The sequence below is a fragment of the Herbaspirillum sp. SJZ106 genome, from assembly GCF_006715495.1.
GTDB lineage: Bacteria > Pseudomonadota > Gammaproteobacteria > Burkholderiales > Burkholderiaceae_D > Herbaspirillum.
The window spans coordinates 57,672-168,061 of record NZ_VFNI01000007.1; the positions used below are offsets into that span (position 1 = coordinate 57,672).

The following is a 110,390-nucleotide window of genomic DNA, read 5'->3' on the forward strand; positions in this document are numbered from 1 at the left end:
AGGTCTGAAAATTTCTCGATGACGAGAAACAGCCTCTCGCCAATAAGCTCTGCATATTCATCCTTAAGTAATTTCTCTCGCATTGCCTCTGACTCTAAGGTCCTTTGGAGGCGTGGCTCATTCAAGAAGCGACTGAGCTTGCTAATCAGCCCTTTATCACGAATGTTTGATGCCTCTTTCATCAGTGCTGCGGCCAAGTTAACAACTGGGATCGCTTTCACGATCTCGCTTTCAAGACCGAGGTCCAGCAGCGCTTCTCCTGATTCAGAAAGGACCCTTACTAGTTCACTATGAGCATTTTTAGCCATCGCTGCGTCCACTAAGTTATTTCGACCATGCTATGTTTTAGAAGATTGATTCTCGAATATGAGTCCACTAAAGGCGGGGAACTACCGGTGATAGAACATTATGGCTCCGAGGATGACAGCGACCCACCAAATCTGCTTTGACGTTGCAACTAGCTTCTCCTCGACGGCCACTATTCGCTTAGCAAGCCTCTCTATCATTTCAGCATCGACAACACGTGGCGCGACTTCAGTTTTGACGTCTTTCAACTCCTCGGTAACAGGGGAAACTGAAAACCATTTGTAATGTGCATGCAGTTGGGTGCATCGTTTGACATAGAGATGTTGAAGTTCATGAGACACATATCCCTCTAATTCCCGACGTGAATCAGGGTTCAGCAGAATCTGGTTATTGAATAGCGCTGCCAGAACAAATATGGCCTTGTCTTTACTCCAGGCTTCTTGGATTTCAGCGGCATTCATTTTTTCTCTGCCGTAGTAGGCGCATCTGAACGCCAATTCTGGTGCATCCAACGAGCCCATGGCCGTGATTGCCTTTCCTTCTGAAATACTGCCGTAAAGGGCTGCCATGACACATTGGAGTTCCTCTTCTAGCGTGCAGGTCGAGTAATAACCTTCGACTCTCTTCCCCGAATCAGAGGTACTTGGTATATCACCCAATTTCCAACGATTGATTAGCTCTGAAAATTCTTCTCTAGATCCCAACATCCTGGTATTGGCGGGATCAAGATTCATCAGTAGATCATGCAGAACGTTAATTGAATTGGATGTAACCATGGCGGTCTGCAGAAGGCGAATAATTGCCTTATTGATGTCCCAGTTAATAAAGTCGGGGCCAGCAATCGTACTGTCATCTATAGTTAGGCCAGGATTGCCCGAAGCAAAGCGCAAAAGATGTAACCACCTTTTCTCATCGACAGTATCGAAAGGCCCTGCTCGTTCGAACAATTTTGGGAGCAGATAACGTCGAGCGGGATTGCGTAACATCGCCAACAGTTCGTCGCTACTGCCACTGCATGCCAGTCGGCGAACTTCCAGAAACTCCCAGTCGTCGGAATCGGACGACTCGCCTAGCCCCCAAGCCCCCAATGGGGCAGTAAGATTTGCCAGACAGGCGAGTCTTACTGCGTAGTCGTATTCATTGTCGCCCGTACCGGCCAATGACTGGCTGTAGAGTAGCTTGATTACACTTTGGCTTCCTGCATTCTTTGCCAGCCCCAAGTTAATCAAACGGTCGTTACGTTGTAATAGCGCATTTTCAAGCGCATCGTCGCTATTCCAGCGCGAAACACCTGTGGCGAGATATTGACCATATTCATCTAGCTCCCTGTAAACCACCTCTGGAGTTGAAAGTTTGAGCCTTTCCCTCGTAATGTGACTGCTAGTGGTAATGTCCCATGCCATATTTCCCCCGATTTTTTGTTTAATTTGTGAAAGTGTAGGCGGAAGTGACGGTTGCTGCCAATCTTCAGACGAGGCCAGTAGCACATGCACAAATCGTGGTGGCGCTCCCTCAACGAAGGCGACTTGGATCACTATTTGAAGTGGTACCGAAAGCTATGTTTTGACAGGCCATGCTCTTTCGAGACCGTTCAACTGGTACTACACTTACTTCGTGCGCTTGAGGACAAGCGGGCTGAGCTTTCGAGTAACAGCCTCCCCCCACAAAACAAATGAACTATGAAAACGGCCCGCTTCGCGGGCCGTTTTCATTCTCGGATACAAAGAGGAATCTATGTTCCTCACGCGATGCCGTGCTAACGTCAGCATGACAATGACATGTGACTTCAGTCCCTGCAAAAGCTCACCTTTCTAATCCTGTCGACACCATTGCGATAGCGGCCAGCCACAGGCATTCCATTGAGCGCAAGCTGGGCCCACTCACGGGACGGCTTGTTGTCGCCGGTCATAGTTTCTGACAATGATCCTCTTGCTGTAGTCGATCTATGGAATTGGCTTCTGGCAAGTACCAGTCACGCTGTTTATGTATTCCAAGGCCACACGGTTCTTCGGGATTTCGGGAAATGTGTGAAAAAGAAGGTGGACAAGCTTCTCCTTGCTAGCCGCTACAGCTTTGAACCGATCGGCAAAGTGGTCGGCCAATTCTAGCAGCGCATGCTTATTCGCAAAGCTTCTTGCGATCTCAACTACGGGCGAGTCTGGTAGGACATGACGCAAGAATGTCCAATGAAGACAGACCGCGAGGCACCGCTCGCCCTCAGGCACATGGGGAAGCTCCGAACAGACACGCTGCATCACAGTCTCCCAATGTTTGCGGCGATCTGAATGAAATTGAAGTTCTTCAGGAACGATAATTATGTGCTCAATGGCATTATCAAGAGCGCCCAGCGCATCCGAAAAACCTTTGTCCCATTCTTCGCTATCGGCTAAAGCAAGCTTTGGAACTCCCTCAACATGAAACCGCCGCACGTGCAACACTTCATGTCGAACCGCCCCATCGGGAAAGTATCCATTGGTCGGAGCAAAGAGTTGAATGCTTTTGGCGTCTATGACGACTGCGAGCTTTCCCTGACCAGTAGTTCCACCTTCATTCTGCTTCGAATCGAGAATTACATTGATTTCAACGCCCGCACCTTCTTCCACGTCAAGGACGAACTGTTGGACTGGCTCATTAAGACGGGCAAGATATTCGGGTTGCATATTCACGAGGAGCGATATTTGGCAGGAAGACACTACATGAAGACTACCCGAAACCGGTTATGTGGGGATGTCCGTTCCTGGCCGATAACGGACGCTCATTCAGCAATTGTCCACCACGGAAAGCGACGCAATCCATGTCGCCTGGCTTGCAGGATTGCCTCTTGCCATCCGCTTCCATCTTTCCATCGCCTTCCGAGGGCGACCGTTCGCTCATGCGCCCCTCGGGCCCAGTCTTCGTCCGGCTGCCGCGAGTCGGATTGCGGTCCAAACGGGAATTCGAAATATCTCAATCGCTACATATATTGGTAACATTTAGGAATAATTCGATATAGAATGGCGCCATGCACGGAAATACCTACACCGTTGAAGAAGTCGCCCGGCAACTCAAGTTGCACGTCAAGACAGTGCTGCGCCATATCAAGGAGGGCCGCCTGCGGGCCTCCAAGATCGGCAAGTCCTATCGGATTTCCGGTCCGGACCTGAATGACTTTGCCGGTTTGGCGGCGCCAGTAGCGAGCCAAGGCGAAATTGTGGCACGTACCACGAGCATCGTAGAGGTACCCGGGATATCGGCCGAATTTGCCAGCCGCATCGCAACCAACCTGCAGGCTTTGCTGATCAGCCGGAGAGGACACGGCCAGCCCATGCATCTTGATACCGCCTATAACCCGTTGGAAAGCCATCTGAAAATCATCCTGGTTGCATCGCCCAGAGAGGCCGCATCGGTGCTGGAGGCAATCGACTCCTTTCTTGGCTCGGCGCAATGATGCCGATATTCAGGACGCTCGATGCCGAGCGCCTTGCCCTGGCACGCTATCGCGATCTGCTGGACGAGTGGCCGGTTCCTCATACCCGTCGCATGGTGCCAAGCGGCATCGGAGAAACCTTCGTGCTTTCCTGCGGCCCGTCCGACGGGCCGCCGCTGGTGCTGCTGCATGGCGCCCAGGCCAACGCGGCAAGCTGGCTGGCGGACGCGGCGACATGGGCGCGGCACTTCCGCGTCCATATCCTTGACATGCCGGGCCAGCCCGGATTGAGCGCGCCATCCCGCCTGGTTTCCATCAGTCGCGCGGCCCTATGCTGGCTCGACGACGTGATGGATGGGCTTGGACTGGTCAACGCCTCGTTCGCCGGCATTTCGCTGGGTGGCTGGATGGCGTTGAACTACGCAGTATCGCGTCCAGGGCGGGTGGCGCAACTGGTGCTCATCTCGCCCGCCGGGATCGGACGGCAACGGGCATTCCTGCTCAAAGCCTGGCCCTGTTTGATGCTCGGGCAGTGGGGATTGCGCAGGATCCGTCGCATGGTGATCGGCCCTGTTGCCGGCGCGCTGTCGCCGTTCCATGCCAAGCTTGCCTCGCTGATGGAATACATCGGCCTGCATGCGCGTATTCAACCTATCGTGCTACCCAGGTTCAGCGATGCTGCTCTGGGTTCGCTGGCCATGCCGGTCATGGCAGTGCTGGGAGGAAAAGACGTGCTGCTTGATTCGGCCCACACGCGGGCGCGGCTTGAACGGTGCGTGCCGCACGCTTGCATACACTGGAGGCCAGAGGCCTTTCACTTCATCACCCGTGAAGCTGAAACCATCCAGGCATTTCTTCTCGCGCCTGACGCGCGCGGCACGCCATGAGAAGCGTGATCATTCCGATGGGCACGGTCCGGATACTGCATTGCCCGGCCCAGGAAGGGCGCATTGCCAGCGAAGGTGATACGGACTCCCTGCTCAGTGCAGCATGGGAGCACTGTGCGCAGCTGGTGGCCATCGATGCCAGCTGCCTGGACGAATCCTTTTTCCAACTGTCGTCTGGATTGGCGGGCCGGCTTGTCCAGCGCTTCGTGAACTACCGCATGCCGCTCGCCATTCTCGGCCAGCTCGGCCGCCATCTTGATGCCAGTCGGGCGCTTAGTGACTATGTCCGAGAATCCAATCACGGAAACGCCGTCTGGTTTCTCGACCGCTTTGCGGACCTGGAAAGCCGGTTGGGCTCCGACGTGCTTGCACCGCGCCGGCCGTTGCGGTGACAGGCGTCCTCCTGGGGCAAGAAGCCATGCCGGGCGCCCGTCACCGATAGAATCAATTCCGTTAATTAATCATGCTGGAGAGGTAGAAATGCGCAAGACATGGATGTTCGTGGCCCTGATCGCAGGTGGAGTTATCTCGACCGCGGCGTCGGCACGGACGATATGCACCATCGTGGCCGACGCATCGGAGAACGGCTCCATCGTCCAGAGTGGAGATTGCACCCGCCGCTTCACGCCGGCCTCCACCTTCAAGATCGCCATCAGCCTGATGGGCTTCGATGCCGGCGTCTTGCAGGACGAACATACGCCGGCCTGGCCCTATCAGCCAGGATATCCTGACTGGGGCGGCGACGCCTGGCGCCAGCCCACCGATGCCAGCCGATGGATGCAGTATTCGGTGGTCTGGTTTTCGCAGCGTGTAGCGCAGCAGCTGGGGGCGGCGCGGTTTCAACGCTATACGCGCGATTTCCGCTATGGCAACCAGGACGTGTCGGGAGAACCGGGCAAGCGCAATGGCACAAAGGGAGCATGGATCAATTCATCGCTGCGCATCTCGCCTTTGGAACAGATCGCTTTCCTGCGCAGGCTGGTGAACCGGCAACTGCCGGTCAGCGCACACGCGTATGAGATGACCGGCAGGATCACGCGCATCGCGGCTGCGCCGGACGGCTGGGAGATCCACGGCAAGACAGGCACCGGTTCACCGGGCTCCGATGGGCGCTACGATCCTGCGCATGCCTATGGATGGTTCGTGGGCTGGGCGATCAAGGGCGACCGGAAGCGCGTGTTCGCCCGCCTTATCCAGGACGATCATCCGACCCAGCCCAACGCCGGCCTGCGGGCTCGCGACGGCCTGCTGGACGACCTTCCGGCATTGGCCGATCATCTCGCAGGTCGGCCGCGATGAGCGTCGGCCAGCGCAATGCGCGGATCGATGCGCTGCGTGGCGTATCCATATTGCTGGTGCTGTTCCATCATTTCAACATCGCCTACCCGCTCAAAGATACGGTGCCGGCGACGATCTTTGGCGCCCCCGTGGTGCAGGCGATCGCCCGCAACGGCAACTACGGCGTCACCATTTTCTTCGTGATTTCCGGCTACCTGATGACGGCCAACACCTTGCGCCGATGGGGGCGGCTCGACGCCATCGATGCGAGGCGCTTCTACGCGCTGCGCATGGCGCGCATACTGCCATGCGTGTTCCTGTTGCTGGCAATGGTGGCGCTCCTGGCCGCGCTGGGAGGGACGCTCTTCCAGAACCGCGGATTTGGCGAGCCGCCGCTGCCGATGTGGATGACGGGTCTGGCCAGCCTCACCTTCTGGATGAATGTACTGATTGCGCAGCATGGCTGGGTGAACTATCCGCTGGGTGTGCTTTGGTCACTTTCCGTTGAAGAGGTGTTCTATCTGGCGTTTCCGATGGTTTGCCTGACGTTGCGCAGGCCGCGCTTCATCGGCGCGTTCTGGCTGCTGTTCGTCGTGACGGGCCCCTTATACCGCCTGGCGCACCAGGGAGATGAAGGCGGCTTTCTGTATGCGTACCTGGCTTGCTTTGACGGGATTGCCATCGGTTGCTGTACGGCGATCATGGTTGCACGAGGTACGCATCCATGGATGTCGACGCGCTGGCTGCAGTGCATGACGATCCTGGCGATGACATTGCTCTACCTGTGCTGGCCGATTTCCCGTAGCAATGTACTGGGCGTGACTGCAATGGCGCTGGGAACCGCTCTGCTGCTGGCCGGCGCTTCTGGAAAAACTATAGCGCCAGGTTCCGCGGGATACCGATTCCTGGCGTTCTGCGGCGGTCTTAGCTACGAAATCTACCTGTTCCACCTGATCATCCTGGGCCTGATGCGCACCGCAATCCCTCCCATCACCGCGTCATCGGCTGTAAAGCTGGGACTGTTGGCCGGATACCTTATCTGCTCGTTAGGGGTGGCCTGCGCTGTGGCTCGCTTTTTTTCGCGTCCCTTTAATCGCCTTGCGCATGAATGACCGTATCTGGCCGATAGCAGTCCTAAACGCGATGTGATAAGATTTATGTCAATCGCCTGACAGCCCTCATCCCCGAAAACGGTTCTAGTCGGCTGTCGAGTTTCAGGCAAAACGTAAGCGAAAGCCCGCCTCTGGCGGGCTTTCTCCATTTCCGGCCTCCGTTTTTCCATCTTGCATTGCTGAAAAAAATTTCTAGCCTGCAAAGGTTACTCGACTCAATCCCTTCGAGCCAGACGACCTGGCTCCAGACGCTTGGCCCTCGGCGCCAACACCGAGTATTACTGCACATTTCATTTATATCTGTAGGGCCGCTACGTGGCCGGTTGCGGATATCTTAGAGCGACAGACCATTGGCGTTGAGTAGTTTTTTGGTCATTCAACTGTCCAGGGCGACTGAACTAGAAACGTCCACGTCGCCGAACTAGATGTCCACCATCACTGAAATACGCAGATGCGCCCATTTCCAACCACCATCAGTGACCTGGAAACTGCTCTGATACAGTGGAAGGCCCCACTTAGATTGGTTTGAATTACTGCTTGCCAGGTTTCGTCGGAGATGAGTGGAATCGATCCATCCTTAACGATACCTGCGCAATACACCAGATCTGGCGGAGCGCCAAAATCGTGTTCAATAGTCTTGATGAGATGGGTAACTTCGCGGCTATCACAGACATCGACGCCATACCAGCGAATGTTGTCGTCATTGGGAGGAATGCGCTCGGAGTTGGTCGATTTCGCAGAATGTACGAGCGCAAGAGGTCGGCCTTGAGCGGCTAAATGAAGAGCAATCTCTTCCCCGATATTGCCGCTAGCTCCAATAACTAAGCATGGTCGCTTCGTCATGAATTGCTCGTCCTCAAGTAATGGGAAAGCGAAGCGTACAGCTACTTTTATTCTTTCTTCCGAAGGGAGTAATAAATCCCAGTGGAATTTGATGTTGTGCGGTCGTCTCTTAGAATTATTACTAGCTCAAAATAGGAGTTTCTTGCTTCGTTATGCAATGCTTACAACTCCACATGTCGTGGAGATTGTTCAGTCCAGGATGGGAGCGGGGAGCCTCAAAATTACAGCCGCATTCCTCGGAAAGCTACGATGAACCGTTTTTATTGGGCATTATTTTCCAGCGTGACCATCAATAGGCGCTTAGGCCAGATATGCCGCCAGCATGTCGGCGGAGCTGCCGAGTCCATTGAAGATGCTGTCCGCGACATATTCCGGAAAGCCTGCCGGCAGTTCCTTGCGCACGGCTGAAATAACGTCAGGTGTTTTATCTGCGAGCTCTTTGAGTATCGCATTGGGACCGTCGCCATCTTCGGCAACGATGCCGTAATGCATGCCGACCGCATGCCAATGCCTGGGCTGGATTTCCCGCATTTTCCGATGGGGATTCTTCGGCCGTACCGCTATTGCCATGGCGGCCTTATGCTCCAACAGCTTGCCCGGGCCGTCCCCGATGGCATCGACTTCGCGCAGTACCAGTTCACCGCCCAGTATGTTGAGGAGTTCCAGCAGGCTGGTCGGCGCTTGCCTTGGCGGCGTTCCTTCCATTTGAAAAACAAATTTTGATTTGTTTTTCAAATTAACACATTGTGATTTGTATCGAAGGCGGATTCATCTATTCAGGCATGCGTCTGCCTGGCGCCTTTTTCACTTCCACCTGATGCGCCGCGAGCGGTTTACCGTCGTGTCCGGTCGGCTGCATGCGCGGCACGGGCTTGCCGCTTTTCTTTTCCACCAGTTGCGAATGCCTTTCGTCCGGCGCGAACAGGTGCTGTTCGCCCCATTGGCGCAGGCCGATCACCACCGGCAGCAGCGCCTCGCCTTTTTTCGTCAGCACGTATTCCTGGTAGGCGCTGCCATCCGAGGCCGGCACGCTGTCGAGGATGCCGGCCTCGGTCAGCTTCTTCAGGCGGTCGGTGAGGATGTTGCGCGCCACGCCCAGGTTGTCGCGGAATTCGCCGAAGCGGCGCAGGCCGTCGAAAGCGTCGCGCACGATCAGGAGCGCCCAGCGGTCGCCGACGATGTCGAGCGAACGACCTACGGGGCAGTGTTGGGCATAAGCCGCATGGGGCTGGAGGGCGGGCTTCTTGTCGGCGGGCATGGGAATGGCGGTGTCGGTCGCAGCTGCGTTGTCGAAGCGGCAGCTGAAAACCCTGCCGCCAGTCTGGTTGCATTTTAAAACCATAATCGCTTACACTCCAAATGGTTTTGAAATGCAACCACATTGAAAGGCTTCCCATGCCATCCGCCGCACCGGATTCGACAGCGACATCGACATCGATATTAACCGCGACTCCTTGCCTGCCATCCCGGCCATGCCGGCAGCCGGCCCTCAGCCGGACATTGACGCTGCTGTTCGCCATCGCCGCCGGCATCAGCGTGGCCAACGTCTACTATGCCCAGCCCTTGCTGGATGCCTTGGCTGCCGATTTCGGCATCGCTACCGCCGCGGTGGGCATGGTGATCAGCGCCACCCAGGCCGGTTCCACACTGGCCTTGCTGCTGCTGGTGCCGCTGGGCGACTTGCTGTCGCGGCGCCGGTTGATGCTATGGCAGGCGGCGGCGCTGGCCGTGTTTCTGCTTGCGGTGACCGCCAGCGGGTCGGTGTGGATGCTGCTGGCCGGCATGCTGGCGGTGGGCATGCTGGGCACGGCGATGACGCAGGGACTGATTTCCTATGCGGCCGCGCTGGCGCCGCCGCAGGAGCGCGGCGCGGTGCTGGGGACGGTGCAGGCCGGCGTGGTCATCGGTTTGCTGCTGGCTCGTGTGGTCGCGGGGTTGTTGGCTGATGTAGGGGGCTGGAGGCTGGTCTACCTGTGTTCGGCGGCAATGATCGCGGCCACCGCCATTGGCCTGGCGCGCATGTTGCCGCCGGCGCCCGCAGCGGCGCCATCGATGCGCTATGGGCAATTGTTGCGTTCGATGGCCGGCTTGCTGCTGCGCGAGCGGGTGTTGAAGGTGCGCGGCGTGCTGGCGCTGCTGATGTTCGCCGCCTTCAATATTTTCTGGAGCGCGCTGGTGCTGCCGCTGTCGGCGCCGCCGCATGCGATGTCGCATGGCGCCATCGGCGCCTTCGGCCTGGTCGGGGTGATTGGCGTGCTGGGAGCGGCCCGCGCCGGCCGCTGGGCCGACCGCGGCCTGGCCCGGTACGCCACCGGCGGCGCCTTGCTCCTGTTGTTGCTGTCGTGGCTGCCGCTGTCTTTTGCCGATACCAGCCTGTGGGCGCTGGTGGCCGGCATCCTGCTGCTGGACCTGGGCGGGCAGATGATCCATGTCACCAACCAAAGCCTGATCCTGCGCGCGCAACCGCAAGCGCACAGCCGCATGATCGGCTGCTACATGATGTTCTACGCGGTGGGCAGCGGCGGCGGCGCGCTGGCGGCCACGCACATGTATGCGTATGCCGGCTGGGGTGGGGTTTGCGTTCTCGGCGCGGCGGTCAGCCTGGCGGCCTTGTTGTGGTGGGTATTGACGCTGCGCCTGATGCCGCGCGACTGAATGCCGGCATCAGGCTGGCCTGCCGTCTCAGTGCAGCTCTTCCGCCTCGAACCCGGCCCCGCGCAGCGCCTGCAGCACTTGCGCCAGATGCGGGCGGCCGCGCGTTTGCAGCACCAGTTCGATGTCGACGTTTTGCGCCGCCAGCAGGGTGAAGGCGCGCTGGTGGTGGACTTCGTCGATATTAGCGCCGGCTTCGGCGACGATGCCGGTGATTTTCGCCAGCGTGCCGGGGACGTCGCGCGAGCTGACCTTCACGCGCGCCAGGCGGCCGGCGCGCACCATGCCGCGTTCGATGATAGCGGTGAGCAACAGCGGGTCGATGTTGCCGCCTGATAGCACCAGTCCCACGCGCTTGCCGCGGAAGCGGTCGGGGTGGCGCAGCAGCGCCGCCAGGCCGGCCGCGCCGGCGCCTTCGACTAGGGTCTTCTCGATTTCCAGCAGCATCAGTACGGCTTGTTCGATATCGCCTTCGTCCACCAGCAGCAGCTCATTGGCTTCGCGGGCGATGATGGCGCGCGTGAGCGTGCCGGGCGTGCCGACCGCGATGCCTTCGGCGATGGTGCTGGCGCCCATCGGGTGTTCGGTGCCCTTGACGGCGTTGACCATGCTCGGGAAGCGCCGCGTCTGCACGCCGACGATGTCGATCTCCGGCTTGATGGCGCGCGCCGCCACCGCCATCCCGGCCAGCAGGCCGCCGCCGCCGATGGCTACCACCAGCGTGTCGAGGTCGGGCACCGCGCTGAGCATCTCCAGCGCTACCGTGCCCTGGCCGGCGATGATGGCCTCGTCGTCGTAGGGATGGACGAAGGTCAGGTTTTCCTGTTCCGCCAGCGCATAGGCATGGGCGCGCGCCGCTTCCAGCGTATCACCGTGCAGCACGACATTGGCGCCGAAGCCGCGCGTGCGCTCGATCTTCACGCCGGGGGTGAAGCGCGGCATGACGATGGTGGCCGGCAAGCCCAGGCGTTGCGCATGGTAGGCCACGCCCTGGGCGTGGTTGCCTGCCGACATGGCGATCACCCCGCGCGTGCCGTCGCCGCTTTGGGCGACGTCGACCAGCTTGTTGCAGGCGCCGCGCTCCTTGAAGGAGGCGGTGAACTGCAGGTTCTCGAACTTGAGGAACACCTGGGCGCCGACGATCTGCGACAGCGTGCGCGATTCGACACAGGGGGTTTCCAGGATCTGGCCTTGCAGCCGGCGGGCGGCGGCTTCGATATCGTTGAGTGTAGTCATGGTGGGATTATTGCACCGCTTTGTAGCATTTGCCCTTGGTGCCCGTGTGAGATGGCGAAAAATAGACAAGCGGGACGGAACGATGTGCATTTTTCAAAAAACCGACGCGGGAAATTTGCAGGCTATCGCCAGCGATGCCCGGATAGCCATTGGCGGGCATTCATTGGCATCGATTTCCTCGTTGGCGCATGGATATAGGCCTCTGTTCCGGAATTGAAAAATTCTTTTGCCGGCGCCATTGAAGTCAGGCGATGCGCCGACTAGAGTGAAGACTCCGTCGCATCGCGGCCTGGTTCATGCCAGTTCGGGAAGCGGCTCCCCAGGATTGCCGGTCTGACCAGATCGGCAGGCCTTCCCGGCAGTTCCTCAACACAAGCTTCTGCGTTCCACCCAAGGAGACCTCAATGAGCATCGCAACCCGGTATCCGGATGCTAGGCCGTCCCCGCCGCCGCTGTTCCCGTCCGAGAGCGGGGCGCGCGCCGCCTCGCGCTTCGAACAGCGCAGCGCCCCGTTGCTGCTGTCGCTGGTCGAGCTCGATCCGCGCGACGTCGTGGAGGGCGTGATGACCGAACAAGGCTTCCAGGCCGCGGACGTCGTTCCGGTCGGCCCCATGCGCGAAGCATGCCCGCATTGCCCGGGCGTGGCCCTGCAGTTGGTGTTGCGGCATCGCCATGTCAAGCGCTCCCATCTGTTCTGCCGCGTTTGCACTCGTTGCTATGACGCCATGAACGAAAGCGGGCATTCGGTGCTGACCATCTGAGCACAGCGGTAGCAAGCTTTCATCGCGGCATCACGCGCAGGGCGCCGCCCGGATAGGAGCCGCGCCCTGCGGCGTTTACCGCGGCGCGCCGGCAACGCGTGCCGGCTTTCCCCCGCAATAATCGCCAGGAGCCGCCATGCCCCGTGCCCCCAGGTTGCCCGCCAAGCAGGATTTCCCGGTACACCAGATACGCCGCTACCTTGAGCCCGGTCCGATCGTATTGGTGTCGTCGGCGCACAGGAAACAGCGCAACATCATGACCATGGGGTGGCATACCGTCATGGAGTTTGCGCCCTCGTTGCTGGGTTGCGTCATCGCCGGCGGCAACCATAGCTTCGAGCTCATCCGCAACAGCCGGGAATGCGTGATCAACCTGCCCACGGTCGCATTGATCGAGCAGATAGTCGGCATCGGCAATTGTTCGGGCGCACAGGTCGACAAGTTCGAGCGCTTCGGCCTGACGCCGCTGCCCGCGGCCGAGGTCGGCGCGCCGCTGATCGGCGAATGCCACGCCAATTTCGAATGCCGCCTGCACGACGGCAAGCTCATCGGGAAATACAACTATTTCATTTTCGAAGTGGTGAAGGCGCATGTGGCGCGCACGCCGAAAAACCCGAAGACGGTGCATTACAAAGGCAATGGGGAATTCATGGTGGCCGGAGAGGTGATCAGCCGGCGCTCAGGTTTTCGCAGCGAATATCTCTGAGCGTTTCGGGGTAGGATCAATAGGCTAGAATCGGTTTCCGACTCAGGAGGCCGCATATGGACTACGCATACAAGCACATCGATTCGCCGGTCGGCCGGCTCACGCTGGTGGCCAGGGGCGACAAACTGACGGCCATCCTGTGGGAGAACGACCGCGCCGGCCGTGTGCGCCTGGGCGAGATGGCGCAGGACGACGCGTGCCCGGTGCTGCTCGAGACGGCGCGCCAGCTGGCCGATTATTTCGCCGGCCGGCGCACCAGCTTCGATGTTCCATTGGCATTCGACGGCACCGATTTCCAGAAGCGGGTATGGGCCGCGCTGCTCGCCATTCCCTACGGCCAGACCCGCACCTATCTGGAGATTGCGCGCGAGCTCGGCAACGAGAAGGCGGTGCGCGCGGTGGGCGCGGCCAACGGACGCAATCCGATTTCCATCATCGCGCCCTGCCATCGCGTGATCGGCTCGGGCGGCGAGCTGACCGGTTTCGCCGGCGGCTTGCATGCCAAGAAACTGCTGCTGGCGATCGAAGGCATCTCCACCGAAGGGCACGATGCGGGCGCGGCGATCGACCCGGGAAGAAAAGCGCAGCACCGGCGCGCGGCGGATCCCAACCAGCTTTCGTTGCTGTGACGGCTGTCGGAATCTGGCGGCGTTTATAACGCTGCCAGGGAGTGTCGCGGTTATGTTGCGTTTATGTCCTGCTTACCGCTGCATCCCCCAGCGCTTCACCGTCACCCGCTCCAGCGTATTGAACACCAGGTTTTCCACCAGCAGGCCGATCAGGATCACCATCGCCAGTCCGGCGAAGACCTTGTCGGTATAGAGCTCGTTGCGGTTCTGGAAGATGTACCAGCCCAGGCCGCCCTTGCCGCTGGTGGCGCCGAACACCAGCTCGGCGGCGATCAGTGTGCGCCAGGCGAAGGCCCAGCCGATACGCAGGCCGGCCAGGATCGATGGCAGCGCGGCCGGCACCAGCACCTGCAGCACGAACGGCAGGCCATGCAAGCCGTAGTTGCGGCCGGCCATGCGCAAGGTGTCGGACACGCCCAGGAAACCGGCATAGGTGTTGACCGCCAGCGCCCACAGCACCGAATGCACCAGCACGAAGATCAGGCTGCCCTGGCCCAGGCCGAACCACAGCAAGGCGATGGGCAGCAGGGCGATGGCCGGCAAGGGGTTGAACATCGAGGTCAGCGTGCTCAAGAGGTCGCGCCCGAACTGGGTGGACACCGCCAGCGTGGTCAGCACGAAGGCGGCGGCGATGCCCAGCACATAGGCCTTGAGCAGCACCTGCAGCGACAGCCAGGTCTTGTTGAATAGCTCGCCGCTGGCGATGCCCTCGGCAAAGGCTTGCGCGGTCTGGCCGAAGGTGGGCAGCAGCAGGTCGTTGTTCTGCCAGCGGCCGATGGCTTCCCACACGATGGCCAGCAGCAAAAGGATCGCGCCCTTGCGGATCCAGGTTTGCTGCCAGATGCGCTGGGGTAGCGAGAGGCGGCGTTCCAGCACCACGCCGGACAAGGGCGTCAGCGGCAGTTCATATTCTTCCCGCACGGGGGGCGTCAGGTTCATGGGCTTACCTCGGTGGGCGCGGCGCGTCAGTAGGAGAAGCGCACGTCGCCGAAATTGATCGGTTTCTCCGGTGCGGCAGGGGTCGCGCCTTCGTCGAACAGCAGCCGGTGGATACGCTGCGCGGTCTGCTGGAAACCGGCGCCGCCCAGGCTGGCGAGGTCGTACTGGTGGCTGTTGATCTCGGCGCGCACGCGGCCCGGATGGGGCGAGAGCAGCAGGATGCGGTTGCCCACCACCAGCGCCTCTTCGATCGAGTGGGTGACGAACAGCAGCGTGAAGCGCACCTCCTCCCACAGCGCCAGCAGCTCTTCCTGCATCTTGCGGCGGGTCAGCGCATCGAGCGCGGCGAAGGGCTCGTCCATCAGCAGCATCTTGGGTTGCATGGCCAGCGCGCGGGCGATCGCCACGCGCGCCTTCATGCCGCCCGAGAGCGTGTGCGGATAGGCGTCGGCAAAGCGCGCCAGGCCGACTTTCTCGAGGTAGTGGCGGGCGCGCTCGGCGGCCGCGCGCTTGCCCAGCGTCTTCGAGGCCAGCAGCGGGAACATCACGTTCTGCAGCACCGTCTTCCACGGCGGCAGCTGGTCGAATTCCTGGAACACCACGATGCGGTCCGGGCCCGGATGGCGCACGGCCTGGCCATCCAGCCGGATCTCGCCGGAGGCCGGGGGCAGGAAGCCCGCCACCGATTTCAGCAGGCTCGACTTGCCGCAGCCGGACGGGCCGAGCAGCACGAAGCGGTCGGCCGGATAGACGCCGAAGCTGACATCATGCGTGGCCTGCACCACGGCCGAGGCGGTGCGGTACTGCAGGCTGACCCGGTCGACCTGCAGCAGCGGCGTGGACGCCTGGACGGCGGCCGATACGCTGGCCGCTTCAACTGCCGGGTTGTGCATACGCTTCCTCGAAGAAGTAGTCTTTCCACGACGCCGCGCGGTTCTTCAGCACGCCGATCTCATGCAGTTTTTCGGCATACACGAAGCTGCGTTCGGGCGAGACGGTGAAATTGATTTCCGGGTCTTCCACGATCTTGCGCACGAACTCCGGCGCCAGCTTGGACTTCTGCACGCGGATGAAGGTATCGGCCGCCTTGGCCTTGTTGTTGCGGATGAATTCGGCCGCTTCCACCAGCGCGTTGTAGAAGGCGCGGTAGGTCTTCGGGTTCTCGTCGTGGAACTTCTGCGTGGTGTACAGGAAGTTGAAGGAGGCCGGGCCGCCCAGGATGTCGTAGGAGCTGATCACCTTGTGCACGTTCTTGTTCTCCAGCGCCTGGTACTGGAACGGCGGGCTGGAGAAATGGGCATTGATTTCCGAACCGCCGGCCAGCAGCGCGGCGGTGGCGTCCGGGTGCGACAGGCTCACCGTGATGTCGTCGAAGCGCTTGTAGTTGTCCTTGCCATACAGCCGGGCGGTCTCGATCTGCAGCGTGCGCGACTGGAAGCCCACGCCCGCGGCCGGCACCGCGATGCGGTCCTTGCTGCTGAAATCCTTGACGGTCTTCACGTTCGGATTGTTCGACAGCAGGTAGTTGGGCATCGAACCCAGCGAAGCGATCGCCTTGACGTTCTGGCGGCCGCGCGTGCGGTCCCACAGCACCAGCGCCGGCGGGGCGCCGGCCGAGACCACATCCAGCGCGCCGGCCAGCAGCGCCTCGTTCATGCCGGTGGCGCCGGACAGGCTGTTCCATTCGACCTTGATGTCGAGGCCTTCCTTCTTGCCCTGCTTTTCGATCAGCTTCTGGTCCTGCACCACGTCCAGGATCAGGTAGCCGATGCCGAACTGCTGGGCGATGCGGATCTGGCCTTCGGCATGCGCGCTGGCGGCCGGGCCGAGGGCGATCAGGCCGGCCGCCAGGGTCGGGAAGAATGTGCGTGCGAACGGCATGTCAGCTGCCTCCCTGAATATGGGCATCGTCGAAGAAGTAATCCTTCACCGAAGCCGGCTTGTTCTTGATGGCGCCCACGCGATGCATGAACTCGGCCAGCGGGTAAGTGTTCTGCGGGCCGATCCTGAACTGCACTTCCGGGTTCTTGATGATTTGCAGCAGCAGCTTGCGGTCGGTATTGCCCTTGTTGACCTTGAGGTAGATGTCGGCCGCCTTCTCGGGATTGGCGGCGATGAACTTCGCGGCTTCATCCAGCGCGCCGACGAAGGCGCTGTAGGTCTTGGGATTGTCGCGGCGGAATTTCTCGGTGGCGTACAACACCGTGGCCGAGGAGGGACCGCCCAGCACCTGGTAGGAGTTGAGCACGATATGCGCCTTGGGATTGCCGGCCAGCTCCTGTTCCTGGAACGGCGGGTTGCCGAAGTGGCCGGTGATCTCGGTGCCGCCGCTGATGATGGCGGCGGCGGCATCCGGGTGCGGCACGGCGATGCTGATCTTGTCCAGCTTGTTGTACTGGGCGTCGCCCCACAGCTTGGCCGAGGCGAACTGCAGCACGCGCGATTGCACCGATACGCCCACCGCCGGCAGCGCGATGCGGTCCTTCTCGGTGAAGTCGGCGATGGTCTTCACGTTCGGGTTGTTGCTCACCAGGTAGTAGGGGAAGTTACCCAGCGACGCCACGCCGCGCACGTTTTGCTTGCCGTAGGTGCGGTCCCAGATGGTCAGGAGCGGGCCCACGCCGGCGCCGGCGATGTCCACCGAACCGGACAGCAGCGCGTCGTTGACGGCCGAGCCGCCGGAGAGCTTGAGCCAGTCGACCTTGATGTCCACGCCGGCGGCGCGGCCGTGCTTTTCGATCAGTTGCTGGTCCTGCGCGACGTTGAGCAGCAGGTAGACGACGCCGAACTGTTCGGCGATGCGCAACTGCCCTTCGGCATGCGCCGCCATCGGCGCGCCCAGCAGCGACAGCGCCAGCGCGCCGGTGGCCGAAGCGGCCAGGGTGTTGGAAATGAAGCGCCGGAGACGTCCCGGCGTGGGGCGGGTTGGTTGCATGATGTCCTGTCGTTGTCGGTGGAAGGGGCGATCGGCTGAGAACCTGTTTGCGATCCCGGCAGGGACCGCGCACAGCTTCTTAGAACCATCTTGTTGGAAAAGCGTGGTTCTTTATTCGATTGGAGTATATAAAGGGCGCGCAAGAAAGAAAAACTCGATTACCGCATATCCATATGAGGCCACGGCATAGGCTGCCAGGCCTTGCCGCTGGCGGCCTTTGGCGCCCGGGCAGCCCATGTGCGGCAGGGGCAAGGACGGCGCGCCATGCGGGGGAGCCGGCCGGCGAAACCCGAACCGCCGTATTGCCGCGCTGTCAAGTTCCGGATGCCCGGGCAGAGGCAGCGGCGCAACGTCCTGCATCCGGCCCGGGCAATTTGCGCGCACCGCAGGTAGAGTGCGATAAAGTACGCGTCCTGCCCGGCCGGATGCCCCGATCCCTGCCTTTTGTGCAAGGCCCGCGCCGCCGGCGGCGACAATTTGAAGAAGCAAAGGGAGTCCGATGAGTTCATCTCACACCAATCCAAATCTGTCCTTCCGTTCGCAGAAGCTGCACCTGATCACACTGGCCGCGCTCGGCGTGGTGTTCGGCGACATCGGCACCAGCCCGTTGTACGCGCTCAAGGAGTGTTTCAGCCCCGACCACGGCATCGCCTTTTCTCCCGACGCGGTGCTGGGCATCATCTCCATGCTGTTCTGGGCCATCACCATCGTGGTGAGCGTCAAATACGTGCTGTTCGTGCTGCGCGCCGACAATAACGGCGAAGGCGGCGTGCTGGCCCTGATGGCGTTGTCGCTGCGGTCGGCCGCGTCGGGCTCGCCGCGCGCCAAGCTGCTGATGATGCTGGGCGTGTTCGGCGCCTGCATGTTCTACGGCGACGTGGTGATCACGCCGGCCATCTCGGTGCTGTCGGCAGTGGAAGGGCTGGAGATCGCCGCGCCGCAGACCGCCCATGTGGTGATCCCGCTGACGATCGCCATCGTGGTGGTGCTGTTCCTGATCCAGCGCCACGGCACCAGCGTGGTAGGCCGTTTCTTCGGGCCGGTGATGTTCGCCTGGTTCCTGTCGCTGGCCTTGCTGGGCATATACAACATCGTCAAGGCGCCGGAAGTGCTGGTGGCGATCAACCCTTACTACGCCGTGCGCTTCATGGCCGATCATTCGCTGCAGGCCTTCATCGTGCTGGGCTCGGTGGTGCTGGTGCTGACCGGGGCCGAGGCGCTGTATGCCGACATGGGCCACTTCGGCATCAAGCCGATCCGCTTCGCCTGGATTTTCACGGTCATGCCGGCGCTGCTGATCAACTACTTCGGCCAGGGCGCCAACCTGATCGCCAACCCGGCGGCGATCAAGAACCCCTTTTACCTGATGGTGCCCGAGGCGCTGGTGCTGCCGATGGTGCTGCTGTCGACCTGCGCCACGGTGATCGCTTCGCAGGCGGTGATCTCGGGCGCCTTCTCGCTGACCAGCCAGGCCATCCTGCTGGGCTTCGTGCCGCGCATGCGCATCCTGCACACCTCCGAAGACGAGCAGGGCCAGATCTATATCCCGCTGATCAACTGGATGTTGCTGGTGCTGGTGGTGGCCGTGGTGCTGGCCTTCAAGAAATCGGACAACCTGGCCGCCGCGTACGGCGTGGCGGTGACCACCACCATGGTGATCACCACCATGCTGCTGGGCGTGGTGATGCGCCATATCTGGAAGTGGCGGATGCCGGCGGTGGTGCTGGTCATTAGCTGCTTCATGGTGGTGGACGTGGCGTTCTTTGCCGCCAACCTGCTCAAGCTCACCGAGGGCGGCTGGTTCCCGCTGGTGATCGGCGGCGCGGCGTTCTTCCTGCTGATGACGTGGTATTCCGGCCGCATGCTGCTGCGCATGCGCATCAAGGACGACGGCATCCCGCTGGAGCCCTTCGTCGAGGGCCTGCTGGCGCATCCGCCGCACCGCGTGGGCGGCACCGCCGTCTTCATGACCGGCAACATCAACACCGTGCCAGTGGCGCTGCTGCACAACCTCAAGCACAACCGCATCCTGCACGAGCGGGTGTTCTTCCTGAAGATCAGCATCTGGGACGTGCCTTACGTGGCCGACAGCGAGCGCCTGACCATGAAGGACCTGGGCGGCCAGGTCTACCTGCTGCGCGCTTCCTTCGGCTTCAAGGAGACGCCGGAGGTGCACCGGGTGATGGCGCTGGCCGAGCAGCAGTTCGGCCATCATTTCGACCTGATGGACACCTCGTTCTTCCTGGCGCGCGACACGGTGGTGCCGAGCAAGCTCCTGGGCATGTCGCTGTGGCGCGAGCGCCTGTTCGCCTGGATGTACCAGAACGGCGCCAAGCCGTCGGACTTCTTCAACATCCCGGCCAACCGGGTGGTGGAGCTGGGGACCAAGGTCGAGATCTGATTGTCGCCCGGTCGGAGAAGTGCCTGAATAGAGAACGCCCGCATCTGCGGGCGTTCTTGTTTTTATCGGGGATAAACCGGCATGGCAAGCCAGGATTATCCTGCGTCATTTGCGCGGCCGTGCGATGGCAACATAAGCCGCGTCAGAGCATCGGTCCGTTGGAAAACATCTTCAAGAATACCGACCGTATCCAGATGTTCGCTTCGTCCCGATGGTATTTCCGGTGCCAGTGCTGCTTCAAATCCACCGTCGGCAGCTCCATCGGCGGATAGATCGTCCGCACATCGGCCAGGGTGGCGAAGCGCTCGCCCAGCGCGGCAGGCACGGTGACCAGCAGATCGGTCGAGGCGACGATGAAAGGAATCGACATGAAATGCGGTACCGACAGTGCGATGCGCCGCTTGATCTTGAGCTTGGCCAATACCTGTTCGAAGGCTTCGTGGCTGCGGCCTTCAGGCCGGACCACCGCATGGCCCAGCTCCAGGAACTGTTCCATGCTCAGCCGCTTGTCCTTGATGCGGTGCCCTGCGCGGATCAGGCTGATGAAGCTGTGCGAATACAGGCGCTGCTGGTAGAAATTGCGCCGCGTCAAATCAGGAAAATAACCTACCGCGAGGTCGATCTCGCCCTTTTCCAGGCCATTGGCAATATCGTCCGGCGGCAGCGTCACGCTGGTGACGGAGACATGGGGGGCCACCTCGGCCAGGTATCGCATCAGTTGCGGCAGCATGAACATCTCGCCCACATCCGATAAGGCGAAGGTGAAGGCGCGGGTAGAGGCGGCCGGGTCGTAAGGCGCGTGCAGCAATACGTTCTGCCGGATTCGCTGGAGAATTTCCTGGGTCGGCTCCATCAGCGACAGCGCGCGCGGCGTCGGTTCCACGCCGTGCGAACCGCGGATGAACAACGGGTCGCCCAGGGCCGTGCGCAATTTGTTCAGGGCGATGCTTACCTTGGGCTGGCTCCATCCCAGGCGCAGCGCGGCGCGGCTGACGCTGCGTTCTTCGATGACGGCCAATATCACCGGCAACAGGTTGAGATCGAAGTCCAGATCGTTCATGTTATTCAGTTATCGAATAAATGTTATCTAACTAATTTCATTGCTATATACCACGTGTTGGTTATCATCTACATCAAAAAAAACGATAAACATCAAGCATTCAGGAGACCTTATGCCGACACGGATCATCTTTTCTTGACGCGCGCTTGCCGTCGCGAACGAGCAATCACCCCCCATTCTCCGGTCTTGCACGCGGGTTGCGTCCAGGCCGGGCATGGTATGCCTGAAATAAAGCCAGAGGCCCATGTTGTTGCGATGCGGCGCATGCGCCTGGCCAGCTTAATGTCGTCGCCGCCGGGTTGGCCGGAGGCGCGCGGCAAGGAGGGACGCTATGCCGATGTCATTCAACCTGCGCCATCTGCGCGCCTTCATCAGCGTCGCCGAGGCCGGCAGCGCCACGCGCGCCTCCGAGCATCTGTGCCGGGCGCAATCGGCGGTCACCCGCTCGGTCCACGAACTGGAGTCGTACTTTGGCGTCGAGCTGTTCGAACGCAAGGCGACCGGCATGTTGTGCAATGCGTTCGGCAGCGCGCTGCTGTATCGCGGGCGGCGCGCCATCCACGAACTGGAGCAGGGGGTTGCCGAGGTCGCGAGCAAGAGCGCCGATCCGCAGGCGCGCGCCAGGACGCGGGTGCCCGCGGCGCTGCTCAGCGAACGGCGCCTGGCGATTCTGGTGAATCTGGCCAAGCACGGCCACATGCCCACTGTCGCCAAGTTGCTGGGCATATCGCAACCGGCCGTCAGCGCGGGCGTCAACGATCTGGAAGGCGACCTCGGGGTGGCGCTTTTCCGGCGCACCTCCAAGGGAGTGGTCGCGACCGAGCCGGGCGTAGCGCTGCTGTTTCGCGTCAAGCGGGCGCTCATGGAGCTGCGCCATGTGGAGGCCGAGCTCGGCGCCATCAAGGGGGCTACCGAAGGCAAGGTGGTCATTGGCGCCTTGCCGCTGGGGCGCACCCAGATCTTGCCCAATGCCATCCTTGCGGTGCTGTCCCGACATCCCTTGCTGCGCATCGAAACCATCGAAGCGCCGTTCGACACGCTGGCCAACCGCTTGCGCGCCGGGGATATCGATTTCATCTTCGGCGCCCTGCGGCCTGCCGATTACGCGCGCGATCTCAAGGGCGAACCCTTGCTCAACGACAGCATGTCCATCGTGGTGCGCAACGGCCATCCGCTGGGCCGGCGCAAGAACCTCGGCCTGCAAGACCTGGACGGCCTCTCCTGGGTGCTGGCCAATCCGCATACGCCTGCGCGCCGCCTGTTCAGCCAGTCCTTCTGCCTGCAGGGATTGACGCCGCCGGCGCCGGCGGTGGAAACCAGCGACCTGGCGTTGCTGCGCGGGCTGCTGTTGCGTAGCGATATGGCCACCGCGATCTCGGCGCGCCAGCTTGAGTTCGAAATAGGGAATGGCACATTGCAGGCGCTGGATATCAGCTTGCCCAGCACGACGCGCGTGATAGGGCTCATCCAACGGGCGGAGAGCAAACCGTCGCCCGGCGCGTCGGCGCTGATGGCGGCGATTCGCGACGTGGTAGCGGAGATCCGCCGGCCCAAGGCGCCGGCGCCGCAGGATGTCCTGCGGCCGGTCGGCGAGGCGATGGTCGCCTGAGCCGGCCTGGCCGTGTTATCGGCTCGCCAGCCAGCGCCGCATTGCCTGCAGTACGGCCTCGGGTTGTTCCATCATCGACATGTGGCCGCAATCATCCACCAGTTCCAGCACTGCGTGCGGAACCATCTGCGCCATCCGTTCATGGCGCTGCGGCGGGCTCCAGCCATCCTGCTTGCCGCACAACAGCAGTGTCGGGCAAGCGAGGCTGGCCAGGACGTCGGCGGCATCGGGACGGTTCAGCAAGGCGTGTGTCTGCGCCGCGTAGATCTTGCCGGTCATGCGCCCCACCATATCGAATATCGCCTGCACCAGATGCGGATCCTCGCGGTGGCAGGGCGCCAGCATGGGCAATCCCCAGGCCGCGGCGATGGCGTCGGTTCCTTCGGCCAGGGCCTGCCGGACCAGCAGCGCGCGCTTATCCGCTTCGCCGGGAGCGGCGGCTTCGTAGCCGGTGTCGAGCAGGGCCAGCCGTTCGACGCGCTGCGGCGCCCGGCGACACACCTCCAGCGCCACCCGTCCGCCCATGGAGTGGCCGGCCAGGGCGAAGTTCGCCGGCGCATCGGCCAAGACCTTTTCGGCCATTGCCTGCATGCTGTCTTGCTGCAGGAAGGTAATCACGCGCACATCGTAGTCGTCCTGCAAGGCTTGCGCCTGGGCCGCCCAGACCACCTCGTCGCATAACAGGCCGCACAGCAGATAAAGCGTCTTTTTCATGGCGTCTTTCTCACTTTCTAATCCAGATATTTCAGACCGGCCGCTGCCAGCGGACCGCGCATGTCGTACATATCCAGCCCCAGCACGCCGGCGGCCAGTTTTTCGCGCTTCTCGCCTTCCAGATCTTCGCGCTTTTGCGCGGCCTGGGCTACCCGGGCCGCGTCCGACGCCGGCACCGCCACCACGCCGTCATCATCGGCGACGATGGCGTCGCCCGGGTTGACCAGCGCGCCGGCGCAAACCACCGGGATGTTGACCGAACCCAGCGTGGCCTTGATGGTGCCCTTGGCGCTGATCGCTTTGCTCCACACCGGGAAACCCATTTCCTTGAGGATCTTCACGTCGCGCACGCCGGCGTCGATGATCAGCGCCCTGGCGCCGCGCGCCATGAAGCTGGTCGCCAGCAGGTCGCCGAAGTAGCCGTCGGTGCATTCGGCAGTGATGGCCGCCACCACGATGTCGCCCGGCCGGATCTGCTCGGCCGCCACGTGCATCATCCAGTTGTCGCCCGGATGCAGCAGCACGGTCACGGCGGTGCCCGATACCGCGGCGCCCGGATAAATCGGGCGCATGTAGGGTTTCAATAGTCCGGTGCGGCCCTGCGCCTCATGCACGGTGGCCGCGCCGAATTTCCCCAGGTGCTCCACTACGCCGGCATCGGCGCGTTCAATATTGCGCTTGACGATGCCCAGCTGATTGATCAGGGGTGTGCTCATGTTTACAGTCCTTGGCTCTTGAGTGCCGCATCCAGCCGCGGATACACCCGGCGCGCATTGCCTTCGAAGATCTTGCCGCGTTCCTCGTCGCTCAACGCGGCCGCCTGGATGTAGCGTTTGGTGTCGTCGTAGTAATGTCCCGTCTCCGGATCGATGCCGCGCACCGCGCCGATCATCTCGGATGCGAACAGCACGTTGTCCACCGGAATCACCTTGGTCAGCAGGTCGATGCCCGGCTGGTGGTACACGCAGGTGTCGAAGAAGATGTTGTTCAACAGGTGCTCCTTCAACAACGGCTTCTTCATCTCCTGCGCCAGTCCGCGGAAACGCCCCCAGTGGTAAGGTACCGCGCCGCCGCCGTGCGGGATCAGGAACTTCAGCGTCGGGAAGTCCTTGAACAGGTTGCTGGTCAGGCATTGCATGAAGGCGGTGGTGTCGGCATTCAGGTAGTGCGCGCCGGTGGTGTGGAAACAGGCGTTGCAACTGGTGCTGACGTGGATCATCGCCGGTATTTCCAGCTCCACCATCTTCTCGTACAGCGGGTACCAGGACTTGTCGGACAGCGGCGGCGAACTCCAGTGGCCGCCGGACGGGTCCGGGTTCAGGTTCACGCCGACGAAGCCGTATTCCTTGACGCATTTCTCCAGTTCGGCAATCGAGGTGCGGATATCCGCGCCCGGCGACTGCGGCAGCATGGCCGCGCCGACGAAGTGCTGCGGGAACAGTCGCGCCACCCGGTGGCAGAGCTCGTTGCAGATCGCCGCCCAGGTCTGGCTGGTTTCCAGGTCGCCGATGTGGTGCGCCATGAAGCTGGCGCGCGGCGAGAAGATGGTCAGGTCGGCGCCGCGTTCCTTCATCAGGCGCAGCTGGTTGCCTTCGATCGATTCGCGCAGCTCGTCGTCGCTGATCCTGAGTTCGGACGGCCTGGGGCCCAGCGCCGGCGTCTTCAGGTTGGCGATCTGCCGGTTGCGCCACTCTTCCAGCGCCTTGGGGGCGGTGGTGTAGTGGCCGTGGCAATCGATGATCAGGGGATCTCTCATGGTTCTTTCTCGTTGAAGATGGCGGCAGGGATCAGGACTTCCCCGCGCATGATGGGGCGCGCCGTACGCAGCAGCGCGGCGCGGACGATCTTTTGCCGGTCGCGGGCATCGAGCTCCAGCTCGACGCTGAATTCGCCGCTCGGATGCTCCACCGACAGCGTGCGCTGCAGGCCGCCGCCGGCCTGTGCCAGGCCTTGCGCGACAGAACCTTCCAGCACGCAGGCCGTGGCCACGGTCACCGCCGCCAGCACGCCGATGGCTTCGTGGCAGACGTGCGGGATGAAGCAGCGGGTGGCAATGGCGCCGCCGGCCGCCGGCGCCGACAGCAGGCACATCTTGGGATAGTTCTTGGCCGCCACATCGCCCAGGCCCATCAGCGGGCCGCATGCCAGGCGCAGCGCCTCCAGCTTCTGCTTCAGGGCCCGGTTGCCGTTGAGTTCGGCCACGCTTTCGCGGCCGGCAATGCCGAAATCGGCGGCGCGCACCAGCACCATCGGCATGCCGTTGTCGATCAGCGTGGCCGCGATCGCGTGTGCGACGCCATCGGGTGTAGTGAAGGCGACCTGGTCCAACACGCGGCCGCTGGGCAGCATGGATGGGCAGACCGAACCGGCGGTATCGAGGAAATTGATCTTGACCGGCGCCGCGCTGCCGGGCACGCCGTCGATGCGGGTGTCGCCGCTATAGCGCAGGCGGCCGCCCGGCGTCTGCACCGTCACATCGCATTGCATGCCGGTGTTCAGGGTCAGGATACGGGCGCTGGTGACGGGATCCTGCGCCGGCACCAGGCCGCGTTCGATGGCGAAGGGCAAGACCGCCGCCAGCATGTTGCCGCAGTTGGGGGTGGTGTCGACCTTGTCCGAATCGGGTTGCAGCTGGGCGAACAGGAAGTCCAGGTCGACGCCCGGCGTGGCGCTGGGGCGCACGATGCCGGCCTTGCTGGTCAGGGGATGCGCGCCGCCCAGGCCGTCGATCTGGCGGCGGTCGGGCGAACCCAGCGCGGCCAGCAGAACGGCATCGCGTCGTTGGGTGTCGGCCGGCAGGTCGGATTCGGCGAAGAAGGGACCGCGCGAAGTGCCGCCGCGCATCAGCAGGCAAGGAACCGCCCGCTGCTGCGCATCTGAATCTGTCTGCATGGTTACTTCTCCATCTGGTTTTCTTCTGGAGCAGTATCGCCAAGTCCTCGAGCGCAAGGTGTGCGTTGTCCCCTCAAAGTCGATCTAATTTCTTTATCGCGGCATCGGTCGCGCGGCCGCGCCCCGTATCGCCGCGGGCGCAGGTCCGGGCGATGGGGACGCCGGGGCATAAATAAATTAGATCGATATCTGGCCCAAATCCGTTAGCGCGCGATTTTCAAATGCCTAGAATCGGCATCACATCAACGGGCCGGACCAATCCGGCATCCGTGCGCATCAACGGCATCGAATAAGAAAAACGGCGGACGACAGGCCGTTACGCATCCATAGGCGCGGTTGCGCCACCCATTCATATAAAAAAGGGAGACACGGAAATGAGGAAGGTCCATACCACCATGGCGGCGCTGGCGCTGCTGGGCGCCGCCGGCGCCGCGCAGGCGCAGAGCAGCGTGCAAATCTACGGGCTGATCGATACGGCGGTTGAACATCTGACCAATGTCAACGCCGCCGGCGACAGCCTGACGCGCATGCCCAACCTCAGCGGCGGCATGTTCCCGTCGCGCATCGGTTTTCGCGGACAGGAAGACCTGGGCGATGGCTTGCGCGCAGTGTTCACGCTGGAAAACGGCCTCCAGCCCGACAGCGGCGGCATGAACCAGGGTAACCGCCTGTTCGGCCGCCAGGCCTGGGTCGGCCTGGCCGGAAGCTTCGGCACCGTCACCATGGGCCGTACCTACAGCATGCTGTTCCAGTCCTTCTTCGATGTCGACGTGATCGGCCCATCGCAATTTTCGATTGGCTCGCTCGACCTTTACCTGCCCAATGCGCGGCACGACAATTCAATTTCGTACAAGGGCGTGTTCAGCGGCCTGACCGTCGGCGCCACTTACAGCTTCGGTCGCGATACCTCGTCCGCGGGCGGTCCGGCGGCCACCAACTGCGCCGGCGAGAATGCCGCCGATGCCCAGGCTTGCCGCAACTGGTCGACCATGTTGCGCTACGACGCGGCCGGCAAGCAATGGGGCGTGCTGGGCGCCTACGACACTTATCACGGCGGCGCCGGCGCGGCGGCGGCCTTCAGCCCGACCAGCAGCGCGCGTACCGATACCCGCTGGCATATCGCCGGTTACGGCAAGATCGGCGATGCCACCATTGCCGGCGGCTTCCTGCATCGCAATAACGAAGGCAATGCCGTCACGCCCACCAGCACGCTCACCTACCTGGGCATGACTTACCTGTTTACGCCGCAGTTCAGCCTGGATGCGCAGGTGGCGCGCCTGGATTTCAAGAACAGCCCCAACGACACCAACATGGCGGTGGTGCGGGGCACTTATTACTTGTCCAAGCGCACGGCGATCTATGGCCTGGTGGGCCGCGTCAGCAACGGCGGCACGGCGGCGGTGGCGCTGAGCGCGGGGGCCACGGTGGCGCCGGGCGGTACCCAGAACGGCATCATGACCGGGATCCAGCACACCTTCTGATGATGTCAGTGTCGCAGGCGCCGGCACGGGCCTGCTTTTTTATATATAAGAGAGGAGCAAGGCATGGCGGACAATCGCGGTGTGGTCTACATGGGACCCGGCAGGGTGGAAGTGCATGAAATCCAGTCGCCCAAAATGGAAGACCCGGGCGGGCGCAAGATCGAACATGGCGTCATCCTGAAAGTGTTGACGACCAATATCTGCGGTTCCGACCAGCACATGGTGCGCGGTCGCACCACCGCGCCCCAGGGGCTGGTGCTGGGCCATGAGATCACCGGCGAAGTGCTCGAAGTCGGGCGCGATGTCGAGACCCTGCAAAAAGGGGATCTGGTCTCGGTGCCGTTCAACGTGGCCTGCGGCCGTTGCCAGACCTGCAAGGAACAGCATACCGGCGTGTGCCTGAATGTGAATCCGTCGCGCGCCGGCGGCGCTTATGGTTATGTCGACATGGGAGGCTGGATTGGAGGCCAGTCGGAATACGTGATGGTGCCGTATGCCGACTTCAACCTGCTGAAGCTGCCCGAGCGCGACCGCGCGCTGGCCAAGATCCGCGACCTCACCTGTTTGTCCGACATCCTGCCCACCGGCTATCACGGCGCGGTGACGGCCGGCGTCGGTCCCGGCAGCACCGTCTATATCGCCGGCGCCGGCCCGGTCGGGTTGGCGGCGGCGGCGTCGGCCCGCCTGCTGGGCGCGGCCGTGACCATCGTCGGCGACGTCAACCCGGTGCGCCTGGCGCATGCGCGCGCGGTCGGTTTCGAGACCGTCGACCTGTCGCAGGATGCCAGCCTGGGCGAACAGATCGCGCAACTGCTGGGCAAGCCGGAAGTCGATTGCGCGGTGGATTGCGTGGGTTTCGAAGCGCGCGGCCACGGCCATGCCGGCGCCCAGCATGAAGCCCCGGCCACCGTGCTCAACTCGCTGATGGAGATCACCCGCGCGGCCGGCAAGATCGGTATCCCCGGCCTGTATGTGACCGATGACCCGGGCGCCGTCGACAACGCCGCCCGGCGCGGCAGCCTGTCGATCCGCTTCGGCCTGGGCTGGGCCAAGTCGCACAGTTTCCACACCGGCCAGACGCCGGTCATGAAGTACAACCGCGCGTTGATGCAGGCCATCATGTGGGATCGCATCAATGTGGCCGAGGTGGTCAACGTGCAGGTGATCAGCCTGGACGACGCGCCCAAGGCCTACGGCGAATTCGATGCCGGCGTGCCCAAGAAATTCGTGATCGATCCGCATCGCCAGCTCAAGGCGGCCTGATCCCGCAGTGTCCAGCAGTGCTTCATCCCGGGCGGCGCGTTCGCCCGGGCTTTTTCATCAGTCCAGCATGCCAATCAAGCCATGAATACCATCGCGGTCAAAGTCGTCGCCAAGGTGCAGGAAGCCGAGGATATCTTCAGTTATGAACTGGCCAGTGCCGACCGCACGCCGCTGCCGCCATTCTCGGCGGGGTCCCACATCGATGTGATGATCCGCCCGGGCCTGGTGCGCCAGTACTCGCTGTGCAACAACCCGGCCGAAAGCCACCGCTACCTGATCGGCGTGTTGCGCGATCCCGCTTCGCGGGGCGGATCGCAGGCCATGCACGATGAGGTGCAACAGGGCGATGTGATCGAAATCAGCATGCCGCGCAATCACTTCCCGCTGGTGCAGGCCCGGCGTACCTTGCTGTTGGCCGGGGGTATCGGCGTCACCCCCATCCTTTGCATGGCCGAACGCCTGGCCCGGATCGGGGCCGATTTTGCCATGCATTATTGCGCCCGTTCTCCCGGGCGCACCGCGTTTCGCCAGCGCATCGCCGCGAGCGCGTTCGCCGACCGGGTGCAGTTGCATTTCGATTCCGGCGACGAGGCGCAAAAGCTGAAACTGCCGGAGCTGCTGGCCCATCCCGAAGCGGGAACCCACATCTATGTGTGCGGTCCCGGCGGTTTCATCGACCATGTCGTTAACACGGCCAGGGAAAAAGGCTGGCCGGCGGACCAGGTCCATCTCGAGTATTTCGGCGCGGCAGCGGCCAATACCGATGGCGATACCAGCTTCGAGGTGAAGATCGCCAGTACCGGAAAGTGCTACACCATTCCGGCCGACCGTACCGTGGCGCAGGCGCTCGAAGCCTGCGGCATCGATATCCCGCTGTCCTGCGAACAGGGCGTGTGCGGAACTTGCATCACCCGCGTGCTGGAGGGCATTCCCGATCATCGCGATGTCTACTTCACCGACGCAGAGCACGCGAAGAACGACCAGTTCACGCCATGTTGTTCACGCGCCAAAGGGAAGCTCCTGGTTCTCGATCTCTGACTTCCTTCCCCGCGAACTTGTCGGGAATATTGCGGCGCGCCAATGTATACATTGGCGCGCCGTTGCGTTTGCGGGGCGTGGGCGCCGCGCATGGCTTGCGGCAACGACGATCAGCCAATGTGCAAACGGGCGATAAGTATTTTGGATGCCTTTGTGGCGCAGATTGGATACAGACCGGGGAGGACGGCGCGCATACTGCATCAAATCGCCGCCACACGGCACGAGCCGCACTTCGGTCCGGTCTTGCCGGCCGAAGGTCATTACTGGAACGCATTTCATCAATAGGCGCGAGATGCGTTCTGCTTAGAAAGCGCACACTCACGCCTATTGATCAAATTAATTCTAAACAGACACGGAGACAAACAGCATGGCGCTCAATTTCCTGAAGTATTCCCTGGTGGCGGCTGGCGCCGCCCTGGTGACGATGGCCGCTCCGGTTCGCGCGGATGAAATCCGCGTGGGCGTGATCGCCTCGTTCAGCGGCCCCTACAGCAACTGGGGCAAGAACATCCAGGAAGCCACGGATTACTTCCTGGCGCAGAACGGCGGCAAGGTCGGCAACCACACCATCAAGGTGATCTACCGCGACGTCGGCGGCAACAATCCGGCGCGCGCGCGCCAGTTGGCCGAAGAGCTGGTGGTGCGCGACAAGGTGCAATACCTGGCCGGGCTGGAATTCACGCCGACCGCGCTGGCCGTCACCGATGTGGCGACCCAGGCCAAGGTGCCGACCATCGTCAACAATTCCGGCACCTCCGGCATCCTGTCGCGCTCCCCCTACCTGTTGCGCGCCGGCTATACCCAGTGGATGGTCGCCACGCCGCTGGCCAAATGGGTAGCCGAACAGGGCGGCAAGAAGGTGTTCCTGGCCGCGGCCGACTATGCGCCCGGCATCGATGCCATCAATTCCTTCCGGCGCGCGTTCACCGAGGCCGGCGGCGCCATCAGCGGCGAAGCGAAGATTCCGATGAACACCACGGACTTCTCCACCTACATGCAGAAGATCAAGGAAGCCAATCCGGAATATCTCTACATGTTCATGCCGGTCGGTCCCATGTCGGTGGCGTTCATCAAATCCTTCGTCGAACGCGGCCTGGGCACTTCCGGCATCAAGCTGCTGGCTACCGCCGAGACCGAGGAAAGCGAATTGCCCGCCTACGGCGACGCCGCCTCCGGCGTGGTGACCGCGCTGCATTATTCGGCCGCCGGGACCGAACCGGCCAATGCCGCCTTCGTGGCCGGCCTGCAAAAGAAGTATGGCGCCGACCGCATTCCCAACGTGGCTTCGGTCTCCGCGTACGACTCGATGACGATGATCGCCGAGATGATCCGCGCCACCGACGGCAAGCCGGATGGCGACAAGGCCATGGCCGCGATCAAGGGTTACGGCTGGGACAGTCCGCGCGGCCCGGTCAAGGTCGATCCCGAGACGCGTGAACTGATCCAGAACGTTTATATCCGCCGCATCGAGAAGGTCAACGGCAAGTACGTCAACAAGCCTTTCAAGACCTATCCTGCGGTGCGCGATCCCGGCGTCAAGGTGCAATAAGAACCTGTTTCTGAGCGCAGGCGCCTCCACCAGGCAAAGAAGGAGTCCATCATGTTGCAGAAAGTTGAACCGGCCCGCCAGAAGATGGCGGATTACACCACGCCGCTGGTCAGGAATTGCTGGTATGTGGCCGCGCTGGGATCGGAGATCGGGCGCGAGCTCAAGGAGCGTACGCTGCTGGGCAAGAGCGTGCTGATGTACCGCACCGAAGAGGGCCAGCCGGTGATCATGCAAAACCGTTGCCCGCATCGCAATTTCCCTTTGTCCAAGGGACGGCTCGACGGCGACAAGGTCGTGTGCGGCTATCACGGCATGAATTTCGACCCCAAGGGCAATTGCGTGTTCATGCCGTCGATGGCGAAGGCGCCGACCCATGTGACGATCGCTTCCTACCCGGTGATCGAACAGGGGCCGCTGGTGTGGGTCTGGATGGGCGACCCGGCCAAGGCGGATCCGGCCAGCGTGCCGCAGACGCCCTGGCTCAGCGCGCCGGACTGGAAGACCGTCAGCGGCCAGTTCCATGTCGGCACCAACTATGTCGCCATGCATGAGAACCTGCTGGACCAGACCCATTTCCCCATCCTGCATTCCAGTACCGGCATCGGCACGCCCGAGTATTCGCGCGCCACGCTGGAAGTGCGGGTGGTCGGCGATACGGTGGAACAGACCCGTAGCCTGCTCAATTCGCCGCCGCCGGACATCTATGGCATTCCCACCAGGCTGACCGGGCGTCCGGTGGACCGTTTCTCGGACGCCGCTTTCGCCAGTCCGGCATGGCATGTGGCGCATGCCCGTATCGTCAACCTGGAGCCGCGCGAGGGGGAGAAGCGGGAATACCGTTTCACCATCACTCACATCTACACGCCGGAACACCAGAACACCATCCATTACTGGTGGTTCAACAGCCGCAATTGCAACATCGACGATACGGCGGTCGACCAGTACCTGCACGATGCCTCGATCAAGGCCTACAAGGAAGACGTGGACGCGCTGACCTGGATCCAGCAGGAAGTGGAAAAGGAAAGCGAACCGATCGAGGAAGCCAGTTTCGCCCCCGACCGCCCCGGCATCGCGATGCGCAAGATCCTGTTGCGCCTGGCCGCCGAGGAAGCGGCGCAGGACGCCAGCATGGCCGCATAAGGCGGCAACCATCATTCGAGGATCACATGGCAAGAATCATCGGGGGCATCGGCACTTCGCACGTGCCCACCATCGGCCTGGCCTATGACAGGAAGCGGCAGGACGACCCGGCCTGGGCACCCCTGTTCGAAGGCTACAAGCCAGTGGCGCGCTGGCTGGCGGAAAAACAGCCGGACGTGCTGCTGTTTTTCTATAACGACCACGCCAACAGTTTCTTCTTCGACTGTTACCCGACCTTCGCGCTGGGCATTTCTCCCGATTTCGACATGGCCGACGAAGGCGCCGGCCGCCGTCCGCTGCCGGGCATCAAGGGGCATCCGGCGCTGGCCGCGCATGTGGCCGAGTCGCTGGTCAACGACGAATTCGATATCGCGGTGTTCCAGGAGCGGGCGCTGGATCATGGCTGCAATTCCCCGCTGGGTCTGATGTGGCCGCATGAACCCGGCTGGCCCGGCGCGATTTTGCCGCTGGCGATCAATGTGCTGCAGTATCCGCTGCCGACCGCCGCGCGCTGTTACAAACTGGGGCAGGCGGTGCGCCGCGCGGTGGAATCCTTCCCTGCCGACCTCAAGGTGGTGGTGGTCGGGACCGGCGGCCTGTCGCACCAGATCCACGGCGAGCGCACCGGTTTCAACAATGTGGAATGGGATGAGCAATTCCTCGACATGATCGTCGACCAGCCGCACAAGCTGGCCGCACTGCGCCATGCGGAACTGGTCGAGCTGGGCGGCGCCGAGAGCGCCGAAGTGATCATGTGGCTGGCCATGCGCGGCGCCTTGAATGACGAGATCAGGTGCGTGCACAAGAACCATTACCTGGCCACGACCACCAACATGGCCGTGGCGATCTACGAGCAGGGCGCCGATCGCCAGGCGCCGGCCGCGCCGGTGCATGTGAACCCGCAGGTGGCCGGGATGGAGAAGATTCCCGGCACCTATCCGTTCGATTTGCGCGCCAGTGTCCATGCGGTGCGCCTGAACCGCTTCTTCTGGCGCCATCGGGAGCCGGCGTTCCGCGAGTTGGTGGCGCGCGACCTGGAAGCGGCCTTCGACGAACTGCAATTGAGTTCGGAGGAGCGCGACCTGGTGCGGCGGCGCGACTGGCTGGGCCTGGTCAGGTATGGCGTGAGCTTCTTCGTGCTGGAGAAATTCGCGCGCGTGGTCAAGATGTCCAACCTGGCCGTGTATGCGGCCATGCGCGGCGAGACGCTGGAAGAATTCCTGAAAACCAGGCGCGTGCCCGAGTCAGCATGATTCGGCGCGCAGTGGGGATGGGCACGGAGGAGACACTATGAAAAAAACTGACAACACAGTGCGCGGCGGAGGTGGACATGCTGGCTAAGTCCCTGGCGTCGTTCGCGACCACGCTGTTCGACGGCGTGGCGCTGGGCATGATCCTGTTCCTGATCTCGGTCGGCCTGTCGATCACGATGGGCGTGATGCGCGTGGTCAACCTGGCCCATTGCGGTTTCGCGATGATCGGCGGCTACCTGTGCTTCATGCTGACCGCCTGGCTGGATCTGCCGTTCCTGCTGGCGGTGCCGCTGGCGGTGGCGGCCACCATGGTCATCGGCGCGTTGCTGGAACGCACCGTGTATTCCTGGGTGTATGGCCAGAGCGAATTGGGCCAGGTGCTGATGACCATCGGCCTGACCTTCGTCATGATCGCCGCCGCCAATGCCGTGTTCGGCTCGTCGATCCAGAGCATCCCGGTGCCGGCCGCGTTGCGCGGCATGGTGCAGCTGGGGCCGCTCAGCCTGCCGGTCTACCGCCTGTTCCTGGTCGCGGTCAGCGCCGCCTGCGGCCTGCTGATCTGGTTCGCGCTGGAGCGTACCGAAGCCGGCGCCAAGCTGCGCGCGGCGGTCGACAACACCCGCATGGCCGGTTGCATCGGCATCGACGTCAAGGCGATGTTCGCCGTCACCTTCGCCATCGGTTGCGGTTTCGCCGCGCTGGGCGGCGCGCTGGGTTCGGAGATTTTTCCGCTGGAGCCGTTCTATGCGCTGCAATACCTGGTGCTGGTGCTGATCGTGGTGTCGGTCGGCGGCCTGGGCAGCATCAAGGGCACTTTGGTGGCTGCGCTGGTGCTGGGCATCATCGATACCCTGGGGCGTTATTACCTGACTTCCGGCGGCGGCATCGTGCTTTACCTGGCCACGCTGGCGGTGTTATTGATCCGGCCGCAAGGCCTGCTGGGGAGGCCGGCATGACGCAACAAGCACATTTCCAATCCGCCAAGGCGCTGCCGGCGACGGCGCTGCCTTATTACCGCCTGCGGCCGCTGGACATCCTGCCCTGGGCCGTGGCGATCCTGGTGTTCTTCCTGTTCGACACCTACCTGTCGCTGGGCACGCAAATCCTGATCATGGTGATCTTCGGCATTTCGCTGGACCTGGCGCTGGGCTTCGCCGGCATCAACACGCTGGGACATGCGGCCTTCTTCGGCGTCGGCGCCTATGTGGCCGGATACTTCGCGCTGCACGTGTCGCCGGAGCCATTGACCGGGCTGCTGGCGGCGGCGCTGGCCGCCGGCGTGGTGGGGCTGCTGTCCGGCTGGCTATTATTGCGCACCCACGGCCTGGCGCTGCTGATGCTGACGATGGTCATCACGGTGCTGCTGCATGAAGTGGCCAATACCTGGAGCGAGGTCACCGGCGGCGCCGACGGCCTGTCGGGCATCAGCGTGTCGCCGTTGCTGGGGCTGTTCAGTTTCGACCTGTACGGCAAGACTTCCTACCTGTATGCGCTGGCGGTGTTGCTGGCGGCGTTCGCGCTCGTGCGCATCGTGGCCAACTCGCCGTTCGGCCTGGCCATGCGCGGCATCCGCGAGAATTCGCGACGCATGAACCTGGTCGGCGCTTCGGTGCATGCCCGGCTGGTCGTGGTCTATACGTTGTCGGCCGCCATCGCCGGCCTGGCCGGCGGCCTCAATGCGCAACTGACAAAAACCGTCGGCCTGGACCTGCTGAGCTTCCAGTTGTCGGGCAACATCCTGATCATGCTGATCGTGGGCGGGGTGGGGCGGCTGTACGGCGCGTTCGTCGGGATTCCGCTGTACATGCTGCTGCTGGACCGTGCCGCCGCGGTCAATCCCTTCCATTGGATGTTCTTCGTCGGGCTGGCGCTGATCCTGCTGGTGCGCTTTGCGCCGGGCGGCCTGCTGTGGCTGGCCGCCGATGTCCGCGCCCGGCTGTTTGGCGCGAACCGGGGAGGACGGCAATGAGCGCCTATGCCCTGGAAACCCGCAACCTGTGCAAGCGCTTCGGTTCGATCCAGGTGACGCGCGACGTCGACCTGAAGATTGCCCGCGGCGCCCGTCATGCACTGATCGGCCCCAACGGCGCCGGCAAGACGACCCTGGTCAACCTGATGACCGGCGTATTCGCGCCCAGCGGCGGGCAGATCCTGCTCGACGGCCAGGACATCACCGGCGCCACGCCGCAGCGCCGCGTCGGCGGGGGCCTGGCGCGCACCTTCCAGATCAATGCGCTGTTCAGCCAGTTGACCGTGGCCGAGAACGTCGCCATCCCCACCGCCCAGCGCCTGGGCGTGAGCTGGCGCCTGTGGGGCAAGACCAGCGGCCATCCGCGGGTGGTGGAAGAAGTGGCGCGCCTGCTCGACGAACTGGGCATCCTGGCGCTGGCCGGCAAGCGCATCGTCGACCTCGCCTACGGCCATCGCCGCCTGGTGGAGATCGCCATCGCGCTGGCGCTCAAGCCGCAGGTGCTGCTGCTGGACGAACCGGCGGCCGGCATTCCCAACAGCGAAAGCGGGGTGATCCTGGAATTGCTGGAACGCTTGCCGCAGGATATTTCCATCGTCTTCATCGAACACGACATGAACCTGGTGTTCCGTTTCGCGCAGCAGATCACCGTGCTGGTCGAGGGCGCCGTGCTGACCGAAGGGACGGTGGCCGAGATCCGCGCCGACGAGCGCGTGCGCAATGTCTACCTGGGGAAACGCCATCATGGCTGAGATGTTGTCGATAGACGGCCTGTGCGCCGGATACAAGGATGCCGTCGTGATCGACGGCTTGTCGCTGGCGCTCCAGCCGAGCGAGGCGCTGGCGCTGCTGGGGCGCAACGGCGTGGGCAAGACCACGCTGCTGGCGAGCCTGATGGGCCTGACCACGGTCTCGCGCGGCAGCGTCAGGCTGGACGGCGTCGATGTGACGGCCTTGCCCAATTACAAGCGCAACCGCGGCGGCATCGCCTATGTGCCGCAGGAGCGGGAGATCTTCCCGTCGCTGACGGTGGAGCAGAACCTGAAGGTGGCGCAGCGGCCGGGGGAGTGGGATGTGGCCCGCGTCTACGGTCTGTTCCCGCGCTTGCAGGAGCGGCGCGGCAACCTCGGCAACCAGCTCTCCGGCGGCGAACAGCAGATGCTGGCGATGGGGCGCGCCCTGATGGGCAATCCGCGCCTGCTGCTGCTGGACGAACCGCTGGAAGGACTGGCGCCGCTGATCATGGATGTGCTGCTCGATGCCATCCGGATGCTCAAGCAATCCGGCCTGACCCTGGTGCTGGTGGAACAGCATGCGCACCTGGCGCTGGAAGTTACCGATACCGTGGTGGTGCTGGAGCGCGGACGCATCGTGCACCAGGGGCGCAGCGAACAACTGCTGGGTGACGAGGCGCAGATGTCATCCCTGCTGGGGTTGGCGCGCGCGGAAACGCCGGCCGTGATGGCGGCGGCATGAATAGCGGAAACGTGATGGATGACAACGACCGCGCGGCCATCGAGCGCGCTTGCATGCGGCTCATCGCCCAATATGCCTATCTCAATGACGAGCGCCGGTTCGAGGAACTGGCGCAACTGTTCACTGAAGACGCGGTGCTGTATCGGCCGTCGGCGCCCGAACAGGCGATCGTCGGGCGCGCGCAGATCCTGGCGGCGTTTTCGCGACGGCCGGCCGATACCGCCACCTTCCATTGCTGCAGCGACGTGCTGGTCGAGGTCGAGCATGCCGGCGCGGCATGCGCCCGTTCGCGCATCCTGATGCTGTCGGCGCCGCGGGAACACGGCGAAGTGATGGCCGGCGCAGCGCGGCCGCCGGTGCCGGGCGTGTTCGACGACCGGTTCGCGCTGACCGCCGACGGCTGGAAATTCGCGCAGCGGCGCGGATCGTTCTGGATCTGACGCGCCGTTTCCATGGCGACCCAGCAAGACCAGGCAGCCGATGCGCTGCGTGAACTGATCCTCGGCGGCGTTCTCGGCGCCGGCAGCCGGGTCACGGAAACCGCGCTGGCCGAACGGCTGGGCCTGTCGCGCACGCCGGTGCGCCACGCGCTGACGGTGGCGGCGCGCCAGGGATGGTTGAGCCGCTGCGGTTCGCGCGGTTACCGGGTCAGCGGTTTCAGCATCGACGACATGCGCGATGCGCTCGATGTACGCGGCATCCTCGAAGGCGTCGCGGTGCGCACGGTCGCTGAACAGGGCCTGGCGGCAAGCGTGCGCCAGGCCCTGGCGCAATGCCTGGCCGAAGGGGACCGCCTGCTGGCCCATGGCGCGGCGGGCGAGGCGGCTTTCCTCGAGATGGATGTGCGCCTGCATGCGCTGCTGGTCAAGGCGGCGCGCAATCCCGCGCTGGACCAGTTGCTGGCGCCCAATGTCCACGCCGTCGCCGCCGAGGCGCTGGCGCTGCAGGCCTTGCCGCCGGCCGTGCGCCGCGAGGCGCTGCGTTACGCGCATCGCCAGCACCACGCGCTGGCGCGGGCGCTGGAGGACGGCGACAGCGTGCGCGCCGAAGCCCTGATGCGCGAGCACCTGCATGCCGCCCGCGAATGTCTCGATTGGAGGCCGGGCCCATGAGCCAGCAGGACCAGATCGTGGTGCGCCTGCGCGAGATGATTCTCGACGGCGAACTCGCGCCCGGCCAGCGCCTGCGCGAAGTGGCGCTGGCGCAGCGCTTGCAGGTCTCGCGCACGCCGGTGCGGCGCGCCTTGCGCATTCTCGAAGGCGAGGGGTTGCTGGCCGGCGGCGCGACCCGCGGTTGCGAGGTGCGGGCATTCACGCTGGGCGACATGGCCGGCGCGATCGAAGTGCGCGGCGCGCTGGAGGGTTATGCGGCGCGCAAGCTGGCCATGCGCGGCCTGTCGGACGCCGAGCAGGCTTGCCTGGAAGAGTGCCTGGAGACCGGCGAGCGCCTGCTGCGCAAGGGCATGTTGGTCAATGCCGATGCGCAGGTATTTGCGGCGATGAACGTGCGCTTTCACGACGCCATCGTGCGGGCGGCGGGCAACCAGGCGCTCAGCCATGCGGTGGCGCTCAACGAATGCCTGCCGTTCGCGGCGGCCGGCGCGGTGGCATTGAAGCTCGACACGTCGCAAGCGCGGGCGCATCAGTTCGCGCTGATCCGCGCCGCCCAGGCCCAGCACCGCGACATCGTCCAGGCGCTGTTGCGGCGCCAGGCCGCGCGCGCCGAGGCGCTGATGCGCGAGCACGCCGGTTTGTCCATCGACAACATGAAACTGGTCATGGCTGCGCGCCCGACTGCGCCGGCCGCGCATGGCCCGGATGAATCTCCTGTGGCGCACGACGGTTGCGCCACGCCCACCTGATCTTGAAAGGACTGCATCATGTTTCCAAGGAATGCCTGGTATGTCGCCTGCTACCCGTCAGAGGTACAGGACAAGCCGCTGGGACGGCGCATCTGCAACGAAAAGATGGTGTTTTACCGCGACCGGGACGGCAAGGTTCGCGCACTGGAGGATTTTTGCCCGCATCGCGGGGCGCCGTTGTCGTTGGGCTTTGTGCGCGATGGCAACCTGGTGTGCGGCTACCACGGGCTTGAAATGGGCTGTGACGGCAAGACGGTGTCCATGCCGGAGCAGCGTGTCCGCGGTTTCCCCTGCATCCGTAGTTTTGCGGTGGAGGAGCGTTATGGATTTGTCTGGGTCTGGCCGGGCGAGCAGGCGTTGGCGGATCCCGCCAAGATCGAGCATCTGGAGTGGGCGGTCAACCCCCAGTGGGCGTATGGCGGCGGGCTGTACCACATCAATTGCGAGTATCGCCTGATGATCGACAACCTGATGGACTTGACGCATGAGACCTATGTGCATGCGACCAGCATCGGCCAGAAGGAAATCGACGAGTCGCCGGTCAATACCCGGGTCGAAGGAGACTGCGTGATCACCGAGCGCCATATGGAAAACATTATCGCGCCGCCATTCTGGCAAGGCGCCATGCGCGCCAACGACCTGGATCCGAGCCAGCCGGTCGATCGCTGGCAGATCTGCCGCTTTACCCCGCCGAGCCATGTGATGATCGAGGTCGGGGTGGCGCTGGCCGGCAACGGCGGCTATCACGCCGACCCGAAATTCAAGGCGTCCAGCGTGGTCGTCGATTTCATCACGCCGGAGACCGATACTTCGCATTGGTATTTCTGGGGCATGGCCCGCAACTTCAAGGCGGACGATCCCGAGGTGACCGAACAAATCCGCAAGGGGCAGGGGGCCGTCTTTGCGGAAGACCGGGAAATGCTGGAGCGCCAGCAAGCGAATATCCTGGAATATCCGCAGCGCAAGCTCCTGATGCTCAATATCGACGCGGGAGGCGTTCAGTCGCGCCGGATCATCGACAGGATCCTGGCCCGGGAGAAGAGCGAAGCCTGATATTCCGGCCGCACGCTGCTCATGAAGGACCTGGCGGCCAGGTCTACCTGCAGCGGCCCGGAAAAGCAAAATACCCCAAAGCCTGGATCGGCATCCAACGTTTGGGGTGCGGTTTAAAGGGCGGGCATTTTTCTGTGCGGAATGCCCGCTTTCATCCATGTGCGCGGCATCAGCGCGCCGTCCGCGCCGCCCGGTCGATCAACCCGGCCACAGCATCCGGGTGCGAAACCAATGACATATGGCTGGAGCGGATCTCTACCGTGTGCGCACCGGTCATTGCCGCTAACTTGCGCTGCACCGCAATGGGCAGGGCATGATCGCCTTCGGTCAGCAAATACCAGCTGGGTTTGTCGCGCCATGCCGCCTGTCCGATCTTCTCGCTGAACGCCGCGGCTGCGATTGGCTGTTGCACCGCCGCCAGCCGTCGTGTTTCCTGGGAGGCGACATCGCCGGCCATCACCTTGGCAAATGCTGCGGGATCATCAAGCCAGACCAGGCCGTTCGTATCGGGCGCCATGCCTTCCATGGGAGCGTGCAAGCGTTCCAGTAGCTGGCCAACGCTTTCGCCCGAATCGGGCGTCAGTGCTGACAGGTACACCAGGCCACGTACTTTGGGGTGGTTTCCGGCTTCGGTAATCACCGCACCGCCCCAAGAGTGACCGACCAGCAGCACATCATGCGGCTGACGCTCGATCACCCTGGTCGTGGCCGTTACATCGGCCTCCAGCGACGTCAATGGGTTCTGCACTGCCGTGACGCGATACCCTTTCTTCTGCAGCAGGGCGATCACTTTGGACCAACTGGAACCATCGGAAAAGGCGCCGTGGACAAGAACGATATCAAGGGGTTTTTGCATCTCGGATTGCGCCTTTGCCAAGACCGGATTGAGTGACGCGGCCACCAAAAGCGCCAGCAGTATTTTCCGACTCGCTGCCGAGATCATGCGTTTGACTTTGTGCATGTCGTGCTCCCAATGGCCTGGATGTCAGATGAACCTGGCGCCGGGCGCCCAATGCGCGGGAAATTCCGCCGATGCCAGTGCCGGCGAGCAGGCATGGGCCTGATAGCTGGCCACGTTTTGTGCGATGAAGGGGTCTTGCGCCATCATCGCTTCCAGTGCTTCGCGGTTGGGGCAGGAGGCCAAGATCATTCCGCCGGTCTTCGAGTCCAGGGGGCCGGCGAAGATCATGCCGCCCTGGCGGAGGTTATTGACGAGCCAGGCCTTGTGGGGCTCCAGATGGTGGTTCACTTCCTCCATGGGGCGTGTGTAGTTCAGCAAGACTGCATAGATCATGATGCGTTCTCCAGATCGGTTGATCGATTGATTGTTGGTCAGTTGGAAAAAAGGCCGGCAACGGCGGCCGGGATATGGTCGAGCGCCTCGCGCATCGACTTGCTGCGCAGCTCCGCGCCTTTGGTCAGCAGTTCTGCGCGCACAAAGCGCACGCGCTGGATACCAAGGAAGCCGAAGAAGGCTTTCAGGTAAGACTCCTGATGATCCATTATCTCCGCCGGCCCGCTGGAATACATGCCGCCGCGGGTAGACGTCACGATTACCGCCTTGTCTCCGGAGAGGCCGATGGGGCCGGTTTCGGTATAGCGGAAGGTGCGTCCGGGTTGAGCGATGCGGTCCAGCCATGCTTTCAACTGGCTGGGCACGGAAAAGTTGTACATCGGCACGCCAAGTACGATCACGTCGCTGGCCAGCAATTCGCTGACCAGGGTTTCCGACAGCGCATGCTCGCTACGCACGGCGGCATCCTCGGCAACCGTGCCGGGTTGGCGGAAGCCGGCGGCAATGGCGCCATCCAGGTGGGCGATAGGCGTTTGAGCCAGATCCCTCACGTTCACCTGCGCAGCGGGATGCAGGGTAAGCAGTTCCTCGACCACTGCGGCACTGAGTACGCGAGAGGCAGAGGCTGCGCCGAGGATGCTGGAGTCGAGATGGAGGATTTGCATGGCGGAGACCTTTCAGGAAATCGGGAAATGAAGAACACGGAGTCACGATACCCAGTAGGTCGGTGCTTCACTAGTCGCCGCCACTGCACCAGATTGTTCCATCAATAGGACAATCAGGCTTCTATAATGAAGTCTTCATATCAAGCCGCGGCCCCCCATGGAAGATCTCAATGACCTGGCTTTATTTGCCGCCGTGGTGGTGCACGGCAGTTTCTCCGCAGCAGCACGGGCGCTCAATACGCCCAAGTCGCGCATCAGCCGCCGGGTAGCGGAATTGGAGCAGCGACTGGGGGTGCGGCTCCTCCAGCGTTCCACCCGGGTGGTGCGGGTCACCGATGTCGGCTCGGCCTTCTTCACCCATTGCGAGGCCATGACCAATGCCGCGCGCGCGGCGGTGGAAGTGACAGAACACGCCGGCGCCAAGCCCGCCGGCCGCCTGCGGGTGAGTTCGCCCATGGGGGTCGCGCACGTCTTTCTGGCGCCGCTACTGGCACGCTTCCTGAAAGCGCACCCGGATGTCAGGCTGGAACTGGAATTGAGCAACCGGCGGGTTGATGTGATCGGCGAAGGCTACGATGTCGCCATGCGGGTCAGGAGCACACTGGAGGATTCCAATCTGGTGGTGCGCACCTTTGGCGCCAGCCAGCAGATCCTGACGGCCAGCCCGGCCTTCATACGCAGCCATGGCCCCTTTGACGCCACCGCATCCCTGCAAGGGCTGCCCGGCCTCGGCCCTGGAGGCATGCCCGGCGAGCCTTCCTGCTGGCGCTTGCAAGGGCCGGAAGGCGAAACGGTCGAGGTTGACTATGTGTGCGCGTTGCAAACCGATGACGTACACCTGATGATGGCTGCCGCCGTGGGCGGCGTCGGCTTGGCGGTACTGCCATTCAACGTCTGCCATGCAGCGATTGTCCGGGGCGAACTGGCGATGCTGCTTCCGCAGTACCGGGCGCCGGCACACCAGTTGCATGCGGTGTTCCCCTCCCGCCGGGGGCTGGTGCCGGCGGTACGCGCCTTCATCGAATTCCTGGCGGTGGAACTGACGCAGACGATGCAACAGGAAAATCAGGCCTTGCAGGCATTGTTGACTGGCGCCGATGCGAATCGCTAGAACATGGTCGGCCGTTGTAGAAGCCGATCGCGGGGCCTGGCGGCAAGCTAATAATGCCGTATCCCCAGCACCACCGCACCGGCGGTAATCACCGCGCAAGACAATACCCGCCGCAGCGTCAGTTTCTCTCCCTTCTCTCCCAGGAAGATCGCACCGATCAGCAGCGCGAACAGCACCGAGGTTTCGCGCAGCGCCGAGACCATGCCCATCGGCGCCAGCGTGACGGCCCAGATGACGATGCCGTAGGCCAGCAGCGACATCACGCCGCCCAGCAGGCTGGTCCAGGTGTCGCGCTGGCCCAGGGCGAACGGCGATGCTTGTAGAGATAGATCAATGCCAGCGGGATGCTGTCGAGCACGAACAGCCAGCCGGTATAGGAAATCGAGTCGCCGGCCAGGCGCGCGCCGATGCCGTCGGTGACGGTGTAGGCCGCGATGAAGGCGCCGGTGGCGAAGGCGGCCGCCGGCGCCCGCAGGTGTTCGCGGTGGCCCAGTCCGCGCAGGTTGGCCAGGCTGACGATGCCCACGGAGACCAGCGCGATGCCGATGGCGGTATGGATGCCCAGTTGCTCGCCGGCGAACACCGCCGCGCCCAGCGCCACCAGCAGCGGCGAGGAACCGCGCGCGATGGGGTAGGACTGGCCGAAGTCGCCGATCTTGTAGGCGCGGATCAGGAACAGGTTGTAGCCGGTATGCAGGATGCCGGAGAGGATGATGCAGAACCAGCTGGCCGGATCGGGCAGCGGGCGCCACAGCACCAGCGGGATGGCGCCCAGGCCGGCGCCGATGGTCATCAGCGACAGCGAGGCCAGGCGGTCGGCGCTGCTCTTGAGCAAGGCGTTCCAGGAGGCATGCAACAGGGCGGCTGTCAGTACCAGTCCGATGACGGGGAGGTTCATAGAGTTGCGCGGCAGCGCCAGAGAGAGTGGCCGGAGGCGAGGTACTTGCGCTCGAAGGGGGTGATGGGAGCATCGGTAGTGTAAGGCTCGGCGGCGGTGTCCTGTCCGCTCAGCTGCTTCAGCGCGGCGGCGAATTCCTCGACATAGATGCGCCAGTTGCTGCGGCATTCGAGATGGCCGCCCAGCTGGAGGATGGTCGGGAAGACAGCGTGGCCGTGCCAGCGTCGTGCGAGGTGGCCGATCTTGGGCCAGGGATTGGGATAGAGCAGGTAGTGGCGCGCCGGCCGCCAGCCGGCATCGGCCGCCAGGCGCCAGTAGTCGACCAGGTCGGCCCGCACGAAACACAGGTTGCCGGGTTCCGCGCCTTCCCAATGCGTGTTGCGCGCCAGCCGGTCGGCCGACTGGTCGATGCCGATCACGAAGTGGTCGGGGTATTGCGCAGCCAGGTGCAGCGTCGACAGCCCCACGCCGCAGCCGGTGTCGAGGATCAGCGGCGCTTCGCCGGCGGCGCGCCAGGCCGCCAGGCTGTGCTCGAAGGCGCGGCGGTTGTAGTCGGCGATGGGCTTGCGGAACGCGTGCGCGGCATGGCGCGCGACCAGACCGGCAAGTTGCTCATGCACGCCGGTTTGGGCGCTGCTGATGGGGGTGGAGTTCACGGACTGCGCAAAAGAAGACGAAAGCGCAATTCTAGGGCTTGTGCGCCATTATTTCAGCAGGGCTGCAAAGCGGCAGCGCAAAGAAAAACGCCGCGCTGGCGGGCGCGGCGTTGTCACGGGATGGTGGAAGGTGGATTCAATGCAGCGTCATCGGGTGGCGCATCATCACGTCGTAGCGGCTCAGGAAGGTGTCGATGTCTTCCATCGTCGGTTCGCTGGCGATGAGCTCTTGCACATCCTTGCGGAACAGTTCTGCGGCGGGGCCGTCGATGTAGATTTCCCGCTGGCCCGACTTGTCCATGATCTCGTAGCCGCCGAAACGCAGGGCTTCATGGTCGGTGTCGGCACCGAATTCGACGACGCTGTACTGTTCACTGTTGTAGATGAGATTCATAGTGACTCCTTATGCTGGAATACTGCTTCGAAAAGGAAGTGGCGTCTTCACTGGGAATTTCAAGAGCAAGCCCGAAGAAGCGGTTCTGGCGGGCGGTGTGATGCTTTATTGCCATCTTGCTGCGGTACCTCCGGGAGCAACCCCATGCGCTCCCTGAGTCTGGTTACGGCATTGTTGCCTGAAACCTTGATGCCCGATTGCCCCCCGGCTTTCTGCTGCAGCCGTACGGCCGTTGGCGGACGACGGCATTACATCAGTAGATGAAGCCGTCTGCCGGAAGTTCATCGCCGGGCTGGCGTTGCCGGGGCGCAAACAAATCCGTCAACCCGCCGTCACTGCGCCGCCCCGCGTGATTGCCGGGCGTTTCCGGCGCGACCGGGCATCGTCCCGGGCCCGGCGACGGGAGATACCGTAAAACTACCGTATTTGCCGGGCGACCTGCGGGAGGAGAGGGAAACCGGAAAAATCCCGAACCCGGAAAGAAAAACCGCAAGGCGGCGGCAATGGATACGCGCAAGAGACGTCGATAGGCATGCCATGAAAGCAAACAGGACCGCCAAGCGGTCCTGCGGTCCTGTGATCCTGTTGGTCGGCGCCGGCCGCGGTCAATGGTTTCTCTTGGCGAGCTTGCCGGGTTCCACGCCCAGTTGCTTGAGCTTGCGGTAGAGGTGGGTGCGTTCCAGCCCGGTGCGTTCGGCCACGCGGGTCATGCTGCCGTTTTCGCGCACCAGGTGGTATTCGAAATAGGCGCGCTCGAAGGCATCGCGCGCCTCGCGCAGCGGCAGGTCGAAGGAGATGTTGGCGGCGTTGTCGGCTACCTGACTGTAAGGCGAGGCGGCCGGCATGCCATGGTGCAGCGGGTCGCCGCCCAGGGCGGGAGCGTAGTTGGCGATCGGGGCGGCGTGGTCGGCTGCATGCAGGTTCTCCACGCTGCCGTTGGCGACGGCGGCGACCGGGCTCGGACGGTAGCTGGCCGGGCGCGCCGGTTCGCGGCTGTGCGAGAGTCCCTGCTGGACCGCCTTGAGCAGCTTTTGCAGCGCGATCGGCTTTTCCAGGAAGTTGAGCGCTCCGATGCGGGTGGCTTCGACCGCGGTGTCGATGGTGGCGTGGCCGGACATCATGATCACGGGCATGGTCAGCAGGCCGTCGCGCTGCCACTCCTTGAGGAGGGTGACGCCGTCGGTGTCGGGCATCCAGATATCCAGCAGCACGAGGTCGGGCACGCTGTTCTGGCGCAGTTCACGCGCTTGCTGGGCGTTCTCCGCGGTTGCCACGACATGTCCCTCATCGCCCAGAATTTCTGAGAGCAATTCGCGGATACCCATTTCGTCATCGACGACCAGGATGTTAGCCATGTGCTGCTTTCCTCGTTGCTAGTTCATTGTCCAAGTTTTCGGTCTTGTCCCGGTGGGCTGGCTGCATGCGCAGCCGATTCCCCGGGATGCGGCACGCGAATCTTGAGTCTTAATCAATAGGTGCTAACTTTACCAGCAAAATTACTATTTTTGCGCCCCTGCCGTCGGTGCGATTCTGGATATCGATTCTTCCGCCGTGTTCCTCGACGATTTTCTTGACCATGGCCAGCCCCAGGCCGGTGCCCTTGGGTTTGGAGGTGACGTAGGGTTCGAAGGCGCGCGCCAGGATCTTGGGCGAAAAGCCGGGGCCATTGTCCAGGATGGACAACCGCACCGCCGGCTGGCGCGCGCCGTCGGCGCCGGCGATCTCGATCTGCTCGGTGACCAGGTCGATGCGCGGCGCCTGCTGGTCGTCGTCGCCCACCGCGTCCTGCGCGTTTTGCAGCAGGTTATGGATGACCTGGCGCAGTTGGGTGGCGTCGCCCATGACCTTGGCCATGTCCGGCGCCAGGCGCGCATGGATGGCGTCGCGGCCGTCGCCGGCCAGGTAGAGGTTGAGGATTTCCTCGATCAGCGCGTTCAGGTCCAGCGCCGCCGGTTTGGCCGGCGGCGTCTTGGCGTAGTCGCGGAAGTCGTCGACCATGCGCTTCATGGCGGTGACCTGGTTGACGATGGTGGCGGTGCCCTTTTCCAGGATCGCGGCGTCGTTGGGCATGAGCTTGTCCGACAGGCGGTGCTGCAGGCGCTCGGCCGAGAGCTGGATCGGCGTGAGCGGGTTCTTGATTTCGTGCGCCAGGCGGCGCGCCACCTCGCCCCAGGCGATCGAGCGCTGGGCCGAGATCACGTTGCTGATGTCGTCGAACACCACCACGTAGCCCACGCCGTTTTGCACCGGCAGGTGCGAGCCGCGCGCGAACAGCGTGATCTTGTCCTGGTCCGGCTTGCCGGCGTTGCCCTGGTCGTCGCCGCCATCGAATGCGGCGCCCGGCTGGCGCGGCAGCTCGATCTGGCGCTGCCAGTGCAGGGCGTCGTGCGGGGTTTCGGTGCTTTGCTGGGCGCGCTGTTCGGAGAAGGCGCGGATGATGGCCTGGGCGAACAGCGCCTGGCCTTCGATGGTCTGCAGCGGGGTGCCGATGTCGCCCGAGAAATCGTAGCCCAGGATGCGCGGCACCGAGTCGTTGCTGCTGACGATGTTGAACTGGCCGTCCAGCACGATTACCCCGGCCGACATGTTGGCCAGCACCGATTCCAGGTAGGCCTTGGCGTTTTCCAGCTCGGCGCGGTTCTTTTCCACCGAGGTGCGCGCTTCCAGCAATTGGCGCGTCATGGTGTTGAACGATTGCGTGAGCGTGCCCAGTTCGTCGGAAGTGCTGACGATGGGCCGCGGCGACAGGTTGCCCTCGGCCACCGCCTTGGTGCCTTCGGCCAGCAGCAGCAGCGGCTTGGCCAGGTCGCTGGCGATCAGGAAGGCGCTGGCGATGGCGCCGAAGATGGCCAGCAGCAGCGTGAGCGTGAGCGTGACCAGGTAGATCTTGCGCAGGCCGGAGCGCGACACCGAACGCTGCTGGTATTCGCTATAGGCCACGCGCAGGGTCTCGGCGTTGCTCGCTAGGTAATCCGGCACCGGTTGCAGGATCTGCAGGTAGCGGGTCTCGTTTTGCAGCGACAAGCCCTTGCTGGAGCCCGGGATCAGCACCACCACATGCAGCCGCAGGTTGGCGTCGGAATCGGATTCGCCGCTGGGCGGGCGCGAGTCGTCGCTTTCCACCGCGGCGAAGCCGCGCGAGATGCGGGCCTGGCGCATCGCCTGGGCGCTGGGCAGCACCGGCGTGAGCGAACCGATGGCGCCGCCGACGGCGCTGATGACTTGCCCGCTGCCGTTGACGATGGTGATTTCGCTATTTTGCTCGCGCAGGCGCGAAAAATAGGTCACTTGCTCGGACTCGCTCATGTCCGACAGCTCCTGCGCCATGCCGCGCGCGCGCGAGGAGAGGTCCGACAGCGACGAGTCGAGCGCGTTGCGGCCCAGGTTCAGGCCGGATTCCAGCGCCGCTTCCATGCGCACGTCGAACCAGGATTCGATCGAGCGCGACACGAATTGCACCGACATCAGGTAGATCACCGCGCCCGGCAGGATGCCGATGAGCGCGAACATCAGCACCAGCCGCGCCAGCAGCTTGGAGCCGAACTTGCCGCGCCGGTAGCGCTTGTAAAGGCGGGTCAGCAGCAGCAGCACCAGGCACAGCAGCGAGACCGCGACCATGCCGTTGAGGAACAGCAGCCACGGATAGTGCTGCTCGAACAGGGCGGAGTTTTCGGAAGCCGAGGCCAGCAGGAACAGCAGGATGCTGATGACGCCCCCGCCGACTACCAGCAGATAGCGTAAGGCGCGGTTCATTCGGGTTTGTAGGTGAATTCGATCCAGTCGGAAGACAGGCGCCAATCGCTGTTGTTGAGCGCGTTGATCTGGAACGGCTTGGGCAGCTGCGCCACGTCCAGCCGCATGCGCACGCCCACATTGTAGGTGTCGCCGGACTTGAGCGTGTCGTTGTCGGCGACGATCCAGCGCGGCGGCCGGCGGATCAGCGCCATGGCGTCTTCCAGGTTGGAAAAGCTTTGCTGCAGCTGGCCGCTGATGGCGGTGTGGTACTGGCGGGTCAGGACGTTATAGGAGATGCGCACGGTGCGGGTAGCCGAGACGTTGGTCTCGTCGAACCAATACCAGCGGCGGCGCGTTATCTGCACTTCGGTCGTGAAATACAGCGGCACGCCGCGCGTGAGCGCATCTTCCAGGCCGCGGTTCAATTCGAACGAATAGGCCAGCGACAGCCGGTGGCCTTCGGCGCTGGGTTCGATCGAGGCTTGCGTGATGGTGATTTCGGCGGCCCGCGCCGGGATCGCGGCCGACAGCATCAGCAGCGCGGCCAGTGCCGCCAGCGCCAGCCGCAGCCAGCGCCCGAACGAACCAGGCGACTGCGGACGGGCGCCGCCACCGGCCTGGCGCGGGCCGCATTGCGAGTTCAAGAGGGGAAGGGCCGATTGCGTCAAATTCATGCACCAGTTTTTTGGAACAGCGCGTAAAACAGGCCATCGTGGTCGGTTTCTGCGCTGGCAGTCGGCAACAGTTGGCCTGGGGCTGGCAGCCGTATGGCATTGTTTCTTTGCGCGAAGGCAAGTGCCTGCTGTTCCGATTCTTGCGGCCACAGCGAGCATGTCACGAGCAGCAATTTACCATCCGGCCCGAGCATCTGCCAAAGGTTGTCTAAAATTTGCGCAGAAAGTGTTGCAAGCTGCGCGGTGTCGGTCTTGCGGCGCAGCCAGCGGATATCGGGGTGGCGCCGCACGATGCCCGAGGCGGTACAGGGCACGTCGGCCAGGATGCGATCGAACGGCCGGCCGTCCCACCAGTTGCCTTCGCGGGCGTCGCCGGCGGTGAGGCGGGCACGCAGGCCCAGGCGTTGCAGGTTCTCGTCGATGCGGGCCAGGCGGCGCGGATCGTGGTCCAGCGCTTCCAGTTCGAGGTCGGCCAGTTCCAGCAGGTGGCCGGTCTTGCCGCCGGGGGCGGCGCAGGCGTCCAGCACGCGCATGCCGTCGGCCACGTCCAGCAACGGCGCGGCCAGCTGGGCGGCGGCATCCTGCACCGACGCCATGCCCTCGGCGAAGCCGGGGATCTGCTGCACCGGCGCCGGCTTGTCCAGGCGCACCGCCGACGGGCCGACCTGGCGGCCGGGCATGCCGGCCGCGGCCAGCGCCGCGAGATATTGTTCAACCGTGGTTTGACGGCGGTTCACGCGCAGCGTCAGCGGCGGCGCCTGGTTGCCGGCATGCAGGATGCGCTGCCAGTCCTCGGGATAGGCGGCCTTGATGCGGTCGATCCACCAGGTCGGGTAATTCCAGGTGCCGGGCGGGGTCTTGACGGCTTGCGGCATCAGGTTGGCGCGTTCGCGCAGGAAGCGGCGCAGGATGGCGTTGACCACGCCCTTGGCGAAGCTCATGTCGGGGCTGATGGCGGCCGCCTCGACCGCCTGGTCGACCACGGTGAAGCTGTCGTAGCCGGCCTGGTCTTCATCCACCAGCAGCGCCAGCGCGCAATCGAGCAGGCCGCGCAAGACCTCCGGCTGCGGCGGCTTGTTGGCCAGCAGCGCCAGCAGGGCATCGGTGAGGCCGAGACGGCGCATGGCGCGGTAGCTGATGTCCTGGATCGCGCCGCGCGCCTGCGGCTGGTTGCCGATGCGGGTAAAAACCTGGGCCAGCGCCTGCGGCAGCGCGGTGCCGGCGCGCACGCCGGCCACGGCCTGGGCGGCGTAGGCCAACTGGTAAGCCAGCGAGTCGGCCTTGGCCGAAGGGGAAATAAGGGAAATTTGGATCACGTCAACTCTTGCTGAGGGCCAGGCGGATGCCCAAGGCCACGAAAGCGCCGCCGACGATGCGTTCGGCCCAGCGTTTGAACTGTGGCCGGCGGCCGGCGCGGGCCGCCAGTGTACCAGCGACCAGCGCGGTGAAGCTATTCCAGAGCGTGGACAGCGTGATGAACGTCATGCCCAGCACCACGAAGGCCAGCGTCTGGCGCGGCGCATCGCGGGCCACGAATTGCGGGAAAAAGGACAGGAAAAACAGGATGACCTTGGGATTGGTCACATTGGTCAGGGTGGCCTGCCAGAAAACGGCGGGCAGGGACAATGGCGCCGGAGGCGAGATTTCGTTGTCGCCGGCCGTCTGTTTTTGCCAAATCAGTTTGATGCCGAGGTAGATCAGGTAAAGGCCGCCGGCCAGCTTGATTGCCAGGAAAGCGGTGGCGGAGGCCGCCAGCAGCGCCGACAGGCCAAACGCCGAGGCCAGCGTGTGAAAGCAGCAACCGAAGGAGATCCCCAGCGCCGACACTACCCCGGCGGCGCGCCCTTGCGCCACGCTGCGGCCGATGATGTAGGCGGTGTCGGGCCCGGGCGTGAGGTTCAACAGGAAAACAGCCAGGCAGAACAGGCTGAAGTCGGTGATGCCGAGTGCATTCATGGCGCGCAGGGGGGATTCGGAAGACCTGCATTGTAGCGGGTGCGGCGGCGGCCCGCGAATCGGAGCGGGTGGAGTGGTCTCCGGCAAGAATGTGCGAGTTCGGCTAAAGTGGCTGCCTCCCGGAAACCCGGACGCCACACCTCAAGGAAATAAAACAATATGCAAGCCGCCACGGCAGATACCGCGCCGCAACAGGATATTCCCCGCTGGATGGTGATGCTGCTGGCCGCCGCCTGCGGCATCATCGTCGCCAACCTCTACTATGCCCAGCCGCTGATCGGCCCGATCAGCCGCGCGACCGGGATCTCGCCCGCCGCCGCCGGCCTGATCGTGACGCTCACGCAGATCGGCTACGGCTTGGGCTTGCTGTTCATCGTGCCGATGGGCGACCTGTTCGAGAACCGCAAGCTGGTCCTGACCGGATTGGTGGCGACCTGCCTCGGTCTGGTGGGGGCGGCCTTGGCCCAGAGCGCGGCGCAGTTGCTGGTATCGGTGCTGGTGATCGGCCTGTCGTCGGTGGGCGCCCAGGTGCTGGTGCCCTATGCGGCCCACTTCTCGCTGCCGCATACGCGTGGGCGAGCGGTGGGCAGCGTCATGAGCGGCCTGCTGCTTGGCATTTTGCTGGCCCGTCCGCTGGCCAGCCTGGTGGCCGACCTGTTCGGATGGCATGCCATCTTTGGGCTGTCGGCGGTATTGGTGGCGTTGCTGACCGTGGTGCTGGCGCGTTACCTGCCGCCGCGTCGTCCGCCGGCCGGCATGCACTACGGCGCCCTGCTGGGGTCGATGTGGACGCTGGTGAAGACCACGCCGGTATTGCGCCGCCGCGCCTTCTACCACGCCATGCTGTTCGCGTCGTTCAGCCTGTTCTGGACCGCTTCGCCGCTATGGCTGGCCAGCCCCGCATTCGGCCTGTCGCAACAAGGGATCGCCCTGTTCGCCTTCGCCGGCGTGATCGGCGTGATCGCCGCGCCGGTGGCCGGACGCATGGCCGACTGCGGCTGGAGCCGCCCGGCCACCGGTGTGGCCTTGCTGTGCGGTGCAGGGTCTTTCCTGCTGCCATTGCTGATGCATGGCGAGCGCGATTTTTCGCTGGCCATGCTGCTGCTGGCGGCGATCCTGCTGGACTTCGCGGTATCGGCCAATCTGGTGCTGAGCCAGCGCGCCATCTATGCGCTGGGCGGCGAGATCCGCAGCCGGCTGAACGGCTTGTTCATGGCCACCTTCTTCGCCGGCGGTGCGGTTGGATCGGCATTGGGCGGCTGGATGTATGCGCAGGCCGGCTGGACGGGCGTGGCCTGGGTAGGCTTTGCCTTTCCGTTGGTGGCGTTGTTGTACTACCTTACCGAATTGCGCGGGCGGCAATAACGCCGGCGGGACATCCCGCTGCAAAATGCAAAGCGGCTGTCGCAGTCATCCACTGCGACAGCCGCTTTATTTTTTGCGCCGGTCGAACCGCCGGCGCATCGTCACGCAAGGCGCAAGCTCAGACGCCCCACAGGATGTCGTAATTGCCCTTCTTGGCTTCGCGCAGCATGTCCAGCAGCGGGTAGGCGCGCGCCGAGAAGCTTACCGGTTCGATCTTTTCGTGGTTGTGGTCATCGGTATTGGCGTTGTGGTGGGCGTTGACGTCGCGCTCCAGCATTTCGGCCGCTTCATGCGCCTTGCTGGCGGTGATCTGCTTTTCCAGCAGGGCGATGGCGTCGCCGGATTCGGCCGCCGTGATCACGCCGCGGGCGAGGTCCTTGTGCAGCATGTCCAGGATGGGTTTTGCGTGCGACTCGTACATCACCACATCGGCGGCCGCTTTCGATTTGAATGTGATCAGCATATTTCCTCTGAAGTCTTTGATTTGAAACGATTTTTATCGGGTGGCCAGGCGTGCTGCCAGCCAGCGCCGGGCCATCGGGAAATGCGCTGCGGACTGCGCCGGCATTTCTGTGCTTGTCCGGATCGGTTCCTAGAATACTACCCGGCTTGGTCTTTTGTCATTACCTGTCCGACAGACAGGATGCACGCCGTTTTGCGTCATATTGGTTTGAAAGAGGCGAAAAAGGTTTCAATATTTTCTTCCGTGACGGCCTTGGGCTCGCCCAGGATCAGCACCTGGTAGATGCGCCTGTCCTTCGATGCCAGGCGCGCCACCAGCCGCAGCGGGCGGCCGCGCGCCGTGCCTTGCGCATCCAGTTCCAGCGTGCGCGAGAAGCCTGCCGTCTGGCCCGGCAGGGGAGGCCTGTCGGTGGCCTTGCCGCCGATATTGTTGAGCAGGGCGGCGCCCATCGCATCCAGCGCGCGGTCGGCGGCGGCGTTGTCGGCCAGTTCGGCGGTGCCGACAGCGAAGGTGGTGCCGTCGATGTCGGCGGCGATCATGCTCATCTCGACCTTGGGGCCGTCGAGATCGATCGTGCGCGTCGCGCTGGCGGGTTTGCCGGGCAGCAGTACCACGAAGTGCGCGCCGTTGTCGCTGCTTTCACGCCAGTTGTATTTGGGCGAGCAGGCGACGAGCGCTATCGCGGCTGCCAATACCGGCAGCAGAATTGTTTTGCGCAGTTTGCCCATCAGCGGCATTCATTGATGTAGCGGGTTTCCAGTTGGCCGAGTTGGCCATGGTCGCTGCCGCCGGGTTTGAGGAAGGTTGTGCGTGAGGTCGATATGGTGGCGCCGCCCGGGATGGGGGCGTTGGCGTCGCGCCGGCCGTCGCGCAGCGGCGCTTCGGGGTAAACGTCGTATTGCGGCGCAGGGGCGCTGCGGGCGCGTTCGATCTGCAAACGCAAGCCGCGGCAGGCGGCGCTTTCACTGTCGTTGATGTCCAGGCCGGGACGTGTGGACTCGCCCGGTAGCGGCGCCAGCGCTTTCCTGACATCGGACGCATATGGGGTGAGGGCCTTGTTGACATCGTCCTGCGCCAGCGCGGGCAGGATCGATAGCGAAAAGGCAAGCAGCGCGCAGGCGCGTTGCGCGAGGGGGGAGCTGCGCATGGTTGTGCATGAGGTGATGGCTGGGAGGGGAATCATAGCAAAACGCCATCGCTGTTCTGGCGGCCCCGGATCGGGCGCATGGATCACCGTGAAAAATCAGATTTGTCTGACTGCGGCGGGCCGGTTCTTGCGGTATAAGAATCCATTCCAACCGATAAGGGAGCGCGACATGCATCATCACAACGGAACCGGCCTGCCCGAACTGACCTTGCGCGGCATGGTGCTGGGGGCGCTGATCACGGTGGTGTTTACGGCATCGAACGTCTATCTCGGGCTCAAGGTCGGCTTGACCTTTTCTTCGGCGATTCCCGCCGCGGTGATCTCGATGGCCGTGCTGCGCTTTTTCAGCGGCGCCAACATCCTTGAAAACAACATGGTGCAGACCCAGGCGTCGGCCGCGGGCACGCTGTCGGCCATCATCTTCATCCTGCCCGGGTTGGTGATGATGGGGCACTGGCACGGTTTTCCGTTCTGGCAGACGCTGGGCATCTGCGCCGCCGGCGGCATGCTGGGCGTGATGTTCTCGATCCCGCTGCGCCGCGTGATGGTGGTGCAAAGCGGGTTGCCGTATCCCGAAGGCGTGGCGGCGGCCGAGATCCTGCGCGTGGGCAGCGCCGACGCCGGGGGCGGCGAGCAGACCCGGCGGGGCCTGCGCGACATCCTGTTCGGCGGCGTGCTGTCGGCGGGTTTCAGCCTAGCGGCCAGCGGCTTGAAGGTATTCGCCGAGAACATGAACCTGTGGTTCTCGGCCGGAGCGTCGGTGCTGCGCTTGCCGGTGGGATTCTCGCTGGCGCTGGTGGGGGCGGGTTACATGATCGGCATCGTCTCCGGCGTCGCCATCCTGATCGGCCTGGTGATCGCCTGGGGCATCGCCGTGCCTTACCTGACCGCGGTCACGCCGCGCGACGCCGGCACCGCCGTGTCGGCTTTCGCCAGCGGCATCTGGAGCAGCCAGGTGCGCTTCATGGGCGCGGGCATGATCGGGGTGTCGGCGGTGTGGACGCTGGCGACGCTGTTCAAACCGATGCTGGAGGGGGTGAAGGTATCGCTGTCGACCCTGTCGCGGCGCGAGCAGGGCAGCGGCGACCGGACCGACCAGGATATGTCGCCGGCCTGGATCATTGCCATCAGCCTGGCCATGATCGCCCTGCTTGCGGTGGTGTTTGCTTCGTTCCTGTCGGAGGCGCCGGTGTCGTTGGCATTGTTCGCCGGGCTGATCGCGTATGCCGTGGCGTTCGCCTTCATCTTCGGGTTCTTGGTGGCGGCCGCCTGCGGCTACATGGCGGGCCTGATCGGTTCGTCCTCCAGCCCGATTTCCGGCATCGGCATCGTCGCGGTGATCCTGGTGTCCTTGCTGCTGCTGGCCTCGGGCGCGGTCGACCCATTGCTGGCCACGCCGCAGGGCGGCAAGCTGGCCATTGCCATCGCATTGTTCGTCACCGCCGCCATCATCGCGGTAGCGGCGATCGCCAACGACAACCTGCAGGACCTCAAGACCGGCCAACTGGTCGGCGCCACCCCCTGGCGCCAGCAGGTGGCGCTGCTGGTCGGTTGCGCGGTGGGCGCAGCCGTCATCCCGCCGGTGCTGAACCTGCTCTATAACGCCTACGGTTTCACCGGCGCGCTACCGCGCGAAGGCATGGATGCGGCGCAGGCCCTGGCGGCGCCGCAGGCCACGCTGATGACGGCCATCGCCACCGGCATCTTCACCCGCGAACTGAACTGGACCATGCTGGTGATCGGCGTGGCGCTGGGCGTCGTCCTGATCGCGGCGGACTGGTTGCTGGCGCGCCGCGGCGGCGTGGCGCGCCTGCCGGTATTGGCGGTCGGCATCGGCATCTATTTGCCGCCGACGGTGAGCATGGCGCTGTTCTTCGGCGCGGTGCTGGGATGGCTCATCGATGGACGCTTGCGGCAGCGCGCCGCCGCGGCTGGCCAGGAGTTCGACGACTATGCGGAGCGGCCGCGCCAGCGTGGCATCCTGGTGGCGTCGGGGCTGATCGTGGGCGAGAGCCTGGTGGGGGTGCTGCTGGCGGCGCTGATCGGCTTCACAGGCAAGGACGCGCCGCTGGCGTTGGCGGCCGACGTTTTCGACGGCATTGGGCAGTGGCTGGGATTGCTGGCCTTCCTGCTGGTCCTGTGGTCGGTGGCGCGGCGCGTGTTGCCGGCGCGCTGATCGGCGGGAGGCTCCGTTGCCGAGCCAGCGGTGCAATGCGTGCTAGTTGTTGTTCAGCGCACGCCGATACTGGATGGCTTCCGCGACGTGCGGCTGCAGGACTTGCGGCGCGCCCGCCAGGTCGGCGATGGTGCGGGCCACCTTGAGCACGCGGTGATAGGCGCGGGCTGACCAGTTCAGCCTTGCCATGGCGGCGTACAGCAGCTCGTCGCCGGCTTGTTCCGGCCGGCAATGTTGGTCGATCTCCTGGGGCGCGAGCCGGCTGTTGGGCTTGTTCTGGCGCTGTTGCTGCCGATCCAGCGCCAGCGCGGTGCGTGCGGCGATGGCGCTGGAAGGTTCTCCTGCCGCTGCGGCCGCCAGTTCGTGCGGCGCCAGGGCGCCGACCAATACCTGCAGATCGATGCGGTCGAGCAGCGGGCCGGACAGGCGCCCCTGGTAGCGCGCGATGGCATCCGGCGTGCAGCGGCATTTGCCGCTCTCATGACCGAAATAGCCGCACGGGCAAGGGTTCATCGCCGCCAGCAACTGAAAGCGCGCCGGAAACTCGGCCTGGCGCGCGGCGCGGGAAATGGTGATGCTCCCGGACTCCATCGGCTCGCGCAAGACTTCCAGCACATGCCGGCTGTACTCGGGCAGCTCGTCGAGGAACAACACCCCATGGTGGGCCAGCGAAATCTCCCCCGGACGCGGCGTGCTGCCGCCGCCTACCAGCGCCACGGCCGAGGCGGTGTGATGCGGCGCGCGATAAGGGCGCTGCTTCCAGCGTGAAACGTTGAAGCCGGCGCCCAGCGATTGGACCGCGGCCGCTTCCAGCGCCTGTTCATCGCTCATGGGCGGCAGGATGCCGGGAAAGCGTGCCGCCAGCATCGATTTCCCGGTGCCGGGCGGGCCTACCAGCAGCAGGCTGTGGCCGCCGGCGGCGGCGATTTCCAGCGCGCGCTTGGCCTGCAACTGGCCTTTGACGTCGCTGAAATCGGGCCAGTTGCCCGGGCGCGGGTTGTGGGCGGCGGCGCGATGCCGCGCCAGCCGGTGCTGTTCGTCGCGGGAGGAGAAATGCGCGCAGACATCCAGCAACGAGCGCGCCGGCAGGATGGTGGCATCCATCACCAGGGCGGCTTCATCGGCATTGGCAGCCGGCAAGATGAAAGCGCGCCGAGATGAGGCATCGCCGCCGGCGTGGTGCATGGCGTAAGTCATGGCCAGGGCGCCGCGGATCGGCCGCAGCTCGCCCGATAGCGAGAGTTCTCCCGCGAATTCATATCGGTCGAAGCTGTCGCCCGGCACTTGGCCGGAAGCGGCCAGGATGCCCAGCGCGATGGGCAGGTCGAAGCGGCCGGATTCCTTGGGCAGGTCGGCCGGGGCCAGGTTGACGGTGATGCGGCGGGCCGGGAACTCGAAGCGCGCGTTTTGCAGCGCGGCGCGTACGCGATCCTTGGCTTCCTTTACTTCAGCCTCGGGCAGGCCGACGATGGTGAAGGAAGGCAATCCATTGGCCAAGTGCACCTCGACCGTGACCGGCGAGGCGCGCATGCCGGCCAGGGCGCGGCTGCGAAGGACGGCCAGGCTCATCGCGGCGAACCTGGGCAGTCCTTGGGGTGAATGGCGGCGGGCGAGGGAAAAGGAGGGGCGGCTGTCGTCGGCGTCATGGGGTTTGTTTTTGCTGGGCTTCAAGCTCGGCAACACGCGCTTCCAGCGCTTCCAGGCGGGCGCGGGTCTTGGCCAGCACCTGGGCCTGGACGTCGAATTCCTCGCGCGTGACCAGGTCCAGCTTGGCAAAACCCTGGCTCAGCATGGCCTTGACGTTCTTTTCGAGGTCCTTGGCCGGAGAGTTTTCGATCGCCTTGTTGAGTTTGGATTGCAGGTCTTCAAAGAATTGGGGCTTGTCCATGACGGATCTCCTTGGCAGGTTGTTGTGGCGTCAAGTTTAGCCGTTTCCTGGCCATGCATAAACCGTCGGCGCTGGATGCGCGGACAAGCGCCATCGCGGAGACATGCCTGGCCGGGCGGTGAAAGCATCCTGAAGGGAAAAAGTGATCCGACTTGGTGATCCTCATGGCTTGTCGGACGCTGCGCACCAAAAAAGTGTTTGCCGATAGTGAAGAAGTTTGTCAAAAGGAAATCAATATCGCACCAACACTGTGCTTTTGTCCTTTGTGCGCACTATTTTGGTCTTTATCTACAAAAAAATCGGGAGGAAAGCCTTCTTTCTCTGGGAAAGCCGAGTTCGCCGTGCCGAAAGGACTTGGCACGGCTCCTGCTACATGGCCTTGGCAAAACACAAGAAACGATTTTTATTGTTCAACAACAATCCAGAGGGAAGTCATGAAGAAACTGATTCTTGCAACAGCCATCGCAGCATCGTTTGTTACTACCATGGCCCGCGCGGAAGACGCCAAGCCAGACAACGAATTCAGCTTCAATGCCGCCGTGGTGAGCGATTACCGCTATCGTGGCCTGACCCAGACGCGCTTCGATCCGGCATTGCAAGTCGGCGCAGACTATACCCATAACCCGACCGGCCTGTATGCCGGCACCTGGCTGACCAACATCAAGTGGATCAAGGATGGCGTCGACATGGCCAAGGGCAGCGGCGGCAAGGGCGATGTCGAATGGGACATCTACGGCGGCAAGCGCGGCGATATCGGCGGCGGTTTCACCTATGACGTCGGCGGCCTGTATTACTACTATCCGGGCAACAATTACGCGGACATCGCGAAAAACGCCAACACCTTCGAACTGTATGGCCAGATCGGTTACGGTCCGGGCTACTTCAAGTATTCGCAATCGCTGACCAACCTGTTCGGCGCGGTCAACAGCAAGTACAGCCAGTACTATGATCTGGGCGCCAACATCGAAACCTTCTACGGCATCATGCTGGGTCTGCATGTCGGCCATCAGAATGTGCGCGGCAACCCCAGCCAGGCCAGTTACACCGACTGGAAGATCGGCCTGTCCAAGACGTTCGACGATCTGGCCGGCATCACCTTGGGTGTGGCTTATGTCGGTACCGACCTGACGGATGGCTTTGCGACTACCCCGGCTTCGGACGGCCTCAAAAACGTTGGCAAGAACGGTGTCGTCTTTTCCCTCAGCAAAACTTTCTAACAAGAGGTGCGTATGAAACTGATCACAGCGATCATCAAACCCTTCAAGCTGGACGAGGTGCGTGAAGCCCTCTCCGCGATCGGGGTGCAGGGCATCACCGTGACCGAAGTCAAGGGCTTCGGCCGCCAGAAAGGCCATACCGAGCTGTACCGGGGCGCCGAGTATGTGGTCGATTTCCTGCCCAAGACCAAGATCGAAGCGGCAGTGGACGATGCCATCGTCGAACGCGCGCTGGAGGCCATCGAGACGGCCGCCCGCACCGGCAAGATCGGCGACGGCAAGATCTTCGTGCAGGATTTGCTGGATGTGATCCGCATCCGTACCGGCGAAACCGGCAAAGACGCTCTGTAAAACAAAGGGGAATTCGAATGAGCATGAAAAAAATGTTTTCCAGCGCCCTGGCAATTGGCGCTTTGCTGTTGGCGGTAGGATTTACCGCCCCGGCCCAGGCGCAGGATGCGCCCAAGCCTGAAGCCGCCGCCGCGACCGCTGCCGCTCCGGCCGCAGCCGCCGAAGCGCCCAAGGCTGACGCCGCACCTGCGGCTGCCGCTCCGGCCGCGCCGGCTGCAGCCGCCGCCGCGCCGGCGCCGGTGCCCAACAAGGGCGACACCGCATGGATGCTGGTCTGCACCGCGTTCGTGATCCTGATGACCCTGCCCGGCCTGGGCCTGTTCTATGGCGGCCTGGTCCGCAGCAAGAACATGCTGTCGGTGCTGATGCAGTGCTTCGTCATCTTCTCGCTGATCTACATCTTGTGGTTCGTCTACGGCTACAGCATCGCGTTCACCGAGGGCAGCGCGTTCTTCGGCGGCTTCGATCGCCTGTTCCTGCATGGCCTGACCGGCGACTCGAACACCGGCACCTTCAGCAAGGGCGTGGTGATCCCCGAACTGGTGTTCGTGGCCTTCCAGGGCGCGTTCGCGGCCATTACCGTGGCGCTGATCATCGGCTCCTTCGCCGAGCGCGTGAAGTTCTCCGCCGTGATCCTGTTCTCGATCCTGTGGTTCACCTTCTCGTACCTGCCGATGGCCCACATGGTCTGGTTCTGGCCCGGTCCGGACGCCTTTACCGATGCCGCTGCCGCTGAAAAGGCGACCGCCGTCTCGGGCTGGCTGTTCCAGAAGGGCGCGCTGGACTACGCCGGCGGCACCGTGGTGCACATCAACGCTGCGGTCGCGGGCCTGGTCGGTTCCTATGTGATCGGCAAGCGCGTCGGTTTCGGCAAGGAAGCCTTCAAGCCGCATAGCCTGACCCTGACCATGGTCGGCGCCTCGCTGCTGTGGTTCGGCTGGTTCGGCTTCAACGCGGGTTCCGGCCTGGAAGCCAACGGCGGCGCCGCGCTGGCCTTCATCAACACCATCCTGGCAACGGCCGCCGCTGTCCTGTCCTGGAGCTTCGGCGAATGGATCGGCAAAGGCAAGCCTTCGATGCTGGGTGCAGCCTCGGGCGCCGTCGCCGGCCTGGTGGCCGTTACGCCGGCCGCCGGTTTCGTGGGCGTGATCGGCGCCGTGGTGCTGGGCCTGGTCGCCGGCCTGCTGTGCCTGTGGGGCGTCACCGGCCTCAAGAAGCTGCTGGGTTCCGACGATGCGCTGGATGTGTTCGGCGTGCACGGCGTGGGCGGCATCCTGGGCGCCATCCTGACCGGCGTGTTCGCAGCGCCGAGCCTGGGCGGCACCGGCATCTATGACTACGTTGCCAACGCGGTGTCCCCGGACTACTCGATCAGCGGCCAGGTCTGGATCCAGTTCCAGGGCGTGCTGACTACCCTGATCCTGTCCGGCGTGGTGTCCTTCATCGCCTACAAGATCGTCGACGTGGTGATCGGCCTGCGCGTGACCGAAGAGGAAGAGCGCGAAGGTCTGGACATCTCCAGCCACGGCGAGTCGGCCTACCACTAAGTCGAATTCAAGTTGTATTCCTTCGGGGCCGGCAACGGTCCCTTTCAAGGGCGCTCTCCGGAGCGCCTTTTTTATTGTTTTTCGGCAAATATAATTCCCGAGTATTTGACTCGGGCTCTTTAAAAAGAGCCCAATGGCCGCCATGTAGACAACCCGAACCTCCGCTGCGCAGCGAGGCGATTGAGGCAAATGGTTTCCCGCAACGAAGGATGGCGATCTGGCAAGGCCATCCTGCGGCGTCGCAACACGACTTCAGGAATCCGCTAAAATCAGCATTTGCTGCCGGCATTTACAAATCGTTAAGGTCTTATATGGTCCCGCATCTTGTCACCGCTCTGAATGGCCCTTTGTTGGAGCTGGAGAAGAAAATCCTGGGCGCCACGCCGGCCATCGAACGCTGGTTCCGCATGGAGTGGCAAGAGCACACGCCGCCCTTCTATTGCTCGGTCGACCTGCGCAACGCCGGTTTCAAGCTGGCGCCGGTGGACACCAACCTGTTCCCGGGCGGCTTCAACAACCTGTCGCCGGAAATGCTGCCGCTGGCCGTGCAGGCGGCGATGGCGGCGATCGAAAAATATTGCCCCGACGCACGCAACCTGTTGCTGATCCCGGAAAGCCATACCGGCAATACCTTCTATCTGCAAAACATCGCCCGGCTGATGCAGATCTTCCGCCAGACCGGGCTCAATGTGCGCCTGGGTACGCTGGCGCCGGAGATTGCCAAGCCCAAGGAAATCGCCTTGCCGGACGGCACCAGCATCACGCTGGAGCCGCTGGAACGTTCGGCCAACGGCCGCCGCTTGGGGTTGAAGAACTTCGATCCCTGTACCGTGCTGCTCAACAATGACCTGTCGATCGGCATTCCCTCGGTGCTGGAAGGCTTGCATGAGCAAAGCGTGCTGCCGCCGCTGCATGCCGGCTGGGCCATGCGCCGCAAGAGCAACCACTTCGCCGCCTACGATGAGGTGGTCAAGAAATTCGCCAAGATGGTCGAGGTCGACCCCTGGATGCTCAATCCCTTGTTCGCCAAGTGCGGCGACATCGATTTCCAGGAAAACACCGGCACCGATGCGCTGGCCGACAGCGTATCGAGCCTGTTGTCGAAGATCCGCAAGAAGTACAAGGAATACGGCATCAAGGAACAGCCCTTCGTCTTCATCAAGGCCAATGCCGGCACCTATGGCATGGGCATCATCGCCGTCAAGGACGCCAGCGAGGTCAAGGACCTCAACCGCAAGCAACGCACCAAAATGCTGGTGGGCAAGGAAGGCCTGGAAGTGTCCGAAGTGATCATCCAGGAAGGCGTGCATTCCTTCGAGCGCATCAATGAAGCGGTGGCCGAGCCGGTGGTCTACATGATCGACCGCTATGTGGTGGGCGGTTTCTACCGCGTGCATGCCGACCGCGGCGTCAATGAGAACCTGAACGCCCCCGGCGCGCATTTCGTGCCGCTGGCCTTCGCCCAGCAGCATGCCTTGCCGGACATGCATGCCAAGCCAGGCACCACCGCCCCCAACCGTTTCTATATGTATGGCGTGGTGGCGCGGCTGGCGCTGCTGGCGGCCTCGCTGGAAATGGAAAAGACCGATCCCAACCCGGAAGTATATTGACCGGCATCGCCACGCACATTCGTACGATCCAGCCAAGCCCAACAGGACGCCAGCAATATGAAAATCGCTTTTCTCGCCGATCCGCTCGATACGTTCAAGACGTACAAGGATTCCACTTTCGCCATGATGCGCGAGGCTGCTCGCCGCGGCCATGCGATCTACGCCTTCGAGCAGGGCGACCTGGTGCTGGAGAGCGGCCTGGTGACCGCCAGCGCCGCCAGGATTGCGCTGACCGGCGAGGCCGAGGATTGGTATCGCGCCGACAAGCCGGCGTCGGTGTTCCTGCCGGAGTTCGATGCGGTGGTGGTGCGCAAGGATCCGCCGTTCGACATGGAATATATCTACACGACCTACCTGCTCGAATTGGCCGAGAAGCAAGGCGCGCGCGTGTTCAACAAGCCCGAGGCGATCCGCAGCCATAACGAGAAACTGGCGATCGCCCAGTTTCCGCAATACACCGCGCCCACGCTGGTCACGCGCGACGCCAAGCGCCTGCGCGACTTCCACGCCGAGCACCAGGACGTGATCCTCAAGCCGCTGGACGGCATGGGCGGCATGGGCATCTTCCGCGTCAAGGCCGATGCGATGAACCTGGGCTCGATCATCGAGACGCTGACCGACAACGGTCAACGCACGATCATGGCGCAGCGTTTCATTGCTCAGATCAGCGCAGGCGACAAGCGTATTTTGCTGATCGGCGGCAAGGTGGTGCCCAATGTGCTGGCGCGCATCCCGCAAGGCAGCGAAGTGCGCGGCAACCTGGCCGCAGGCGGCCTGGGGGTGGCGCAGCCGGCATCGGCGCGCGACCTGGAAATCGGCGAGGCGCTGGCGCCCATCCTGTATCAGCGCGGACTGTTGCTGGTAGGATTGGATGTAATCGGCGACTATTTGACGGAAATCAACGTGACCAGTCCGACCTGCTTCCAGGAAATTACCCAGCAGACCGGTTTCGATGTGGCGGCGATGTTCGTCGATGCGCTGGAAACGGCAGTCGGAGGTTAAATGGGGACGATGGAGCATGACGGGCTGCTCGGAGAAAAGCGCGTCGCATTCGATGGCAACAATTCCATGGTTGGTATTCTTCTTGTGACGCACGCCCCGCTGGGGCAAGCTTTTCTGGACGCGGCGACCCACGTATTCCGCGGCAAGCCCGAGCGGGTGGAAGCGATCGACGTGATCGCCGACCAGAACCCGGCCGAAGTGCAAAACCTGGCGATCGAGGCGGTCAAGCGCCTCGATGACGGCAGCGGCGTATTGGTGATCACCGATGTGATGGGCGGCACGCCGTCCAACTGTACGGGCTTCTTGTGCGGCCTGGAAAACGTCTCGGTGATTGCGGGCATCAGCTTGCCCATGCTGCTGCGCGCCTTGACTTACCGCAACGATACGCTCGACGTGGTGGTCGAAATGGCCCTGGCGGGAGGGCAGAATGGCGCGGTGCGGGTGGATAACCGCATCCGCGTGGCGACCTCGGCCTGATGCCGGCGCATGCCGCGCAGCGGACGCAGGACCATAAAAACGAAAGCTGACAAATGATTCAAAAAGAACTCGAAATCGTCAATAAACTTGGCTTGCATGCGCGTGCCTCCGCCAAATTCACCCAGCTTGCCAGCAAGTACAAATGCGAAGTGTGGATGGCCTTCAACAAGCGCCGCATCAATGCCAAGTCCATCATGGGCGTCATGATGCTGGCCGCCGGCAAGGGCAGTGTGATTACGCTGGAAACCAACGGCGAGGACGAGCAGGAATGCCTGGTCGCGCTGGAGGCGCTGATCAACGACAAATTCGGCGAAGGCCAGTAAGCGCCATCGCAACAGGCGTTGTCCGCAGTCTTGCGCTGCGCCGCAGCAGCGCTGGCGCCTGCACTGATATCCGGTTCGACAAGGTTGTCCGTTTTCCTGTTCTCCGCCTGGCCTCGTTCATCCTTTCGATGGCCGTGATTGCCAAACCGTGGTTTGTTCGGTAACTTTCTTCAGGCTACCGCGAACGACAATACGGCGGAATATAAAAAACGAAGCAGGAGATAACGCGATGGCATCATTCAGCTTACATGGAATCGCGGTGTCGCAAGGCATCGCCATCGGACGCGCGCATCTGCTGGCGCCGGCCGCGCTGGACGTCCAGCATTACCTGATTGCCGACGAACAGGTCGAGGCCGAGGTCGAACGCTTGAAGAGCGCGATCAAGGCGGTGCACCAGGAACTGCACACCATTCGCAGCGAGTTGCCCAAGGACGCGCCGGCCGAGCTCGGCGCGTTCATCGACGTGCACTCGCTGATCCTGTCGGACCCGATGCTGCTGGAGGTGCCGCAGAACATCATCCGCCACCGCTACTACAACGCCGAATGGGCGCTGGTGACGCAGATCGACGAACTCTCGGCGCAATTCGACGAGATCGAAGATCCCTACCTGCGCGAGCGCAAGGCCGATATCCAGCAGGTCGGCGAACGGATCCTGAAAGTGCTCACCGGCAGCGCCATCCACTTGCCGCCCACCGACGGCGATACCGCGCCCAACATCATCGTGGTGGCGCACGACATCTCGCCGGCCGACATGCTGCAGTTCCGCGACGGCGCCTTCGCCGGTTTCGTGACCGACCTCGGCGGCCCCAATTCGCACACCGCCATTGTCGCGCGCAGCCTGGACATCCCGGCCGCCGTCGGCATGCACAACGCTTCGGTGCTGGTCAAGCACGATGACCTGCTGATCATCGACGGCGATGCCGGCGTGGTGATCGTCGACCCGTCGCCGCTGGTGCTGGCGCAGTACCGCGCGCGCCAGGAGCGCATGCTGCGCGAGCGCAAGAAGCTGATGCGGCTGAAGAAGACGCCGGCCATCACCCAGGACGGCGAGCCGATTGCCTTGCTGGCCAACATCGAGCTTCCCGCCGACGCCGCAACGGCATGGGAGGCCGGCGCGATGGGCATCGGCCTGTTCCGTTCCGAATTCATGTTCATGGGGCGCGCCGGCTATCTGGAAAAATTCCCGTCCGAGGACGAGCAGTTCGAGTCCTACAGGCAGGCGGTCATCGCCATGAAGGGGCGGCCGGTGACGATCCGCACGCTGGACGTGGGCGCCGACAAGCCGCTGGACGAGGACGAGCAGACTGCGCTCAACCCGGCATTGGGTTTGCGCGCGATCCGCTATTGCCTGTCCGAGCCGCAGATGTTCCTCACGCAGTTGCGCGCGATCCTGCGCGCATCGGCTTTCGGTCCGATCAAGCTGCTGATTCCGATGATGGCGCATGCCTTCGAGATCGACCAGTCGCTGGGCATGATCGAGCAGGCCAAGCAGCAACTGCGCGAGCGCAAGCAGAAGTTCGACGAGGACATCCCGGTCGGCGCCATGATCGAGATTCCCGCTGCCGCGCTGGCCTTGCCGATGTTCGTCAAGCGCCTCGACTTTCTGTCGATCGGCACCAACGACCTGATCCAGTACACGCTGGCGATCGACCGCGTCGACCATGAAGTGGCGCATCTCTACGATCCGCTGCATCCGGCGGTGCTGTTCCTGCTCTCCACGGTGATCGCGCAGGGCCGCAAGGCCGGCATCCCGGTCTCGGTGTGCGGCGAAATGGCGGGCGACGTCAAGTGGACGCGCCTGTTGCTGGGCATGGGTTTGCTGGAGTTTTCCATGCATCCCTCGCAACTGCTGTCGGTGAAGAACGAAATCCTCAACAGCGACTTGCGCTTGCTGGAACCGCAAGTCAAGAAGGTCATCCGCGCCACCGAACCGGCCGCGATCGCTTCGGCCATGACGCAGCTGCAGGCGTTGTCGGCCGAACCCGAGATCCGGGAAGCCAAGACCGCGCGCCGCCGTTGATCGGCCATCCGGCGCGTTCGGCAAGGCCGCCTGCGGGCGGCCTTGTTTATTTCCGGCGCAGTGCGCCGGTTTGACGCGCCTGCCCGACTTGGGTATTCTTATGCCACTGCGCCGATTTGAATGGTTTAACCAACCTCAGCTTGCGGGCGCCGGGAGATTGTTCCCATATAAATGCGGCTAAAGCGAGCTTGGAGTCAGCAGTTCTCCCCAAGACGAGCCCGCAAGCGATGCTTCCGGGCTTTTTTGTTGCCCCGATGCGGCCCCGATTTTGCCCTGGGTTTGCTCCGGGTTTGCCCGGAAGCAGGTGGAAAACCTTCGCTGAAGCGAAGCGATCGTCCCATGCCGGCATGCGATGCGCGTGCCTGGCGGGACGCCTTGCCACTCACGCCGAATCATCATGTCGATTGGAATCGTATCGCCCCAGGTCATGCATTTCGCCGAGCCGCTCCCGCTGCAAGGGGGCGCGGCGCTGGCGGATTATTCGCTGACCTATGAAACCTACGGCACGCTCAATGCGGACAAATCCAACGCCGTGCTGGTGTGCCATGCGCTCAACGCTTCGCACCACGTCGCCGGCGTGTATGCCGACGATCCCGACAATGTCGGCTGGTGGGACAACATGGTGGGCCCCGGCAAAGCGCTCGATACCGACAAGTTCTTCGTCATCGGCGTCAACAACCTGGGCTCCTGTTTCGGCTCGACCGGGCCGATGCATGCCAACCCGGCCACCGGCAAGCCTTATGGCGCCGATTTCCCGGTGGTCACGGTGGAAGACTGGGTCAACGCCCAGGCACTGCTGGCCGACCGCCTCGGCATCGCGCAGTTCGCCGCCGTCATGGGCGGCTCGCTGGGCGGCATGCAGGCATTGGCCTGGAGCCTGATGTATCCGGAGCGCCTGCGCCATTGCCTGGTGATCGCGTCCACCCCCAAGCTGTCGGCGCAGAACATCGCTTTCAACGATGTCGCGCGCCAGGCCATCCTGACCGATCCGCAATTCCACGGCGGCGATTTCTATGCGCACGGCGTGGTGCCCAAGAACGGCCTGCGCGTGGCGCGCATGGTAGGGCACATCACCTATCTGTCGGACGATGACATGGCCGAGAAATTCGGCCGTGACCTGCGCTCGGGCAGTTATCAGTTCGGCTATGGCATCGATTTCGAGATCGAGTCCTACCTGCGCTACCAAGGCGACAAGTTTTCTACCTACTTCGATGCCAACACCTACCTGCTGATCACCAAGGCGCTCGACTATTTCGATCCCGCGCGCGAGTTCGGCGGCGGCGACCTGGCCAAGGCCTTCAGCCGCACCCAGGCCAAGTTCCTGCTGGTGTCGTTTACCACCGACTGGCGCTTTTCCCCGGAACGCAGCCGCGAGATGGTGCAGGCGCTGGTGGCCAACAAGCGCCGCGTGTCGTATGCGGAAATCGACGCGCCGCATGGGCACGACGCTTTCCTGCTGGACGATGCGCGCTATATGAAGGTGGTGCGCGAGTACTACCAAAGCATCTGGAACGAACTGGCGCAGGAGGGCCGCGCATGACTTTCAACGAATTGAGCGGGCTGCGCCCGGACCTGGCGTTCATCGCCCACTGGGTGCGCGAGCAATCCAACGTGCTGGATCTGGGCTGCGGCGATGGCGTGATGCTGGACTACCTGCAAAGCGACAAGCAGTGCGTGGGCTATGGCGTGGAGATCGACGACGAGCAGATTCCCAAGTGCGTGGCGCGCAATGTCTCGGTCATCCAGCAGGACTTGAACGGCGGGCTGGCGATGTTCGAGGACAATGCCTTCGATACCGTGCTGTGCCTGTCGGCATTGCAGATGGTCAAGGATGTGGAAGGTACGCTGCGCGAGATCGCGCGGGTGGGGCGCGAGGCCACGGTTTCCTTCCCCAATTTCGCGTACTGGCCGCACCGCGTGGCGCTGTTGCGCGGGCGCATGCCGGTGTCCAAGACGCTGCCATACCAGTGGTATGATACGCCGAACCTGCGCTGCGCCACGATCAGGGATTTCGAGGCGCTGGCCAACGCGGTCGGGCTGGAAGTGCTGGAATGCGTGGCGCTCAAGGATGGCAAGCCGGTGCGTTATCTGCCCAACTGGCGCGGCAGCGTCGCCGTGTTCAGGTTGCGCAAGAAGTAGGCTGGCGCAAGGCAGCGCCATCCCGTGTCGCAAACGCCGGTTCGCCGGCGTTTTTCATTTCCCCTTTCACCAGACTCTCGCCTATGACAGCACCTGACGCCATTTGGCGCCAATACCTGAACCGGCGCATGCTTATCTGCGTCTTCCTCGGTTTCACCTCCGGCCTGCCGCTGTTCATCCTGCTGAGTCTGTTGCAGGCATGGCTGGCGAAGTCGGGCCTGAATGTCAAAACGCTCGGCCTGTTCGCGCTGGTGATGTTTCCGTATACGTGGAAATTCGTCTGGTCGCCGCTGATGGACCGCTTCCACTTCGGCAAGATGGGGCGCCGACGCGGCTGGATGTTCTTTACCCAACTGTTGCTGTTCCTGGGCATCGGTTGCATGGGAATGCTCGATCCGCTGACCCAGGTGCCGACGATCGCCTTCATGGCCTCGGTGGTGGCCTTCCTCTCGGCCAGCCAGGACATCGCCATCGATGCCTTCCGGCGCGAAATCCTGCCTGATGATGAACTCGGCCTGGGCAGCGCCATCCATGTCAACGCCTACAAGCTGTCGGGCATGGTGCCGGGCGCGCTGTCGCTGGTGCTGGCCGACCGCATGCCCTGGGCCAGCGTGTTCTGGATCACCGCCGCCTTCATGCTGCCGGGGCTGCTCTGCTCGTTGCTGGTCAAGGAACCCAAGATGTATGGCGTGCCGCCCAAGAGCCTCTACGAGGCGGTGGTGCTGCCGTTCCGCGAATTCATTGCGCGCGGCGGCTGGCGCAGTGCGGCATGGGTGCTGGGCTTTATCTTCTTCTACAAGCTGGGCGACAGCATGGCCACGGCGCTGGCCACCAAGTTCTATATCGACCTCGGCTTCTCGATGACCGAGATCGGCGTGGTCTCCAAGACCACCAGCCTGTGGGCCAGTGTGGCGGGCGGCATCATCGGCGGCGTCTGGATGGTAAAGCTGGGCATCAATCGCGCGTTATGGGTGTTCGGCGTGCTGCAGGCGATCCCCATCCTCGGCTTTGCCTGGCTGGCGCATGTCGGCGCGAGCCTGCCGACGCTGGCCGCGGTGATCGGCCTGGAGGCTTTCGGCGTGGGATTGGGCACCACGGCTTTCGTCGCCTACATCATGCGGGAAACCGACCCCCGCTACACGGCCACGCAGTTCGCCCTGTTCACCAGCCTGATGGCGGTGCCGCGCACTTTCGTCAATTCCTCGGTCGGGTATGTGGTGGCAGAAACGGGCTGGCTGACTTTTTTTGTCATTTGCTTCGTTCTTGCCTTGCCTGGAATGCTGATGTTGCCTAGAATTGCGCCCTGGAATGAAAAGCCGGTTGAGTCGCAGACAAGAAAAGCCTGAAGATTCGAAAAAACGTCGTCGCGTCATTCCTGAGAGCAACTCTCGCCAAGTCAATAAAAAGCATGCTCCGGCTCTTCTTTTAGTTGACAATCGAAAAGTGTTCCACTATAGTTTTGAGTTCCCTGCGCGGAGAGGTGGCCGAGTGGTTAATGGCAGCAGACTGTAAATCTGCCCTCTTACGAGTACGCTGGTTCGAATCCAGCCCTCTCCACCATTTAGTCGGGAAAGTCGAACGAAAGATTCGGCGGCAGTGAAGTGAAAGTTGTTTCCTCGCGGGTGTAGCTCAATGGTAGAGCTGAAGCCTTCCAAGCTTAAGACGAGGGTTCGATTCCCTTCACCCGCTCCAAGTTTTGGTCCGGTTGCATGTTTGGTAGTTGTGCAATTGGCAAAAATGCCCTTGTAGCTCAGTGGTAGAGCACTCCCTTGGTAAGGGAGAGGCCACGTGTTCAATCCACGTCAAGGGCACCAGTTTCTTGAGTCGTTTCGCTGAGGCAAGTCAGCAATCGTCGGGCGTGTTGCCTGGACATTCTCATCAAATAGTTAGGAGTCTAAAATGGCAAAAGGCAAGTTTGAGCGGACCAAGCCGCACGTGAACGTGGGCACGATTGGCCACGTTGACCACGGCAAGACCACGCTGACCGCAGCGATTGCGACCGTCCTGTCGAAGAAGTTCGGCGGCGAAGCGAAGGCATATGACCAGATCGACGCGGCACCGGAAGAAAAGGCGCGCGGCATCACGATCAACACCGCGCACGTCGAATACGAAACTGCAAACCGCCACTACGCGCACGTTGACTGCCCCGGCCACGCCGACTACGTCAAGAACATGATTACCGGTGCAGCGCAGATGGACGGCGCGATCCTGGTGTGCTCGGCCGCAGACGGCCCGATGCCGCAGACGCGCGAACACATCCTGCTGTCGCGCCAGGTTGGCGTTCCTTACATCATCGTGTTCCTGAACAAGGCCGACATGGTGGACGACGCCGAGCTGCTGGAGCTGGTGGAAATGGAAGTGCGCGAACTGCTGTCGAAGTACGAGTTCCCGGGCGACGACCTGCCAATCGTGAAGGGTTCGGCCAAGCTGGCGCTGGAAGGCGACACGGGTCCGCTGGGCGAGCAGGCGATCATGGCGTTGGCCGAAGCGCTGGACAGCTACATTCCGACGCCGGAACGTGCCGTTGACGGTACCTTCCTGATGCCGGTGGAAGACGTGTTCTCGATCTCGGGCCGCGGCACCGTGGTGACCGGTCGTGTCGAGCGCGGCATCGTCAAGGTTGGCGAAGAAATCGAAATCGTCGGTATCCGCGACACCCAGAAGACCACCTGCACCGGCGTGGAAATGTTCCGCAAGCTGCTGGACCAGGGTCAAGCTGGCGACAACGTCGGCGTGCTGCTGCGCGGCACCAAGCGTGAAGACGTGGAGCGTGGCCAGGTGTTGGCCAAGCCGGGTTCGATCAAGCCGCACAAGCACTTCACCGGCGAGATCTATGTCCTGTCGAAGGACGAAGGCGGCCGTCACACCCCGTTCTTCAACAACTACCGTCCGCAGTTCTACTTCCGTACCACGGACGTGACCGGCGCGATCGAACTGCCGAAGGACAAGGAAATGGTCATGCCGGGCGACAACGTGTCGATCACCGTGCAACTGATCAACCCGATCGCGATGGAAGAAGGCCTGCGTTTCGCTATCCGTGAAGGCGGTCGTACCGTCGGCGCCGGCGTCGTCGCCAAGATCTTCGACTAAGATCAAGCTGTAAAACACCTTGCCGCGCTGCGAATTTCGCATCGCGGCATTCGTGTCTCAATCGAGAGTTTTTGTAGGGGCGTAGCTCAATTGGCAGAGCGTCGGTCTCCAAAACCGAAGGTTGGGGGTTCGATGCCCTCCGCCCCTGCCACCGAATCAGGTGCAGGGTACTGAAAGTAAATAATGTCTAGCCAGCCTGTTCAAACCGTCAATACCTCCAACGACAAGATCAAGATTGCCTTGGCAATCGTTGCCGTCGTCGCAGGTGTGGTCGGTTTTTTTGTGTTGTCTGACCAGTCGACTCCGGTGCGTGCTCTCGCCCTGGTCGCCGGTCTGCTGGTGGCGATTGCATTTGCCTGGACCTCTGCGCAAGGCCGCGGCTTCGTCGGTTTCGCCAAGGAATCGGTTCGCGAAACCAAGAAAGTCGTCTGGCCCACCCGCAAGGAAGCGATGCAGATGACCGCAGTGGTCTTCGCCTTCGTATTGGTCATGGCGATCTTCCTCTGGGGTACGGACAAGTTGCTCGAATTCCTGTTGTACGACGTAATTTTGGGCTGGAAATAACATGAGCGATAGCACACAAGACAGCGCACCGATTGGTGCGCAAAGCGTTTCAGGCGCCGGAAAAAAGCGCTGGTACGTGGTGCATGCGTATTCCGGCATGGAAAAGAGCGTCCAGCGTGCGCTGACCGAGCGCATCACCCGCGCCGGCATGCAAGAGCAGTTCGGCCAGATCCTGGTGCCGACCGAGGAAGTCGTCGACATGAAGAACGGTCACAAGTCGGTGACCGAGCGCCGCTTCTTCCCGGGTTATGTGCTGGTCGAAATGGAAATGACCGACGAAACCTGGCACCTGGTCAAGAACACTAGCAAGGTCACCGGTTTCATCGGCGGCAAGTCGAACCGTCCGACGCCGATTCCCCCGCATGAAGTCGACAAGATCATGCAGCAGATGCAAGAGGGCGTCGAAAAGCCGCGTCCGAAGGTGCTGTACGAAGTCGGCGAAATGGTGCGCATCAAGGAAGGCCCGTTCACCGATTTCAACGGCAACGTCGAAGAAGTGAACTACGAAAAATCGCGCGTGCGCGTATCGGTCACCATCTTCGGTCGCGCCACCCCGGTCGAGCTCGAATTCGGCCAGCTGGAAAAAGTCTGATCCCTTCCCGGAATCTCACTCTCCGCAAAACAGAACAAGCGCCCGCAGGAGCGCGTCGCACGGGTATCCCCGTTCGGCCAATCCGGCAAGCCGAGGAGCCACAGTAAAGAGCCGCAAGGCGAATGAACAGGCGCTAAAACTCAATCAACACAGGAGCCGTCATGGCAAAGAAGATTATCGGTTTTATCAAGCTGCAAGTGCCAGCTGGTAAAGCAAACCCCTCCCCCCCGATCGGTCCGGCGCTGGGTCAGCGCGGTCTGAACATCATGGAATTCTGCAAGGCGTTCAACGCGCAGACGCAAGGCGTCGAGCCGGGCCTGCCGATTCCGGTCGTGATCACCGCCTTCGCGGACAAGTCCTTCACTTTCGTGATGAAGACGCCGCCGGCGACCATCCTGATCAAGAAGGCTGCCGGTATCCAGAAGGGTTCGGCCAAGCCGCACACCGACAAGGTCGGCAAGATCACCCGCAAGCAAGCGGAAGAGATCGCAACCCAGAAGAAGCCGGATCTGACCGCTGCTGATCTGGAAGCTGCAGTGCGTACCATCGCTGGTTCCGCACGTTCGATGGGCATCACGGTGGAGGGTCTGTAATGGCTAAGGTATCCAAGCGCGTCAAGGCGATCAAGGACAAGATCGATCGCACCAAGGCTTATCCGTTCGATAACGCCGTTTCCCTGATCAAGGAATTCGCCACGGCGAAATTCAATGAATCGATCGACGTTTCCGTCCAGCTGGGCGTGGACGCCAAGAAGTCGGACCAGGTCGTTCGCGGTTCCGTCGTTCTGCCTGCCGGCACCGGCAAGACCGTGCGCGTGGCCGTGTTCGCCTCGGGCGACAAGGCTGAGGCCGCCAAGGCCGCCGGCGCTGACGTGGTCGGCATGGAAGATCTGGCAGAGCGCGTGAAGGCCGGCGACATGCCGTTCGACATCGTGATCGCTTCGCCCGACACCATGCGTATCGTCGGTACCCTGGGCCAGATCCTGGGCCCGCGCGGCCTGATGCCGAACCCGAAGGTCGGCACCGTGACCCCGGACGTCGCCACCGCCGTCAAGAACGCCAAGGCTGGTCAAGTGCAATACCGTACCGACAAGGCTGGCATCATCCACGCCACTATCGGCCGCAAGTCGTTCTCCGACGCCGATCTGAAGGCCAACCTGCTGGCCCTGATCGATGCGCTGAACAAGGCCAAGCCGGCCAGCAGCAAGGGTATCTACCTGCGCAAGATCGCTCTGTCGTCCACCATGGGCGCCGGCGTGCGCGTTGACCAGGCTTCCCTGGCTGCTTAAGAAGGAATCAAGTCCCCGTTTCCGTCAGGGAGCGGGGCGCATCTTTGGGCTGTAGCGGTTGAAGTCTGGCCGCTGCAGGCAATCAAAGACCGTTGGGCGGACGCCGGGCTGGATTGCCGGAAGAAGTTAAACAGAGCGCATGCGAATGCAATCGACCCAGCGCAGATGGTGAACCCGAACAAGTTTTGTAGTCTCAGGCCGCATTTTCTTCGCACTATGCTGCAATGAACTCCTAAACCTCGGACGCCGTGTTCGAACCGGTGTAAGGCAAGCAGGCATCTCCGCCTGTGTCATGGCCGAGCACTATTTTTGGAGGTTGATCTTGAGTCTCAATCTGAATGACAAGAAGGCCGTCGTCGCCGAAGTTTCCGCAAAGGTTGCAACTGCGCAAACTATCGTCGTGGCCGAATACCGTGGCATCCAGGTTGGTTCCTTGACGCAACTGCGCGCACAAGCGCGTGCCCAAGGCGTGTACCTGCGCGTGTTGAAAAACACGCTGGCTCGTCGCGCCGTTGAAGGCACTCAGTTTGCCGACCTCGCCCCACAACTGACCGGTCCGCTGATCTATTCGATCTCGGAAGATGCCGTTGCCGCTGCCAAAGTCGTCGCCGACTTTGCCAAGTCCAACGACAAGCTGGTTGTGAAGGCGGGTAACTACGCAGGCAAGCAGCTCGACAAGGCTGCCGTGACCGCGTTGGCAAACATCCCAAGCCGCGAAGTTCTGCTGGCCCAGTTGCTGGGCATGATGCAGGCTCCGGTGTCGGGCTTCGCGCGTGGCCTGGCTGCCCTGGCAGCCAAGAAGGAAGCCGAAGCCGCATGATGCGCGGCCGCCTGATGGCGGCTGTCTCTGCAGTTTCGACGTTCCGCGTCACTACCAATCTGATGTTATTACCGAAATAAATTTAGGAGTTTCAAATGGCAATTAGCAAAGAAGATATCCTGGAAGCCGTAGGCGCGCTGTCCGTGATGGAACTGAATGACCTGGTCAAGGCATTCGAAGAGAAGTTTGGTGTTTCCGCTGCGGCGATGGCCGTTGCCGGTCCTGCTGGCGGCGCTGCTGGCGGCGCTGCTGCTGCTGAAGAGCAAACCGAGTTCACCGTTGTTCTGGCCGAAGTCGGCGCGAACAAGGTTGGCGTCATCAAGGCAGTCCGCGAAATCACCGGTCTGGGCCTGAAGGAAGCCAAGGACCTGGTCGACGGCGCACCGAAGCCGCTGAAGGAAGGCATCGCCAAGGCCGACGCCGAAGCAGCCAAGAAGAAGCTGGAAGAAGCTGGCGCCAAGGCAGAACTGAAGTAATTTCTGCTTGCCAACCAAGGCGAGTTGTTACGCCGGAGTCAAAGTGCAGAATCCCTTGAAAAAGGGATTCGGCTTTGGCTCCTTTGTCGTTTCTTATTTTTGTTCGATTTTGATGCGCTGCAATCTTCCGTTGCCCGGAATATTAAGCGCGATTCGGGCAAAAACCAAGGGTTGACACTTGAAGATTTGAGATACCGGTTTCCAGTGCCTTCGGGCCGCACGGTGCGAATCGAGTCTTGAACTATCTATCCTTCCTGTCACTCACGGAGTGTCCATGCACTACTCATTTACTGAGAAGAAGCGCATTCGCAAGTCCTTCGCGAAGCGCGCAAACGTCCACAACGTTCCGTTTCTGCTTGCGACTCAAATCGAGTCGTACCAGACGTTCCTGCAGTCCGACGCTTTACCGTCGAGCCGTAAGAACGAAGGCCTGCAATCTGCCTTCACCTCGATTTTCCCCATCGTTTCGCACAATGGTTTTGCGCGTCTTGAATTCCTGTCGTATGTGCTGGGCGCTCCCCCGTTCGACGTCAAGGAATGCCAGCAGCGCGGCCTGACGTTCGCTTCGCCGTTGCGTGCCAAGGTGCGCCTGGTGATCCTGGACCGTGAATCGCCGACCAAGCCGGTCGTCAAGGAAATGAAGGAACAGGAAGTCTACATGGGCGAACTGCCCCTGATGACCACCACCGGTTCCTTCGTCATCAACGGCACCGAGCGCGTGATCGTGTCCCAGCTGCACCGTTCGCCGGGCGTGTTCTTCGAACACGACCGCGGCAAGACGCACTCGTCGGGCAAGCTGCTGTTCTCGGCGCGCATCATTCCTTACCGCGGCTCCTGGCTGGACTTCGAATTCGATCCGAAGGACATCCTGTTCTTCCGCGTCGACCGTCGCCGCAAGATGCCGGTCACGATCCTGCTCAAGGCCATCGGCATGACGTCCGAGCAGATCCTGGCGAACTTCTTCGTGTTCGACAACTTCAACCTGCACGCCGAAGGCGCCGACATGGAGTTCGTCTCCGAGCGCCTGCGCGGTGAAGTCGCGCGTTTCGACATCACCGACAAGTCGGGCAAGGTGATGGTGGCCAAGGACAAGCGCATCAATGCCAAGCATGTGCGCGACATCGAAGCCGCCGGCATCAAGCACATCTCGGTTCCCGAGGACTACCTGCTGGGCCGCGTGCTGGCCAAGAACATCGTCGACGGCGACACCGGCGAAGTCATCGCCAGCGCCAATGACGAACTGACCGAAGAACTGCTGGCCAAGCTGCGCGAAGCCAACATCTCGGCCATCCAGACGCTGTACACCAACGACCTCGACCAGGGCGGCTACATCTCGCAGACCCTGCGCACCGACGACACCGCCGACCAGACCGCTGCCCGTGTTGCGATCTATCGCATGATGCGTCCTGGCGAACCGCCGACCGAAGAATCGGTGGAAGCGCTGTTCAACGGCCTGTTCTACAGCGAAGACCGCTACGACCTGTCGGCCGTGGGCCGCATGAAGTTCAACCGTCGCGTCGGCCGCGACGAGCTGACCGGCACCATGACCCTGTCCAACGAGGACATCCTGGCGGTCATCAAGATCCTGGTCGAACTGCGTAACGGCCGCGGCGAAGTCGACGACATCGATCACCTGGGCAACCGCCGCGTGCGTTGCGTGGGCGAACTGGCGGAAAACCAGTTCCGCGCCGGCCTGGTGCGCGTCGAGCGCGCCGTCAAGGAACGCCTCGGTCAGGCCGAAGCGGACAACCTGATGCCGCACGACCTGATCAACTCCAAGCCGATTTCGGCCGCGATCCGCGAATTCTTCGGTTCGTCGCAGCTGTCGCAGTTCATGGACCAGACCAACCCGCTGTCGGAAATCACGCACAAGCGCCGCGTTTCCGCCCTGGGCCCTGGCGGCCTGACCCGCGAACGCGCCGGCTTCGAAGTGCGCGACGTGCACCCGACCCACTATGGCCGCGTGTGCCCGATCGAAACGCCGGAAGGCCCGAACATCGGCCTGATCAACTCGCTGGCGCTGTACGCCCGCCTGAACGAATACGGCTTCCTGGAAACCCCGTACCGCAAGGTCGAGAACAGCCAGGTGACCAACCAGATCGACTACCTGTCGGCCATCGAAGAAGGCCGTTATGTGATCGCCCAGGCCAACGCCACCATCACCGACGGCAAGCTGTCCGACGAACTGGTGTCGGCGCGTGAAGCCGGCGAAACCATCCTGGTCTCGCCGGAACGCGTGCAGTACATGGACGTGGCCCCGGGCCAGGTGGTATCGGTGGCGGCCTCGCTGATCCCGTTCCTCGAGCACGACGATGCGAACCGCGCGCTGATGGGCGCCAACATGCAGCGCCAGGCCGTGCCTTGCCTGCGTCCGGAAAAGCCGCTGGTCGGCACCGGCATCGAGCGTACCGTGGCGGTTGACTCGGGCACGACCGTGCAGGCGCTGCGCGGCGGCGTGGTCGACTATGTCGACGCCGGCCGTGTGGTGATCCGCGTCAACGACGACGAGGCGCAAGCCGGCGAAGTCGGCGTGGACATCTACAACCTGATCAAGTACACCCGTTCCAACCAGAACACCAACATCAACCAGCGTCCGATCGTCAAGGTCGGCGACCGCGTCGCCAAGCACGACGTCATCGCCGACGGCGCATCGACCGACCTGGGCGAACTGGCGCTGGGCCAGAACATGCTGGTGGCGTTCATGCCGTGGAACGGCTACAACTTCGAAGACTCGATCCTGATCTCCGAGAAGGTCGTGGCCGATGACCGCTACACCTCGATCCACATCGAGGAACTGTCGGTGGTCGCGCGCGACACCAAGCTGGGCGCGGAAGAAATCACCCGCGACATCTCGAACCTGGCCGAGAACCAACTGGCGCGCCTGGACGAGTCCGGCATCACCTACATCGGCGCTGAAGTCGAGGCGGGCGATACCCTGGTCGGCAAGGTCACCCCGAAGGGCGAGACCCAGCTGACGCCGGAAGAGAAGCTGCTGCGCGCGATCTTCGGCGAAAAGGCTTCGGACGTGAAGGACACCTCGCTGCGCGTGCCCTCGGGCATGGTCGGCACCGTCATCGACGTGCAGGTGTTCACCCGCGAAGGCATCCAGCGCGACAAGCGCGCCCAGCAGATCATCGACGATGAACTCAAGCGCTACCGCCTGGACCTGAACGACCAGCTGCGTATCGTGGAAGGCGACGCCTTCCAGCGTCTGGAGCGCCTGCTGATCGGCAAGGTCGCCAACGGCGGCCCGAAGAAGCTGGTCAAGGGCACCAAGCTGACCAAGGAATACCTGGACGACCTGGACAAGTACCACTGGTTCGACATCCGTCCGGCCGACGACGACCTGGCCAACGCGCTGGAAGCGATCAAGGAATCGATCGCCGAGAAGCGCCACCAGTTCGACCTGGCCTTCGAAGAGAAGCGCAAGAAGCTGACCCAGGGCGACGAACTGCCGCCAGGCGTGCAGAAGATGGTCAAGGTCTACCTGGCCGTGAAGCGTCGCCTGCAGCCCGGCGACAAGATGGCGGGCCGTCACGGCAACAAGGGTGTGGTGTCGCGCATCCTGCCGATCGAAGACATGCCGCACATGGCCGACGGTACTCCCGCCGACATCGTGCTCAACCCGCTGGGCGTGCCGTCGCGTATGAACGTCGGCCAGGTGCTGGAAGTGCACCTGGGCTGGGCAGCCAAGGGCCTGGGCCTGCGCCTGGGCGAGATGGTGCAGGCGCAAGCCAAGGTCGCAGAACTGCGCAAGTTCCTCACCACCATCTACAACGAGTCGGGCAAGAAGGAAGAGCTGGACAAGTTCAGCGACGATGAAATCCTGGAGCTGGTGTCCAACCTGAAGAAGGGCGTTCCGTTCGCCACGCCGGTGTTCGACGGCGCGCACGAGAAGGAAACCCGCCGCATGCTCGATCTGGCCTATCCGGACCCGATCGCCAAGCAGCTGGGCATGACGCCGTCGAAGAACCAGGTCACCATGTACGACGGCCGTACCGGCGAAGCTTTCGAGCGCACCGTCACCGTCGGCTACATGCACTACCTGAAGCTGCACCACCTGGTCGACGACAAGATGCACGCCCGTTCCACCGGCCCGTACTCGCTGGTGACCCAGCAGCCGCTGGGCGGCAAGGCGCAGTTCGGCGGCCAGCGTTTCGGCGAAATGGAAGTGTGGGCGCTGGAAGCCTACGGCGCGTCCTACGTGCTGCAGGAAATGCTGACCGTGAAGTCCGACGACGTGAACGGCCGTACCAAGGTCTACGAGAACCTGGTCAAGGGCGACCACGTGATCGACGCCGGCATGCCGGAATCCTTCAACGTGCTGGTGAAGGAAATCCGCTCGCTGGGTATCGACATCGACCTGGAACGCGAATGACCTGATGCGCAGGAGGGGCGCCGCGGCTGATGCCGCCGCGCCCCGCCGGTGCGTCGGCAGGCAGTCAAGAATTCAAGCAATACCAGTAATCCAAGAAGTCTCAGTTGTAGGCCGTGGACGCCTGTCCCGGTATCGGTGGAACCGCAGGGCGCAAGGCCCGCCGGCTCGCCCGCCGATGCGAACAGGGTTAAGCAGGACGAAACGGCCAATCGATGGACTAGCGTTTTTCACGCCAACCTGGAGTGATACATGAAAGCACTGCTCGATCTATTCAAGCAAGTTCAGCAAAACGAACAATTCGACGCCATCAAGATCGGCCTGGCGTCGCCCGAGAAAATCCGTTCGTGGTCCTACGGCGAAGTCAAGAAGCCGGAAACCATCAACTACCGTACCTTCAAGCCGGAGCGCGACGGCCTGTTCTGCGCCAAGATCTTTGGCCCGATCAAGGACTACGAATGCCTGTGCGGCAAGTACAAGCGCCTCAAGCACCGCGGCGTCATCTGCGAAAAGTGCGGCGTTGAAGTCACGCTGGCCAAGGTGCGCCGCGAGCGCATGGGCCACATCGAGCTGGCCTCGCCGACCGCCCACATCTGGTTCCTGAAGTCGCTGCCGTCCCGCCTGGGCATGGTGCTGGACATGACCCTGCGCGACATCGAACGCGTGCTGTACTTCGAAGCCTATGTCGTGACCGATCCCGGCATGACCCCGCTGAAGAAGTGCCAGATCATGTCCGAAGACGACTACGCCGCCAAGTACGAAGAATACGGCGACGACTTCGTCGCGTTCATGGGCGCCGAAGGCATCCGCGAACTGCTGCGCTCGATCGATATCGACCGCGACGCGGAAACCCTGCGCCAGGAACTGAAGGAATCCAAGTCCGAAGCCAAGATCAAGAAGTACGCCAAGCGCCTGAAGGTGCTGGAGGCGTTCCAGCGCTCGGGCATCAAGCCCGACTGGATGATCATGGAAGTGCTGCCGGTGCTGCCGCCGGAACTGCGTCCGCTGGTGCCGCTGGACGGCGGCCGCTTCGCGACCTCCGACCTGAACGACCTGTACCGCCGCGTCATCAACCGTAACAACCGCCTCAAGCGCCTGATGGAACTGCGCGCGCCTGAAATCATTACGCGCAACGAAAAGCGCATGCTGCAGGAAGCGGTCGATTCGCTGCTGGACAACGGCCGTCGCGGCAAGGCGATGACCGGCGCCAACAAGCGTCCGCTGAAGTCGCTGGCTGAAATGATCAAGGGCAAGGGCGGCCGTTTCCGTCAAAACCTGCTGGGCAAGCGCGTCGACTACTCGGGCCGTTCGGTCATCGTGGTGGGTCCGCAACTGAAGCTGCACCAGTGCGGCCTGCCCAAGCTGATGGCGCTGGAACTGTTCAAGCCGTTCATCTTCAACAAGCTGGAACTGATGGGTCTGTCGACCACCATCAAGGCCGCCAAGAAGCTGGTGGAAGCGCAAGAGCCGGTGGTCTGGGACATCCTGGAAGAAGTCATCCGCGAACACCCGGTCATGCTCAACCGTGCGCCGACGCTGCACCGCTTGGGCATCCAGGCGTTCGAGCCGGTGCTGATCGAAGGCAAGGCGATCCAGCTGCACCCGCTGGTTTGCGCGGCGTTCAACGCCGACTTCGACGGCGACCAGATGGCCGTCCACGTGCCGCTGTCGATCGAAGCGCAGATGGAAGCCCGCACCCTGATGCTGGCCTCCAACAACATCCTGTTCCCGTCCAACGGCGAACCGTCGATCGTGCCGTCGCAGGATATCGTGCTGGGCCTGTACTACGCCACCCGTGAAGCCATCAACGGCAAGAACGAAGGCATGATGTTCCCGGACGTGTCGGAAGTCATCCGCGCGTACGACAACAAGGAAGTCGAACTGGCCACCCGCATCACCGTGCGTATCGTCGAGCATCCGAAGGATCCGGCGACCGGCGAGTTCGTCAAGACCGTCAAGCGCTACGAGACCACCGTCGGCCGCGCCATCCTGTCCGAGATCCTGCCCAAGGGCTTGCCGTTCTCGGTGCTCAACCGCGCGCTGAAGAAGAAGGAAATCTCGAAGCTGATCAATACGTCGTTCCGCAAGTGCGGCCTGCGCGCCACCGTCGTGTTCGCCGACCAGCTGATGCAGTCGGGCTTCCGCCTGGCGACCCGCGCCGGTATCTCGATCTGCGTGGACGACATGCTGGTGCCGCCGCAAAAGGCGACCCTGATCGCGGCTGCCGAAAGCGAAGTCAAGCAGATCGAGCAGCAGTACGCCTCCGGTCTGGTGACCGCCGGCGAGCGCTACAACAAGGTGGTGGACATCTGGGGCAAGGCCGGCGATGAAGTCGGCAAGGCCATGATGGACCAGCTGAAGGTGGAAGACGTCGTCACCCGCGAAGGCAAGAAGACCACGCAGGAATCGTTCAATGCGATTTACATGATGGCCGACTCCGGCGCCCGTGGTTCGGCAGCGCAGATTCGCCAGCTGGCCGGTATGCGCGGCCTGATGGCCAAGCCTGACGGCTCCATCATCGAGACGCCGATTACCGCGAACTTCCGCGAAGGCCTGAACGTGTTGCAGTACTTCATCTCGACGCACGGCGCCCGTAAGGGTCTGGCCGACACCGCGCTGAAGACCGCGAACTCGGGTTACCTGACCCGCCGCCTGGTGGACGTGACCCAGGATCTGGTGGTGATCGAAGACGATTGCGGCACCTCCAACGGCGCGTCGATGAAGGCGCTGGTCGAAGGCGGTGAAGTCATCGAAGCGCTGCGCGACCGTATCCTCGGCCGCGTCGCAGCAACTGACATCATCAATCCGGAAGACCAGGCGACCCTGTACGAAGCCGGCACCCTGATGGACGAAGACGCGGTCGAAGAGATCGAACGCCTGGGTATCGATGAAGTGAAGGTTCGTACTCCGCTGACTTGCGACACCCGCTATGGCCTGTGCGCCAAGTGCTACGGCCGCGACCTGGGCCGCGGCCTGCTGGTCAACGCCGGCGAAGCCGTGGGCGTGATCGCCGCGCAGTCGATCGGCGAACCGGGCACCCAGCTGACCATGCGTACCTTCCACATCGGCGGCGCGGCCTCGCGTGCGGCGGTGGCATCGTCGGTGGAAGCCAAGTCCAACGGCACCGTGCGCTTCACCGCGGCGATGCGTTACGTGACCAACGGCAAGGGCGAGCTGATCGTCATTTCGCGTTCCGGCGAAGTGCTGATCACCGACGACCTGGGCCGTGAGCGCGAGCGCCACAAAGTGCCGTACGGCGCCACCCTGATCGTCAAGGACGGCCTAGTGATCAAGGCCGGCACCGCACTGGCGACCTGGGATCCGTTGACCCGTCCTATCATCACCGAGTACACCGGTACCGTGAAGTTCGAGAACGTGGAAGAAGGCTCCACCGTTGCCAAGCAGATCGACGAAGTCACCGGCTTGTCGACCCTGGTGGTGATCGACGCCAAGCGCCGCGGTTCGTCGGCTGCCAAGGTCATGCGCCCGCAGGTCAAGCTGTTGAACGAGCAAGGCGAAGAAGTCAAGATCGCCGGCACCGAGCACGCCGTGACCATCGGCTTCCAGGTCGGCGCGCTGATCACCGTCAAGGATGGCCAGCAGGTGCACGTCGGCGAAGTGCTGGCGCGTATCCCGACCGAGTCGCAGAAGACCCGTGACATTACCGGCGGTCTGCCGCGCGTGGCCGAACTGTTCGAAGCGCGTTCGCCGAAGGACGCCGGCATGCTGGCCGAAGTCACCGGCACGGTGGCGTTCGGCAAGGAAACCAAGGGCAAGCAGCGCCTGGAAATCACCGACATGGAAGGCACCAAGCACGAGTTCCTGATCACCAAGGACAAGCAAGTGCTGGTGCACGACGGCCAGGTGGTGAACAAGGGCGAAATGATCGTGGACGGCCCGGCCGATCCGCAGGACATCCTGCGCCTCCTGGGTATCGAAGCGCTGGCGCGTTACATCGTCGACGAAGTGCAGGACGTGTACCGCCTGCAAGGCGTGAAGATCAACGACAAGCACATCGAAGTGATCGTGCGCCAGATGCTGCGCCGCGTGCAAGTGGTGGAGCCGGGCGATACCAGCTACATCACCGGTGAGCAGGTCGAGCGTTCGGAACTGCTGGACGAGAACGACCGCGTGACCGCCGAAGGCAAGCTGCCGGCGACTTACGAGAACGTCCTGCTGGGTATTACCAAGGCATCGCTGTCGACCGACTCCTTCATCTCGGCGGCATCGTTCCAGGAAACCACCCGCGTGCTGACCGAAGCGGCCATCATGGGCAAGAAGGACGGCCTGCGCGGCCTGAAGGAAAACGTGATCGTCGGCCGCCTGATCCCGGCCGGCACCGGCCTGGCCTTCCACCGCGCCCGCAAGGAAAAGGATGTCTGGGAAGCCGAAGAGCGCGCAGCGTTGCTCGAAGCCGAACGCGCATCCCACGCGGATGTGTTCAACGAAGAAGCGCCGTCGGCCGAAGCCATTGGCGGCGGCAACGAAGGCGAAGCTTGAGTTGCCTGAGGCGGCCGGAAGCATCGGCCGCCTCAGCCTCCGAGTGAGCGTCATGCAAGACAGAAGCGGCACCGGAATAGCTTCCGGTGCCGTTTTTTTATCCGGGGCGGCAGACTGTCCAATGTTGCTTGATTGACATATGCCAAACGTCGTAATTTGGCGTCAGAAAGCCTGCCAACAGGGTAAAAGGCCCGACCGGGTTGACCAAATGGCCTTTCAGGCATATACTCGCGAGTTCTCGAATTTAGGCTCGCCCGGGCTTATGCGTTCTTTGGTCTGAAGTTTCGCTGTTGCGACGCTTATCTCCCTCCCGGTCTTAAATCGAAACGCGCAGTTTCTCTCGCGCAAGTTTCTTGTGTGGTTCCGGGCAACCGTTTCCGGAACCTGTTTTCAATGTCGTACTTTGTTGGATTAAAACGATGCCAACCATCAATCAACTGATTCGCAAACCACGCGTCTCCGCGATCGTGAAGAGCAAATCGCCGGCGCTGGAAAACAGCCCGCAGAAACGCGGCGTTTGCACCCGCGTTTACACCACCACCCCGAAGAAGCCGAACTCCGCGCTGCGTAAGGTCGCCAAGGTACGCCTGACCAACGGTTTCGAAGTCATTTCGTACATCGGCGGCGAAGGCCACAACCTGCAAGAACACAGCGTCGTGCTGATCCGCGGCGGCCGTGTGAAGGACTTGCCGGGTGTGCGTTACCACATGGTTCGCGGTGCACTGGATACCCAGGGCGTCAAGGATCGTAAGCAAGCCCGCTCGAAGTACGGCGCCAAGCGCGCCAAGGCAGCGAAGAAGTAATAATTGGTCTTTATCATGGCGCTAGTCGCCTGGTAAAAGTGTCGGTCCGGAATGGGCCGAGTAAGTGGAGATCATGATGGTCTCCGCGAGTGCAGGCGATGTTGAAAGCGAAGTCTCAGGGTTCGCCCACTCAACTGAAGATTGAAAGGAATTGAAATGCCACGTCGTCGTGAAGTCCCCAAGCGGGAAATTCTGCCGGATCCGAAGTTCGGCAATGTTGATGTCGCCAAGTTCGTCAACGTCCTGATGCTGTCGGGCAAGAAGTCGGTTGCCGAAAACATCATCTATGGCGCGTTTGACCACATCCAGCAAAAGTCCGGCAAGGACCCGCTGGAAGTGTTCGCCGCCGCGCTGGCCAACTGCAAGCCGATGGTTGAAGTCAAGTCGCGCCGCGTTGGCGGCGCCAACTACCAGGTGCCTGTTGAAGTGCGTCCGGTGCGCCGTATGGCCCTGTCGATGCGTTGGCTGCGTGAAGCCGCCAACAAGCGCAGCGAGAAGTCCATGCCGCAACGCCTGGGCGGCGAATTGATGGAAGCGGCCGAAGGCCGCGGCGGCGCAATGAAGAAGCGGGATGAAGTTCACCGTATGGCTGAAGCGAACAAGGCGTTCTCGCACTTCCGCTTCTAACAAAGACAGGACGGGGCCCTCGTTGCATCGGCAGGGCCCTTGTCTATATCTGAATTGGTTCGAGCCGAGCGTTTATTTGAAAAAATTGACGCTCGGTTTCGTGCATTAAAGACTTAGGAATAAATCATGGCTCGCAAGACCCCCATTGAGCGCTACCGCAATATCGGTATTTCCGCGCACATCGATGCAGGTAAAACCACCACGACCGAGCGCGTGCTGTTTTACACAGGCGTGAACCACAAGATCGGTGAAGTGCACGATGGCGCCGCCACCATGGACTGGATGGAGCAGGAGCAAGAGCGCGGCATCACGATTACGTCGGCTGCCACCACCTGTTACTGGAAGGGCATGGCGAACAATTTCCCGGCCCACCACATCAACATCATCGATACCCCGGGCCACGTCGACTTCACCATTGAAGTCGAGCGCTCGATGCGCGTCCTGGACGGCGCCTGCATGGTCTACTGTGCAGTCGGCGGCGTGCAGCCGCAGTCGGAAACCGTGTGGCGCCAGGCCAACAAGTACAAGGTTCCCCGTCTGGCATTCGTCAACAAGATGGACCGTACCGGCGCCAACTTCTTCAAGGTGTACGAGCAGATGCGCGCTCGCCTGAAGGCCAACCCGATCCCGATGCAAGTGCCTATCGGCGCCGAAGAAAACTTCGAAGGCGTGATCGACCTGGTCAAGATGCGCGCGATCTACTGGGACGACGCCAGCCAGGGCATGAAGTTCGACTACCGCGACATTCCGGAAGGCCTGAAGGCTGAAGCCCAGAAGTGGCGCGAAAACCTGGTCGAGACCGCCGCCGAAGCGTCGGAAGACCTGATGAACAAGTACCTGGAAGAAGGCGACCTGACCGAAGCCGAAATCAAGGGCGCGATCCGCCAGCGCACCATCTCGGGCGAAATCGTCCCGATGATGTGCGGCACCGCATTCAAGAACAAGGGCGTGCAGGCCATGCTGGACGGCGTGATCGAATACCTGCCGTCGCCGGTCGACATCCCGCCGGTTCCGGGCCTCAACGAAGACGACGAGCCGGTCGTGCGCGAAGCCAAGGACGACGAGAAGTTCTCCGCCCTGGCGTTCAAGATCGCTACCGACCCGTTCGTCGGCCAGCTGTGCTTCATCCGCTGCTACTCGGGCACCCTGAACTCGGGCGACACCGTGTTGAACTCGGTGAAGTCGAAGAAGGAACGCATTGGCCGTATCGTCCAGATGCACGCCAACCAGCGCGAAGAAATCAAGGAAATGCTGGCAGGCGACATCGCCGCTGTCGTGGGTCTGAAGGACACCACCACCGGCGACACCCTGTGCGACGACAAGTCCGTGGTCGTGCTCGAGCGCATGGTCTTCCCTGAGCCGGTGATCTCGCAGGCCGTCGAGCCCAAGACCAAGGCCGACCAGGAAAAGATGGGCCTGGCCCTGAACCGCCTGGCCGCAGAAGATCCGTCGTTCCGCGTGCGTACCGACGAAGAATCGGGCCAGACCATCATCGCCGGTATGGGCGAGCTGCACCTGGACATCATCGTCGACCGCATGAAGCGCGAATTCAACGTTGAAGCCACCGTCGGCAAGCCGCAGGTTGCCTACCGCGAAACCATCCGCAAGACCTGCGAAGAGTCCGAAGGCAAGTTCGTCAAGCAGTCGGGCGGCCGCGGCCAATACGGCCACGTCGTGCTGAAGATCGAGCCGCAAGAAGCCGGCAAGGGCTTCGAGTTCGTCGACGCGATCAAGGGCGGCACCGTCCCCCGCGAATTCATCCCGGCGGTGGAAAAGGGTGTTCGCGAAACCCTGAACACCGGCGTGCTGGCCGGTTATCCGGTGGTTGACGTCAAGGTCACGCTGTTCTTCGGTTCGTACCACGATGTGGACTCGAACGAAAACGCGTTCCGCATGGCCGGTTCGATGGCGTTCAAGGAAGGTTGCCGTCGCGCCAGCCCGGTGATCCTGGAGCCGATGATGGCGGTCGAAGTGGAAACGCCGGAAGATTACGCCGGTACCGTGATGGGCGACCTGTCGTCCCGCCGCGGCATGGTGCAGGGCATGGATGAAATCGCCGGCGGTGGCGGCAAGATCATCAAGGCTGAAGTCCCGCTGTCGGAAATGTTCGGTTACTCGACGACGCTGCGTTCGGCCACGCAAGGCCGCGCAACCTACTCGATGGAATTCAAGCACTACTCCGAAGCGCCCAAGAACGTGATCGACGCGATCGTCACTTCGAAGGCCAAGTAAGGTCAAGTAAGTCGAGAAAGTATCGATCCGTCCCGTGTGGGGCGGATCACTGTTTAACGTTAAGCAAACATTCGTTCCTTGAAGGAAATCTAAAATGGCAAAAGGCAAGTTTGAGCGGACCAAGCCGCACGTGAACGTGGGCACGATTGGCCACGTTGACCACGGCAAGACCACGCTGACCGCAGCGATTGCGACCGTCCTGTCGAAGAAGTTCGGCGGCGAAGCGAAGGCATATGACCAGATCGACGCGGCACCGGAAGAAAAGGCGCGCGGCATCACGATCAACACCGCGCACGTCGAATACGAAACTGCAAACCGCCACTACGCGCACGTTGACTGCCCCGGCCACGCCGACTACGTCAAGAACATGATTACCGGTGCAGCGCAGATGGACGGCGCGATCCTGGTGTGCTCGGCCGCAGACGGCCCGATGCCGCAGACGCGCGAACACATCCTGCTGTCGCGCCAGGTTGGCGTTCCTTACATCATCGTGTTCCTGAACAAGGCCGACATGGTGGACGACGCCGAGCTGCTGGAGCTGGTGGAAATGGAAGTGCGCGAACTGCTGTCGAAGTACGAGTTCCCGGGCGACGACCTGCCAATCGTGAAGGGTTCGGCCAAGCTGGCGCTGGAAGGCGACACGGGTCCGCTGGGCGAGCAGGCGATCATGGCGTTGGCCGAAGCGCTGGACAGCTACATTCCGACGCCGGAACGTGCCGTTGACGGTACCTTCCTGATGCCGGTGGAAGACGTGTTCTCGATCTCGGGCCGCGGCACCGTGGTGACCGGTCGTGTCGAGCGCGGCATCGTCAAGGTTGGCGAAGAAATCGAAATCGTCGGTATCCGCGACACCCAGAAGACCACCTGCACCGGCGTGGAAATGTTCCGCAAGCTGCTGGACCAGGGTCAAGCTGGCGACAACGTCGGCGTGCTGCTGCGCGGCACCAAGCGTGAAGACGTGGAGCGTGGCCAGGTGTTGGCCAAGCCGGGTTCGATCAAGCCGCACAAGCACTTCACCGGCGAGATCTATGTCCTGTCGAAGGACGAAGGCGGCCGTCACACCCCGTTCTTCAACAACTACCGTCCGCAGTTCTACTTCCGTACCACGGACGTGACCGGCGCGATCGAACTGCCGAAGGACAAGGAAATGGTCATGCCGGGCGACAACGTGTCGATCACCGTGCAACTGATCAACCCGATCGCGATGGAAGAAGGCCTGCGTTTCGCTATCCGTGAAGGCGGTCGTACCGTCGGCGCCGGCGTCGTCGCCAAGATCTTCGACTGATTGTCGGATCGCAATACCTGTAGCAATTTTCACCATCGCCGGGGATGATCCCATCCCCGGTTCGTTCTTTAAAGGAAAATCATGTCGGTTCCTAGCCAAAAAATCCGTATCCGTCTCAAAGCATTCGACTATCGTCTGATCGACCAGTCCGCACTGGAAATCGTCGACACCGCCAAGCGTACCGGCGCCGTCGTCAAGGGCCCGGTTCCTCTGCCGACCCGCATCCAGCGTTTTGACGTCCTGCGTTCCCCGCACGTCAACAAGACTTCGCGCGACCAGTTCGAAATCCGTACCCATCAGCGCCTGATGGATATCGTCGATCCGACCGACAAGACGGTTGACGCATTGATGAAGCTGGACCTGCCCGCTGGCGTTGATGTAGAAATCAAGCTGCAATAAAAGCAGGCAATGTGTTGGAAAAGCGCACAACCTATGGTTGTGCGCTTTTTTATTCCGGGCTATAATGCTCGGCTTCGATGTGGGTTTTGCGTCTGCAGAGCCCGCAATTATTGGTAGTACGAACATCAGCCCCGCCCAATCGCAGGCGGGAATGGAGAAAACAATGAGCCTGGGCCTTGTTGGTCGCAAGGTTGGTATGATGCGCATCTTCACGGAAGATGGGGATTCGATCCCTGTGACCGTGCTGGACGTGTCCAACAACCGCGTGACACAAATCAAAACGCCTGAAGTGGATGGTTATTCCGCTGTTCAGGTGACCTTCGGTCAGCGTCGCGCTTCCCGCGTGACCAAAGCCGCTGCCGGCCACTACGCCAAAGCTGGCGTTGAAGCTGGTACCGTTCTCAAAGAATTCCGTGTTGACGCCGCCAAGGCTGCCGAATTGAAGGCAGGCGAGGTCGTGGGCATCGGCATGTTCGAAGCCGGTCAGAAAGTGGACGTCCAGGGCGTCTCGATCGGTAAGGGCTACGCCGGTACCATCAAGCGTTACAACTTCTCGTCGGGTCGCGCGACCCACGGTAACTCCCGTTCGCACAACGTTCCTGGCTCCATCGGTATGGCGCAGGATCCGGGCCGCGTGTTCCCGGGCAAGCGCATGACCGGCCATCTGGGCGATGTCACCACCACGGTGCAGAACCTGGAAATCGCCCGTGTCGACGCCGAACGTCAGCTGCTGCTGGTCAAGGGCGCCGTTCCCGGCGCCAAGAACGGTCAAGTGATCGTTTCGCCCGCAGTCAAAGTCAAAGCGAAGAAGGGGGCCTGATCAATGGAACTGAAGCTCCTGAATGACCAAGGTCAAGCTGCTTCGAACGTCGCCGCACCGGATACCATTTTCGGCCGCGACTACAACGAAGCCCTGATCCATCAGGTCGTGGTTGCCTACCAAGCGAATGCTCGCAGCGGCAACCGCAAGCAAAAGGATCGTGAAGAAGTCAGTCACACCACCAAGAAGCCCTGGCGCCAAAAGGGTACCGGCCGCGCACGCGCCGGTATGTCCTCGTCGCCGTTGTGGCGCGGTGGTGGTCGCATCTTCCCGAACTCGCCCGACGAAAACTTCACGCACAAGGTCAACAAGAAGATGTATCGCGCAGGCGTCTGCTCGATCCTGTCTCAGTTGGCACGCGAAGGCCGCCTGTCGGTCGTTGAGAATTTCGCCGTCGAAGCGCCGAAGACAAAGCTGTTGTCCCAGAAGCTGAAGGGCATGGGCCTGGATTCGGTGCTCGTGATCACCGACAGCCTGGACGAGAACCTGCTGCTGGCATCCCGCAATCTGCCGGGCGTGCTGGTGGTTGAGCCGCGTCAAGCTGATCCCGTGTCGCTGGTGTACTTCAAGAATATCTTGATCACCAAGTCGGCTCTGGCAAAGATTGAGGAGTTGCTGGCATGAACGCAATCGTGAAACATAGCGAAGAGCGCCTGATGAAGGTGCTGCTGGCGCCGGTCATCTCTGAAAAGGCAACCTTCGTGGCCGAGAAGAACGAGCAAGTCGTTTTCCTGGTCGCCAAGGATGCAACCAAGCTGGAAGTCAAGGCCGCTGTCGAACTGCTGTTCAAGGTGGAAGTCGAGTCCGTGCAAGTGGCAAACCGCCAGGGCAAGCAAAAGCGCTCCGGCAAGACCATGGGCCGTCGCAACCACACCCGTCGCGCCTTCGTCAGCCTGAAGCCGGGTCAAGAGATCAACTTCACCGAGGAGGCTAAATAATGGCACTCGTAAAAGTTAAGCCGACCTCGCCCGGCCGGCGCGGTATGGTCAAGGTCGTTAATCCCGACCTGTACAAGGGCCGTCCGCTGGCATCGCTGGTCGAAAAGAAGTCCAAGACCGCTGGCCGCAACAACAACGGTCACATCACCACCCGCCACATCGGCGGTGGCCACAAGCAGCATTACCGCGTTGTCGACTTCCGTCGCAACAAGGACGGTATTCCTGCCAAGGTCGAGCGTATCGAATACGACCCGAACCGTACCGCGCACATCGCATTGCTGTGCTACGCGGACGGCGAGCGCAAGTACATCATCGCTCCCAAGGGCCTGACCGTGGGTGATTCGCTGATCAGCGGCTCGGAAGCGCCGATCAAGTCGGGCAACACCCTGCCGATCCGCAACATTCCGGTCGGCACCACCATCCACTGCGTGGAAATGCTGCCGGGCAAGGGCGCACAGATCGCCCGTACCGCCGGCGCTGCCGTGGTACTGATGGCGCGTGAAGGCACCTACGCCCAGGTTCGCCTGCGTTCCGGTGAAGTGCGTCGCGTTCACATCGAATGTCGCGCCACCATCGGCGAAGTCGGCAACGGCGAGCACAACCTGCGCAAGATCGGCAAGGCCGGTGCGACGCGTTGGCGCGGTATCCGCCCGACCGTTCGCGGTGTGGTCATGAACCCGGTCGACCACCCGCACGGTGGTGGTGAAGGTAAGACTGCGGCTGGCCGTCACCCGGTTTCGCCGTGGGGTCAGCAGACCAAGGGCAAGAAGACTCGTAGCAACAAGCGTACGACTTCGATGATTGTCTCGCGTCGCGGCAAGAAATAAGGGATAAAACATGACACGTTCATTGAAAAAAGGTCCGTTCTGCGACGCGCATCTGGTGAAGAAGGTGGAAACCGCCCAGGCGACAAAGGACAAGAAGCCGATCAAGACCTGGTCGCGCCGTTCGACGATCATGCCGGACTTCATCGGCCTGACGATCGCGGTGCATAACGGCAAGCAGCACGTGCCGGTCTATGTGTCGGAAAACATGGTTGGTCACAAGCTCGGCGAATTCGCGCTGACCCGTACGTTCAAGGGTCACGCTGCCGATAAGAAGGCTAAGAAATAAGGTCCTATGATGGAAACTAAAGCTACTCTGCGCGGTGTGCACCTGTCGGCCCAGAAGGGCCGCCTGGTTGCAGACCTGATCCGCGGTAAACAAGTTGATCAGGCACTGAATATCTTGGCTTTCAGCCCCAAAAAGGGCGCGGCGATCATCAAGAAGGTTCTGGAGTCCGCAATCGCGAACGCCGAACACAATGATGGCGCTGACATTGACGAGCTGAAGGTCAAGACCATTTATGTGGAAAAGGGTGCGGTCCTCAAGCGCTTCACAGCGCGTGCGAAGGGCCGTGGTGATCGTATTTCCAAGCAATCGTGTCACATCTACGTGACCGTCGGAAACTAAGGAGTCACGATGGGACAGAAGATTCATCCAACCGGTTTCCGTCTGGCGGTTACACGTAACTGGGGCTCGCGCTGGTATGCAGGCAATAACAACTTTGCCGACATGCTCAACGAGGACCTGAAGGTCCGTGCTTACCTGAAGAAGAAACTGAAGAACGCTTCGGTTGGCCGCGTCGTGATCGAGCGTCCGGCGAAGAACGCCCGCATCACCATTTACAGCTCCCGTCCGGGCGTTGTGATCGGCAAGAAGGGCGAAGACATCGAAGTGCTGAAGACCGCACTGGCCAAGCTGATGGGCGTGCCCGTGCACGTCAACATCGAGGAAATCCGCAAGCCGGAAGCCGATGCCCAACTGATCGCCGATTCGATCTGCCAGCAGCTGGAAAAGCGCATCATGTTCCGTCGCGCCATGAAGCGTGCGATGCAGAACGCCATGCGCCTGGGTGCACAAGGCATCAAGATCATGTCGTCGGGTCGCCTGAACGGCATCGAAATCGCCCGTACCGAATGGTACCGCGAAGGCCGTGTGCCCCTGCACACCCTGCGTGCCGATATCGACTACGGTTTTGGCGAAGCTGAAACCACCTACGGCATCATCGGCGTCAAGGTGTGGGTCTACAAGGGCGACCGCCTGGCAAACGGCGAAGCTCCGGTGCTGGTCGGCGAACTGGACGACGACAAGAAGCGTCGTGGTCCGCGTCGTGACGACGGCAAGCCGGGTGCTCGTCCCCGCTCGAAGACTGGCGCTCCTGGCGCCGGCGCGAAGCGCGGTGGACGTCCTCAAGCTGCCGATGCCGGTGTGTCGGCTGAGAAAGCAGGAGAATAATCATGCTGCAACCAGCACGTAGAAAATATCGTAAAGAACAAAAGGGTCGTAATACCGGCATTTCGCACACCCGCGGAACCGCCGTGTCGTTCGGCGACTTTGGTCTGAAGGCAGTCGGCCGTGGCCGTCTTACCGCCCGTCAGATCGAAGCCGCACGTCGCGCGATGACCCGTCACATCAAGCGCGGTGGCCGTATCTGGATCCGCGTGTTCCCGGACAAGCCGATCTCCCAGAAACCTGCTGAAGTGCGTATGGGTAACGGCAAGGGCAACCCGGAGTACTACGTGGCTGAAATCCAGCCAGGCAAGGTACTGTACGAGATGGACGGTGTTGACGAAACTCTGGCGCGCGAGGCGTTCCGTTTGGCTGCTGCCAAATTGCCGCTGTCGACGACTTTCGTTGTTCGTCAAGTCGGTCAATAATTAGGAGCGGAACATGAAAGCATCTGAACTCCGCGGTAAGGACAAGGCATCGTTGGAAAAGGAACTGGGCGAATTGTTGAAGGCCCAGTTCAGCCTGCGCATGCAAATTGCAACCCAGCAACTGAACAATACCGCACAGCTGAAGAAAGTACGTCGCGACATCGCGCGTGTGAAAACTGTGATCAACTCGAAGGATGGTCAACAATGAACGATCAAGTGAAACAAGCGCTCAAGCGCACGCTGATTGGCAAAGTTGTGTCCGACAAGATGGACAAGACTGTTACCGTCCTGATCGAGCGTCACGTCAAGCACCCGCTGTACGGCAAGATCATCGTGCGCACCAAGAAGTACCATGCGCATGACGAGTCGAACACGGCCAAGGCCGGCGACACTGTCGAGATCCAGGAAGGCCGTCCGGTCTCCAAGACCAAAGCCTGGACCGTGACACGCGTTGTACAAGAAGCACAAATCGTATAAGTAGTTAAGTAGTCCTTGCGCGCTCGATATTATGCTGCCATAATATCGAGCTCTCTTCTTGCTGCGCCCTGCCTGCAGGAAGAGTCAAAAAAGTAGCTAAATTCGTCCCCTAACTAGCGAGTTCGCTTGCTAACAGGACCAAGACTGACCGCTTCTGCATTGTGCACGGCGGATTAAGTTGGGAAAGAAAATATCATGATTCAAACTGAAAGCCGGCTCGAAGTGGCCGACAACACTGGTGCGCGCGAAGTCCTGTGCATCAAGGTCTTGGGTGGTTCCAAGCGCCGCTATGCGGGCATTGGCGACGTGATCAAGGTTACTGTTAAGAGCGCAGCTCCGCGTGGTCGCGTCAAAAAAGGTGAAATTTATAACGCTGTCGTCGTGCGCACCGCAAAGGGTGTCCGTCGTCAGGATGGTTCTCTGGTCAAGTTCGATGGTAATGCAGCTGTCCTGCTGAACGCTAAGCTCGAGCCGATCGGCACCCGTATCTTTGGGCCGGTGACTCGTGAGCTGCGTACGGAGCGCTTCATGAAGATCGTCTCCCTGGCGCCTGAAGTTCTGTAAGGAGTGGTCATGACAAAGATTCGTAAAAACGATGAAGTCATCGTGTTGACCGGCAAAGACAAGGGCAAGCGCGGTGTCGTGGCTGCTCGCGTCAGCGCCGATTATGTCATTGTGGAAGGCGTCAACGTCGCTAAGAAGGCAACCCGCCCGAACCCGATGACTGGTGCAACTGGCGGCATCGTCGATAAGCTGATGCCAATTCATGTGTCCAACGTTGCGTTGTTCAACGCAGCTAGCGGCAAGGCAGATCGTGTGGCTTACAAGGAAGTGGACGGCAAGAAAGTCCGCGCCTACAAGTCGAGCGGCGAAGTCGTTAAGGTTTAATCATCATGGCACGTCTTCAACAGTTCTATAAAGATAAAGTCGTTGCTGACCTGACTGCGAAGTATTCGTATAAGTCGGCAATGGAAGTTCCGCGCATCCTGAAGATCACCCTGAACATGGGTCTGTCGGAAGCGGTAGCGGACAAGAAAATCATCGAGCACGCAGTGGGCGATCTGACCAAGATCGCCGGCCAGAAGCCGGTGGTGACCAAGGCGCGTAAGGCGATCGCGGGTTTCAAGATCCGTGAAGGTTACCCCATCGGTTGCATGGTGACCCTGCGTGGCGCGCGCATGTACGAATTCCTGGATCGTCTGATCACCGTGGCCCTGCCGCGCGTGCGTGACTTCCGTGGCGTGTCGGGTCGTGCGTTCGACGGTCGTGGCAACTACAACATCGGCGTGAAAGAGCAGATCATTTTCCCCGAAATCGAGTACGACAAGATCGATGCGCTGCGTGGCATGAATATCAGCATTACCACGACTGCGAAGACCGACGACGAAGCGAAAGCGCTCCTCGCCGCATTTAAATTCCCGTTCAGAAACTGAGGATGCCATGGCAAAACTGGCACTGATTAACCGTGAACAAAAGCGCGCTGCACTGGTGAAGAAGTACGCCGCCAAGCGCGCCGAGTTGAAGGCTGTTATCGACGACCAATCGAAGTCGGAAGAAGAGCGTTACGAAGCTCGCCTGAAGCTGCAGGCGCTGCCGCGCAATTCGGCTCCGACCCGTCAGCGCAATCGTTGCGCACTGACAGGCCGTCCCCGTGGTACTTTCCGCAAGTTCGGATTGGGCCGTATCAAGGTCCGTGAAATCGCCATGCGCGGCGAAATCCCGGGTTTGACCAAAGCTAGCTGGTAATAGGAGAAGAAGCAATGAGTATGAGCGATCCTATCGCCGATATGCTGACCCGTATCCGCAATGCGCAAGGCGTGAACAAGACTACCGTCGTCATGCCGTCTTCCAAAGTGAAGGTAGCCATTGCCAACGTCCTCAAGGACGAGGGTTATATCGAAGATTTCGCCGTTGTTGCCGCTGAAGGCAAGGCTGAATTGAAAATCGGTTTGAAGTATTACGCCGGCCGTCCGGTTATCGAGCGCCTGGAGCGCGTGTCCCGTCCGGGTCTGCGCATCTACAAGGGCAAGGACGATATCCCGAACGTCATGAATGGCCTGGGCGTGGCGATTGTGTCCACCCCGCGCGGCGTGATGACTGACCGCAAAGCACGCGCAACCGGTGTCGGTGGCGAAGTGATTTGCTACGTGGCCTAAGGAGTGCAAGATGTCTCGTGTAGGTAAAATGCCTGTTGCACTGCCGAATGGCGCGGAAGCGACCATCACTGCAGCGCACATCACCGTCAAGGGCCCGCTGGGCTCGCTGACGCAGCCGCTGACCAACAAGGTCAAGGTGGCAAACAACAATGGCTCGCTGAGCTTCGAAGTGGCTGATGACAGCCGTGAAGCGAATGCGATGTCCGGCACCCTGCGTGCCCTGGTCAACAACATGGTCAACGGCGTCACCAAGGGTTTCGAAAAGAAGCTGACGCTGGTTGGCGTGGGCTTCCGTGCACAGGCGCAAGGCGACAAGCTGAACCTGTCGCTGGGCTTCTCGCACCCCATCGTTCACCAGATGCCTGCAGGTATCAAGGTTGAGACCCCGACCCAGACCGAAATCCTGATCAAGGGTATCGATCGCCAGGTGGTTGGCCAGGTCGCCGCAGAAATTCGCGCGTACCGCGAACCCGAGCCCTATAAGGGCAAGGGTGTTCGCTACGCTGACGAAGTGGTGACGCTCAAAGAAACCAAGAAGAAGTAATAGGGGTTGATGATGGATAAGAAACAATCTCGTCTGCGCCGCGCGACGCAAACTCGTGCCAAGATCGCAGAACTGAAGGTCAATCGCCTGGCCGTGCATCGTACCAATACGCACATTTACGCCAGCGTCATCGGTCCTGATGCAAACGTGCTGGCTTCGGCCTCCACCCTGGAAGCGGAAGTTCGCGCCCAGCTGGCTGGCCAGTCGGGCAAGGGCGGCAACGCCGCTGCCGCGGCACTGATCGGCAAGCGCGTTGCGGAAAAGGCCCTGAAGGCGGGTGTGACCGAAGTCGCATTCGACCGTTCCGGTTTCCGTTATCACGGTCGCGTCAAGGCGTTGGCTGAAGCTGCGCGTGAAGCCGGCCTGAAGTTCTAAGGATAATCATCATGGCAAAAATGCAATCGAAAACGCAAAGCGACAAGCCTGATGACGGCATGCGCGAAAAGATGATCGCGGTCAACCGCGTCACCAAGGTGGTGAAGGGCGGCCGTATCATGGGTTTCGCTGCGCTGGCAGTGGTTGGTGACGGCGATGGCCGCATCGGCATGGGCAAGGGCAAGTCGAAGGAAGTGCCTGTCGCCGTGCAGAAGGCAATGGAAGAAGCCCGCCGCAAGATGATCAAGGTCACCTTGAAGAACGGCACCCTGCATCACACCGTGATCGGCAAGCACGGCGCATCGTCGGTTCTGATGTCGCCGGCCAAGGACGGTACCGGCGTGATCGCCGGCGGCCCGATGCGCGCGATCTTCGAAGTGATGGGCGTGACCAACGTGGTGGCCAAGTCGACCGGTTCGACCAACCCCTACAACATGGTGCGTGCTACCCTCGACGGTCTGTCGAAGATGAACACTCCGGCTGAAGTTGCTGCCAAGCGCGGCAAGTCGGTCGAAGAAATCCTGGGCTAAGGTGATTCAGATGGCTAACACAATCAAAGTCAAGCTGGTCAAGGGTCTGATCGGTACTCGTCAGGATCACCGCGCAACCGTGCGCGGTCTGGGTCTGCGTCGCGTCAACTCGGTTGCCGAGCTGGAAGACACCCCATCGGTGCGCGGCATGATCAACAAAGTGTCCTATCTTGTGAAAGTGGTGTCGTAAGCGTCAGCTTGCGAACGGAGCGAATCATGCAATTAAACACAATCCAACCCGCAGAAGGCGCAAAGCACTACAAGCGTCGCGTCGGTCGTGGTATCGGTTCGGGCCTGGGCAAGACTGCCGGCCGCGGCCACAAGGGTCAGAAATCGCGTTCGGGCGGTTTCCACAAGGTCGGTTTCGAAGGCGGCCAGATGCCTTTGCAACGTCGTCTGCCCAAGCGCGGCTTCAAGTCGCTGGCAACGCCGTACAAGGCTGAAGTGCGCCTGTCGGACCTGGAAAAACTGCCCGTCGCCGAGATCGATGTGCTGGCACTCAAGCAAGCCGGCCTCGTGTCGGAACTGGCGCGTGTCGTGCGTATCATCAAGGCTGGCGAATTGACCAAGAAGGTAACCGTCAAGGGCCTGATCGCTACCAAGGGTGCCAAGGCTGCAATCGAAGCCGCTGGCGGTTCTGTTGGCGAGTGATCCGGGCTCGGAGCATTAATTGGCAACTACTCCTCAAATAGCGAAAGGCGCCGCCAAAGGCTTCCCATGGGGCCGTTTGTGGTTCCTGCTGGGAGCGTTGGTCGTCTATCGCATCGGTGCGCATATCCCGGTTCCGGGTATCGACCCGACGCAGCTGGCCCAATTGTTCAAGCAGAACCAGGGCGGCATCCTGGGCATGTTCAACATGTTCTCCGGTGGTGCTCTGTCGCGTTTCACGATCTTCGCACTGGGGATCATGCCGTACATCTCGGCATCGATCATCATGCAGCTGCTGTCGGTAGTTTCGCCGCAGCTGGAGGCGTTGAAGAAAGAGGGTGAAGCCGGTCGTCGCAAGATCACGCAGTACACGCGTTACGGCACCCTGGTGCTGGCGACGTTCCAGGCGCTGGGCATTGCAGTGGCGCTGGAGTCGCAAGCCGGCCTGGTGCTGGATCCGGGCCTGGCGTTTCGCCTGACTACCGTGGTGACGCTGATTACCGGCACGATGTTCCTGATGTGGCTGGGTGAGCAGATTACCGAACGTGGTCTGGGCAACGGCATCTCGATCATCATCTTCGCTGGTATCGCGGCTGGTTTGCCGAATGCTCTGGGTGGTTTGTTCGAACTGGTCCGTACGGGTTCGATGAGCGCCTTGTCGGCGATCCTGATTTGCGTGATCGTGGCGCTGGTGACCTTCCTGGTGGTGTTCATCGAACGCGGCCAGCGCAAGATCCTGGTCAATTATGCCAAGCGTCAGGTCGGCAACAAGATCTACGGCGGCCAAAGCAGCCATTTGCCGCTGAAGCTGAACATGGCAGGCGTGATCCCGCCGATCTTCGCATCGTCGATCATCCTGTTCCCGGCGACGATCACCAGCTGGTTTACGTCGGGCGACACGTCGAATCCCTTCATTCGTTTCCTGAAGGATCTGGCGGCATCGATGGCGCCGGGCGAGCCGATCCATGCTCTGTTGTATGCGGCGGCCATTGTGTTCTTCTGCTTTTTCTATACCGCGCTGGTGTTCAACAGCAAGGAAACGGCAGATAACCTGAAGAAGAGTGGTGCATTTGTTCCGGGTATCCGCCCGGGCGACCAGACGGCGCGTTACATCGACAAGATCCTGACGCGTCTGACACTGGCTGGTGCGGTCTATATCACGCTGGTCTGTCTGTTGCCCGAGTTCCTGATTGCCCGCTGGAAAGTGCCGTTCTACTTCGGTGGCACATCGCTCTTGATCATCGTGGTCGTGACCATGGACTTCATGGCTCAGGTGCAGAATTATGTAATGTCGCAGCAGTACGAATCGTTGCTTCGCAAGGCTAATTTCAAAGGCGGCATGACTCCGCGTTAAGCGGACCCGGTTCCAATGGAAGAAGACGGGAATGGCAAAAGACGATGTTATTCAGATGCAAGGCGAGATTCTGGAAAATCTCCCTAACGCGACATTCAGGGTTAAGTTGGAAAACGGGCATGTTGTACTCGGCCATATTTCCGGGAAGATGCGGATGAACTATATCCGCATCCTGCCAGGCGATAAGGTAACGGTGGAACTGACGCCTTACGATTTGAGCCGGGCACGTATCGTGTTCCGTACCAAGTAACAGTGAATCGAACCTAGTATTGAAAGAAAGAGGGCCACAATGAAAGTGCTCGCATCAGTGAAGCGGATCTGCCGCAACTGCAAAATCATCAAGCGCAATGGCGTCGTTCGTGTGATCTGCACCGAACCCCGCCACAAGCAGCGCCAAGGTTAACTTAACGTTATTGATCGAGGAATAACGCATGGCACGTATTGCAGGGGTCAACATCCCCAACCATCAGCACACCGTGATCGGCCTGACCGCCATCTATGGTATTGGCCGTCCGCGCGCAGAAGACATCTGTGTCGCAACCGGCGTTCCGACCAACAAGAAGGTCAAGGACCTGGACGATAACGAGCTGGAAAAGCTGCGTGACGAAATCGCCAAGTTCGTCGTGGAAGGCGATCTGCGCCGTGAGTTGTCCATGAACATCAAGCGTTTGATGGACCTGGGCTGCTACCGTGGCCTGCGTCACCGTCGCGGTCTGCCGGTGCGTGGCCAACGTACCCGTACCAATGCCCGCACTCGCAAGGGTCCGCGCAAGGCCGCTCAATCGCTGAAGAAATAATCCCGGCAGGCGCTAGTCACTGGTCGGATTCAAGGAAATCATTATGGCAAAGTCCCCCAACAACGCAGCAGCATCGCGTGTTCGCAAGAAAGTAAAGAAGAACGTTGCTGAAGGTATCGCGCACGTTCACGCTTCGTTCAACAACACCATCATCACGATCACCGACCGCCAGGGCAATGCCCTGTCGTGGGCGACTTCGGGTGGTGCTGGCTTCAAGGGTTCGCGCAAGTCGACTCCGTTCGCTGCTCAGGTCGCTGCTGAAACAGCCGGCAAGGTCGCGATCGAATGCGGCATCAAGAACCTGGAAGTGCGTATCAAGGGTCCGGGCCCTGGCCGTGAATCCGCCGTGCGCGCCCTGAACAACCTGGGCATCAAGATCACCCAGATCCAGGACGTGACTCCGGTTCCGCACAACGGCTGCCGTCCGCCGAAGCGCCGTCGCATCTAAGTTGTACGCATTTATGTAGTATAATCTTGCGCTTTGCGGGATTCGGCTGAAAAGCCCCCCGCGAAACGCCGGAAACCACCCGCCAATGACCTTGGCGGGTTTTGTTCTTAAGACCACTGTCTGATCCTGCGCATTTTTTGCGTATGCAGATCAGACTAGCGTCCGGCTGTACGGGACGTCATTCAATAAAGGAAATACTGTGGCACGTTATATCGGACCCAAAGCAAAACTCTCCCGCCGCGAAGGCACCGACCTGTTCCTGAAGAGCGCACGCCGCTCGCTGGATTCCAAGTGCAAGCTGGATTCCAAGCCAGGCCAGCACGGCCGCACTTCGGGCGCCCGCACCTCCGACTACGGCAACCAGCTGCGCGAAAAGCAGAAGGTCAAGCGCATGTACGGCGTCCTCGAGCGTCAGTTCCGCCGCTACTTCGCTGAAGCCGACCGCCGCAAGGGCAACACCGGCGAAAACCTGCTCAAGCTGCTGGAATCGCGCCTGGACAACGTCGTCTACCGCATGGGCTTCGGCTCGACCCGCGCTGAAGCGCGTCAGCTGGTCTCGCACAAGGCGCTGACCGTCAACGGTATCGTCGTCAACATCGCTTCCTACTCGGTCAAGGCCGGCGACGTCATCGCCATCCGCGAAAAGGCCAAGAAGCAAGTGCGTATCGCTGAAGCCCTGTCGCTGGCTGAGCAATCCGGTTTCCCGTCGTGGGTTGCCGTCGATGCCAAGAAGCTGGAAGCGACCTTCAAGTCGTCGCCGGATCGCAGCGAAATCGCCAATGACGTCAACGAATCGCTGATCGTCGAATTGTATTCGCGTTAATCCGTAGTACTCAGTATCTCCGTGCCCACCATCAGGTGGGCATTTTTCCGAACTGCCATCAGCCTTATCGGCGTAACGAGCCGAGGGTATTGAAAAGGACATTTCATGCAAAACAGTTTGTTGAAGCCCCGCATCATCGAAGTGGAAGCAATCGCTCCCGGTCACGCCAAGGTCGTGATGGAGCCGTTCGAGCGCGGTTACGGTCACACCCTGGGCAACGCGCTGCGTCGCGTGCTGCTGTCGACCATGACCGGTTATGCGCCGACCGAAGTCACCATCGCCGGCGTGGTCCACGAGTATTCCTCGCTGGACGGCGTGCAAGAAGACGTGGTCGACATCCTGCTGAACCTGAAGGGCGTGGTTTTCAAGCTGCACAACCGTGACGAAGTCACCCTGACCCTGAAGAAAGAAGGCGAAGGCGTGGTGCTGGCGTCGGATATCGACCTGCCGCACGATGTCGAGCTGATCAATCCGGATCACGTGATCGCCAACCTGACCGCCGGCGGCAAGCTGGACATGCAGATCAAGGTCGAGAAGGGCCGCGGCTATGTGCCGGGCAACGTTCGCCGCCTGTCGGAAGATACCAACAAGACCATCGGTCGCATCATCCTGGACGCATCGTTCTCGCCAGTGCGCCGCGTTTCCTACGCCGTCGAATCGGCGCGTGTGGAACAGCGTACCGACCTGGACAAGCTGGTCATGAACATCGAGACCAACGGCGTCATCACTCCGGAAGAAGCGATCCGCCAGTCGGCCCGCGTGCTGGTTGACCAGCTCAACGTGTTTGCCGCCCTGGAAGGCACCGAAGCGACTGCCGAAGCGCCGTCGCGCGCACCGCAGGTCGATCCGATCCTGCTGCGTCCGGTCGACGACCTGGAGCTGACCGTGCGTTCGGCAAACTGCCTGAAGGCCGAGAACATCTACTACATCGGCGACCTGATCCAGCGCAGCGAAAACGAATTGCTCAAGACCCCGAACCTGGGTCGCAAGTCGTTGAACGAAATCAAGGAAGTCCTGGCTTCGCGTGGCCTGACCCTGGGCATGAAGCTGGAAAACTGGCCGCCTGCCGGCCTGGAGAAGTAATTCTGATGCTAACGGCCGGCGAGTATTCCAGCCGGCCGTAGCGGCAAGAAATAAAGCAGTACCTGTTGTTTATTCGTTTGTTTTTCGTCATTTACCGGTCCGCGAGCGGGTCAGCCAAGCTGGCTTTGCCGATAGAAGAACTGGATCAAAACTGTTATCTGAAAGGAAATCATCATGCGTCACCGTCACGGTCTCCGTAAACTGAACCGTACTTCGTCCCACCGTCTGGCAATGCTGCGCAACATGACCGTTTCGCTGCTGCGCCACGAAGCCATCAAGACCACCCTGCCGAAGGCCAAGGAACTGCGCCGCGTCGTCGAGCCGATCCTGACCCTGGGCAAGACCGACACCCTGGCCAACAAGCGCCTTGCATTCAACCGCCTGCGCGACCGCGAAATCGTCGGCAAGCTGTTCTCCGAACTGGGCCCGCGCTACGCTACCCGCAATGGCGGCTACCTGCGCATCCTGAAGATGGGTTTCCGTCAAGGCGACAACGCCCCGATGGCATTCGTCGAACTGGTTGACCGTCCGGAAGTCAGCGACGATGCAGAAGTCCAGACCGCCGAATAATTCCGGTTGTCACAATTAAAAAAGCCAGGCATTGCCTGGCTTTTTTGTTTCTGCAGCCGGCGGGCGGATGAGTGTGCCGCCCGCCGATGCGCTGCAACTGTTCTTGACTTGAGCGGAGTGGCGGCACGCCCGCCGCAGATGTGGTTGAATATGGGACCGCATCTGCCGCGCAGCCCCACGTTCCCGCAGAGGCCGCCCATTTCATCCGCAGCCGCCATGCCTGGGCATCGCCGGGCCAGCATGGCAAAGGACCGCAGACATGACATCATCCTTATTGAACCAGCCGCTGCTGGTGTTGACCAATGTACCTGAGCAGGAGCTGGCGCAATCCCTGGCGCGCGCGCTGGTGGATGGGGGGCTGGCCGCCTGCGTCAACATCCTGGCGCCGGTGGCGTCGGTGTACCGCTGGCAAGGCCAGGTGGAACACGCGGTCGAGATTCCGCTGCTGATCAAGACCACGCAGGCGCGCTATGGGGAAGTCGAGCAGGCGATCTGCCGGGCCCATCCTTACGATGTGCCGGAAATCGTCGCGCTGCCGGTCGCGGCCGGCTTGCCGGCGTATCTGGGGTGGATAAGGGAAGAGACCGGCCAGCCCCTGCGCACCTAGAGCGCGTTTCTCGCCTGTCGATGTAACGCGTTCCACGATGAAGAATCCAATTTGAGCCGCATGAACAAAACCGAGAACCGTTTTTACCGCAGCATGCATCGCCTGCTGACAAACATCCTTTGCCTGTTGCCGCTGGCGGCACTGCTGTCATTGAGCCCGGCCCGTGCCGCCGATGACTACCTGCCGCCGGAACAGGCCTTCCAGCTCAGCGCGCGCATGCTGGATGCCGCCACGCTGGAGCTGAGCTACCGGATCGCCGACGGCTATTACATGTACCGCGACCGCTTCCATTTCAGCGCCGAGGGGGCGACGCTGGGCGAGCCGCAATTCCCGCATGGCGTGACCAAGTACGACGAGAATTTCCAGAAAGAGGTCGAGACCTATCACCAGGCGGTGACGGCGCGCATCCCGGTGGCGGACGCGGCCGGCCCGTTCACCGTCAATGCGGTGTCGCAGGGCTGCGCCGACAAGGGCTTGTGCTATCCGCCGATGACGCTGAAAGTGAACCTGTCGCCGCAGGCAATCGGCACCGTGGTGCGGGCCGGCAGCGCCAGCGATACCGATGGCAAGATGGCGCCGGCCGGCGGCGCCGATGTCGATGGCATCGCCGCGGTGCTCAAGGGCGGCAAGCTGTGGAGCATTCTCTCGCTGTTCTTCATCCTCGGCATCGGCTTGTCGTTCACGCCCTGCGTGTTGCCGATGGTGCCGATCCTGTCTTCTATCATCGTCGGCCAGCAAGGAACGGCCTCGGGCCAGGGACGCGCCCGCAGCTTCCTGCTGTCGGTCGATTACGCGCTGGGCATGGCGCTGGTCTATACGGCGCTGGGCGTGGCCGCGGGCATGCTGGGCGAAGGCTTGTCGGCGTATCTGCAGAATCCCTGGATCCTGGGCGCCTTCGCATTGCTGATGGCCGGCCTGGCCTTGTCCATGTTCGATGTCTACCAGTTGCAAGTGCCGGCCGCGCTGCAGTCGAAACTGTCGAGCGCTTCCGGCGGCGGCAGCGGAACGTGGGTGGGCGTATTCCTGATGGGCGCCATTTCCGCATTGATCGTCGGCCCTTGCGTGGCCGCTCCCCTGGCCGGCGCGTTGCTGTATATCAGCCAGAGCGGCAACGTGGTGCTGGGCGGCAGTGCATTGTTCGCCATGGCGCTGGGCATGAGCGTGCCATTGTTGCTGATCGGCGCCTCCGCCGGCGCCTTGCTGCCGCGCGCCGGTGCCTGGATGGACGCCGTCAAGCGTTTCTTCGGCGTACTGATGCTGGGTACCGCGCTGTGGATGGTGGCGCCGGTGATCCCGGCCTGGCTGCAGGTCGCCGGTTGGGCCGCGCTCGGCATTGGGTATGGCGCCTACCTGCTGTGGTCGCGTCCGGCCGGCTGGCTGGCGCGCGCCTTCGGCCTGGCGTTCGCCTCGCTGGGATTGCTGCAGCTGGTCAGCGTGGCCACCGGCGGGCGCGATCCGCTGGCGCCATTGGCGCATCTGGCCGCGCCAGGGGCAACTGCCGCGCACACGGAGTTCGTGCGCGTGCGCTCATCGGCCGAGCTGGATGCTGCGCTGGCGCAAAATGCCCGCGGCGAGCGCCGGCCGGTGATGCTGGACTTCTATGCCGACTGGTGCGTCTCCTGCAAGGAGATGGAACGCTTCACCTTCACCGACGCCCGCGTGAAGGAACGCTTTAGCCGGATGCTGTTGCTGCAGATCGATGTCACCGCCAATAACGCCGACGACCGCGCCATGCTCAGGCGCTTCAACCTGTTCGGGCCGCCGGGCATCATGTTCTTCAATGCCGACGGCAAGGAACAGGTTGGCAAGCGCGTCATCGGCTACCAGGACGCCGATCGTTTCCTGGCGGTATTGCAGGGCTTGTAAGGAAGTTTCGGGCTTAGGTAGATCATCATTGCGTCACGTTATTTGGTTACGTCTTAATAATTGTTGGACGAAGCCATCGCGCGAGCTATAGTCAATCTTCTGTTTTACCCTCACCCTCGAACAAGGAGACCGTTATGACACTGCGTCTGGGCGATACCGCGCCGGATTTCGAGCAAGAATCCTCGATCGGCAAGATCAAATTCCACGACTGGGCGGGCGATTCCTGGGTCGTGCTGTTTTCCCATCCGGCCGATTTCACGCCGGTCTGCACCACCGAACTGGGCCTGACCGCCAAGCTCAAGCCGGAGTTCGACAAGCGCAACGTCAAGGCCATCGCGCTGTCGGTGGACGGCGCCGAAGCCCACCAGCAATGGATCAAGGACATCGAGGAAACCCAGCAGACCGTGGTCGGTTTCCCCATCGTGGCCGACGTCGACAAGAAGGTTGCCGGCCTGTACGACATGATCCACCCGAACCAGTCCGAGACCGCCACCGTGCGCTCGCTGTTCGTGATCGACCCGAAGAAGAAAGTGCGCCTGATCATCACCTACCCGATGAGCACCGGCCGCAATTTCGATGAAGTACTGCGCGTGATCGATGCCCTGCAGCTGACCGACGGCTACACCGTGGCCACCCCGGGCAACTGGAAGGACGGCGACGACGTGATCATCCCGCTGACGGTCAAGGATGAGGAAGTGATCAAGCAGAAGTACCCGAAGGGCTACAAGTCGCCGCGCCCTTACCTGCGCATCACGCCGCAGCCGAACAAGTAAGCCGCTCGCTTCACGCGGACAAGAAAACGCTCCTTCGGGAGAAATGCCGTTCAGTTAAGTACTGAACGGCATTTTTGTTTGTGGAGTTGTGTTTGTGGAGTCCAGACTCCGTTCGCCCTGAGTAGCTGCGCAGCAGCGTATCGAAGGGCAGGCAAGGCCGCTGACGCTGGTGCGCTGGCTTCGATACGGCCCTGGCGGGCCTACTCAGCCCGAACGGACTCGGTGATGAGCGGTTCAGAATTGGCTTTAACGGGACGGCATTTCTCCATCGGGAGCGTTTTTTCATTGGAGGATGCATGCGTCCCAGGCAGCTCATGCGTCCGGGGACGGGGCGAGCGCCTGCGCGAAATCCTCGATGAACAGCCGCGCCACCGGCGACAGCTGGGTGCCGTGGCGCGTCACCAGCTGGTAGGGTTCGCTGCGCGTGTGCAACTGCAGCGGCAGGATGCAGGTCATGCCGAAGCGGGTGCAGAACTGCGCCACGTCCACCGACAGCAGTGCTACGAAGTGCGGATTCTTTTGCAGCAGCGAGAGCGTGGTGAAGGCCGAGGTGGTTTCCATCAGGTGCAGCGGAAAGCGCAGGTCGGCGTCGTGGAATTCGCGCTCCAGCGAGACCCGCATCGGCATGTTGGCCGAATACACCACCCAGCGCGAATCGGCCAGGTCGGACAGCTGCAACTCTTGCGCCTGCGCCAGCGGATGGTTGACGCTGGCCACGACCGCCAGCTGTTCATCGTGGATATTGAAGGCGTCGTACAGGTGCGGGCGCTGGCTGATGCTGGTGCGGCAGATCGCCATGTCCAGCCGGCCCTGGTCCAGCAGGCGCAGCAGGCGCGCGCTGGTGTCTTCGACGATTTCCACCGACAGCGAGGGCCGTTTTTCCAGCAGGCGCGTCAGCGCATCGGTCAACAGCGGCACCGCGCCCATGATGGTGCCCACCGCCAGCCGCCCGCCATTGCCTTGCATGATCGACAGCATTTCCTCGCGCAGGTGGGTCAGGTCGGTCTGGATCAGCCGCGCATAGCGGATCACGCAATGGCCCAGCTCGGTCGGTTCCAGCCCGCGGTTGGTGCGCACGAACAGTTGCGCGCCGAGGGTGCTTTCGATTTCCTGCAAGGCCTTGCTGGCGCCCGGTTGGGTCAGGGCGACCTGTTCGGCGGCCTTGAGCAGCGAACCGTGGTCGGACAAGGCGATCAGCAGGCGCAGCTGGCGCAGGTGCAGGCGCGAGGTGATCGAAGCGAGCGAGGGCAGGGAGGTTTGCATGGCGGCGGGCCGTGGCGTCGGAAAACCCTCAGTATGACTGTTGGTTATACCCATATCAACACCTCTCATTAGTCAAAGCGCCCGCATTGGCTTAGAGTCTGGCTTTCCAAACCAAGGCGGTAACGGGGAAAGCGGATCAATGTCCGGCTCCCCGCCAGGCCGGGCGCGAATCGGCCCTTGGTCTGACATCTATAAATCAAGGCTATGTGATGGCACTCATCAATTACATTACCCAGGTCCAGTTCGACTACGGCGCGCTGTCGCTCCTGCAGCAGGAATGCGAGCGCATCGGCATCAAGAAGCCGCTGGTGGTCACCGACATGGGCATCCGCAACGCCGGTATCCTCGACAAGGTACTGGGCCAGTTGAAGGACGGCGCGGCCGTCCCGGTGTTCGACCAGACGCCGCCCAACCCGAACGAAGGCGCGGTGCGCGCGGCCGTGGCGATGTTCCGCGCAGCCGGCTGCGACGGCATCGTGGCCGTGGGCGGCGGCTCCTCGATCGACCTGGCCAAGGGCGTGGCGGTATGCGGTACCCACGAAGGCACGTTGAAATCCTTCGCGCTGATCGAAGGCGGCCTGGCCAACATCACCGCCAAGACTGCGCCGGTGATCGCCATCCCGACGACCGCCGGCACCGGCAGCGAAGTCGGCCGCGGCGCCATCCTGATCCTGGACGACGGCCGCAAGGTCGGCGTGCTGTCGCCGTTCATCGTGCCCAAGGTCGCCATCTGCGACCCGGAACTGACGCTCGGCCTGCCGCCGCTGATGACCGCCGCCACCGGCATGGACGCCATCGCCCACTGCTTGGAAACATTCATGGCGCCGGCGTTCAATCCGCCCGCCGATGGCATCGCGCTCGATGGCCTGTGGCGCGCCTGGGCGCATATCGAACGCGCCACCAAGGAGCCGGGCGACCGCGAAGCGCGCCTGAACATGATGAGCGCCTCGATGCAGGGCGCGATGGCATTCCAGAAAGGGCTGGGCTGCGTGCACAGCCTGTCGCACTCGC

117 protein-coding genes, 4 tRNA genes and 1 pseudogene (2 of these 122 cut by a window edge) are annotated in these 110,390 nt (G+C 62.1%); 89 read left to right on the top strand and 33 right to left on the bottom strand.

All coding sequences use genetic code 11. The features are described 5' to 3' along the window. The 3 genes from FB598_RS18760 to FB598_RS18770 all read right to left on the bottom strand — a co-directional run. A protein-coding gene (locus FB598_RS18760; RefSeq protein ID WP_141917604.1) for a hypothetical protein crosses the window boundary here: on the bottom strand, positions 1–308 show its 5' portion. The gene continues 298 nt to the left of window position 1, outside the view; the window shows 308 of its 606 coding nt (coding positions 1–308); it begins with the start codon at positions 306–308; the stop codon falls past the left edge of the window. Positions 309–389: 81 nt separating this feature from the next. Continuing rightward, positions 390–1,841 (bottom strand): hypothetical protein, encoded by a 1,452-nt coding sequence (locus FB598_RS18765; RefSeq protein ID WP_141920762.1) that lies wholly within the window; start codon positions 1,839–1,841, stop codon positions 390–392. Positions 1,842–2,249: 408 nt separating this feature from the next. After that, positions 2,250–2,972 carry a hypothetical protein gene (locus tag FB598_RS18770; RefSeq protein WP_141917608.1) on the bottom strand — a complete coding sequence of 241 codons (723 nt, stop codon included), beginning with the start codon at positions 2,970–2,972 and terminating at the stop codon, positions 2,250–2,252. Between the two features lie 335 nt (positions 2,973–3,307). Here FB598_RS18770 and FB598_RS18775 point away from each other — a divergent pair, with 335 nt between their 5' ends. From FB598_RS18775 to FB598_RS18795, 5 genes are all read left to right on the top strand, one after another. Beyond that, positions 3,308–3,733, top strand: coding sequence for a helix-turn-helix domain-containing protein (locus FB598_RS18775; protein WP_141917610.1), 426 nt, complete (start codon positions 3,308–3,310; stop codon positions 3,731–3,733). Continuing rightward, positions 3,730–4,599 (top strand): alpha/beta fold hydrolase, encoded by an 870-nt coding sequence (locus tag FB598_RS18780; RefSeq protein WP_141917612.1) that lies wholly within the window; start codon positions 3,730–3,732, stop codon positions 4,597–4,599. The genes FB598_RS18775 and FB598_RS18780 overlap by 4 nt, the downstream gene beginning before the upstream one ends. Further along, positions 4,596–4,991 (top strand): DUF4180 domain-containing protein, encoded by a 396-nt coding sequence (locus FB598_RS18785; RefSeq protein WP_141917614.1) that lies wholly within the window; start codon positions 4,596–4,598, stop codon positions 4,989–4,991. Before FB598_RS18780 ends, FB598_RS18785 begins: the two co-directional genes overlap by 4 nt. A gap of 88 nt (positions 4,992–5,079) precedes the next feature. Further along, positions 5,080–5,898 (top strand): class D beta-lactamase, encoded by an 819-nt coding sequence (gene blaOXA / locus FB598_RS18790; RefSeq protein ID WP_141917616.1) that lies wholly within the window; start codon positions 5,080–5,082, stop codon positions 5,896–5,898. Next, the gene (locus tag FB598_RS18795) at positions 5,895–6,989 is read left to right on the top strand and encodes an acyltransferase (RefSeq protein WP_141917619.1); all 1,095 of its coding nucleotides are present in this window, start codon (positions 5,895–5,897) and stop codon (positions 6,987–6,989) included. Before blaOXA ends, FB598_RS18795 begins: the two co-directional genes overlap by 4 nt. A gap of 435 nt (positions 6,990–7,424) precedes the next feature. Here the strand turns inward: FB598_RS18795 and FB598_RS18800 are convergent, their stop codons facing one another. The 3 genes from FB598_RS18800 to FB598_RS18810 form a co-directional block, all read right to left on the bottom strand. Further along, positions 7,425–7,832 carry an SDR family NAD(P)-dependent oxidoreductase gene (locus FB598_RS18800; RefSeq protein WP_141917621.1) on the bottom strand — a complete coding sequence of 136 codons (408 nt, stop codon included), beginning with the start codon at positions 7,830–7,832 and terminating at the stop codon, positions 7,425–7,427. 300 nt (positions 7,833–8,132) lie between these two features. Continuing rightward, on the bottom strand, positions 8,133–8,567 hold the full coding sequence (locus FB598_RS18805) for a type II toxin-antitoxin system HipA family toxin (RefSeq protein ID WP_141917623.1): 435 nt from the start codon (positions 8,565–8,567) through the stop codon (positions 8,133–8,135). 37 nt (positions 8,568–8,604) lie between these two features. Next, positions 8,605–9,090: a helix-turn-helix domain-containing protein gene (locus tag FB598_RS18810; protein ID WP_141917626.1), complete on the bottom strand. Its 486-nt coding sequence runs from the start codon at positions 9,088–9,090 to the stop codon at positions 8,605–8,607. Positions 9,091–9,227: 137 nt separating this feature from the next. Here FB598_RS18810 and FB598_RS18815 point away from each other — a divergent pair, with 137 nt between their 5' ends. Continuing rightward, on the top strand, positions 9,228–10,487 hold the full coding sequence (locus FB598_RS18815) for an MFS transporter (RefSeq protein ID WP_141917628.1): 1,260 nt from the start codon (positions 9,228–9,230) through the stop codon (positions 10,485–10,487). Between the two features lie 27 nt (positions 10,488–10,514). Here the strand turns inward: FB598_RS18815 and FB598_RS18820 are convergent, their stop codons facing one another. Beyond that, entirely contained in the window at positions 10,515–11,720 is a 1,206-nt protein-coding gene (locus tag FB598_RS18820; RefSeq protein WP_141917631.1) for a threonine ammonia-lyase, read from the bottom strand. Positions 11,721–12,124: 404 nt separating this feature from the next. Between FB598_RS18820 and FB598_RS18825 the strand changes: the two genes are divergently transcribed. From FB598_RS18825 to FB598_RS18835, 3 genes are all read left to right on the top strand, one after another. After that, the gene (locus tag FB598_RS18825; RefSeq protein ID WP_141917633.1) at positions 12,125–12,481 is read left to right on the top strand and encodes a hypothetical protein; all 357 of its coding nucleotides are present in this window, start codon (positions 12,125–12,127) and stop codon (positions 12,479–12,481) included. Positions 12,482–12,617: 136 nt separating this feature from the next. Beyond that, entirely contained in the window at positions 12,618–13,187 is a 570-nt protein-coding gene (locus tag FB598_RS18830; protein WP_141917636.1) for a flavin reductase family protein, read from the top strand. 56 nt (positions 13,188–13,243) lie between these two features. Then, a complete protein-coding gene (locus tag FB598_RS18835) occupies positions 13,244–13,816 on the top strand; it encodes a methylated-DNA--[protein]-cysteine S-methyltransferase (protein WP_141917639.1) in 573 nt (190 codons plus the stop codon). Between the two features lie 72 nt (positions 13,817–13,888). On the opposite strand, the gene FB598_RS18840 is transcribed toward FB598_RS18835, so the two are convergent. From FB598_RS18840 to FB598_RS18855, 4 genes are read right to left on the bottom strand one after another with little or no spacing between them, the layout of a single operon-like run. Beyond that, positions 13,889–14,755: an ABC transporter permease gene (locus FB598_RS18840; protein ID WP_141917642.1), complete on the bottom strand. Its 867-nt coding sequence runs from the start codon at positions 14,753–14,755 to the stop codon at positions 13,889–13,891. Between the two features lie 26 nt (positions 14,756–14,781). Continuing rightward, positions 14,782–15,648: an ABC transporter ATP-binding protein gene (locus tag FB598_RS18845; protein ID WP_141917645.1), complete on the bottom strand. Its 867-nt coding sequence runs from the start codon at positions 15,646–15,648 to the stop codon at positions 14,782–14,784. After that, the gene (locus tag FB598_RS18850; RefSeq protein ID WP_141917648.1) at positions 15,629–16,636 is read right to left on the bottom strand and encodes an ABC transporter substrate-binding protein; all 1,008 of its coding nucleotides are present in this window, start codon (positions 16,634–16,636) and stop codon (positions 15,629–15,631) included. Before FB598_RS18850 ends, FB598_RS18845 begins: the two co-directional genes overlap by 20 nt. A 1-nt stretch (position 16,637) precedes the next feature. Continuing rightward, positions 16,638–17,690 (bottom strand): ABC transporter substrate-binding protein, encoded by a 1,053-nt coding sequence (locus FB598_RS18855; protein ID WP_141917651.1) that lies wholly within the window; start codon positions 17,688–17,690, stop codon positions 16,638–16,640. A 499-nt stretch (positions 17,691–18,189) separates the two neighbouring features. Between FB598_RS18855 and FB598_RS18860 the strand changes: the two genes are divergently transcribed. After that, on the top strand, positions 18,190–20,091 hold the full coding sequence (locus FB598_RS18860; protein WP_141917653.1) for a potassium transporter Kup: 1,902 nt from the start codon (positions 18,190–18,192) through the stop codon (positions 20,089–20,091). 142 nt (positions 20,092–20,233) lie between these two features. On the opposite strand, the gene FB598_RS18865 is transcribed toward FB598_RS18860, so the two are convergent. Further along, on the bottom strand, positions 20,234–21,151 hold the full coding sequence (locus FB598_RS18865; protein ID WP_141917655.1) for a LysR family transcriptional regulator: 918 nt from the start codon (positions 21,149–21,151) through the stop codon (positions 20,234–20,236). Positions 21,152–21,482: 331 nt separating this feature from the next. Between FB598_RS18865 and FB598_RS18870 the strand changes: the two genes are divergently transcribed. Then, entirely contained in the window at positions 21,483–22,760 is a 1,278-nt protein-coding gene (locus tag FB598_RS18870; RefSeq protein WP_141917657.1) for a LysR family transcriptional regulator, read from the top strand. Between the two features lie 15 nt (positions 22,761–22,775). On the opposite strand, the gene FB598_RS18875 is transcribed toward FB598_RS18870, so the two are convergent. Genes FB598_RS18875 through FB598_RS18890 form a run of 4 tightly spaced genes read right to left on the bottom strand, consistent with a single transcriptional unit; the run spans position 22,776 to position 26,366 of the window. Beyond that, complete coding sequence (locus FB598_RS18875; RefSeq protein ID WP_141917660.1) at positions 22,776–23,474, bottom strand: alpha/beta fold hydrolase; 699 nt, start codon at positions 23,472–23,474, stop codon at positions 22,776–22,778. 17 nt (positions 23,475–23,491) lie between these two features. Beyond that, positions 23,492–24,175 (bottom strand): 4-carboxy-4-hydroxy-2-oxoadipate aldolase/oxaloacetate decarboxylase, encoded by a 684-nt coding sequence (ligK, locus tag FB598_RS18880; protein WP_141917891.1) that lies wholly within the window; start codon positions 24,173–24,175, stop codon positions 23,492–23,494. A 17-nt stretch (positions 24,176–24,192) separates the two neighbouring features. After that, positions 24,193–25,218 carry an amidohydrolase family protein gene (locus FB598_RS18885; RefSeq protein ID WP_141917893.1) on the bottom strand — a complete coding sequence of 342 codons (1,026 nt, stop codon included), beginning with the start codon at positions 25,216–25,218 and terminating at the stop codon, positions 24,193–24,195. An 8-nt stretch (positions 25,219–25,226) separates the two neighbouring features. After that, on the bottom strand, positions 25,227–26,366 hold the full coding sequence (locus tag FB598_RS18890; protein ID WP_141917663.1) for a 4-oxalomesaconate tautomerase: 1,140 nt from the start codon (positions 26,364–26,366) through the stop codon (positions 25,227–25,229). A gap of 374 nt (positions 26,367–26,740) precedes the next feature. Between FB598_RS18890 and FB598_RS18895 the strand changes: the two genes are divergently transcribed. The 14 genes from FB598_RS18895 to FB598_RS18960 all read left to right on the top strand — a co-directional run bounded on the left by FB598_RS18895 (position 26,741) and on the right by FB598_RS18960 (position 40,449). Next, positions 26,741–27,847 (top strand): porin, encoded by a 1,107-nt coding sequence (locus FB598_RS18895; RefSeq protein ID WP_141917665.1) that lies wholly within the window; start codon positions 26,741–26,743, stop codon positions 27,845–27,847. Between the two features lie 63 nt (positions 27,848–27,910). Continuing rightward, a complete protein-coding gene (fdhA, locus tag FB598_RS18900) occupies positions 27,911–29,110 on the top strand; it encodes a formaldehyde dehydrogenase, glutathione-independent (RefSeq protein ID WP_141917668.1) in 1,200 nt (399 codons plus the stop codon). 81 nt (positions 29,111–29,191) lie between these two features. Next, positions 29,192–30,148, top strand: a complete 957-nt coding sequence (locus FB598_RS18905) for a PDR/VanB family oxidoreductase (RefSeq protein WP_141917670.1) — start codon at positions 29,192–29,194, stop codon at positions 30,146–30,148. 367 nt (positions 30,149–30,515) lie between these two features. Then, complete coding sequence (locus tag FB598_RS18910) at positions 30,516–31,697, top strand: ABC transporter substrate-binding protein (protein WP_255464096.1); 1,182 nt, start codon at positions 30,516–30,518, stop codon at positions 31,695–31,697. 51 nt (positions 31,698–31,748) lie between these two features. Then, complete coding sequence (locus tag FB598_RS18915) at positions 31,749–32,837, top strand: aromatic ring-hydroxylating dioxygenase subunit alpha (protein ID WP_141917672.1); 1,089 nt, start codon at positions 31,749–31,751, stop codon at positions 32,835–32,837. Between the two features lie 26 nt (positions 32,838–32,863). Beyond that, the gene (locus FB598_RS18920; protein ID WP_141917674.1) at positions 32,864–34,090 is read left to right on the top strand and encodes a gallate dioxygenase; all 1,227 of its coding nucleotides are present in this window, start codon (positions 32,864–32,866) and stop codon (positions 34,088–34,090) included. 77 nt (positions 34,091–34,167) lie between these two features. Beyond that, the gene (locus FB598_RS18925) at positions 34,168–35,046 is read left to right on the top strand and encodes a branched-chain amino acid ABC transporter permease (RefSeq protein ID WP_141917676.1); all 879 of its coding nucleotides are present in this window, start codon (positions 34,168–34,170) and stop codon (positions 35,044–35,046) included. After that, complete coding sequence (locus FB598_RS18930) at positions 35,043–36,059, top strand: branched-chain amino acid ABC transporter permease (protein WP_141917678.1); 1,017 nt, start codon at positions 35,043–35,045, stop codon at positions 36,057–36,059. The genes FB598_RS18925 and FB598_RS18930 overlap by 4 nt, the downstream gene beginning before the upstream one ends. Further along, on the top strand, positions 36,056–36,811 hold the full coding sequence (locus FB598_RS18935) for an ABC transporter ATP-binding protein (RefSeq protein WP_141917680.1): 756 nt from the start codon (positions 36,056–36,058) through the stop codon (positions 36,809–36,811). Before FB598_RS18930 ends, FB598_RS18935 begins: the two co-directional genes overlap by 4 nt. After that, positions 36,804–37,535: an ABC transporter ATP-binding protein gene (locus FB598_RS18940; RefSeq protein WP_141917898.1), complete on the top strand. Its 732-nt coding sequence runs from the start codon at positions 36,804–36,806 to the stop codon at positions 37,533–37,535. The genes FB598_RS18935 and FB598_RS18940 overlap by 8 nt, the downstream gene beginning before the upstream one ends. 14 nt (positions 37,536–37,549) lie before the next feature. Next, on the top strand, positions 37,550–37,975 hold the full coding sequence (locus FB598_RS18945) for a nuclear transport factor 2 family protein (protein WP_141917901.1): 426 nt from the start codon (positions 37,550–37,552) through the stop codon (positions 37,973–37,975). Positions 37,976–37,987: 12 nt separating this feature from the next. Then, complete coding sequence (locus FB598_RS18950) at positions 37,988–38,647, top strand: GntR family transcriptional regulator (RefSeq protein WP_141917683.1); 660 nt, start codon at positions 37,988–37,990, stop codon at positions 38,645–38,647. After that, positions 38,644–39,396 (top strand): GntR family transcriptional regulator, encoded by a 753-nt coding sequence (locus FB598_RS18955; protein WP_183405892.1) that lies wholly within the window; start codon positions 38,644–38,646, stop codon positions 39,394–39,396. Before FB598_RS18950 ends, FB598_RS18955 begins: the two co-directional genes overlap by 4 nt. An 18-nt stretch (positions 39,397–39,414) precedes the next feature. Further along, complete coding sequence (locus FB598_RS18960; RefSeq protein WP_141917689.1) at positions 39,415–40,449, top strand: aromatic ring-hydroxylating dioxygenase subunit alpha; 1,035 nt, start codon at positions 39,415–39,417, stop codon at positions 40,447–40,449. 169 nt (positions 40,450–40,618) lie between these two features. Here the strand turns inward: FB598_RS18960 and FB598_RS18965 are convergent, their stop codons facing one another. From FB598_RS18965 to FB598_RS18975, 3 genes are read right to left on the bottom strand one after another with little or no spacing between them, the layout of a single operon-like run. Further along, complete coding sequence (locus tag FB598_RS18965; RefSeq protein WP_221292529.1) at positions 40,619–41,410, bottom strand: alpha/beta fold hydrolase; 792 nt, start codon at positions 41,408–41,410, stop codon at positions 40,619–40,621. A gap of 24 nt (positions 41,411–41,434) precedes the next feature. Continuing rightward, positions 41,435–41,743 carry a YciI family protein gene (locus tag FB598_RS18970; RefSeq protein ID WP_141917691.1) on the bottom strand — a complete coding sequence of 103 codons (309 nt, stop codon included), beginning with the start codon at positions 41,741–41,743 and terminating at the stop codon, positions 41,435–41,437. Positions 41,744–41,781: 38 nt separating this feature from the next. Next, positions 41,782–42,408, bottom strand: coding sequence for an FMN-dependent NADH-azoreductase (locus FB598_RS18975; RefSeq protein WP_141917695.1), 627 nt, complete (start codon positions 42,406–42,408; stop codon positions 41,782–41,784). A 157-nt stretch (positions 42,409–42,565) separates the two neighbouring features. Between FB598_RS18975 and FB598_RS18980 the strand changes: the two genes are divergently transcribed. Further along, positions 42,566–43,519 (top strand): LysR substrate-binding domain-containing protein, encoded by a 954-nt coding sequence (locus FB598_RS18980; protein WP_141917698.1) that lies wholly within the window; start codon positions 42,566–42,568, stop codon positions 43,517–43,519. A 47-nt stretch (positions 43,520–43,566) separates the two neighbouring features. Here FB598_RS18980 and FB598_RS18985 read toward each other — a convergent pair. From FB598_RS18985 to FB598_RS19020, 8 genes and pseudogenes are all read right to left on the bottom strand, one after another. Continuing rightward, a pseudogene (locus FB598_RS18985) lies at positions 43,567–44,417 on the bottom strand (EamA family transporter). After that, positions 44,414–45,073: a tRNA (guanosine(46)-N(7))-methyltransferase TrmB gene (locus tag FB598_RS18990; RefSeq protein ID WP_141917700.1), complete on the bottom strand. Its 660-nt coding sequence runs from the start codon at positions 45,071–45,073 to the stop codon at positions 44,414–44,416. Before FB598_RS18990 ends, FB598_RS18985 begins: the two are co-directional and overlap by 4 nt. 136 nt (positions 45,074–45,209) lie before the next feature. After that, positions 45,210–45,467, bottom strand: a complete 258-nt coding sequence (locus FB598_RS18995) for a DUF3567 domain-containing protein (protein WP_050468757.1) — start codon at positions 45,465–45,467, stop codon at positions 45,210–45,212. A gap of 605 nt (positions 45,468–46,072) precedes the next feature. Then, complete coding sequence (locus FB598_RS19000; protein ID WP_141917702.1) at positions 46,073–46,822, bottom strand: response regulator; 750 nt, start codon at positions 46,820–46,822, stop codon at positions 46,073–46,075. 109 nt (positions 46,823–46,931) lie between these two features. After that, positions 46,932–49,220, bottom strand: coding sequence for an ATP-binding protein (locus FB598_RS19005; protein WP_141917704.1), 2,289 nt, complete (start codon positions 49,218–49,220; stop codon positions 46,932–46,934). Continuing rightward, the gene (locus FB598_RS19010) at positions 49,217–49,735 is read right to left on the bottom strand and encodes a DUF4390 domain-containing protein (RefSeq protein ID WP_141917907.1); all 519 of its coding nucleotides are present in this window, start codon (positions 49,733–49,735) and stop codon (positions 49,217–49,219) included. Before FB598_RS19010 ends, FB598_RS19005 begins: the two co-directional genes overlap by 4 nt. Before the next feature lie 137 nt (positions 49,736–49,872). Then, the gene (rsmB, locus tag FB598_RS19015) at positions 49,873–51,192 is read right to left on the bottom strand and encodes a 16S rRNA (cytosine(967)-C(5))-methyltransferase RsmB (RefSeq protein WP_141917706.1); all 1,320 of its coding nucleotides are present in this window, start codon (positions 51,190–51,192) and stop codon (positions 49,873–49,875) included. Between the two features lies 1 nt (position 51,193). Continuing rightward, the gene (locus FB598_RS19020; RefSeq protein ID WP_141917709.1) at positions 51,194–51,832 is read right to left on the bottom strand and encodes a LysE family translocator; all 639 of its coding nucleotides are present in this window, start codon (positions 51,830–51,832) and stop codon (positions 51,194–51,196) included. Positions 51,833–51,991: 159 nt separating this feature from the next. Between FB598_RS19020 and FB598_RS19025 the strand changes: the two genes are divergently transcribed. Then, complete coding sequence (locus tag FB598_RS19025; RefSeq protein WP_141917712.1) at positions 51,992–53,197, top strand: MFS transporter; 1,206 nt, start codon at positions 51,992–51,994, stop codon at positions 53,195–53,197. A gap of 118 nt (positions 53,198–53,315) precedes the next feature. Here the strand turns inward: FB598_RS19025 and FB598_RS19030 are convergent, their stop codons facing one another. The 3 genes from FB598_RS19030 to FB598_RS19040 form a co-directional block, all read right to left on the bottom strand. Next, positions 53,316–53,660: a DUF1840 domain-containing protein gene (locus FB598_RS19030; protein WP_141917714.1), complete on the bottom strand. Its 345-nt coding sequence runs from the start codon at positions 53,658–53,660 to the stop codon at positions 53,316–53,318. Between the two features lie 197 nt (positions 53,661–53,857). Continuing rightward, on the bottom strand, positions 53,858–54,388 hold the full coding sequence (locus FB598_RS19035; protein WP_141917717.1) for a hypothetical protein: 531 nt from the start codon (positions 54,386–54,388) through the stop codon (positions 53,858–53,860). Further along, positions 54,388–54,807, bottom strand: coding sequence for a hypothetical protein (locus FB598_RS19040; RefSeq protein WP_141917720.1), 420 nt, complete (start codon positions 54,805–54,807; stop codon positions 54,388–54,390). The genes FB598_RS19035 and FB598_RS19040 overlap by 1 nt, the downstream gene beginning before the upstream one ends. Before the next feature lie 169 nt (positions 54,808–54,976). Between FB598_RS19040 and FB598_RS19045 the strand changes: the two genes are divergently transcribed. Then, complete coding sequence (locus FB598_RS19045; protein ID WP_141917722.1) at positions 54,977–56,983, top strand: OPT family oligopeptide transporter; 2,007 nt, start codon at positions 54,977–54,979, stop codon at positions 56,981–56,983. A 42-nt stretch (positions 56,984–57,025) separates the two neighbouring features. Here the strand turns inward: FB598_RS19045 and FB598_RS19050 are convergent, their stop codons facing one another. Together FB598_RS19050 and FB598_RS19055 are read right to left on the bottom strand one after the other, a co-directional pair. Next, positions 57,026–58,552: a YifB family Mg chelatase-like AAA ATPase gene (locus tag FB598_RS19050; protein WP_141917725.1), complete on the bottom strand. Its 1,527-nt coding sequence runs from the start codon at positions 58,550–58,552 to the stop codon at positions 57,026–57,028. Between the two features lie 73 nt (positions 58,553–58,625). Continuing rightward, entirely contained in the window at positions 58,626–58,871 is a 246-nt protein-coding gene (locus FB598_RS19055; RefSeq protein WP_141917728.1) for an accessory factor UbiK family protein, read from the bottom strand. Positions 58,872–59,305: 434 nt separating this feature from the next. Here FB598_RS19055 and FB598_RS19060 point away from each other — a divergent pair, with 434 nt between their 5' ends. The 60 genes from FB598_RS19060 (at position 59,306) to FB598_RS19355 (ending at position 108,116) form a co-directional block, all read left to right on the top strand. Further along, complete coding sequence (locus FB598_RS19060; RefSeq protein WP_141917730.1) at positions 59,306–60,088, top strand: TorF family putative porin; 783 nt, start codon at positions 59,306–59,308, stop codon at positions 60,086–60,088. Positions 60,089–60,100: 12 nt separating this feature from the next. Beyond that, on the top strand, positions 60,101–60,439 hold the full coding sequence (locus FB598_RS19065; RefSeq protein ID WP_006713297.1) for a P-II family nitrogen regulator: 339 nt from the start codon (positions 60,101–60,103) through the stop codon (positions 60,437–60,439). A gap of 17 nt (positions 60,440–60,456) precedes the next feature. Further along, positions 60,457–61,986 carry an ammonium transporter gene (locus tag FB598_RS19070; RefSeq protein WP_141917733.1) on the top strand — a complete coding sequence of 510 codons (1,530 nt, stop codon included), beginning with the start codon at positions 60,457–60,459 and terminating at the stop codon, positions 61,984–61,986. Between the two features lie 311 nt (positions 61,987–62,297). Next, on the top strand, positions 62,298–63,596 hold the full coding sequence (gshA, locus tag FB598_RS19075; RefSeq protein WP_141917735.1) for a glutamate--cysteine ligase: 1,299 nt from the start codon (positions 62,298–62,300) through the stop codon (positions 63,594–63,596). 57 nt (positions 63,597–63,653) lie between these two features. After that, a complete protein-coding gene (gene gshB / locus FB598_RS19080) occupies positions 63,654–64,598 on the top strand; it encodes a glutathione synthase (protein WP_141917738.1) in 945 nt (314 codons plus the stop codon). A gap of 66 nt (positions 64,599–64,664) precedes the next feature. Beyond that, positions 64,665–65,075 carry a PTS sugar transporter subunit IIA gene (locus FB598_RS19085; RefSeq protein WP_183405891.1) on the top strand — a complete coding sequence of 137 codons (411 nt, stop codon included), beginning with the start codon at positions 64,665–64,667 and terminating at the stop codon, positions 65,073–65,075. Positions 65,076–65,128: 53 nt separating this feature from the next. Then, on the top strand, positions 65,129–65,398 hold the full coding sequence (locus tag FB598_RS19090; RefSeq protein WP_141917743.1) for an HPr family phosphocarrier protein: 270 nt from the start codon (positions 65,129–65,131) through the stop codon (positions 65,396–65,398). A gap of 229 nt (positions 65,399–65,627) precedes the next feature. Continuing rightward, entirely contained in the window at positions 65,628–67,418 is a 1,791-nt protein-coding gene (gene ptsP, locus FB598_RS19095) for a phosphoenolpyruvate--protein phosphotransferase (RefSeq protein WP_141917746.1), read from the top strand. Between the two features lie 397 nt (positions 67,419–67,815). Then, a complete protein-coding gene (locus FB598_RS19100; RefSeq protein ID WP_141917748.1) occupies positions 67,816–68,958 on the top strand; it encodes a homoserine O-acetyltransferase in 1,143 nt (380 codons plus the stop codon). After that, positions 68,955–69,557: a methionine biosynthesis protein MetW gene (gene metW / locus FB598_RS19105; protein ID WP_141917751.1), complete on the top strand. Its 603-nt coding sequence runs from the start codon at positions 68,955–68,957 to the stop codon at positions 69,555–69,557. Before FB598_RS19100 ends, metW begins: the two co-directional genes overlap by 4 nt. Before the next feature lie 83 nt (positions 69,558–69,640). Then, on the top strand, positions 69,641–70,903 hold the full coding sequence (locus tag FB598_RS19110) for an AmpG family muropeptide MFS transporter (protein ID WP_141917753.1): 1,263 nt from the start codon (positions 69,641–69,643) through the stop codon (positions 70,901–70,903). A gap of 128 nt (positions 70,904–71,031) precedes the next feature. Beyond that, positions 71,032–71,117, top strand: a tRNA-Tyr gene (locus FB598_RS19115). Between the two features lie 58 nt (positions 71,118–71,175). Next, a tRNA-Gly gene (locus FB598_RS19120) sits at positions 71,176–71,249 on the top strand. Positions 71,250–71,296: 47 nt separating this feature from the next. After that, positions 71,297–71,371 (top strand) — tRNA-Thr (locus FB598_RS19125). Positions 71,372–71,456: 85 nt separating this feature from the next. Next, positions 71,457–72,647, top strand: coding sequence for an elongation factor Tu (gene tuf, locus FB598_RS19130; protein ID WP_141917755.1), 1,191 nt, complete (start codon positions 71,457–71,459; stop codon positions 72,645–72,647). Positions 72,648–72,722: 75 nt separating this feature from the next. Next, positions 72,723–72,798, top strand: a tRNA-Trp gene (locus FB598_RS19135). Positions 72,799–72,830: 32 nt separating this feature from the next. Beyond that, on the top strand, positions 72,831–73,211 hold the full coding sequence (gene secE / locus FB598_RS19140) for a preprotein translocase subunit SecE (protein ID WP_050470338.1): 381 nt from the start codon (positions 72,831–72,833) through the stop codon (positions 73,209–73,211). Between the two features lies 1 nt (position 73,212). Beyond that, positions 73,213–73,803 carry a transcription termination/antitermination protein NusG gene (gene nusG, locus FB598_RS19145; protein ID WP_141917758.1) on the top strand — a complete coding sequence of 197 codons (591 nt, stop codon included), beginning with the start codon at positions 73,213–73,215 and terminating at the stop codon, positions 73,801–73,803. A gap of 161 nt (positions 73,804–73,964) precedes the next feature. Then, the gene (rplK, locus tag FB598_RS19150) at positions 73,965–74,396 is read left to right on the top strand and encodes a 50S ribosomal protein L11 (RefSeq protein ID WP_007875265.1); all 432 of its coding nucleotides are present in this window, start codon (positions 73,965–73,967) and stop codon (positions 74,394–74,396) included. After that, the gene (gene rplA, locus FB598_RS19155) at positions 74,396–75,091 is read left to right on the top strand and encodes a 50S ribosomal protein L1 (RefSeq protein ID WP_141917760.1); all 696 of its coding nucleotides are present in this window, start codon (positions 74,396–74,398) and stop codon (positions 75,089–75,091) included. The genes rplK and rplA overlap by 1 nt, the downstream gene beginning before the upstream one ends. A gap of 322 nt (positions 75,092–75,413) precedes the next feature. Further along, complete coding sequence (rplJ, locus tag FB598_RS19160; protein ID WP_141917763.1) at positions 75,414–75,911, top strand: 50S ribosomal protein L10; 498 nt, start codon at positions 75,414–75,416, stop codon at positions 75,909–75,911. A gap of 95 nt (positions 75,912–76,006) precedes the next feature. Further along, positions 76,007–76,387, top strand: coding sequence for a 50S ribosomal protein L7/L12 (gene rplL / locus FB598_RS19165; protein WP_141917766.1), 381 nt, complete (start codon positions 76,007–76,009; stop codon positions 76,385–76,387). A gap of 274 nt (positions 76,388–76,661) precedes the next feature. Further along, entirely contained in the window at positions 76,662–80,765 is a 4,104-nt protein-coding gene (gene rpoB / locus FB598_RS19170) for a DNA-directed RNA polymerase subunit beta (RefSeq protein WP_141917769.1), read from the top strand. Positions 80,766–81,014: 249 nt separating this feature from the next. Continuing rightward, a complete protein-coding gene (gene rpoC, locus FB598_RS19175) occupies positions 81,015–85,262 on the top strand; it encodes a DNA-directed RNA polymerase subunit beta' (protein ID WP_141917772.1) in 4,248 nt (1,415 codons plus the stop codon). 419 nt (positions 85,263–85,681) lie between these two features. Beyond that, positions 85,682–86,065: a 30S ribosomal protein S12 gene (rpsL, locus tag FB598_RS19180; RefSeq protein ID WP_008113040.1), complete on the top strand. Its 384-nt coding sequence runs from the start codon at positions 85,682–85,684 to the stop codon at positions 86,063–86,065. A gap of 156 nt (positions 86,066–86,221) precedes the next feature. Further along, positions 86,222–86,692, top strand: a complete 471-nt coding sequence (rpsG, locus tag FB598_RS19185; protein ID WP_079217283.1) for a 30S ribosomal protein S7 — start codon at positions 86,222–86,224, stop codon at positions 86,690–86,692. Between the two features lie 126 nt (positions 86,693–86,818). After that, the gene (gene fusA, locus FB598_RS19190) at positions 86,819–88,924 is read left to right on the top strand and encodes an elongation factor G (RefSeq protein WP_141917775.1); all 2,106 of its coding nucleotides are present in this window, start codon (positions 86,819–86,821) and stop codon (positions 88,922–88,924) included. Between the two features lie 94 nt (positions 88,925–89,018). Then, the gene (gene tuf, locus FB598_RS19195) at positions 89,019–90,209 is read left to right on the top strand and encodes an elongation factor Tu (protein WP_141917755.1); all 1,191 of its coding nucleotides are present in this window, start codon (positions 89,019–89,021) and stop codon (positions 90,207–90,209) included. Positions 90,210–90,290: 81 nt separating this feature from the next. Further along, positions 90,291–90,608, top strand: a complete 318-nt coding sequence (gene rpsJ, locus FB598_RS19200) for a 30S ribosomal protein S10 (protein WP_006464935.1) — start codon at positions 90,291–90,293, stop codon at positions 90,606–90,608. 151 nt (positions 90,609–90,759) lie between these two features. Next, positions 90,760–91,428, top strand: coding sequence for a 50S ribosomal protein L3 (gene rplC, locus FB598_RS19205; RefSeq protein ID WP_183405897.1), 669 nt, complete (start codon positions 90,760–90,762; stop codon positions 91,426–91,428). 3 nt (positions 91,429–91,431) lie between these two features. Then, positions 91,432–92,052, top strand: coding sequence for a 50S ribosomal protein L4 (gene rplD, locus FB598_RS19210; protein ID WP_050469959.1), 621 nt, complete (start codon positions 91,432–91,434; stop codon positions 92,050–92,052). Then, the gene (gene rplW / locus FB598_RS19215; protein ID WP_050469957.1) at positions 92,049–92,366 is read left to right on the top strand and encodes a 50S ribosomal protein L23; all 318 of its coding nucleotides are present in this window, start codon (positions 92,049–92,051) and stop codon (positions 92,364–92,366) included. The genes rplD and rplW overlap by 4 nt, the downstream gene beginning before the upstream one ends. Beyond that, positions 92,366–93,193: a 50S ribosomal protein L2 gene (rplB, locus tag FB598_RS19220; protein WP_141917780.1), complete on the top strand. Its 828-nt coding sequence runs from the start codon at positions 92,366–92,368 to the stop codon at positions 93,191–93,193. Before rplW ends, rplB begins: the two co-directional genes overlap by 1 nt. Positions 93,194–93,203: 10 nt before the next feature. Beyond that, positions 93,204–93,479: a 30S ribosomal protein S19 gene (gene rpsS, locus FB598_RS19225; protein WP_050461705.1), complete on the top strand. Its 276-nt coding sequence runs from the start codon at positions 93,204–93,206 to the stop codon at positions 93,477–93,479. A gap of 6 nt (positions 93,480–93,485) precedes the next feature. Next, entirely contained in the window at positions 93,486–93,818 is a 333-nt protein-coding gene (gene rplV / locus FB598_RS19230) for a 50S ribosomal protein L22 (RefSeq protein WP_174525383.1), read from the top strand. A 9-nt stretch (positions 93,819–93,827) separates the two neighbouring features. Then, positions 93,828–94,643: a 30S ribosomal protein S3 gene (gene rpsC, locus FB598_RS19235; RefSeq protein ID WP_141917783.1), complete on the top strand. Its 816-nt coding sequence runs from the start codon at positions 93,828–93,830 to the stop codon at positions 94,641–94,643. A 2-nt stretch (positions 94,644–94,645) separates the two neighbouring features. Continuing rightward, a complete protein-coding gene (rplP, locus tag FB598_RS19240; RefSeq protein ID WP_050469952.1) occupies positions 94,646–95,065 on the top strand; it encodes a 50S ribosomal protein L16 in 420 nt (139 codons plus the stop codon). A gap of 13 nt (positions 95,066–95,078) precedes the next feature. Beyond that, positions 95,079–95,273 (top strand): 50S ribosomal protein L29, encoded by a 195-nt coding sequence (rpmC, locus tag FB598_RS19245; RefSeq protein WP_141917787.1) that lies wholly within the window; start codon positions 95,079–95,081, stop codon positions 95,271–95,273. After that, on the top strand, positions 95,270–95,542 hold the full coding sequence (rpsQ, locus tag FB598_RS19250; protein ID WP_141917789.1) for a 30S ribosomal protein S17: 273 nt from the start codon (positions 95,270–95,272) through the stop codon (positions 95,540–95,542). The genes rpmC and rpsQ overlap by 4 nt, the downstream gene beginning before the upstream one ends. A 195-nt stretch (positions 95,543–95,737) precedes the next feature. Continuing rightward, positions 95,738–96,106 (top strand): 50S ribosomal protein L14, encoded by a 369-nt coding sequence (gene rplN / locus FB598_RS19255; RefSeq protein WP_006464924.1) that lies wholly within the window; start codon positions 95,738–95,740, stop codon positions 96,104–96,106. A gap of 9 nt (positions 96,107–96,115) precedes the next feature. Then, positions 96,116–96,430: a 50S ribosomal protein L24 gene (rplX, locus tag FB598_RS19260; RefSeq protein WP_050469945.1), complete on the top strand. Its 315-nt coding sequence runs from the start codon at positions 96,116–96,118 to the stop codon at positions 96,428–96,430. Positions 96,431–96,435: 5 nt separating this feature from the next. Further along, a complete protein-coding gene (gene rplE / locus FB598_RS19265; RefSeq protein ID WP_141917792.1) occupies positions 96,436–96,975 on the top strand; it encodes a 50S ribosomal protein L5 in 540 nt (179 codons plus the stop codon). Positions 96,976–96,982: 7 nt separating this feature from the next. Beyond that, positions 96,983–97,288, top strand: coding sequence for a 30S ribosomal protein S14 (gene rpsN, locus FB598_RS19270; protein WP_050469942.1), 306 nt, complete (start codon positions 96,983–96,985; stop codon positions 97,286–97,288). A 14-nt stretch (positions 97,289–97,302) separates the two neighbouring features. Then, positions 97,303–97,698, top strand: a complete 396-nt coding sequence (gene rpsH / locus FB598_RS19275) for a 30S ribosomal protein S8 (RefSeq protein WP_079217272.1) — start codon at positions 97,303–97,305, stop codon at positions 97,696–97,698. 10 nt (positions 97,699–97,708) lie between these two features. Beyond that, positions 97,709–98,242, top strand: a complete 534-nt coding sequence (gene rplF, locus FB598_RS19280; RefSeq protein WP_141917794.1) for a 50S ribosomal protein L6 — start codon at positions 97,709–97,711, stop codon at positions 98,240–98,242. A gap of 12 nt (positions 98,243–98,254) precedes the next feature. After that, complete coding sequence (gene rplR / locus FB598_RS19285) at positions 98,255–98,617, top strand: 50S ribosomal protein L18 (RefSeq protein ID WP_050469965.1); 363 nt, start codon at positions 98,255–98,257, stop codon at positions 98,615–98,617. A gap of 11 nt (positions 98,618–98,628) precedes the next feature. Further along, positions 98,629–99,147, top strand: coding sequence for a 30S ribosomal protein S5 (gene rpsE, locus FB598_RS19290; protein WP_141917796.1), 519 nt, complete (start codon positions 98,629–98,631; stop codon positions 99,145–99,147). A gap of 10 nt (positions 99,148–99,157) precedes the next feature. Continuing rightward, positions 99,158–99,337 carry a 50S ribosomal protein L30 gene (gene rpmD / locus FB598_RS19295; RefSeq protein ID WP_050469963.1) on the top strand — a complete coding sequence of 60 codons (180 nt, stop codon included), beginning with the start codon at positions 99,158–99,160 and terminating at the stop codon, positions 99,335–99,337. Positions 99,338–99,363: 26 nt separating this feature from the next. Beyond that, positions 99,364–99,798, top strand: a complete 435-nt coding sequence (gene rplO, locus FB598_RS19300) for a 50S ribosomal protein L15 (RefSeq protein ID WP_141917799.1) — start codon at positions 99,364–99,366, stop codon at positions 99,796–99,798. Positions 99,799–99,817: 19 nt separating this feature from the next. Beyond that, positions 99,818–101,149 carry a preprotein translocase subunit SecY gene (gene secY / locus FB598_RS19305; RefSeq protein ID WP_141917801.1) on the top strand — a complete coding sequence of 444 codons (1,332 nt, stop codon included), beginning with the start codon at positions 99,818–99,820 and terminating at the stop codon, positions 101,147–101,149. Positions 101,150–101,180: 31 nt separating this feature from the next. Next, positions 101,181–101,399 (top strand): translation initiation factor IF-1, encoded by a 219-nt coding sequence (gene infA / locus FB598_RS19310; protein WP_005663428.1) that lies wholly within the window; start codon positions 101,181–101,183, stop codon positions 101,397–101,399. Between the two features lie 39 nt (positions 101,400–101,438). Continuing rightward, positions 101,439–101,552 (top strand): 50S ribosomal protein L36, encoded by a 114-nt coding sequence (gene rpmJ, locus FB598_RS19315; protein WP_006464913.1) that lies wholly within the window; start codon positions 101,439–101,441, stop codon positions 101,550–101,552. Positions 101,553–101,580: 28 nt separating this feature from the next. Further along, positions 101,581–101,946, top strand: coding sequence for a 30S ribosomal protein S13 (gene rpsM / locus FB598_RS19320; RefSeq protein WP_040501720.1), 366 nt, complete (start codon positions 101,581–101,583; stop codon positions 101,944–101,946). Between the two features lie 43 nt (positions 101,947–101,989). Continuing rightward, a complete protein-coding gene (gene rpsK / locus FB598_RS19325) occupies positions 101,990–102,394 on the top strand; it encodes a 30S ribosomal protein S11 (RefSeq protein ID WP_050469922.1) in 405 nt (134 codons plus the stop codon). Between the two features lie 199 nt (positions 102,395–102,593). Then, a complete protein-coding gene (gene rpsD, locus FB598_RS19330; RefSeq protein ID WP_141917803.1) occupies positions 102,594–103,217 on the top strand; it encodes a 30S ribosomal protein S4 in 624 nt (207 codons plus the stop codon). A 105-nt stretch (positions 103,218–103,322) separates the two neighbouring features. Then, positions 103,323–104,300, top strand: coding sequence for a DNA-directed RNA polymerase subunit alpha (gene rpoA / locus FB598_RS19335; RefSeq protein WP_050469919.1), 978 nt, complete (start codon positions 103,323–103,325; stop codon positions 104,298–104,300). 174 nt (positions 104,301–104,474) lie between these two features. Further along, positions 104,475–104,870 carry a 50S ribosomal protein L17 gene (gene rplQ, locus FB598_RS19340; RefSeq protein WP_050469917.1) on the top strand — a complete coding sequence of 132 codons (396 nt, stop codon included), beginning with the start codon at positions 104,475–104,477 and terminating at the stop codon, positions 104,868–104,870. 259 nt (positions 104,871–105,129) lie between these two features. Continuing rightward, positions 105,130–105,477, top strand: a complete 348-nt coding sequence (gene cutA, locus FB598_RS19345; protein WP_141917805.1) for a divalent-cation tolerance protein CutA — start codon at positions 105,130–105,132, stop codon at positions 105,475–105,477. Positions 105,478–105,537: 60 nt separating this feature from the next. Beyond that, positions 105,538–107,343 (top strand): protein-disulfide reductase DsbD, encoded by a 1,806-nt coding sequence (dsbD, locus tag FB598_RS19350; protein ID WP_255464092.1) that lies wholly within the window; start codon positions 105,538–105,540, stop codon positions 107,341–107,343. A 134-nt stretch (positions 107,344–107,477) separates the two neighbouring features. Then, complete coding sequence (locus FB598_RS19355) at positions 107,478–108,116, top strand: peroxiredoxin (protein ID WP_141917807.1); 639 nt, start codon at positions 107,478–107,480, stop codon at positions 108,114–108,116. A 312-nt stretch (positions 108,117–108,428) separates the two neighbouring features. Here FB598_RS19355 and FB598_RS19360 read toward each other — a convergent pair whose 3' ends face one another. Next, on the bottom strand, positions 108,429–109,379 hold the full coding sequence (locus FB598_RS19360; RefSeq protein ID WP_141917809.1) for a LysR family transcriptional regulator: 951 nt from the start codon (positions 109,377–109,379) through the stop codon (positions 108,429–108,431). Positions 109,380–109,588: 209 nt separating this feature from the next. Here FB598_RS19360 and FB598_RS19365 point away from each other — a divergent pair, with 209 nt between their 5' ends. Beyond that, positions 109,589–110,390: the 5' portion of an iron-containing alcohol dehydrogenase gene (locus tag FB598_RS19365; RefSeq protein ID WP_141917811.1), read on the top strand. 338 nt of this gene lie beyond the right edge of the window; the window shows 802 of its 1,140 coding nt (coding positions 1–802); the start codon lies at positions 109,589–109,591; its stop codon lies off the right edge, out of view.

What these genes read in the sequence shown, in the direction of transcription:
- fusA (WP_141917775.1), top strand. Translation starts at nt 86,819, where the DNA reads ATGGCTCGCAAGACCCCCATTGAGCGCTACCGCAATATCGGTATTTCC.
- rpsJ (WP_006464935.1), top strand. Translation starts at nt 90,291, where the DNA reads ATGTCGGTTCCTAGCCAAAAAATCCGTATCCGTCTCAAAGCATTCGAC.
- FB598_RS19010 (WP_141917907.1), bottom strand. Translation starts at nt 49,735, where the DNA reads ATGCTGTCGGCCGCGATCCCGGCGCGGGCCGCCGAAATCACCATCACG.
- metW (WP_141917751.1), top strand. Translation starts at nt 68,955, where the DNA reads ATGACTTTCAACGAATTGAGCGGGCTGCGCCCGGACCTGGCGTTCATC.
- rplX (WP_050469945.1), top strand. Translation starts at nt 96,116, where the DNA reads ATGACAAAGATTCGTAAAAACGATGAAGTCATCGTGTTGACCGGCAAA.
- FB598_RS18785 (WP_141917614.1), top strand. Translation starts at nt 4,596, where the DNA reads ATGAGAAGCGTGATCATTCCGATGGGCACGGTCCGGATACTGCATTGC.
- rplW (WP_050469957.1), top strand. Translation starts at nt 92,049, where the DNA reads ATGAACGCAATCGTGAAACATAGCGAAGAGCGCCTGATGAAGGTGCTG.
- rplK (WP_007875265.1), top strand. Translation starts at nt 73,965, where the DNA reads ATGGCAAAGAAGATTATCGGTTTTATCAAGCTGCAAGTGCCAGCTGGT.
- FB598_RS18800 (WP_141917621.1), bottom strand. Translation starts at nt 7,832, where the DNA reads ATGACGAAGCGACCATGCTTAGTTATTGGAGCTAGCGGCAATATCGGG.
- FB598_RS19025 (WP_141917712.1), top strand. Translation starts at nt 51,992, where the DNA reads ATGCAAGCCGCCACGGCAGATACCGCGCCGCAACAGGATATTCCCCGC.
- rpmJ (WP_006464913.1), top strand. Translation starts at nt 101,439, where the DNA reads ATGAAAGTGCTCGCATCAGTGAAGCGGATCTGCCGCAACTGCAAAATC.
- FB598_RS18840 (WP_141917642.1), bottom strand. Translation starts at nt 14,755, where the DNA reads ATGAACCTGACGCCCCCCGTGCGGGAAGAATATGAACTGCCGCTGACG.
- secE (WP_050470338.1), top strand. Translation starts at nt 72,831, where the DNA reads ATGTCTAGCCAGCCTGTTCAAACCGTCAATACCTCCAACGACAAGATC.
- rplE (WP_141917792.1), top strand. Translation starts at nt 96,436, where the DNA reads ATGGCACGTCTTCAACAGTTCTATAAAGATAAAGTCGTTGCTGACCTG.
- fdhA (WP_141917668.1), top strand. Translation starts at nt 27,911, where the DNA reads ATGGCGGACAATCGCGGTGTGGTCTACATGGGACCCGGCAGGGTGGAA.
- FB598_RS18835 (WP_141917639.1), top strand. Translation starts at nt 13,244, where the DNA reads ATGGACTACGCATACAAGCACATCGATTCGCCGGTCGGCCGGCTCACG.
- FB598_RS19005 (WP_141917704.1), bottom strand. Translation starts at nt 49,220, where the DNA reads ATGAACCGCGCCTTACGCTATCTGCTGGTAGTCGGCGGGGGCGTCATC.
- rplD (WP_050469959.1), top strand. Translation starts at nt 91,432, where the DNA reads ATGGAACTGAAGCTCCTGAATGACCAAGGTCAAGCTGCTTCGAACGTC.
- rpsK (WP_050469922.1), top strand. Translation starts at nt 101,990, where the DNA reads ATGGCAAAGTCCCCCAACAACGCAGCAGCATCGCGTGTTCGCAAGAAA.
- tuf (WP_141917755.1), top strand. Translation starts at nt 89,019, where the DNA reads ATGGCAAAAGGCAAGTTTGAGCGGACCAAGCCGCACGTGAACGTGGGC.
- rplN (WP_006464924.1), top strand. Translation starts at nt 95,738, where the DNA reads ATGATTCAAACTGAAAGCCGGCTCGAAGTGGCCGACAACACTGGTGCG.
- FB598_RS18870 (WP_141917657.1), top strand. Translation starts at nt 21,483, where the DNA reads ATGCCGATGTCATTCAACCTGCGCCATCTGCGCGCCTTCATCAGCGTC.
- FB598_RS18795 (WP_141917619.1), top strand. Translation starts at nt 5,895, where the DNA reads ATGAGCGTCGGCCAGCGCAATGCGCGGATCGATGCGCTGCGTGGCGTA.
- rplL (WP_141917766.1), top strand. Translation starts at nt 76,007, where the DNA reads ATGGCAATTAGCAAAGAAGATATCCTGGAAGCCGTAGGCGCGCTGTCC.
- rpsM (WP_040501720.1), top strand. Translation starts at nt 101,581, where the DNA reads ATGGCACGTATTGCAGGGGTCAACATCCCCAACCATCAGCACACCGTG.
- FB598_RS18995 (WP_050468757.1), bottom strand. Translation starts at nt 45,467, where the DNA reads ATGAATCTCATCTACAACAGTGAACAGTACAGCGTCGTCGAATTCGGT.
- FB598_RS18890 (WP_141917663.1), bottom strand. Translation starts at nt 26,366, where the DNA reads ATGCAGACAGATTCAGATGCGCAGCAGCGGGCGGTTCCTTGCCTGCTG.
- FB598_RS18965 (WP_221292529.1), bottom strand. Translation starts at nt 41,410, where the DNA reads ATGCACAAAGTCAAACGCATGATCTCGGCAGCGAGTCGGAAAATACTG.
- FB598_RS18980 (WP_141917698.1), top strand. Translation starts at nt 42,566, where the DNA reads ATGGAAGATCTCAATGACCTGGCTTTATTTGCCGCCGTGGTGGTGCAC.
- FB598_RS18865 (WP_141917655.1), bottom strand. Translation starts at nt 21,151, where the DNA reads ATGAACGATCTGGACTTCGATCTCAACCTGTTGCCGGTGATATTGGCC.
- FB598_RS18935 (WP_141917680.1), top strand. Translation starts at nt 36,056, where the DNA reads ATGAGCGCCTATGCCCTGGAAACCCGCAACCTGTGCAAGCGCTTCGGT.
- FB598_RS19050 (WP_141917725.1), bottom strand. Translation starts at nt 58,552, where the DNA reads ATGAGCCTGGCCGTCCTTCGCAGCCGCGCCCTGGCCGGCATGCGCGCC.
- rpoC (WP_141917772.1), top strand. Translation starts at nt 81,015, where the DNA reads ATGAAAGCACTGCTCGATCTATTCAAGCAAGTTCAGCAAAACGAACAA.
- FB598_RS18845 (WP_141917645.1), bottom strand. Translation starts at nt 15,648, where the DNA reads ATGCACAACCCGGCAGTTGAAGCGGCCAGCGTATCGGCCGCCGTCCAG.
- FB598_RS19060 (WP_141917730.1), top strand. Translation starts at nt 59,306, where the DNA reads ATGAAGAAACTGATTCTTGCAACAGCCATCGCAGCATCGTTTGTTACT.
- FB598_RS19355 (WP_141917807.1), top strand. Translation starts at nt 107,478, where the DNA reads ATGACACTGCGTCTGGGCGATACCGCGCCGGATTTCGAGCAAGAATCC.
- FB598_RS19065 (WP_006713297.1), top strand. Translation starts at nt 60,101, where the DNA reads ATGAAACTGATCACAGCGATCATCAAACCCTTCAAGCTGGACGAGGTG.
- FB598_RS18910 (WP_255464096.1), top strand. Translation starts at nt 30,516, where the DNA reads ATGGCGCTCAATTTCCTGAAGTATTCCCTGGTGGCGGCTGGCGCCGCC.
- FB598_RS18825 (WP_141917633.1), top strand. Translation starts at nt 12,125, where the DNA reads ATGAGCATCGCAACCCGGTATCCGGATGCTAGGCCGTCCCCGCCGCCG.
- FB598_RS18960 (WP_141917689.1), top strand. Translation starts at nt 39,415, where the DNA reads ATGTTTCCAAGGAATGCCTGGTATGTCGCCTGCTACCCGTCAGAGGTA.
- FB598_RS19030 (WP_141917714.1), bottom strand. Translation starts at nt 53,660, where the DNA reads ATGCTGATCACATTCAAATCGAAAGCGGCCGCCGATGTGGTGATGTAC.
- FB598_RS18815 (WP_141917628.1), top strand. Translation starts at nt 9,228, where the DNA reads ATGCCATCCGCCGCACCGGATTCGACAGCGACATCGACATCGATATTA.
- FB598_RS19040 (WP_141917720.1), bottom strand. Translation starts at nt 54,807, where the DNA reads ATGCGCAGCTCCCCCCTCGCGCAACGCGCCTGCGCGCTGCTTGCCTTT.
- rpsH (WP_079217272.1), top strand. Translation starts at nt 97,303, where the DNA reads ATGAGTATGAGCGATCCTATCGCCGATATGCTGACCCGTATCCGCAAT.
- rplF (WP_141917794.1), top strand. Translation starts at nt 97,709, where the DNA reads ATGTCTCGTGTAGGTAAAATGCCTGTTGCACTGCCGAATGGCGCGGAA.
- FB598_RS19070 (WP_141917733.1), top strand. Translation starts at nt 60,457, where the DNA reads ATGAGCATGAAAAAAATGTTTTCCAGCGCCCTGGCAATTGGCGCTTTG.
- FB598_RS18895 (WP_141917665.1), top strand. Translation starts at nt 26,741, where the DNA reads ATGAGGAAGGTCCATACCACCATGGCGGCGCTGGCGCTGCTGGGCGCC.
- rpsS (WP_050461705.1), top strand. Translation starts at nt 93,204, where the DNA reads ATGACACGTTCATTGAAAAAAGGTCCGTTCTGCGACGCGCATCTGGTG.
- rpmC (WP_141917787.1), top strand. Translation starts at nt 95,079, where the DNA reads ATGAAAGCATCTGAACTCCGCGGTAAGGACAAGGCATCGTTGGAAAAG.
- tuf (WP_141917755.1), top strand. Translation starts at nt 71,457, where the DNA reads ATGGCAAAAGGCAAGTTTGAGCGGACCAAGCCGCACGTGAACGTGGGC.
- nusG (WP_141917758.1), top strand. Translation starts at nt 73,213, where the DNA reads ATGAGCGATAGCACACAAGACAGCGCACCGATTGGTGCGCAAAGCGTT.
- rpsE (WP_141917796.1), top strand. Translation starts at nt 98,629, where the DNA reads ATGGCAAAAATGCAATCGAAAACGCAAAGCGACAAGCCTGATGACGGC.
- rplA (WP_141917760.1), top strand. Translation starts at nt 74,396, where the DNA reads ATGGCTAAGGTATCCAAGCGCGTCAAGGCGATCAAGGACAAGATCGAT.
- FB598_RS18915 (WP_141917672.1), top strand. Translation starts at nt 31,749, where the DNA reads ATGTTGCAGAAAGTTGAACCGGCCCGCCAGAAGATGGCGGATTACACC.
- rplC (WP_183405897.1), top strand. Translation starts at nt 90,760, where the DNA reads ATGGAGAAAACAATGAGCCTGGGCCTTGTTGGTCGCAAGGTTGGTATG.
- rpmD (WP_050469963.1), top strand. Translation starts at nt 99,158, where the DNA reads ATGGCTAACACAATCAAAGTCAAGCTGGTCAAGGGTCTGATCGGTACT.
- infA (WP_005663428.1), top strand. Translation starts at nt 101,181, where the DNA reads ATGGCAAAAGACGATGTTATTCAGATGCAAGGCGAGATTCTGGAAAAT.
- FB598_RS18950 (WP_141917683.1), top strand. Translation starts at nt 37,988, where the DNA reads ATGGCGACCCAGCAAGACCAGGCAGCCGATGCGCTGCGTGAACTGATC.
- FB598_RS18855 (WP_141917651.1), bottom strand. Translation starts at nt 17,690, where the DNA reads ATGCAACCAACCCGCCCCACGCCGGGACGTCTCCGGCGCTTCATTTCC.
- FB598_RS18920 (WP_141917674.1), top strand. Translation starts at nt 32,864, where the DNA reads ATGGCAAGAATCATCGGGGGCATCGGCACTTCGCACGTGCCCACCATC.
- FB598_RS18780 (WP_141917612.1), top strand. Translation starts at nt 3,730, where the DNA reads ATGATGCCGATATTCAGGACGCTCGATGCCGAGCGCCTTGCCCTGGCA.
- FB598_RS18820 (WP_141917631.1), bottom strand. Translation starts at nt 11,720, where the DNA reads ATGACTACACTCAACGATATCGAAGCCGCCGCCCGCCGGCTGCAAGGC.
- FB598_RS18810 (WP_141917626.1), bottom strand. Translation starts at nt 9,090, where the DNA reads ATGCCCGCCGACAAGAAGCCCGCCCTCCAGCCCCATGCGGCTTATGCC.
- rpoB (WP_141917769.1), top strand. Translation starts at nt 76,662, where the DNA reads ATGCACTACTCATTTACTGAGAAGAAGCGCATTCGCAAGTCCTTCGCG.
- FB598_RS18940 (WP_141917898.1), top strand. Translation starts at nt 36,804, where the DNA reads ATGGCTGAGATGTTGTCGATAGACGGCCTGTGCGCCGGATACAAGGAT.
- FB598_RS19090 (WP_141917743.1), top strand. Translation starts at nt 65,129, where the DNA reads ATGATTCAAAAAGAACTCGAAATCGTCAATAAACTTGGCTTGCATGCG.
- FB598_RS19085 (WP_183405891.1), top strand. Translation starts at nt 64,665, where the DNA reads ATGGTTGGTATTCTTCTTGTGACGCACGCCCCGCTGGGGCAAGCTTTT.
- FB598_RS18930 (WP_141917678.1), top strand. Translation starts at nt 35,043, where the DNA reads ATGACGCAACAAGCACATTTCCAATCCGCCAAGGCGCTGCCGGCGACG.
- gshB (WP_141917738.1), top strand. Translation starts at nt 63,654, where the DNA reads ATGAAAATCGCTTTTCTCGCCGATCCGCTCGATACGTTCAAGACGTAC.
- rpsN (WP_050469942.1), top strand. Translation starts at nt 96,983, where the DNA reads ATGGCAAAACTGGCACTGATTAACCGTGAACAAAAGCGCGCTGCACTG.
- FB598_RS19055 (WP_141917728.1), bottom strand. Translation starts at nt 58,871, where the DNA reads ATGGACAAGCCCCAATTCTTTGAAGACCTGCAATCCAAACTCAACAAG.
- FB598_RS18955 (WP_183405892.1), top strand. Translation starts at nt 38,644, where the DNA reads ATGAGCCAGCAGGACCAGATCGTGGTGCGCCTGCGCGAGATGATTCTC.
- FB598_RS18860 (WP_141917653.1), top strand. Translation starts at nt 18,190, where the DNA reads ATGAGTTCATCTCACACCAATCCAAATCTGTCCTTCCGTTCGCAGAAG.
- FB598_RS19360 (WP_141917809.1), bottom strand. Translation starts at nt 109,379, where the DNA reads ATGCAAACCTCCCTGCCCTCGCTCGCTTCGATCACCTCGCGCCTGCAC.
- FB598_RS18775 (WP_141917610.1), top strand. Translation starts at nt 3,308, where the DNA reads ATGCACGGAAATACCTACACCGTTGAAGAAGTCGCCCGGCAACTCAAG.
- FB598_RS18905 (WP_141917670.1), top strand. Translation starts at nt 29,192, where the DNA reads ATGAATACCATCGCGGTCAAAGTCGTCGCCAAGGTGCAGGAAGCCGAG.
- rplQ (WP_050469917.1), top strand. Translation starts at nt 104,475, where the DNA reads ATGCGTCACCGTCACGGTCTCCGTAAACTGAACCGTACTTCGTCCCAC.
- ptsP (WP_141917746.1), top strand. Translation starts at nt 65,628, where the DNA reads ATGGCATCATTCAGCTTACATGGAATCGCGGTGTCGCAAGGCATCGCC.
- dsbD (WP_255464092.1), top strand. Translation starts at nt 105,538, where the DNA reads ATGAACAAAACCGAGAACCGTTTTTACCGCAGCATGCATCGCCTGCTG.
- rplO (WP_141917799.1), top strand. Translation starts at nt 99,364, where the DNA reads ATGCAATTAAACACAATCCAACCCGCAGAAGGCGCAAAGCACTACAAG.
- FB598_RS19100 (WP_141917748.1), top strand. Translation starts at nt 67,816, where the DNA reads ATGTCGATTGGAATCGTATCGCCCCAGGTCATGCATTTCGCCGAGCCG.
- FB598_RS18975 (WP_141917695.1), bottom strand. Translation starts at nt 42,408, where the DNA reads ATGCAAATCCTCCATCTCGACTCCAGCATCCTCGGCGCAGCCTCTGCC.
- FB598_RS19045 (WP_141917722.1), top strand. Translation starts at nt 54,977, where the DNA reads ATGCATCATCACAACGGAACCGGCCTGCCCGAACTGACCTTGCGCGGC.
- rpsC (WP_141917783.1), top strand. Translation starts at nt 93,828, where the DNA reads ATGGGACAGAAGATTCATCCAACCGGTTTCCGTCTGGCGGTTACACGT.
- FB598_RS18850 (WP_141917648.1), bottom strand. Translation starts at nt 16,636, where the DNA reads ATGCCGTTCGCACGCACATTCTTCCCGACCCTGGCGGCCGGCCTGATC.
- FB598_RS18875 (WP_141917660.1), bottom strand. Translation starts at nt 23,474, where the DNA reads ATGAAAAAGACGCTTTATCTGCTGTGCGGCCTGTTATGCGACGAGGTG.
- rplV (WP_174525383.1), top strand. Translation starts at nt 93,486, where the DNA reads ATGATGGAAACTAAAGCTACTCTGCGCGGTGTGCACCTGTCGGCCCAG.
- blaOXA (WP_141917616.1), top strand. Translation starts at nt 5,080, where the DNA reads ATGCGCAAGACATGGATGTTCGTGGCCCTGATCGCAGGTGGAGTTATC.
- rplP (WP_050469952.1), top strand. Translation starts at nt 94,646, where the DNA reads ATGCTGCAACCAGCACGTAGAAAATATCGTAAAGAACAAAAGGGTCGT.
- rpsL (WP_008113040.1), top strand. Translation starts at nt 85,682, where the DNA reads ATGCCAACCATCAATCAACTGATTCGCAAACCACGCGTCTCCGCGATC.
- FB598_RS18970 (WP_141917691.1), bottom strand. Translation starts at nt 41,743, where the DNA reads ATGATCTATGCAGTCTTGCTGAACTACACACGCCCCATGGAGGAAGTG.
- rpoA (WP_050469919.1), top strand. Translation starts at nt 103,323, where the DNA reads ATGCAAAACAGTTTGTTGAAGCCCCGCATCATCGAAGTGGAAGCAATC.
- FB598_RS18945 (WP_141917901.1), top strand. Translation starts at nt 37,550, where the DNA reads ATGGATGACAACGACCGCGCGGCCATCGAGCGCGCTTGCATGCGGCTC.
- rplB (WP_141917780.1), top strand. Translation starts at nt 92,366, where the DNA reads ATGGCACTCGTAAAAGTTAAGCCGACCTCGCCCGGCCGGCGCGGTATG.
- FB598_RS18925 (WP_141917676.1), top strand. Translation starts at nt 34,168, where the DNA reads ATGCTGGCTAAGTCCCTGGCGTCGTTCGCGACCACGCTGTTCGACGGC.
- gshA (WP_141917735.1), top strand. Translation starts at nt 62,298, where the DNA reads ATGGTCCCGCATCTTGTCACCGCTCTGAATGGCCCTTTGTTGGAGCTG.
- FB598_RS19035 (WP_141917717.1), bottom strand. Translation starts at nt 54,388, where the DNA reads ATGGGCAAACTGCGCAAAACAATTCTGCTGCCGGTATTGGCAGCCGCG.
- FB598_RS19020 (WP_141917709.1), bottom strand. Translation starts at nt 51,832, where the DNA reads ATGAATGCACTCGGCATCACCGACTTCAGCCTGTTCTGCCTGGCTGTT.
- rpsG (WP_079217283.1), top strand. Translation starts at nt 86,222, where the DNA reads ATGCCACGTCGTCGTGAAGTCCCCAAGCGGGAAATTCTGCCGGATCCG.
- rpsQ (WP_141917789.1), top strand. Translation starts at nt 95,270, where the DNA reads ATGAACGATCAAGTGAAACAAGCGCTCAAGCGCACGCTGATTGGCAAA.
- cutA (WP_141917805.1), top strand. Translation starts at nt 105,130, where the DNA reads ATGACATCATCCTTATTGAACCAGCCGCTGCTGGTGTTGACCAATGTA.
- FB598_RS19000 (WP_141917702.1), bottom strand. Translation starts at nt 46,822, where the DNA reads ATGGCTAACATCCTGGTCGTCGATGACGAAATGGGTATCCGCGAATTG.
- rplR (WP_050469965.1), top strand. Translation starts at nt 98,255, where the DNA reads ATGGATAAGAAACAATCTCGTCTGCGCCGCGCGACGCAAACTCGTGCC.
- FB598_RS19110 (WP_141917753.1), top strand. Translation starts at nt 69,641, where the DNA reads ATGACAGCACCTGACGCCATTTGGCGCCAATACCTGAACCGGCGCATG.
- FB598_RS18830 (WP_141917636.1), top strand. Translation starts at nt 12,618, where the DNA reads ATGCCCCGTGCCCCCAGGTTGCCCGCCAAGCAGGATTTCCCGGTACAC.